Origin of the sequence: Pseudomonas sp. B35(2017), from assembly GCF_002113645.1 — a bacterium.
GTDB classification, from domain to species: Bacteria; Pseudomonadota; Gammaproteobacteria; order Pseudomonadales; family Pseudomonadaceae; genus Aquipseudomonas; species Aquipseudomonas ekonensis.
In genome coordinates, this window is sequence record NZ_NEIZ01000021.1 from 1 (window position 1) to 103,940 (window position 103,940).

The following is a 103,940-nucleotide window of genomic DNA, read 5'->3' on the forward strand; positions in this document are numbered from 1 at the left end:
GCCCGGAATAACCCGCCCGCCGCCGACGCCGCGCATAAAAAAGCCCCGCGACCCAAAGGGCGCGGGGCGAGCGGGTCGAAGCTTCCAACCCAAGGAGCACGCAACGTGCGTTTACCGGTTGGCGAGCTTCTCGCCCGGCCAGCCGCCGCCCAACGAGCGGAACAGGTCCACCAGCGCGATCTGGCGCTGGGTGCCGACTTCGATCAGCGCCGATTCATCGACGAAACTGCTGCGCTGGGCATCGAGGTAGCGTAAATGACTGTCGATCCCGCCTTCGTAGCGGGCCTTGGCCAGGGTGAGGGTCTCGCGGCTGGTGTCGGCCAGCGCACGTTGGGCCTGTTCCTCGCGGCGCAGGGTGTCGGTGGCCGACAAGGCGTCCGCCACCTCACGGAACGCCGTCTGGATCGTGCCTTCGTACGCGGCCACCGCCGAATCCTTGCGCGCCTCCGCCAGGCTCAGCCCGGCGCGGTTGCGGCCGCCGTCGAACAGCGGCAGCGACAGGGTCGGCACGAAGCTCCAACTGCGCGACCCGCCGTCGAACAGGCCGGACATCTGCGCGCTCGACGTGCCGAAGCTGCCGGTCAGGGTGATGCGCGGGAAGAACGCCGCCCGCGCCGCGCCGATATCGGCGTTGCGTGCCTGCAGGCGGTGCTCGGCGGCCAGGATGTCCGGACGGCGCTCGATCAGCGACGACGGCGTGCCCGGCGCGATGTCCTGCACCAGCATCGGTGAGTCCTGCGCGGTCTTCGGGATCGACTTCGCCGCATCCGGCGTGCCGAGCAGCAGCACCAGGGCGTTGAACGCCTGCTGCTTCTGGCGCAGGTTGCGTTCCTGTTCGGCGCGGGACTGCTCCACCAGCCCCAGCGCTTCCTGGTAGTCCAGGGCGCTGGCGGTGCCGACCGAACGGCGTTGGCTGATCAGGGCGAAGGAGTATTCGCGGCTGATCAGGGTCTGCTGGGTCAACGTCAGACGGCGTTGGGCGCCGTCGTGCACCAGGTACGCCTGGCTGACCTCGGCGATCAGGGCGATCCGCGCGGCGCGGGCCGCCTCCTCCGTGGCCAGGAATTCCTGGAGCGCGGAGTCGCTGAGGCTCTTGACCCGGCCGAACAGGTCCAGCTCGTACTCCGGCAGCGCCAGGCCGACCTGATACTGGCTGGCGACTTCGGAGCGGCCGCTGTTGGACAGGTCCGCCGGCTGCCGCTGGCGGTTGCCCGAGGCGCCGGCGTTGAGGCCCGGCACCCGGTCGGCGCGCTGGATGCGGTACTGCGCGCGGGCCTGTTCGATGTCCAGCAGGGTCTGGCGCAGCGAGCGGTTGTTGTCCAGGGCCGTGGTGATCAGCCCCCGCAGCTGCGGGTCGACGATGAACGTCTGCCAGGACAGTTCATTGATGGCCGTGCCGGCCTGGGCCGACTGGCCGCGCCAGTGGTCGGCCACCGGCGCGTCGGGCCGCTCGTAGGTCGGCGCCATGGAGCAGCCGCCCAGGGCCAGGGCGATCAACAGCGAGGAAATGGCTGAAAGACGCATGGGATCACTCCTGGGCCAAGGCCGGTTTTTCGGAAGGCTCCGAGGATTCGATCGGAGCCGGTTTGCGGCGCAGCACTGTCAGCACCCAGACAAAGCAGATCGGCACGAACAGCACGCCCAGCAGCGTGGCGCTGAGCATCCCGCCGATGACGCCAGTGCCGATGGCGCGCTGGCTCATGGCGCCTGCGCCGGTGGCCAGGGCCAGCGGCACCACGCCGAGGATGAACGCCATCGAGGTCATCACGATCGGTCGGAAACGCAGGCGCGCGGCTTCCAGCGCGGCGTCGCGCAGGCTGTAGCCCTTCTCCCACAGTTCCTTGGCGAACTCGACGATCAGGATCGCGTTCTTCGCCGCCAGGCCGATGATGGTGATCAGGCCCACCTTGAAGTACACGTCGTTGGGCATGCCGGTGACCATCACCGCCAGCACCGCACCGATGGCGCCGATGGGCACGATCAGCATCACCGTCAACGGGATCGCCCAGCTTTCGTACAGCGCCACCAGCAGCAGGAACACCACCAGGATCGCCAGGGCGAACAGTTGCGTCGCCTGGCCGCTGGACACCTTCTCCTGGTACGACAGGCCGGTCCACTCGTAGCTGAAGCCCGCCGGCAACTGCGCAGCCAGGCGTTCCATCTCGGCCATGGCCTCGCCGGTGCTGGAACCCGGCGCGGCGTCGCCGACGATGCGGATCGACGGATAACCGTTGTAGCGCACCAGTTGCACCGGGCCTTCTTCCCAGTGAGTGGTGACGAACGCGCTGAGCGGCACCAGATTGCCCGCGCTGTTGTGCACGTACAGCTTGAGCACGCTTTCCGGGGTCATCCGGTCGCCCTGCTCGGCCTGCACCACCACCCGCTGCTGACGGCCGGCGTTGGTGAAGTCGTTGATCACCTCGGAACCGAACGCCGCCGACAAGGCGCCGCTGACCGATTCGAAGCTCACGCCCAGGGTGCGCGCCTTGTCGCGGTCGATCACCACGCGCAGCTGCGGCGACTCGGCCAGGCCTTCCATCATCGCGTAGAGGATTTTCGGGTTGCCGTTGGCCTGGCCCAGCAATTGATCGCGCGCGGCAATCAGGGCCTCACGGCCGAGGCCGGCGCGGTCCTGCAGACGCAAGGCGAAACCGCCGGAGTTGCCCAGACCGTCAATCGGTGGCGGCGGCACCGCCATCACTGCGCCGTCGCGGGGCACGGCGAACTGCCCGTTCAAGGCGTTGATTTCCGCCAGGGCCGATTGCTCTTCGTTGCGCAGCGACCAGTCCTTGAAGGTCGGGAACACCAGCGCCGCGTTGTCGCCCATGCCGGAGAAGCTGAAGCCCGACACCAGGAACGTCGAAGCCACGGCCTCGCGAGTGGCGAGGTAGCGCTCAAGCTCCGCACCAGCCGCGTCGGTACGGGTGCGGGTGGCGCCCGGCGGCAGTTGGATGTCGACGATCATGTAGCCCTGGTCTTCCACCGGCACGAAGGACTCCGGCAGGCGCACATAGAAGTAGCCGAGCATGGCGATGATGCCGACGTACACCAGCATCATGCGGCCGGCACGCATCACCAGAGCGTTGTTGAGCAGCGAATAGCGCTCGGTGAGCCGGGCGAAGCCACGGTTGAACGCGCCGAAGAAACCGCGCTTCTCATGGTGCCCATGGGGGATCGGCTTGAGCAGCGTGGCGCACAGCGCCGGGGTGAAGGTCAGCGCCAGGAAGCCCGAGAACAGGATCGACACCGCCAGCGACACCGAGAACTGCTGGTAGATCACGCCGACCGAGCCGGACATGAACGCCAGCGGCATGAACACCGCCGACAGCACCAGGGTGATGCCGACGATGGCGCCCGACACCTGCCCCATCGCCTTGATCGTGGCGTCCACCGGCGACAGCCCTTCCTCGGCCATGAGCCGCTCGACGTTCTCCACCACCACGATGGCGTCGTCCACCAGGATGCCGATGGCCAGCACCATGCCGAACATGGTCATCATGTTCACCGAGAAGCCGAGCAGGTACATCATCAGCAGCGTACCGGCCAGGCACACCGGCACCACGATCGACGGGATCAGGGTGTAGCGCACGTTCTGCAGGAACAGGTACATCACCAGGAACACCAGCACCATCGCTTCGATCAGGGTGTGGATCACCTTCTCGATGGCGACGTCGACGAACCGCGAGGTGTCGTAAGGGACGGAGTATTCCACGTCAGCCGGGAAGTACTGCGACAGCTCGGCCAGACGTTCTTTCACCGACGCGGCGGTCTGCAGCGCGTTGGCGCCCGGCGACAGCTGGATCGCCGCCGCCACCGCCGGCCGGCCGTTGAGGCGCGAGGAGAAGTTGTAGCTTTCCTGGCCGATCTCCACCCGCGCGACATCCGCGAGCTTGACGGTCGAGCCGTCTTCGTTGGCGCGCAGGACGATCTGGCCGAACTCCTGCGGGTTGTCCAGCGTGCCTTTCACCGCCAGGGTGGCGGTCAGCTCCTGCTGGCTGCTGCCCGGCACGCTGCCGAAACTGCCCGCCGGCACCTGCACGTTCTGCCCGCTGATGGCGGCGCTCACGTCGTCGATGGACAGACCGTAGCCCACCAGTTTCTGTGGGTCGATCCAGACCCGCATGGCCGCTTCGGAGGAGAAGAACTGCAGCTTGCCGACGCCCGGCACACGGCGCAGTTCGTTGTTGATGTTGCGCGCGGCGAAGTCGCCCAACGCGGTCGCGTCGGCGTGCTGCGCGCCTTCTTTGTAGTAGAGCGCGTAGATCAGCAGGAAACCGGCGCTGGTCTGCTCCACCTCAAGGCCTTGGGTCAGCACGGCCGGCGGCATGCGCGCCTCGGCCTTCTTCAGGCGGTTCTGCACGTCCACCTGGGCCAACTGCGGGTCGGTGCCCGGCTGGAACGTCACCACGATCTCGGCGATGCCGTTGGAGTTGTTGGTGGACTCGAAGTACAGCAGGTTGCGGGCGCCGTTGAGCGACTCCTCGATCACGCTGGTGACCGAGTCCACCAGCACTTTGGCGGAGGCGCCGGGATAGGTCGCCGTCACCTTGATCTGCGGCGGCGCGACGTTGGGGTACTGCGCCACCGGCAGCATCGGGATGACCAGCAACCCGGCCAGGGAGATGAACAGCGCCACCACCCAGGCGAAGTTCGGGCGTTTGATGAAGAATCGGGACATCGGAAAATCCTCGCGGCCACCGGGCCTTACTGATGAGCGCCGGACAACTGTGCTTGAGCTTGTGCTTGAGCCTGGCTGGCCGTGACCTTGGCGCCCGGCTGCAGGCCGGCCATGCCGCCGACGATCACCTGGTCACCGGCCTTCAGGCCTTCGCTGATCTGCCAGCGCGAACCTTGCATCGCGCCGGTCTGCACGCTGCGGGCCTCGACCCGCTCGTCCGCGCCGACCACCAGCACCGTCGCGCCGCCGTCGCTGCCGCGCTGCACCGCGCGCTGCGGCACCAGAATGGCCTGGCCGTCGGTGCCTTGAGGCGTGCGCACCCGCACGTACATGCCCGGCAGCAGCACGCCGTCGGTATTGGCGAACTTGCCGCGCAGCGACACCTGGCCGGTGCCGCGGTCCACCGCCACGTCGGTGAACATCAGGGCACCCTGGCGCTCGTAGGCGGTGCCTTCGACACGGATCGACAAAGCGTTGTTGCCGTTGGCTGACAGCTTGCCGTCCTTGAGCGACTCACGCAGGCGCAGCGCGTCGGCCGCCGACTGGGTGAAGTCGACATACACCGGATCCAGCTGCTGGATCCGCGCCATCAGCGTGGCGTCGCCCTGCCCGACCAGCGCGCCTTCGGTCACGAGCGCGCGGCCGACCCGGCCGGAAATCGGTGCGGTGACCGAGGCATAACCGAGGTTGAGACGGGCGGTTTCCACATCGGCCTGGGCCGTGCGTGCAGCCGCTTCGGCGCCGCGCAGTTGGGCGGTGGCGCTGTCGAAGTCCTGCTGGCTGACCGCTTCGATCTTCACCAGCGGCTCGTAGCGCTTGAGCCGCGCCTGCGCCTCCTGCTGCGCCGAGCGGGCCCGGGCCAGTTCGCCTTCGGCACGGGACAGCGCGGCCTTGAGCGGTGCCGGGTCGATCTGGAACAGCAGGTCGCCGGCCTTCACGTCCGCGCCTTCCTCAAACCGCTTGTGCAGGACGATGCCCGACACCCGTGCGCGCACTTCCGCCACGCGCATCGGCTCGACCCGGCCCGGCAGCTCCGAGCTCAACGCCAACGGTTCGGTGACCACCGGCACCACCTCGACCGGCCGCGGAACCTCAGCCACGTTCTGCTGATCGTCCGCCGCCCCGCACCCGGCCAGCGCAATGGCCATCGCCAATGAACTCGCCATCCCTATTGCACGCAAATTACCCATGAGACACCCAAGGCTTGATCAAGAATGGCGCGAATGCTACTTTCAGATTCGTTATGAGTCAAATGTGTCTCATATGAATGTTTTTGTCATTCCCTTGAACCCGACCCTGGTCTGCGCCATGCCCCCAACAGAAATGCCTGCTTCCGCCACCGCTCCACCTGCCCCGGACCGGACGCATCCGCCGACGCCCCACGACGAGCATCTGTTCAAGCGCCTGACGGCGGCGTTCGTCAGCCGGCCCCGGGCAACCATGAAGGAACTGGCGCAGATGGCCGGCCTGAGCAAGGCCACCCTGCACCGTTTCTGCGGGACGCGGGACAACCTGTTGAACCGGCTGGAGCTGCATGCCGAAAACATGCTCAGGATGATCATCGCCAATGCCCGGCTCGACCCGGCCGATGCCCAGGAAGCCCTGCGTCGCCTGATCCGGGAGCACCTGACCCACCGCGAGCTGATGGCGTTCCTGATGGTCCAGTACCGGCCCGACTCGCTGGACTTCGACCAGCCGGACGCACGCTGGAAACTCTATTTCGATGCGCTGGACCGGTTCTTTCTCGGCGGCCAGCAACTGGGCGTCATCCGGATCGACATCACGGCGGCCGTGCTCACCGAACTGTTCATCTCGCTGATGTACGGCATCGTCGACGCCGAACAGCGCGGGCGTGCGGCGCCGGCCGACTCGGCCCGGGCGGTGGAGCAGATGTTCCTGCACGGCGCCGTGGGCCGCGAACAGACCGCGGCGGCCCATTGACCGTGGCGGCCGGACAGGCAGTCGCGCAAAGTCAAAAACCAGTCATGCAAAGCCAATCAATCGGCGCAGGACTGGCCAAGAATCCAGGTGCTCTCTTCGCAATCATTCGAGACCTGCACCAATGGAATTCGACTACATCATCGTGGGCGCCGGCTCCCCCGGCTGTGTGTGGGTCAAGTGGAACTGATGACCTTCCACACCGACCTGCAAGCCGACATCTAGGCGTTCGCCAAGGTCCAGGACGAGTATTTCCCCGACCGCTACCCGGCGTGGAGCGCCCTGGGCATCTCGCAGCTGTCGTTGCCGCAGTTGCGGGTGGAGATCCGCGCCGTGGCCGTGGTCGGCAGCGGCCGGGCCGGGTGCTTTCCCCCGATAATTTTCCTATAGTGCGGGACTGGATCACTTGCGCAACGACTGCGCCCGGAGCTCAGCCATTCCCATGCCCAACGCCCCTCGCCCCGCCCCTGCCGACACGCCCGGCCCGCTCCTCGACGGCCAACCCGAACCGCGCGCCCGCCGTGGCCGCCCGGTGGGCAACCATGAGGAAAAACGCACCGGGCTACTCAAAGCGGTGATGTCGGTGATCGCCCGCGAAGGCTATGCCGACACGTCGATGCGTAAGGTCGCGCAGCAGGCCGGCTGCACCACCGGCGCGGTCACCTACTACTTCGCCAACAAAGAGGAAATGGTCACCGCCGCCGCCCGCCACCTGTTCGACGAATTCGACATCCTGCTCCGCGGCGGCAGCGACCTGGACATCGGCGCTTTGATCAAGGAATGGCTGAACCTGGCCAAGACCGAGGAGGCGGACGCCTGGCTGGCCCTGTTCCAACTGATGGCCCACGCCCGGCACGAGCCGGCCTTCGTCAAAGTCTTCGAGGAGCGCTATGCGCGCTTTCGCGAAGCGTTCAGTTCGGTCCTGACCAGGGGGCAGCGTGACGGCACGATCCGCGAGGACGTGGAGGCCACCGTGCTCGCCGACCTCATCTGCGCCATGGGCGACGGCTGGATGATGGCCAAGCCCATCGAGCCCGAACGGTTCACCGACGCCCGCAAGGAAGCCTTGCTTGCGGCGGTGCTGACCCTGATCGCGCCACCGCCCGCACGCTGAACCGACGGCGGGCTGTGCCGGCGCCCTTGGGCGAAGGCGCGCAATTGAATTGACATGGTTGCCTTGGGCAACTATATAGTTGCTCAAGGCAACTATAGGGTCTTACATCATGTCCCCGATCATCGAACGCGCCGAAACCGTCCGCCGCTTCAACCGCTTTTACACCCATCAGATCGGCGTGCTGCAGGAACACCTGCTGCGCAGCGAGTTCTCGCTGACCGAAAGCCGCATCCTCTACGAACTGGGCGCACGGGCCGACCTCACCGGCGCCGACCTCTGCCAGATGCTGGGGCTGAACGCGGGCTACCTGAGCCGGGTCATCGGCGGCTTCGAGAAAAAGGGCCTGATCGACAAGACCCGCTCCGCCACCGACGCCCGGGCCTCGTGCCTCGGGCTCACCGATCAGGGCCGGCAGGTGCTGGCCACCCTGGAGCACGCCTCCCGCGAAGAAGTCATCGCCCTCCTGCAGCGCCTGCCTGAACCCCAGCAGGAGCAACTGATCCAGGCCATGAAGCGGGTACAAAACCTGCTGGGCGACAGCGACCCCTCCTACCTCTTGCGCGACCCCAAGGCCGGCGACATGGGCGCCGTCGTCCAGCAGCAGGCCGAGCTCTACACCCGCGAATACGGCTGGAACAGCGAGTTCGAGGCCTTGGTGGCCGAGATCGTCGCCAAATACCTGCGCGAATTCGACCCCAGCGGCGAGCGCTGCTGGATAGCGGAAAAGGACGGCCGGGTGGTCGGTTCGGTCTTTGTCGTGCGCCATGACGCCACCACGGCCAAGCTGCGGATGCTCTACGTCGATGCCGGCGCCCGTGGCCTGGGGATCGGCCAGCGCCTGGTCGAAGAGACCCTGCGCTTCGCCCGCCAGGCCGGCTACAAGACGATGATGCTGTGGACGGTCGACATCCTCACCGACGCCCGCCGGCTGTACCAGAAGGCCGGCTTCCGGCTGGTCGAAGAGGAGCCGATGCACAGCTTCGGCAAGGCTCTCGTCAGCCAGACCTGGGCGGTGGACCTGTGACGCTGACCGGACCTAAGCAACGGATTCGACCATCAGCGGGTGGAGTTCAGGGGCGGTTCTGTGGTGTCCTGTCGCCAAAGGCCCGCCGTTGCCGGCGGGGCTCACGTCATTCGGCTACTTCACGATGAGGTTCGATTCATGAGCAAAGCGCCCTACATCCCGCCCAAGGTCTGGAAACACGAGGCTCCGTCCGGCGGCCAGTTCGCCAACATCAACCGCCCGGTGGCCGGGCCGACCCACGACAAGGCCCTGCCGGTGGGCAAGCATCCGCTGCAGCTGTATTCCCTGGCCACACCCAACGGCGTGAAGGTCACCATCCTGCTCGAAGAGCTGCTGGCCCTGGGGCACGCCGGCGCCGAGTACGACGCCTGGCTGATCCGCATCGGCGAGGGCGATCAGTTCTCCAGCGGCTTCGTCGAGGTCAACCCGAACTCGAAGATCCCGGCGCTGCTGGACCGCAGCGTGGAACCGGCCATCCGCGTGTTCGAGTCCGGCTCGATCCTGCTGTACCTGGCGGAGAAGTTCGGCGCCCTGCTCCCCTCCGACCCGGCCGGCCGCACCGAAACCCTGAACTGGCTGTTCTGGCAAATGGGCTCGGCCCCGTACCTGGGCGGCGGCTTCGGCCACTTCTACGCCTATGCGCCGGAGAAGTTCGAGTACCCGATCAACCGCTTCACCATGGAAGCCAAGCGCCAACTGGACGTGCTCGACCGCCGCCTCGGCGAAAGCGCCTACCTGGCCGGCGACACCTACACCATCGCCGATATCGCCGTCTGGCCGTGGTACGGGCAACTGGTGCGCAACAACGTCTACGCCGCCGCCGAGTTCCTCAACGCCCAGCAATACACCCACGTGCTGCGCTGGGCAGAAGAGATCGCCAAGCGGCCGGCGGTGCAGCGCGGGATGCGCGTTAACCGCACGTGGGGCGACGAGGCGAGCCAGGTGCCGGAGCGGCATCGGGCTGAGGATTTGGGGTAAGGGCGTGGGGCTTTACTGATGGAACGGCTGGTCAAGCATTGGCTTGACCGGCCGTTTTTTGCTTTAGCGCATTGGCGATTCTTTGTGGGGCTGCGCCTACATTCGTAAAGGGGCAGCTATCGGCCAAAAGCGGACGGTCAATCAGGAGTTGTAACAAAGAGTTGTCCGCCATTTAATGAGTGATCGAACATCAGGTTGATGAACCGAAAATGAGTAAATTGGGTTGCACGTGTGGCCATGTGATTACCGATCAGACCGACGGCTTGCCCTATAAGGCGAGCCTGCTTCGCGACGAGGTGGAAAATGAATTTTGGAATGAGGTGCACCGTGAACTCAAACCTCTGGTAGAGGCGGCGGAGTCCGGAGACAAGGCTGCGATCGCCGATGCATTTGGCGAGTTTTCACCCGGGTTCAGCGCTGCTGACGAGCTGCAAGACCGAATTTCCAGCCTCTACATTCGCCGAATGTCGACTGCCTACGAGTGCCAGAACTGTGGACGCCTTTGGGTGCAAAAAGCTGACAGTGAAAGATTTGTTTCCTATGTCCCTGAGGAAGGTGCATATGGCGCAATCCTGGCAGTGGCATCAGTAGCATCTGAAAATCTGAATTAAGCGTTCGCGATGGGTCGGAAGCGGAGATTGCAATCGGCAGCAATCGGCCAAAACCGGCCCTCAATTAGCATTACGAGAAAGCAGCCATCACCTGGATCTTGCCCCTTGCCAACCGGGGCACCGTGCAGATGCTGTCAACCTATGAATCAGCTACGTATTGCCTCGACCACCACTACCACGACCGCCCGAGGCGGGTCGTGAGAGGTGTCGTGAGTCAATAATGCACGATCTTCAAAGGCCCGCCAGTGATGGATAGGGCCTTTTCTTTTGCCCTTGCGTCGCTGGCCCAAACGCAAGGAAAAGCACTATGCATGCACTGTTGATTCTCGATATGCAGGTTGGATTGTTTCATGGCCCAGAAAAACCATGGGCTGGTGAGGCGCTGCTAAACACGCTGAATAGTCTGTTGAATGAAGCCCGCACGGCCGGCGCGCCCATTTTTCTTGCTCGCCATGTGGGGCCGCCCGGCTCACCTATCGAACCAGAAAGCCCGTTGACGCAATTGGTGGAGGAACTGCTGCTGAGGGGCGACGAAGTGATTTTCACAAAAAGCCGGCCTAACGCTTTCGCCATGACAGACCTGGCCGATCGACTAAAGGCTTGTGGTGCTCAAGGCGTGGTTATTGCCGGAATGAAGACCCAGTATTGCGTCGATAGCACCTGCCGCGCCGCACGAGATCTAGGATTCGATGCAGTGCTGATCGCCGATGGTCATACCTGCACCGATACTCCCGCTTTGAAGGCTGAAAGTATCGTCGCTCATCACAATGCAACCCTGGCGGGCCCATTCTGTCGTGTCGTTCACGCTGCGGACTGGCGTTTCTGACCGGCATTGATAGATCGGCTCAAGTTCTGGGTCGATCTGTCCGTTTTGGGTGGCTTGTGTTCGCACGAAAATATGGGACGGATTTATTTTCGGATAATAAATTCGTCCCCTTTTTTCCCCTTTTTTCTATGACAGATGTGTCGCAAAAACTGAATGACTAGAAAAGGATACGCAATGGAAAGCGATGTCACGCCACAGACTTCAGCCACACCGAACTCTATCGCTAACGCCTTTCCGCCCGGCCTGAAACTAGATGCAGAGGGTCTGAGCCTGGTCATGGGCGATCCCAAATTTGCTGATCACCAAGGCATAGAAGTCACAGCAGGCAAAAGTCATGTGGTGATTCCATACCGAATCTACCACAAGGGCAGCGAGCAGGATGGTGAGTCACTGAGCCGGACTCAGAGCACGATGTACTCGTGCCTTTTGACCAGACACCACGATGGCTACATACGCCAGCGTCAACTCGAAAACATCCTCCCGATCTCCGAGCACTGGGTCGTTCCATTCGTTGTTCAGCTCACTGGCGAGTATGTGATTGAGCTCCTCGACACATGTGAAGCCCATTTATCTCTACTTGACCCTGTGCTTTACGGCTCCTTCATCAATGACAACCCGAAATATTTCCAGACCACGCGAGACCGAATGATCAGCTACTGGGATTGCTACTACCGGCGGCTGTATCCGCACAGACATGACTATGTCGGGTTCAGGCTGTTCGACCGACTCCAGGAATTTGCATCTCGTCTATGAGCACTGGATCGCTTCCCAGTTTTCTTGAACACCGGTCGAATTCACGACTGCTTCTGGCCGATAGCGCTCCTCCGTAATCGAAGGATTTCATACAACACCGAACGCCAGTAGCTCGACGCCCCCACCTCACCCCAACCTAACAACATCCACCGAAACCTCCCTAGCCACCTCCGCCCCCCGGTTCTCCAGCCAGTGCGTGGTGTTCCTATCCTCCGGCCAGCCGGCGCCGGGGCCATAGTCCGTGGCGATGCCGTTGCGGTGATCGGTGATCGTGCCTTGCAGAATGAACACCATGCCGGGCCTGTCCTTGTGGCTGTGGATCGGGCCGAACACGCCGCCGGGGTCGATGGTCACCAGGCGCATGCGCAGTTGGCGCCCTGCCATGCCTTCGATCTCCGGGCCCAGGTCCAGGGTTGCCAGTAACTCCACGGTGACGCCTTGGGTTTCCGGGGCCGTGCGTTCGCCGCTCATTTCGGTGTCCTCCGCAAAAAGACAGGGCTTCATCAGCAGTAGACACCTTGAAGGCCTTCAGCGGGCGATAAGCGACAACCGGTCAGACGGCCCACGGCGCCGCAGGGTCGAACTTCGACTCGATCCACTGCTTGAACGCGACCACCGTCGCACTGGGAAACCGTGCCGAAGGCCTGACCAGGTAAACGCCGCCCGGCGTATCGAGCTGCCAGTCGGCGAGCACCTGGCGCAGCCTTCCGGCGGCGATGTCGCGGCTCATCAGCCAGTCGCCTGCGCCGAGGATGCCCTCGTCGGCGCAGGCTGCCGCCTGCAGGGATTCGCTGTCGTTGGCGGTCAGGTTGCCTTGGGGCGTCACGGTCTGGATTTCGTCGCCCCGGTGCAGGCGCCAACGCCGATGGCTTCCTGGCGGAGCCAGACCTCGCCAGGGCCGGGCGACAACTCTTCGAGGGTGTCCAGGGTCAACACGTAAGGCGCGCCGGCCTGGGCAAAACGGATCGCTGAAACCATGGGGGTTTTCCTTGCTGTCAGAAGCGGTCATCAAAGGGTGGGCCGAGTATGGGAATTCGCTACTGCGCCAACAATGAGGCCTCGTGCAGATCATTGCTGCACCCTTTACAGCAATCCAACAAACCGGACATTGACCTCAACCGGCCAAGCATCGAACATTCGCCGCGAACCTCTGAATGAAAGAAACGGGCATGAACCTCGAAAAGATCAAAGGACGATTGGCCTTCCTGCGTGAAGCGGAGAAGCTCAAAAGCGTGCTGCGCAGCGCCCATACCGCCGCCGGACGCCCGGAAAGCACCGCCGAACACAGTTGGCGCCTGTGCCTGATGGCCATTGCCTTCGAAGACGAACTGACCGGTCTGGACCTCTCCAGAATCCTCAAGCTGTGCGTCATCCATGACCTGGGCGAAGCCATCAGCGGCGACATTCCTGCCGTCAACAAAGCGTCGTTCCCCGACAAGAGCGAGCAGGAAAAGAACGACCTGCTGCTGTTGACCCAGGCGCTGGACGCGCCCCTGCGGGACGACATCCTCGCGCTGTGGGACGACTACGAACACGGGCGCTCCGCCGAGGCCCAGGCGGTGAAGGCACTGGACAAGCTGGAGACGATCCTGCAGCACACCCAGGGCGCCAACCCGCCCGATTTCAACTACGCGTTCAACCTGACCTACGGCAAGCGCTACACCGACGCCACGCCGCTGTTTCAGACCCTGCGCGCGCTGATCGACCAGGACACCAAAGAACGGATCGGCATGAACCTCTCAATCCGCAAAGAACGGCCACAAGACACCGAAACCATCGCCCGCCTCACCGAAGCCGCGTTCCGCGACACCGAGCACTCCAGCCACACCGAGCACTTCATCGTCGACGCCCTGCGGCGCGCCGGGCAGTTGAGCCTGTCGCTGGTGGCGGTAGAGAACGGCGTGATCGTCGGCCATGTGGCCCTGTCGCCGGTCACGGTGTCGGACGGCACCACGGGCTGGTACGGCCTCGGGCCGATTTCCGTGTGGCCGGAGCGTCACGGCCAAGGCATCGGCGCGGCGCTGATGAAAGCGGCCCTGAGCGAACTGCGGGAACTGGGCGGCGCCGGTTGCGTGCTGCTGGGGGATCCTGACTACTACGGCCGCTTCGGTTTCAAGCCTCATCCGGGCCTGGAATTGCCGGGGGTTCCGGCCGAGTACTTCCAGGCACTGGCGCTGGGCGACGCGGTGCCGACAGGCGTGGTGCGCTACCACGAGGCTTTCGACGCCAAAGAATGAAGCCCCACCGGCAGCCCGGTTCCGCCGGGCTGCTACACTCTCGACGCTTTGCGCGATGTTCCGATGTGCTCCCCTGACTGTCCCCGCAGCGCTCGCCGTTCGGGTCGTCGTCCCCCCGTTTCGCCAACCGGAGGTGTCCCATGAGCAACAGTACCGAACTCTCGTCCTTCACCGGCTGGGCCGCCACCGCCGCCGGCGCGCCGCTTGAACGCTACAGCTACGATCCCGGCCCGTTGGGCGACGAAGACGTCGAAGTGGCCGTGGAATACTGCGGCGTCTGCCACTCCGACCAGTCGCTGATCGACAACGATTGGGGCATCAGCCAATACCCGTTCATTCCCGGCCATGAGGTGGTCGGCAAAATCGTGCGCACCGGTTCCCAGGTGCGGGGCCTTGAGGTCGGCCAGCGGGTCGGCATCGGCTGGTATAAGGGCAGCTGCATGCACTGCCCGTCCTGCATGGGCGGTTCGCATAACCTGTGCAGCACCGCCAGGCCCACCATCATCGGCAGCCACGGCGGGTTCGCCGACCGCATGCGCAGCCACTGGGCCTGGGCCCTGAAGATTCCCGCTGGGCTCGACCCGGCGCTGGCCGGGCCGCTGTTCTGCGCCGGCTCCACGGTGTTCAACCCGCTGGTGGAATTCGGCGTCAAACCCACCGACCGCGTGGGCGTGGTGGGGATCGGCGGGCTCGGTCACTTGGCGTTGCGCTTCCTCAACGCCTGGGGCTGCGAGGTCACGGCGTTCACGTCATCCTTGAGCAAGCAGGACGAAGCCAAGCGACTCGGCGCCCACAACGTGGTGGCCTCCACCGACAGCGCCGCGCTCAAGGCCATCGCCGGCACTCTGGACTTCCTGCTGGTCACCGCCAACGCCAACCTCGACTGGTCGGCGATGCTCGCCACCTTGCGCGGCCGGGGCCGCCTGCACTTTGTCGGCATCGTGCCCAGCGCCATTCCGGTACACGTGTTCGAACTGATTCCCCAGCAGAAGGTCCTGTCCGCCTCGCCGGTCGGCTCCCCCGCCGCCACCGCGACCATGCTGGAGTTCTGCGCCCGGCACCAGATCGTGCCGCAGGTCGAGCAGTTCCCCATGAGCCGAGTCAACGAGGCCGTCGACCATTTGCGCAGCGGCAAGGCGCGGTATCGCATTGTGCTGGATGCGAGCCGGTGAACGGCAGGCCCGCGCCGGACGGCATCCGGTGCGGGCCACGAATCGAGCGAGGAAACGTTAAGCGGAAAATGGCGGAAGGCAGCCGGAGTCGAACCTGCCCGGGAACGGATGCCGTCCCCAACCGGGTTTGAAGCCCGGCCGCGCCACCGGGCGCGATTGCCTTCCTTTGAACTCAGTGTGCGTCGGCGCTGGCCAGCGCGCTGTCGAAGCGGATTTGCCGGTGATCGGCCACCCGCCGGGTCAGGCCCAGGCGGTCGAAGTACTCAAGCACCTGAATGCTGCGCTTGCGCCCCAAGCCTAGCGCATCACGGAACGCCGTGACCTGGATCTGCGGATTTTCTTCGCCCAGTCGCAGCAGCACCGCCGCCATTTGCCGCAGCGTGAGGTCGGTGACGAACAGGTCGCGCACCACCTGATGCATCAGCCCCAGCCGCGCCAGCTTGCGCAGCAGCAGGCGCACGGCAGCATCGTCCCTGCCCGTCACCGCCGCCACGTCGCGCACCCACGGCGGATCGAATCCCGCTGCTTCGAACAGCGGTTGCAGCACTTGCCACAAAGCCTCGTCGTCGGCATTCAGGCGCACCTGATGATCCGGCAGGTGCAGCCACGGGCCACTGGCGGTGACCGAGCCGGCGGCGCGCAATTCGTCGAGCAGGCTGAGGAAGGTCGAACGCTCCACCTCCAAGCCGCTGAAGCGCCGCAGGCGGTCGCGGTCGGGGCCCATCTGGTCGGGCTCCAGCTCATGCAGGCGGGCGAGCTTTTCCAGGAGGGTGAACTTGAGGATGCCCCAGCGCTGGGCGTTGAACAGCACCGGCCCTTGGCGGGTGTCGATCTGCCGGACGTTCTCCGGCAACGCCCAACCGGCCTGCGGACGGTTGAACTGGCGCTCCAGCCGTTGCGCCGCCAACCCGCTGGAACTGTGGTCGAGCAATGCCGGCAAGGCCGCCTCCATCGCTTCGCTGCCGGCCAACGCCCGCAGTTGCGCCAGGCGCTCGGGGCTGCGTCGCTGGCGCGTAGGGGCAAACGGATCGAGCACCTGTCCGCCGCCCAAGGTGCGCTGGGCGCTGGCATCACGCAGGATCAACCGGTCCCCTTTGACGGCCTGCACCGGCGAGGCCGTCAGCAATTGCGCGAACGTGCGCTCGCCGGGATTCAGCCGCGCCCCTTCCAGCAGCGCCACGCGGGCGATCACGTCTTGCGTGCCCAGGTGCAGGTGCACCGGCTGGAAGTGCTCGAAGGTGCGGGTCTCGTCGGGCAGCAGCCGCCATTCGATGTCCAGCCGCTGGGTCGGCGCGTGCAGCCAGTCGGCCGACAGCCATAGGCCTCGGTGGATCTGCCCGAGCTCAAGGCGTTCGCCGCTCAGGTTCAAGGCCACCCGCTGACCGGCGAAGGCGTGTTCGGCGGGTTGGTTCTGCGCATGCAGGCCGCGCACACGCACCGACTTGCCGGATGGCCCGAGCACCAGCCTGTCGCCCACCGCCACCGTCCCCGACAGCGCCGTGCCGGTGACCACGATGCCCGCCCCGGCCACGCTGAACGCCCGGTCGATGGGCAGGCGAAACCCGCCCTCCAGGCTGCGGGCCTGCACCTCGCCCTGGGCCAGCAGCAGTTGCTCACGCAGCGCCTCGACGCCCTGCCCGGTCACGCTCGACACCGCCACCATCGGCGCCTGGCTGAACGGCCCCGGCGCCAGCAGCGCCCTCACCTGCCGCCGCACCGCGTCCACCCTGGCCGGTTCGACCCGATCCGTTTTGGTGATCGCCACCAACGCACGCGGGATCCCGAGCAGCTCGACGATTGCCAGGTGCTCGCGGGTCTGGGGCATCACGCCGTCGTCCGCCGCCACCACCAGCAGCACCAGATCGATGCCTTGGGCCCCGGCCAGCATGTTGTGGGTGAATTTCTCGTGGCCCGGCACGTCGATGAAACCGGTCAGTCCGGCGCCCGGCGCGAGCTCCGCGTACAGGTAGCCCAGATCGATGGTCATGCCCCGCTCGCGCTCCTGCGGACGGCGGTCGCCGGCCTGGCCGGTGAGCGCCTGAAGCAGCGAGGTCTTGCCGTGGTCGATGTGCCCGGCGGTGCCGACGATCATTCAGGCACCTGCAGATGCCCGAGCTGCGCCAGCCACGCCGGTTCGTCGTCCAGTTGCCGCAGATCCAGCCACAAGGCATCGTCGTCGAGACGGCCGAGCACCGGCACCGGCAAGCGGCGCAGCGCCGCTTCCAGGTTCAGCAGGCAGCGCCCGCGCAGGCGCTTGGACACCTGCGGACGTGCGCACAGGGCGGCGCTGGGCAGCCGCGCCACCGGTTGGCTGCCGCTGCCGATCATGCCCAGGGCCGGTTCGGCGCTGACCTGCCAGGCAGGCCCCAGCGTCTGGGCCAACGCCGGTTGCAGGCGTTCGGCCTGGGCCAGGATGTCCGCCTGCGGGCGGGTCAGCAGGCGCAGGCTCGGCAGGCGCTCGGCCAAGCGGTCCGGGTCGCGGTACAGGCCGAGCACCGCTTCCAGCGCCGCCAAGGTCAGCTTGTCGACCCGCAGCGCCCGTTTCAGCGGGTTCTTCTTGATCTTCGCGATCAGCTCTTTGCGCCCGACGATGAGCCCGGCCTGGGGCCCGCCGAGCAGTTTGTCGCCGCTGAAGGTCACGATGTCCGCGCCGTCGAGCAAGGCCTGGCGCACGGTCGGCTCCGCCGGCAGGCCCCAGCGGGTCAGGTCCAGCAGGCTGCCGCTGCCCAGGTCTTCGAGCAGCGGCAGGCCGTGCCGGTGGGCCAGCTCCGCCAGTTCGGCGGTGGGCACCCGGGCGGTGAACCCTTCGATGCTGTAGTTGCTGGCGTGCACCCGCATGATCAGGCCGCTACGCGGGCCGAGCGCCGCTTCGTAGTCGCGGGCGTGGGTGCGGTTGGTGGTGCCGACCTCGTGCAGGCGCACGCCGGCGCGGGCCATGATGTCGGGGATGCGGAACGCGCCGCCGATCTCGATCAGTTCGCCGCGGGAAATGATGCCTTCCTTGCGCGCGCCCAGGCTGTTGAGGGTCAGCAGCACGGCGGCGGCATTGTTGTTGACCACGGTCACGGCCTCGGCGCCGGTCAGTTCGCGGATCAGCCCTTCGATCAGGTCGTCGCGGTCGCCGCGCTTGCCGCTGGCCAGGTCGAATTCCAGGTTGAGCGGATAGCGCGCCGCGACCTGCACCGCCTCGATCGCATCCTCCGGCAGCAAGGCGCGGCCCAGGTTGGTGTGCAGCACCGTGCCGGTCAGGTTGAACACCCGGCGCACGTGGCTGCGCCGCTGCGCCGTCAACCGCTCGGCGGCGCGGCCGGCCAGCGCCTCGGGGCCGATCTCGATGGCCGCCACCTGCCCGCTCAGGACCTCGGGGCGCAGTTCATCCAGCAATTGGCGCAGACAGGCCAGCAGCGCCTCCCGCCCGAAACGCTCGCTCAGCGGCCGGCAGGCGGGATGACGCAACAGGCTGTCGATGGAAGGCAAACGCGGGGCGACACTCACAGACATCCGGCTCTCCCGAAATCAACAGATCGTCGGGCCTGAGTGTAGACGCTGCCGTCATTCGTCTCCGGGGGCCAGCAGCAGATTCGGCGCCAGCCGTTGATGGCCGTCCTGGGCCAGGCGCATGTCCAGCAGCAGGCTGGTCAGGTCCGCCGACAGCGCTTCGGCGTCGGGGTCGTTCTCCAGGTAGACCAACTTGAGGTAGGTGTTGCAGGTGGGGCACACCTCCGCCCGCAGCGGCGCCCGCTCCGCCGTGTGGCGGTCGTCCGCCAGGCTCATGTATTCCAGGCCTTTGCTCTGCTCGCAGTACACGCACTTGACCCGCACCACGTGCCATTCGCAGGCGCACAGCGAACACACCAGGTAACGCAGGCCGTTGTGCTTGCCGCGGTGGCGGATCACCCCGGCCATGGCCGGCGATCCGCAGGCCGGGCATTGGCTGAGGCTGTCGCCGGGGGTGAGCCGCAGGTTCGGCACGCTGAGCAGCCAATGGCTCCACGCCGCTTGCAGGGCCGCGCCGAGAAACGGCACCAGCGCCGCCGGCACCAGCGAATACTGGCCGCTGACCAGCGCCACCGCCCAGGCGCGGCGCTGGCCGGGGCTGGCTGTGCGCAAGGTGGTCACGGACTCGACCACCGCCGCTTGTTCGGGTGCGTCATAGCGTTGCAGCAAAGCGTCCAGGTAAGCCTGCCAGGCGTCCTCGCGGATCAATGTGTCGGCGGCGAACGGCGGCAAACCGTGCTGGTGGCACGTCTCCAGCCGCTGCGCATCGGGCGCCACCGCCAGCGGCGGATCGTCCAGCACCTGCTGCTGCACCCGGCACAGGCCGGCGATCAGGCGCAGGTACGCGGCCAGCGGATGCCCCTCGGCCAGATGCTCCAGCCGCAGGGCCCGCAAGGTGAACAGATCGCGCGGCGGCAAATGCAGGAACGGCGGCGAACCGGCTGCCGCTTCGATTTCCCCAGGTTCCAGAATGGTCGGCAACGGTCAGCCCTTCTTGGTGATCGGCGGTTTCGGCGCAGGCTCGCCTTCCACCTCGCGAGCCCACAGCGCATGGTGCTTGCGGGCCCAGGCGCGGCTGACGCGGCCATGCATCATCGCGTCCACCGAGCCCTTGATCCAGATCCCGGCGTAGATGTGCACGATGATGCTCAGGATCAGCACGAACCCGGCCAGCGCATGCAGCAGCATGGCCCAGCGGATCGTGGTGATGCCGAACCAGTGGCTGAAGTACGCCCGCCAGATCACCAGCCCCGTGAACAGCAACGCCAGCATGCACAGCAGTAAAGTCCAGAACAGCAGTTTCTGCCCGGCGTTGTACTTGCCCACCGGCGGCACGGTCTCCTCGTCGTTGACCAGCACCCGGTCGATGCGCCGCAGCCATTTCCAGTCGTTGTCGATGAAGAAGTTCGAGCGCCAGAAGCGCAACACCAGCCCCATGAAGAACACGAACATCAGCACGCCCATGAACGGGTGCAGGATCCGCGTCCACGGCCCGCCGCCGAACAGGTTCGTCAGCCAGAACAGCGCCGGGTGGAACAGCGCCAGCCCCGACAGCCCGGCCATGAAGAACAGGATCGCCACCAGCCAGTGATTGGTGCGCTGGTTGGCGGTGTAGCGCAGGATCGGTTTGTCGCTCATGGCCTGCCCTCCCCGCGGGGGTCGAAGGTGTGCACCGCCGGATCGACGACATGCACCGAGGTGTCCGGCGGCTGCGGATGCTCATCCTCTTCCGTGCGGTTGGGCCCGACGCGCACGTAATGGAAGAACCCGGCCAGCACCGCCGCGCCCATCGCCAGCAGTCCCAGCGGCTTGCTGATGCCTTTCCACAGGCCCACCAGCGGGCTGATCGCCGGCGCGTCCGGCAGGCCGGCGTACAGCCGTGGCGTGTCGGCGTGGTGCAGCACGTACATCACGTGGGTGCCGCCGACGCCTTCGGGGTCATACAGGCCGGCCTGGCCGAAGCCGCGGCTCTTGAGGTCGACGATGCGTTCGGCGGCGTGGACCTTCATATCCTCCTTGCTGCCGAACACGATGGCGCCGGTCGGGCAGGTCTTCACGCAGGCCGGCTCCAGGCCCACGGCCACCCGGTCCGAGCACAAGGTGCACTTGTAGGCCTTGTGGTCCTTCTGGGAAATGCGCGGGATGTTGAACGGGCAACCGGTGATGCAGTAGCCGCAGCCGATGCAGTGATCCTGATCGAAATCGACGATGCCGTTGGCGTGCTTGATGATCGCGCCGGGGCTCGGGCACGCCGCCAGGCAGCCGGGTTCGGCGCAGTGCATGCAGCCGTCCTTGCGGATCAGCCATTCCAGGTTGCCGGCATCGGTCTCGTGCTCGGTGAAGCGCATCAGCGTCCACGAGTCGGCGGTCAGATCCTGCGGGTTGTCGTAGGTGCCGTGGTTGTGGCCCACCTCGTCGCGCAGCTCGTTCCATTCCGAGCACGCGACCTGGCAGGCCTTGCAGCCGATGCACTTGGTGGTGTCGATCAGCTTGGCGACCTCTTGCTGACCGCGCACCGACGGCGCCGGCGTGGTGGTGGCCGAGCGGGCGATGATGTCTTGGCTGGCCATTTACAGTTTCTCCACGTTGACCAGGAACGACTTGGATTCCGGGGTCTGGGTGTTGCCGTCGCCGAGGAACGGCACCAGCGTGTTGGTCAGGTAGCCGTGCCGCGTCAGGCCCGTGAAGCCCCAGTGCAGCGGAATGCCGATCTGGTGCACCACCTGGTTGTTGACCTGCAGCGGCCGGATCCGTTTGGTGACCACCGCCACCGCCTCGATGAACCCGCGCTTGCTGCTGACCCGCACCCGGTCGCCGGCGACGATGCCCTTCTCTTTGGCCAGCACCTCGCCGATCTCCACGAACTGCTCCGGCTGGACGATGGCGTTCAAGCGGCAATGCTTGCTCCAGAAGTGGAAATGCTCGGTGAGCCGGTAGCTGGTGGCGGCGTACGGGAAGTCCTTGGCCTGGCCGAGGCTGTCCCACACCGAATCGAAGATCCGCGCCGCCGGGTTGCTGGTGGCGTTCTTGTTCTGCGGGTGCAGCGGGTTGATGCCGATCGGCGTCTCGAACGGCTCGTAGTGCTCGGGGAACGGCCCTTCGTTCATCTTGTCGACGGCGAAGAACCGCGCCACGCCCTCGGGGTTCATGATGAACGGGTTCATCCCCGCTTCCGGCGGCACGTCGGCCTTGTAGTCCGGCACGTCGGTGCCGCCCCAAGCCTTGCCGTTCCACCACACCAGGCGTTTCTTCGGATCCCACGGCTTGCCTTGGGGGTCGGCCGAGGCGCGGTTGTAGAGGATCCGTCGGTTGGCCGGCCATGCCCAGGCCCAGCCCTGATGCTGGTGCATGCCGTAAGGGTCGTTGTTGTCGCGCCGGGCCATCTGGTTGCCGGCCTCCGTCCAACTGCCGCAGAAGATCCAGCAGCCGGACGCGGTGCTGCCGTCATCCTTGAGCTGGGCGAAGGCCGCCAATTGCGCGTTGGCCTTGACCGCCAGGCCGCTGGTATCGGTGAAGTCGGTGGTGGCGTAGCCGTTGACCTCCTTGGCGATTTCCTCCGGCGACGGCTCGTCGGCGATCTTGTACGGCCACGACAGCTTCAGGATCGGCTCGGCCCAGGCGCCGCCCTCGGCCTGATAGCGCTGGCGCAGGCGCAGGAACAGCCCGCTCATGATCTGCACGTCGGTGCGCGCCTCGCCCGGTCCGTCGGCGCCTTTCCAGTGCCATTGCAGCCAGCGGCTGCTGTTGACCAGCGACCCGTCCTCCTCGGCGAAGCACGTGGTGGGCAGGCGGATGACCTCGGTCTGGATGTCGGCGGTCTTCACGTCGTTGTAGGGGCCGACGTTCTCCCAGAACTGGGAGGTTTCGGTGGCCAGCGGATCCATCACCACCAGCCACTTGAGCCGCGCGAGCGCTTTCATCACCCGGTTCTTGTCGGGCAGCGCGGCGATCGGGTTGAAGCCTTGGCACATGTAGCCGTTGACCTTGCCCTGGCCCATCAGGTCGAAGACCTTGAGGATGTCGTAGTTGGGGATGTCGAGCTTGGGCAGGTAGCTGTAGCCCCACTGGTTCTCGGCGGTGGCGTTGGCGCCGTACCAGGCCTTCATCAGGCTGACGTGGAACTTGCTGTAGTTCTGCCAGTAGGACAGCTGCCCCGGCCGCAGCGGTTTCTGTGTGCGTTTGGCGATGAAGGCGTCGTAGTCCTGCTCGGCGTCCAGCGGCAGGGTCAGGTAGCCCGGCAGCGAGTTGGACAGCAGGCCCAGATCGGTCAGGCCCTGGATGTTGGAGTGCCCGCGCAAGGCGTTGACCCCGCCGCCCGGCATGCCGACGTTGCCCAGCAGCAGCTGCACCATCGCCGCGCTGCGGATGATCTGTGAGCCGATGGAGTGCTGCGTCCAGCCCAGCGCGTACAGGATCGTCATGGTCTTGCCCGGTTGCGAGCAGGTGGCGATCTCTTCCCAGATCTTCTTCATGGCCTCGCCCGGCATGCCGCAGATCTGGCTGGCCAGGTCGATGGTGTAGCGGCTGTAGTGGCCCTTCATCAATTGATAGACGCAGCGCGGGTCCTGCAGGGTCGGATCGACCTTGGCGAAACCGTCCTCGCCCAGTTCGTAGCCCCAGGTGGACTTGTCGGTGTAGCTGCGCTTGGCCGCGTCGTAGCCGGTGAACAGGCCGTCCTCGAAGCCGAAGCCGGCCTTCACGATGAAGGACAGGTCGGTGTAGTTGCGCACGTATTCGTGCTGGATCTTGTCCTCGGTCAGCAGGTAATTGATCAGCCCGCCCATGAAGGCGATGTCGGTTCCCGTGCGGATCGGCGCGTAGTAGTCGGCCACCGATGCGGTGCGGGTGAACCTGGGGTCGACCACGATCAGCCGCGCAGCGTTGTGCGCCTTGGCTTCGGTCACCCATTTGAAGCCGCACGGATGCGCTTCGGCGGAGTTGCCGCCCATCACCAGGATCAGGTTCGCGTTGGCGATGTCGGTCCAGGTGTTGGTCATGGCTCCACGGCCGTACGTCGGGGCAAGACTTGCCACCGTCGGGCCGTGTCAGACACGCGCTTGGTTATCGAACCCCAGCATGCCGAGGCTGCGCACCACCTTATGGGTGATGTAGCCCGCTTCGTTGGACGCCGCCGACGCCGCGAGGAACCCGGTGGTGAGCCAGCGGTTCACCGTCTGGCCCTGGGCGTTGCGCTCGGTGAAGTTGGCGTCGCGGTCGGCCTTCATCAGGTCGGCGACGCGGTCCAGCGCTTCGTCCCAGGAAATCCGCGTCCACTCGTTGGAGCCCGGCTTGCGCACCTGCGGGTATTGCAGGCGGCCCGGACTGTGGATGAAGTCCAGCAGGCCGGCGCCTTTGGGGCACAGGGTGCCGCGGTTGACCGGGTGGTCGGCGTCGCCCTCGATGTGGATGATGTTCTGCGCCACGTTCTTGCCGGCGTCGCCCTGGCTGTACATGATCAGCCCGCACCCGACCGAGCAGTACGGACAGGTGTTGCGGGTCTCATGGGTGTGGGCGAGCTTGAAGTGGCGCACCTGCTCGGCGAAGGCCGGCGTCGGGGCCATGCCCAACGCGCCCAGGCTAGAGCCTGCAAGGCCGATGCCGGCGACCTTGAAGAACTGACGACGGCTGAGATCCATCGTGCACTCCTGATCAGGTGGAACCCGGTGCGTTGCCGGGCTGTTCTGGACAATCACGGTTGCGGCAGACGCACTGCCGATCCTTTCACTCTAGCCAACGAACCGACGGCCGGCGCGCCAACCGACCGTCGGTGGCACGCGGTCATTCGCCGATTCCCCTTGTGGGAGCGACTGCCCTGCCCTGGGCCGATGATGTCCGGACTGACGCCATCGCCAGCAGGCTGGCTCCCACAGGGGAATGTATGTGCACCCCGGAACACACGGTCGTCTGCCGATGCCTTTGTGGGAGCCAGCCTGCTGGCGATGGCGGCCTGCCTGGCACACCGCGATGACCGCCCGGTCGCGCAAGGGCAGGCAGTGGCTTATCATGGCGCCCATCAACGACCCCGCCTTCACGAGACCCCGCATGACTTTCGATTTTGATCAGGTATTCGACCGCCACGACACCGGCAGCACCAAATGGAGCCGCTATGCGGCCGACGTGCTGCCGATGTGGGTCGCTGACATGGATTTCGCCGCGCCGCCGGTGGTCATCGAAGCGTTGCAGCAACGCCTGCTGCACCCGCTGGTGGGCTACAGCGTGGCCCAGGACAACCTGCGCCAGGCCATCGTCGCCGACCTGTGGGCCAAGTACGCCTGGCGCGTGCAGCCCCAGGAGCTGGTGTTCCTGCCGGGCGTGGAGTCGGGCTTCAACATGGCGCTCAAGGCGCTGGTGCAGCCGCAGCAGAACGTCGTGGTGCAGACCCCGAACTACCCGCCGCTGCGCCACGCGCCGGGCCACTGGGGCCTGAACAAGGTCGAACTGGAATTCCTCGCGCAGGACGACGGCACCTACGCCACCCCGCTGGACGCCCTGCGCCAGTCCCTCGAAGGCGGCGGCGCGCTGCTGCTGAGCAACCCGCACAACCCGATCGGCAAGGTGTTCGGCCGCGAAGAGCTGCAAGCGGTGGCCGACCTCTGCGTGCAGCAGGACGCCTGGATCATCTCCGACGAGATCCACGCCGAGCTGTGCTACGACGGCCGCGTGCACATTCCGACCGCCTCCCTGGGCGCCGACATCGCCAAGCGCACCATCACCCTGATGTCGGCCAGCAAGGCCTACAACATCGCCGGCCTCAAGACCTCGTTCATGATCATCCAGGACGCCGCCCTGCGCGAGCGGGTCAACCACGCCCGCTGCGGCATGGTCGACAGCGTCAACCCGCTGGGCATGGAAGCCACCCGCGTGGCCTACAGCGAGGCCGGGCCTTGGCTCAAGGCGCTGAAACAGTACCTGCAGGCCAACCGCGATTACCTGGTCGAGGCAGTGCGCAGCCGTCTGCCGGGCATCTCGATCAACGTGCCGCAAGGCACTTACCTCGCCTGGCTCGACTGCTCGGCGCTGGACCTGGGCGACCCGCAGCGGTTCTTCCTCGAACACGCCAAGGTCGGTCTGAGCGCCGGTTCGGATTTCGGCGACCACAGCCAACCGTTCGTGCGCCTGAACTTCGGCTGCCCACGCTCGATGCTCGAAGAAGGCATTGCCCGGATGGAACGCAGCCTGGCGCAGCGACGCGGCGCCTAACCCGCAAAACCTGTAGGCGCTTGCCTGCAAGCGATGACGCCGGCACTGCCGACATCTATGGCGACTGCTCCACCGCCATCGCCAGCAGGCTGGCTCCCACAAGGGGTCGGGGGTGTTCGGAATCGGTGGTCACCGCAGAACCTGTGGGAGCGGGCTTGCCCGCGATAGCGTCAGACGGGTCGCCGCAACATCCGGAAATGAGTAACATGACCGCCCGTCCCTGCAGCCCGTCTGCGCCCTGCCGAATAAGCCGATTCCATGCCCTTCGATCTCAGCGTTGACCTCACCACCCTGGCCATCCTGGCCCTCGTCGCGTTCATTGCCGGTTTCATCGACGCCATCGCCGGCGGCGGCGGCCTGTTGACCACCCCGGCCCTGCTCACCGCCGGCCTGCCGCCGCACCTGGTGCTGGGCACCAACAAGCTGAGCTCGACCTTCGGCTCGGCCACCGCCAGCTTCACCTTCTACCGGCGCAAGCTGTTCCACCCAAGGCAATGGATGCACGCGATCGTCGGCACCCTGGTCGGCGCACTGACCGGCGCCATCGTCGCCCACTACCTGCCGGCGGAGTGGCTGAACAAAATGCTGCCGGTGATCGTGTTCGCCTGCGGCCTGTACCTGCTGTTCGGCGGCACGCCGAAGGCGCCGCTGGACAGCGACGCGCCGATCAAGAAGACCTGGCAAGGCCCGCAAGGCTTCAGCCTGGGCTTTTACGACGGCGTGGCCGGCCCCGGCACCGGCGCGTTCTGGACGGTCAGCAGCCTGCTGCTCTACCCCATCGACCTGGTCAAGGCCAGCGGCGTGGCGCGCAGCATGAACTTCGTCAGCAACGTCGCGGCGCTGGCGGTGTTCGTGTTCTCGGGGCAGGTGGACTGGATCATCGGCCTGTGCATGGGCCTGTCGGTGATGGTCGGCGCGTTCTTCGGGGCGCGCACCGCGATCAGCGGCGGCGCCAAGTTCATCCGTCCGGTGTTCATCACCGTGGTGCTGGGGCTGACCGTACGGCTAGCCTGGCAGCACTGGTTCAGCGTGGCCTAAGCGGCGGGCCACGTAGACGTCGATCAGGTAACGTGCAATCGATTTCGACGCCGGCAACGGCGGCAAATCGTGCACGTTGAACCACTGGGCGTCTTCGATTTCGTCTTCCTGGCAGACAATCTCGCCACCGGCATATTCGGCATGAAAGCCCAGCATCATCGAGTGCGGGAACGGCCAGCACTGGCTGCCCATGTACTGAATGTTCTTCACTTCGATGCTGACTTCCTCACGCACTTCGCGGATCAGGCAATCCTCGGCCGACTCCCCCGGCTCGGCGAACCCGGCCAGCGTGCTGTAGACCCCGGTGACGAAACGCGGCGAGCGCGCCAGCAGCACTTCATCGCCCCGGGTCACCAGCACGATCATGCTCGGCGAAATGCGCGGATAGCTGCGCAGGTCGCAGGGCTGGCAGTACATCGCCCGCTCCCGCGGCACCTGGGTCATGGCCTGACCGCAGTTGCCGCAGAACCGGTGTTCGCGGGCCCAGGTGCCGATCTGCGCCGCATAGCCCAGCACCTTGTAGACGGTGTGGTCACCGTCGAGCATGAACGCCCGCAGGCCTTTCCAGTTGCAGCCCGGCACCTCGCTGTGGCTGCGCAGTTCCAGCAGGTACACCGGCTCGCCGTCGAGGTGGCCGATGCCGTGTTCGGCGAGGATCGCCAGGTCCTGGCGCTTGAGCCATTCCCGGGGGAACAGCGCGCCGTTGTCGTCGAACAGAAAGCCCTCGGGGCTGCGCGCCACGGCCCAGCCGCCGGGTTGGTCGGTGTCCAGTACTGCAGTGGTCCAGCGAGATGTCATGGTTTCTCAATCCAGAAATTCGGGTTTCTGTTTGCTCATGTGGGCGGCCATGGCCACGCGCAAGTCGGTGGATTGCAGCATGGCGGCGTTCCAGGTGGCAACGTACTCGAGGCCGTCGTCGATGCCATGGTCGCGCATGTAGCTGATCATGGCCTTGGTGCCGGCGACCGCGATCGGCGACTTGGCGGCGATCTCCCGGGCGATGTCCAACACGCCTTCGATCAGGCTGTCCTTGTCGCCGTAGACGCGGTTGACCAGGCCGATGCTGCGCGCCTCCTCGGCGCCGAAGGTACGGCCGGTGTAGGCCAGCTCACGCAGCATGCCGTCGCCGACGATCCGTGGCAACCGTTGCAGGGTGCCGACGTCGGCGGCCATGCCGATGTCGATTTCCTTGATCGAGAATTGCGCGTCCTCGGCGGCGTAACGCATGTCGCACGCGGCGATCAGGTCGATGGCCCCGCCCAGGCAATAGCCCTGGATCGCCGCCAGCACCGGTTTGCGGCAATTGTCCACGGCATTGAACGAGGCTTGCAGGGTGAGGATCTTGCGCCGCAGCAGGCGCGCGTTGCGGCCGACGTCCTTGCCCAGTTCGTTGGCCACGCCGGCCAGCATCATCAGGTCGATGCCGGAGGAAAAATGCTTGCCGGCACCGCTGAGCACCACCGCCCGCACTGCGTCAGTGTCGTCGATCCACTGGAACACCTCGACGATCTCGCTCCAGAACGCAGCGTTCATCGAGTTGATCTTCTCCGGACGGTTGATCTGCACATGGGCGACGTTGTCGGCCAGTTCGACGCTGAAGGCGGTGTATTGGGTCATGGCAGAAATCCTTTACCGGGCATTGAATGAGGCCCGCACTATAACAAGGCACCTTGACCCGCAGTAAGGCAGCGGTTCGGCCAAAAGCGGGACTGACCCGGCCTCGCCCCGAACCCTGTGGGAGCCAGCCTGCTGGCGATGGCGTCAGTCCAGCCTCCACAGGGCGGAACCTTGCGCCGCGCTCACTGACCTCATCGCCGGCAGACTGGCCCCTACAGGTTCAGCTGCCCTTCACCGCCACAAACGCCGCCGTCTCATAAGGCACCGTCACCACATCCCGGCCCCGCAGCTCGGGCTCGGAGAGGATCAGCGCGCGGATCCGCTCATCGACCTTCGCCCGCTGCGCCGCCGGCAGCGCGGCGATGAAACTGGTGGAGCGCACCCGGTTGAAGATCACGTCCTCCGGCGAGCCGGTATGGCCATGGTGAAACCGCTGCACCTGCAACGGCCCGAACGCCGGATGCGGAAACGCCTGGCGCCAGGCGCCGGTGTAGTAGCGCGGGGTGTCGCCCTCCAGCGCGTTGACGATGGCGTCGAGCTTCGGCACCCAGCTCACTTGCGTGTCGCGCAGGTTCCAGATCAGACCGAGCCGCCCCCCGGGCTTGAGCACCCGGGCGATTTCGTCCAGCGCCTCGGCGGTGGCGAACCAGTGGAACGCCTGGGCGCAGACCACCGCGTCCACCGAGGCGTCCGGCAACGGCAGGTCGGTCGCCGTGCCGCTGACCGCCAAGGCCTTGGGCCAGGTGACGGCGAGCCGGTCGAGCATCTGCGCCACCGGTTCCACGGCAATTACCTGGGCGCCGGTCGCCAGCAGCCGGCCAGTGAACTTGCCGGTGCCGGCGCCGAGGTCGATCACCGTCTTGCGGCCGTCGAGCCCGAGCGTGTCGCTCAGCCAGTCCCCCACTTGGGGCGGGTAGTCCGGACGGCCTTTGACGTATAGGTCGGCGGCGCTCTTGTAGCCGGCGGTGGCTGAATGATGGACCTGATCTTTCATGGCGCACTCCAAAAAGACGACGGACGCCGACGAGCATAGCGTCCGGAATTGGGCTTACCTTGAACGAACCCTGACAAAGCGATGAATAAAAATTCACCCTGGGGTGTTCAAAGTGAAACGTGACCCACAGTGGAGCCTTGCCCATGACTATCCGTTCCGTTATGTTCGCCGCCCCGTTGCTGATGGCCGCCGTTCTGGCCAGCCCCCTGGCCCTCGCCCATGGCGATGAGGACGAGCCGGTCAAGGCACCGAACTGCCCCAAAGGCCAGGTGTACGACAGCAAGTCGCAGAAGTGCGTCATGCAGACCAGCCACCTGCTGCCGGACGCCGACCGCACCGACTACGCCTACCGGCTGGCCAAGGCCGGCCGCTATGAAGAGGCCCTGGCGCTGCTCGACACCCTGCGGCAGCCGAACACCGCCAAGGCCCTGAATTACCGCGGCTACGCCACCCGCAAACTGGGGCGCACCGACGAAGGCATCGGCTATTACCTGCAATCGGTGAAGCTGGATCCGCAGTACGCGCAAGTGCGCGAGTACCTGGGCGAAGCCTACGTGGTGAAGGGCCGCATCGACCTGGCGCAGGAACAGCTGCAACAGATCAAGGCGATCTGCGGCACGGCCTGCGAGGAGTACCGCGACCTGGCCGAAGCCATCAACGATTCATCGAAAACCTGACACGACACGCGGAGGCGATCATTTTCAGCGAACAGGCATTCAGAGCCGAACTGGGGCAACACCTGGCGCGCTTGTGGCGCTACGGCCTGCTGCTGTCGCGCAACCGCCACGTGGCCGAGGATCTGGTGCAGGCCACCTGCGTGCGCGCCCTGGAGCGTTCCGGCCAATACGTGGCCGGCACGCGCATGGACCGCTGGCTGCTGAGCATCCTGCATTCGATCTGGCTCAATGAAGTGCGCGCCCGCCGGGTGCGCCAGGGCCAGGGCACCTGCGACGCAGACGGCCAACTGGCGTTCGACGGCGAATACGCCGCCCAGACCCACGTGATGGCCGCGCAGGTGATCCGCCGGGTCGATGCGCTGCCCGAGACCCAACGCGAAACCGTCTACCTGGCCTATGTCGAAGGGCTGTCCTACCGCGAAGTCGCCGAGATCCTGCAGGTGCCCATCGGCACGGTCATGAGCCGCCTGGCCACCGCACGCCTGAAACTGGCCGAATACCCGCCGCTGCAAGCGGTGCCGAACACCCCCGCAGGAGACCGCCAATGAACACGCCTTCGGACGAGCAACTGGTGGCGTACCTGGACGACGAGATCGACCGCGAACAACGCGACCTGCTGGACACCGCCATCACCGACGACCCGCTGCTGAGCCTGCGCGTGCAATGGCTGGCCCGCAGCAACCTGCCGTTCCGGGACGCCTACGACGAACTGGCCCGGCAGGCGCCGCTGGATCGCCTGCAAGCCCGGCTGGACGCCGCCCCCTCCCCGGCCCGCCCCGGCATCAGCCGGCGCTGGTTCATCGGTGCCGCCGCGGCCGCCCTCGCGCTGGGCGGCGTGGCGGCCGACCGCCTGTTCCTCGGCTGGCAGGCGCGGCAGCCGCACAACTGGCGGGCGATGGTCGGCGACTACATGGCGCTGTACGTGCCGCAGACCCTCGAACATCTGCCCACCGACGAAGCCTCCCAACGCGCCCAGTTGCGCACCGTCGACGCGCGGCTGGGGCTGAACCTGACCGCCGCGCAGCTGAAACTGCCCGGCGCCGAGCTCAAGCGCGCGCAACTGCTGGAATACGACGGCATGCCCATCGCCCAGCTGACCTGGCTGGACGCCGCCCATGGCCCGCTGGCGCTGTGCGTCATCCGTTCCAACAGCGGCAGCCGGCCCTTGGCCCACGAGCGGCGCCACACCCTGAACGTGGTGTACTGGACGGAGCGCGAACACGCGTGGATGCTGATCGGCCACAATCCGCCCGCCGATCTGGAGGCGCTGGCGAAAATGTTTAAGGACCGGCTCGGCGCCTGACCGAAGCGGCCGCTATGCTGGGTAAGTGATTATCCAGGGAGGAACACTGTTTATGCCGATCTCACCACGCTCTGCATTGCTGGTCATCGACGTCCAGAACGACTTCGTTCCCGGCGGCCGGCTGCCGGTACCCGAGGGAGACCTGATCGTCCCGCTGGTCAACCGTCTCGGCGCCCGCTTCAAGCAAGTCATCGCCGCCCAGGACTGGCACCCGGCCGGCCACGCGTCGTTTGCCTCAAGCCATCCCGGCCACGGGCCTTACGATGTGGTCCACTTGCCGTACGGCGAGCAGACCCTCTGGCCGGACCATTGCGTGCAGGGCTCGCCGGGGGCCGAGTTTCACCCGGGGCTGGACCTGCCCCACACGCAGTTGATCATCCGCAAGGGCTGCAATCCCGACATCGACAGCTATTCGGCGTTTCTGGAGGCGGACCGGGCCACGGTCACGGGCCTGGCCGGTTACCTGAAGGAGCGCGGCGTCGACACCGTTTACGTGGTCGGGCTGGCCCTGGACTTCTGCGTGATGTTCACCGCGCTGGATGCGCGGGCGGCCGGCTTCAATGCCTTCGTGGTGATGGACGCCTGCCGGGCCATCGACCACAACGGCTCGCTGGCCGCAGCGGTCGAACGGATGCAGGTGGCGGGCGTCGGCCTGATCCAGTCCAAAGACCTTCTCTGACTGACTTCGCGGGCAAGCCCGCTCCCACAGTGGATCTAAGCCTTGCACATACTCTGTGGGAGCCAGCCTGCTGGCGATGGCGGCCTGCCTGAAACATTGGATCTACGCCGTGCGCCTACCCTGTGGGAACCACTGTCTTGCGCCGGGCCTGTGGTGTCCGGACTGACGCTATCGCCAGCAGGCTGGCTCCCACAGGGGGATCCTCGGCCCAGGCACCGCCATCAGGCCGGGGTCGGCAGGCACAGCCGGAACCGCGCCCCGCCCAGCGGAGAACTCTCCACGGTCAGCGTGCCGCCCTGGGCTTCCAGGGCCCGGCGGCTGATCGCCAGCCCCAGGCCAAAGCCCCCCGTGGCCCGGTCGCGACTGCGGTCGAGCCGGTAGAACGGCTCGAAGATCCGCTCGCGCTCGTCGTCCGGAATGCCGATGCCGTCATCGTCCACCCAGATCTCGCAACCCTTGGGGCACACCTGCACGCCGACCTGGATGCGCTTCTCGCAGTAGCGCATGGCGTTGCGCAGCAGGTTCTGCAAGGCCCTGGCGGTGAGGCGCGGATCCAGCGTGAAGCGCTCAAGCTGACCGTGCAGCAGCACGTCGATGACGACCTCCGAGGACTCCTGCTCGTCATCGACGCTGCCCAGGATGCTGTCGATGAACTCGTCCAGCGACACCTCGACCTGCTCCGGCAGCTTCGCCGGATTCTGCAGGCGGCTGTAGGACAGCAGCTCCAGTACCAGGTCATCCAGCTCGCGGATGTGCGCAACCAGCCCTTGCAGGCGCTCGCGGCTGGCCGCCGGCAAGTCGTCGGACAGCGCCAGCGCCAGGCCGAAGTCCAGGCGGGTCAGCGGCGTGCGCAATTCATGGGAGACCGCGTTGAGCAGGTCGCGCTGCTGGTTGAGCAGGCTTTCGATATCGCTGGCCATGGTGTCGAACACGTAGGCCAGGCTGCCGATGTTCGAGCTTTGGGCGATCTGCGTGCGCTCGCTCAGATGGCCCTTGCCGAACCGTTCGGCGGTACGCTTGAGGCGCTCCAGGTCGCGCCAGTGCGGGCGCAGCCACAGCAGCAGGCACGCCAGCATCGTCGCGCCGATCAGCACGTTGATGCTCCAGTACAGCAGGTTGACGTCCATCGGATCCGGCGGCACCACCATCCGCACCGCCATCTCGTCGTTGAGCGGCGTCACCGCCAGGGTGCGCCAGCCCCAATCGCCGATGCGCACCACGTTTTCGCCCTTGAGCAGACGCTCGCGCTCAGGCGCGGTGAAATCGGCGTCATCGATGCGCGCCAGCACGATGTGCAGCGGCTGGAAGTCCTTGTCCATCGAGGCCGCGACCTCCGGCCAGCGCTCCGGCGGCGCAGCGCGGAACTGCTTGGTGATCAGCGACTGCAAGCCCCGCGAGAATTCCAGGTTGTAGGTGATGAAACGATCACGGAAGACCATCACCACCAGGTCCGGCATCAGATAGGTCGCGGCGCTGAACGAGACGATCGTCACCAGATAGAGGCGGAACAGGATTCTGAACATCGGCTCAGCATTCCCACTCGGAACGGCTGAACAGGTAGCCCTTGCCCCACACCGTCTTGATCTTGCGCGCCTCGCCGGCGTGGTCGTCGAACTTGCGCCGCAGCTTGGAGATGGCCACGTCCACCGAACGGTCGGTGCCGTTGAACTCGATGCCGCGCAGGCGCTGCAGGATCTGGTCGCGGCTCAGCACTTCGCCGGCGTGGCGGGCCAGCACCACCAGCAGGTTGTATTCGCCGCTGGACAGCTCCACCGCCTGCCCGCGCCAGGTCACGGTGCGCTCCGACAGGTCGATGCACAGGTTGCCCATGACGATCCGGTCGTTGACCGTCAACGGCTCGCCCAGGCTGCTGCGACGCAGTAAAGTGCGCACCCGGGCCAACAGCACCCGGGGCTCGCAGGGTTTGGTGACGTAGTCGTCGGCGCCCATCTCCAGGCCCAGCACCTGATCGTGGCTGTCGTCCCGGGCCGTGAGCATCAGGATCGGCAGCGTCGCCGAGTCGGCGCGCAGCAGGCGGCACACCTGCAGGCCGTCGAGGCCCGGCAGCATCAGGTCGAGGATCACCAGGTCCGGCGGGCTGAGCCGCGCCCGCTCGCGCACATGGTCGCCGCGGCCGATCACGCTGACGGAATAACCGTTGCGCTCCAGGTAGCTGGCAATCAGTTCGGCGAGGGCGGTGTCGTCTTCGACCAGGAGGATGTTGGGCATGGGGTGTTCCAGAAAGTGCTGGCGACCGGACAACCGCCATCGCGAGCAGGCTCGCTCCCACAGGTTTTGTTCGTTGTAGGAGCGAGCCGGCTCGCGATGGCGGCCTGACTGTCACAAAAGAATTCAAGGCATAAAGGATATACGCCCTCACCCGTCCCTGACTAAAACCCTTACACAATTTCACACAGCGCCTACAAAGCTTCACCGCTGCCGGCGGTCGCTACCCGTAGGATTCGCCCATCAACATTGGGGGTAGTACATGTCGAAGAAACTGCTGGCCGGGCTCGGCCTGATCGCAACGGCGCTGGCGCTCGGCGCCTGTGGTGCGTCCTCGGACAGCGAAGAGCAGGCGCCGCCGGCCACGGTGCGGATCGAGACCCTCAAGGCCCATCCCCTGTCGCTGAGCAGTGAGCTGAGCGGACGCATCGCCGCGCCGCGCATCGCCGAAGTGCGGGCGCGGGTGGCCGGCGTGGTGCTGCAGCGCACCTTCCGCGAAGGCAGCGACGTGAAAAAGGGCGACGTGCTGTTCCGCATCGACCCGGCCCCGTTCAAGGCTGACCTGGACAGTGCCGAAGCCGCGCTGCGCAAGGCCGAGGCCAATGCGTTCCAGGCTTCGCTGCAAGAGCAGCGCTACGCCCAGTTGATCGGCGACAAGGCCATCAGCGCCCAGGACTACGACAACGCCCGGGCCAACGCACGGCAGACCGCCGCCGAGGTCGCCGCCAACAAGGCGGCCGTCGAACGGGCGAAGCTGAATCTGGGTTACGCCACCGTCACCGCGCCGATCTCCGGACGCATCGGCCGGGCGCTGGTGACCGAAGGCGCGCTGGTCGGCCAGAACGAAACCACGCCGCTGGCACTGATCCAGCAGCTCAACCCGATCCATGCCGACGTCACCCAGTCGACCCGCGAGCTCAACGAACTGCGCCGCGCCTTCCGCTCCGGCCAGTTGCAGCAGGTCGGCCAGGATCAGGTCAAGGCCACGCTGATCCAGGACGACGGCAGCCTCTACCCGTTGCCGGGCAAGCTGCTGTTCGCCGACATCACCGTCGATCCGGGCACCGGCCAGATCATCCTGCGCAGCGAGTTCCCCAACCCGGACCTCGACCTGTTGCCCGGCAGCTTCGTGCGCGTGCGCCTGGAGCAGGCGGTCATCCGTGAAGGCCTCACCGTGCCGCAACGGGCCGTGCAGCGCGACAGCGCCGGCATCGCCCAGGTGCTGACCCTCGACGATCACCTGCGTGTGGCCCAGCAGCCGGTGCAGCTCGGCGCGGTGCAGAACGACCGCTGGATCGTCACCGGCGGCCTCAAGCCGGGCGACCGCATCATCGTCGAAGGCTTGCAGCACGCCCGTCCCGGCGAAACCGTGCAGATCGACGACACCCCTCTTCCACTCGCCCAGACCTCCGGGCAGTAAGCAGGACACCTCTTTATGCCGCAGTTCTTTATCGACCGCCCGGTGTTCGCCTGGGTGGTCGCCCTGTTCATCCTGCTGGCCGGCGCGCTGTCGATTCCGCAGTTGCCGGTGGCCCAGTACCCGGACGTCGCGCCGCCGCAGATCGAAATCTACGCCGTGTACCCCGGCGCCTCGGCGCAGACCGTCGACGAAAGCGTGGTCAGCCTGATCGAGGAAGAGCTCAACGGCGCCGACCATCTGCTGTACTTCGAGTCGCAAAGCAGCCTGGGCAGCGCCACCATCAAGGCCACGTTCCAGCCGGGCACCAACCCGGAGCTGGCCCAGGTGGACGTGCAGAACCGCCTCAAGGCCGTGGAGTCGCGCCTGCCGCAAGCGGTCAACCAACAAGGCTTGCAGGTCGAGAAGGTGTCGGCAGGCTTCCTGCTGCTGATCACCCTCACCTCCAGCGACGGCAAGCTCGACGACGTGGCGCTCAGCGATTACCTGGCGCGCAACGTGATGAACGAGATCAAGCGCCTGGACGGCGTCGGCAAGGCCCAGCTGTACGGCGCCGAGCGGGCGATGCGGATCTGGATCGACCCGCAGAAGCTGATCGGCTTCAACCTGACCCCGGCCGACGTCAACGCCGCCATCGCCGCGCAGAACGCGCAGGTGTCCGCCGGCAGCATCGGCGACCTGCCCGCGCCGAAGGCCCAGGAGATCACCGCCACCGTGTTGGTCAAAGGCCAGTTGTCGACCCCGGAAGAGTTCGCCGACATCGTGCTCAAGGCCAACCCCGACGGTTCCACCGTGCGCATCGGCGATGTGGCGCGGGTGGAGGTCGGCAGCCAGGAATACCAGTTCGGCACCCGCCTCAACGGCAAGCCGTCCACCGCCGTGGGCGTGCAGCTGTCGCCGGGGGCCAATGCCTTGAACACCGCCACCCTGATCCGGGCGAAGATGGACGAACTGTCGCGCTACTTCCCGGCGGGCGTCGCGTACAAGATTCCGTATGACACCTCGCCGTTCGTGAAGGTCTCGATCACCAAAGTGGTCTACACCCTCGGCGAAGCCATGCTGCTGGTGTTCGCGGTGATGTTCCTGTTCCTGCAGAACGTGCGCTACACGCTGATCCCGACCCTGGTGGTGCCGGTCGCCCTGATGGGCACCTTCGCCACGATGCTGGCGCTGGGGTACTCGATCAACGTGCTGACCATGTTCGGCATGGTGCTGGCCATCGGCATCCTGGTGGACGACGCCATCGTGGTGGTCGAGAACGTCGAGCGGATCATGGCCGCCGAGGGTTTGTCGCCCAAGGAAGCCACCCGCAAGGCGATGGGGCAGATCACCGGCGCGATCATCGGCATCACCCTGGTGCTGGTGGCGGTGTTCATTCCGATGGCGTTCATGCACGGCTCGGTGGGCGTGATCTACCGCCAGTTCTCGCTGTCGATGGCCACCTCGATCCTGTTCTCGGCGTTCCTCGCCCTGACCCTGACGCCCGCGCTGTGCGCCACGCTGCTCAAGCCGATCGCCAAGGCCGAACACCATGAGAAGGCCGGGTTCTTCGGCTGGTTCAACCGCCGCTTCGAACGGCTGACGGCGCGCTATCAGGGCTGGGTGGGGTACGCCCTCAAGCGCAGCGGGCGCTACCTGCTGATCTACGTTGTGCTGCTGATCGGCCTGGGCGTCCTTTTCGTGCGGCTGCCCTCTTCGTTCCTGCCGACGGAAGACCAGGGCTACACCATCACCGACATCCAGCTGCCGCCGGGCGCGACCCAGAACCGCACGGTGCAGGTGGCCGAACAGCTTGAGGCGCACAACGCCGGCGAGCCGGGCATCAGCGACAGCGTGGTGATCCTGGGCTTCAGCTTCTCCGGCAGCGGGCAGAACGCCGCGTTGGCCTTCTCCACGCTCAAGGATTGGTCCGAGCGCGGCAGCGACGACTCGGCCGCCTCCATCGCCGACCGCGCCAACGCCGCGCTGAGCCAGGTCAAGGACGCCGTGGCCTTCGCCGTGCTGCCGCCGCCGGTGGACGGCCTCGGCACCTCCAGCGGCTTTGAGTTCCGCCTGCAGGACCGCGGCGGCCTCGGCCACGCCGCGCTGATGGCGGCGCGCACCGAACTGCTCGCCGCCGCCGAGAAGAGCCCGGTGCTGATGAACGTGCGCGAGAGTGCCCTGGCCGAAGCGCCGCAGGTGCAGTTGGAGGTCGACCGCCGGCAGGCCAACGCGCTGGGCGTGTCGTTCGCCGACATCAGCAACGTGCTGGCCAGCGCCGTGGGCTCGACCTATGTCAACGACTTCCCCAACCAGGGCCGCATGCAGCGGGTGGTGGTGCAGGCCGAAGGCGACCGGCGCAGCCAGGTCGACGACCTGCTGAAGATGCACGTGCGCAACGACGCCGGGAAAATGGTGCCGCTGTCGGCGTTCGTCCAGGCCAAGTGGACGCAAGGCCCGACCCAGCTGACCCGCTACAACGGCTACCCGGCCATCGCCATCTCCGGCGAGCCCTCGCCCGGCCACACCACCGGCGAAGCCATGGCCGAGATCGAGCGGCTGGTGGCCCAGGGGCCGAAAGGCCTGGGCCAGGAATGGACGGGGCTGTCGCTGCAGGAACGGTTGTCCGGCAGCCAGGCGCCGATCCTGCTCGGGCTGTCGCTGCTGATCGTGTTCCTGTGCCTGGCGGCGCTGTACGAGAGCTGGTCGATCCCGACCTCGGTGCTGCTGGTGGTGCCGCTGGGCGTGCTCGGCGCGGTGCTGGCGGTGACGTTGCGCGGGATGCCCAACGACGTGTTCTTCAAGGTCGGGCTGATCACCATCATCGGCCTGTCGGCGAAGAACGCGATCCTGATCATCGAGTTCGCCAAGAGCCTGTACGACGACGGCCACGACCTGCTCGACGCGACCCTGCAGGCCGCCCGCATGCGCCTGCGGCCGATCGTGATGACGTCACTGGCGTTCATCCTCGGCGTGGTGCCGCTGGCCATCGCCACGGGCGCCAGCTCCGCGAGCCAGCAAGCCATCGGCACCGGGGTGATCGGCGGGATGATCACGGCGACATTGGCGGTCATCTTCGTGCCGGTGTTCTTTGTGGTGGTGATGAAGCTGGTGCGGCGCTCCAGCCGTCACTGATCCCTGTAGGGCGGACTGGCTCGCGAAAACGGTGTGCCGAGAAAGGTCGGTTGACATGACACCGTCGCGAGCAAAGCCCGCCCTACCAACCCGTGTGTGGCAATGAGCCTGTGGGAGCCTGACTGTCGCTCCCGCAAACAACGCACTGAGGCTTTCGGTCAAAAATGCGGTGGGGCTGCTTGACTCCGTTCAACTGAACAGCAGCATGTATATAGATACACCTGTCAACCCTGACAGTTATCTCAATTTTTTTTCATCCTTAGACTCCGGGCAAGCAGACGACATCCTGTCGGTTGCACTCGCTAGGGCTTAAGCCCTCGGAGAACGCAGATGAAACAAGAAAAACAAAAGATGACGGCGACCATCACTCAAAATGACAAAGAAACACATTTCGTTGCCGACTCTTCCTTCTCCTTAGTGGAGACCCCGCGAGGCTTTGATTTAAGAGCGGTCATGAACCACGGTGGCGACCAGACAGCCCTCTACCTTATGTCAATTCCTCCCAGCATTCCGAAAGATGGCAAGCCTATAAACTTGGGTCTGAGAGAACACCCGCAAGGGAATAACGAAGCCACCGGACGATATTTGGAGTTAACGGCCGAAGGTGTCGTAGATATGATTTCGGCGACGGGATCGGCAATCATTCACTACGACGAAAAGCTTCATAAAATGTGGGGAACATTCCGTTTCAACAACTCCAAAACAAATCCCGGTCTCGTAATCGATCATGGCGATTTCGAAGTGCACAAGTGAAAAGGCACAAACGAGATACACAGCGAAGCAAAAAACAGTCACCTGCGGGTGACTGTTTTTTTACGCAGAGGCGCAGAAGTGTGAAACAGCCGTCCTGCTGAAGCTTCTATCCACCACCGCTTTCTTCGGGAGGTGCTTGCCAGTGCAATCAATCCTTGCATCGACTCGAAGGTTGCCCCAAATACGCTAAGGTGTCAGCAAACCCTGACCCTACGAGCCCCCATGCGCTTTCTCGCCCGCACCCACCCTCGCCTCTCCGCCGCCGCGCTGTTCGGCATCGCCGTCGGCCTGCTCACGCCCAACGCCTCTCTCGTCAGCAAGGTCCTGATCGGCTGGAACGCCGGCGTCTGGACCTACCTGGCGCTGATGCTCTGGCTCACCGCCCGGGCCAAGGCCCCGGACGTCAAACGCATCGCGGAAATGGAAGACGAGAATGCCGGCCTCGTCCTGCTGATGGTGAGCATCGCCGCCCTGGCCAGCCTCGCCACCATCACCTTCGAACTGGTCGGCAGCAAGGACCTGGAAACCACCCGCAAGCTGCTGCACTACGGTTTCACCGCGCTGACGGTGATCGGCTCCTGGCTGCTGATCGGGGTGATCTTCAGCGTGCACTACGCCCGCCTCTATTACACCTGGGACGGTCAGGAACCGGCCCTGCGCTTCGCCGAAGGCCTGACCACGCCCAACTACTGGGACTTCCTGTACTTCTCGTTCACCATCGGCGTCGCGGTGCAGACTTCCGACGTCGGCGTCGCCACCCGCGAGCTGCGCAAGATCGTGCTGGCGCAGTCGTTGATCGGGTTTGTGTTCAATACGGCGATCCTGGGGTTCTCGATCAACATTGCGGCGGGGTTGTTTGGCTGATCTGCACAGGGGCCGCCTGTATATAGACACACCTGTCAACTCTGACAGTTACTCAGGTGTTCTCGCTCCATTATGCTGACCCCGCACTCGTGCAACACACAACCCAACTCGCACGAGTGGTAAGACCGTGTACTGAACACTGAAGGCGGTGCGCCGTGCACATGTCATAAGTGCCAGTACACGAGCACCAACATTGGTTCTCGCATGACTCTATCCATGCCCCGCTGGCCTACCGCAGTGCATGGATCATTCGTTTAACCCTACGGAGATGATTCATGAACAGTTCAGCCCTGAAAGTGATCGACACTGACCCGCTGGAAGTCTTCACTGCGATCCTGGAAGACGGCTCGGAGTTCTCTGCCACGCTCACTGAAATAAAACTCGAGCACTCACCCGGCCGCGGCGAACTTTGGGCCGTCATCGCCACTGAGTTCAATGACGGTGCCGCCAGAAGCTTCACCATCAAGTTTTCCAAAGCAATCGATGAGGCCATCGCAAGAATTACCGATGAAGACGGTGAGGGTGACGTCACTTTGTTTTTCAACGACTACAGCGACCCGGAGCGCCCGACCTTGCAGAAAGCCAGATCGGGAAACATCCAATACAGCCTTGATCCAAGAACCCTCCATTTCTTCGGCACTTTCAATGCCCATATCGATAAGGCTGACGGCAGTAGTCAGAGCTATCTGTCCAAAGGCGAATTTGATACGGTGCTAGGCCACTAAGCCTGAAGAATAGGCCCCGACTCAGATCGGGGCTTTTTTTTGCGTCAGGTTCAAACGCTGATCCGCGTTATGCCCCTACCATTTGAACTGAACGCCCAACGTGCCGCCGATGGGCATTTCGATGTTGCTTCCATTCATGTACTCGACTTCCGCATGGGCCTGCCAACGCTCCGACAAATTGACGGCGATGCCGGCTCCCACTTCGGCACGCGAACCGGAAAGGTCATTGTCGAAGGCATTGTTGTTGACTTTGACTTCGTTGTTTCTGGAGAACTCATGCACCAACGCCGCGCGCACGTAGGGCTGAACCTGCGTGCCGTCACTCAACTGCATCTTGCGCCCTGCCGTGGCGCCAGCCTTGCCGAGCAATGAACGGGTGCGGTCCCCTTCGGCCCGCAGTCCGTTGTTCAGGTCGAAGTCCCTGCCCTGGATCACCACGGCCGACCACTGGGTGAACGGTTCGATGAAGTAGCCGTCGTCCAGCTTGATGTGCCGCCCCACTTCCACCGATCCGCCCACAGCGCTGTTGTCGTAATCGCCCTTGGCGCGCGTCCCGTCGCTCAGGCCGGCCTTGGCATCGTTGCGGAACCGGTTGACCTTCAACACGCTGTCGACGTAGTAACCGCTCGCTTCATCCAACCAGGTCAGGTAGGTTCCGGCGTAATAGCTTTTGATCGTGCCGCTGCTGCCCGTGTGCAGATTGAGGTCGGATGTGCTGTAGCCGGCCATCACGCCCAACAGCCATTGCCCGTCGGAAAAGTGCAACGGTGCGTCCGCCCCCAACGTGAATCCCTGCTGGGTCTGTCGGTAGCCGTCCCCGAACGCGTCATTGACGTTGTATTTGTTGCCGTAGGCCCTCGCCCATGCCCCGGACTTTTCCTGATTGAAGCGCACTTCCCCCATGCGGCTGCGCAACGACGTCAGCTCGCCGTACCATACCGTCGGCGCGGTGTTGAACAAGGCCATGACGGTGCGGGTCGAGGGGCTGACCGTGCGCCCGGACGGATCCAGGAACCAGTTGTTGCGGCTCTCGTCCGCCTTCAACCCATAGGAAAACGCGCCGAGATCGACTTTGCCGTCGGCATTGGCAAGAGAGAACGCCGCATCCCCGCCTGCGGTGTGAACGACCGTGACGGGCTGGCCGCTGGGAGGTTCGGTGCCGGTGCTGGCGATCAACAGTTGATGGTTGCCTGTCGCAACACCGGTGACATTGAGGACGTCCGATTGAAGGGTCGCAAAATCCACGCTCATTTCAAACAGGCCGTTGCCGGACAAGTTGTTCACGTTCAACTGATGGAACCCGTCGTCCGAACCCAGCTTGACGGTCCCTCCATCGAGGTTCAGGTCACCGACCTTGCTGTCGCCTGTCAGTGCCCAACGGGATTGCCCACCGATGTCTACCTTGGCGACATCGGTCATGACACCCTTGAGTTGCGAGCCCTGCTGCAGCCCGACCGATACGGCGCTTGAGGCGTCTCCTGTCACGTTGCCGGTCAGCGATCCTTGAGTGAGGGTCAGTGCAGCCACACTGCCGTCGCTCACCTGAACATTGCCGACGAGGTCGCTGCGTTCCACGTTGATCGCGGCATCGGCGGCGCCCTTGACCTCCACGGCGATCCCGTTGCCGCCCGTCAATGTGGAGCCGTCAAGCACATCGATGCGTGTGACCGGTGCGGCACGACCGTTGTTGTCGACCAACACCGCAGAACCGCTCTTGCCCTCGACGCTCGCCCCGTCCAACGTCAATTGGCTGGCAGGCAGGCCTGCGCCTTCGAGACCGAGGGTCACGCCGTTCTGGCCACCGACGATTTGCGTTCCGTTGCGGGCCGAGGCACTGCCGCTCAACAGGGACACGCCGGCACTGCCGGCACCGGTGCCTTCCACTCGGGAGCTGGAAAAATCGAGGCTGCTGAACGCTGTGGCGCGCGCACCGCCCGAAGCGCCGGTGATCCGGCTGTCCGTCACGCTGATCGAAGAGCCGCTGGCGGTACTGACATTGCGGGCCGCCTGCAGGCCCAGGCGGTTGCCTGTGACGGTGCTGGCATTGATGGTGCCGGTGCTGTTGATGATTTCCACACCGGCCCGGGCATTCCCGCCGTTGACGGTCGAGTCGCTGAGGTTGACCACTGAACCCTGGCTGACGGAAATCTGCTGGGTTGTCGCACCGGTCGCATTCAGGGTGGAATGCGATGCGTTGATGCCCAGCGTCTGCGCCTGCTCAACGTTCAATGTTGCGCCTTGGGAAAGTGTCCATGCTTCCACAGGTGCGCCGTTGGTGAGGGTCTGACTCCCACCGACCAATGTACCGGCAGAGGAAAGATCGGGGAGCCACAAGAGGGACAGTGATGAAAGACTGATCAGCCTCCTGAGGCCGGACTTCGCATCAATACAAGATGACAACATAAGAAATTCCCTTGAATGGCTCCCGCAGGAGCACGGAGCTGAATTCGCGGGCATAGCTCCCACGCCCAAGACGGCGCGTAAATTACAGTTCCGTAGTAGGAAGATATGTAGGACTTATCCGGCAGCTATGCGGGAAAGGTCTGTACACGCAGTTGAATCAACAATGCCGAAGAGAATTCTCTTCGGCATTCATCAACGCCTTCAGTCGGTCGGTGTCCCCTCGCAATAGTTGTTACTGGCATTGAGCAGCGACACTTCGTTCAGGAACTCCATCGACGGCAGCGGTGCGCCTGCAACCGTGATTTCGTACCAGATCTTGATGTAACCGTTGGGTAGACTGGAACTGGCCGGAGGCTGAATGGGTTTGAGTTTTGTCAGATATGGCTGAATGTTCTGGATGAACACGCCCTCGGCTTCCGCCCCGGTGATCGTGTAAGTGTCGGCAAAGTCTGTGCCCGGAATCGGCATCAATCCCTGGCTGTCGGTCGTGCCGATGGATCGCAATGTGACTACGGTTCCGACCGGCATCGCGGTGGGGTGAATCGGCACTGTCACCGGCAACTGGAAGTCAGGCCGGGTGAGATAACGGCAAGACACAAAGCCGTTGAAGAGCCGCACCGTCGGTTTCGGCAAGATAAGCCGGACGGCGTCGAGCTGGACTTCGGTGTCGAATGACTTCATCACATTGCGGCCGCCCGTTTCCTCGATCGTCCAGTAGGCGATTTTCTTGCCGGGTACGGCCGCCTCGATCACCGCCGCCGGAATGGGCGCGGTCAGTACGGTCACGGTGCCGGCCGTCAGCAGTTCGCTGTGCACCTCTTTGCCGTCGAACCAGAGTTTCGCTGTCTCGTCTCCCAGCGGTACCCAAGGGTTGGGGGCCGCCACCATCGGCGTGCTGATGGTCACCACGTCCAGACGATCGTCTTCCGTGATGTGATTGGGCGTACCGGATTTGCCGACGACCGTGACCCTCACCATGTTCGGGTTTTCCCGTCCCGGGAAAATGGGGTTGATGGGCCCCCTGTACGTGAAGTCAAGCGCGGACGAAGTCGACCTTGAATCCTGCGGGGGTTGAACGCCGCGGGTGAAGACATAGGTGCCGGTGATGGGCACTTCAGCCGTCGCATTGTTCCAGAGCGCCAGCAACCGGCTGTTGCTGAGAGTGAATTGCAGATTGGCCGGTCCGATCCCCAAGGCTTTGCTGCCCAACGGCACATCCAGTGTTCCATTGCTGACGGTCGGGGTGATCCGGTCCGTCTGCTGCCCGTTTGTGGAGTAGGGAACTTCCAGGAACACAGGGGTTTCCAGGTCCGCCAGGTCGATCACATCCGGCAGGATCCCTTTCGGAAACACACAATCCAACAGTACCGGTGCCGGACGGCGAGACACTCGCAAGCCTCTGGCAAGTGAGGGGTCGCTGACATTGCCTACGATGTCGCGCAATTCGTACCAGAGAAAGTACTGTCCATCCAATTGCGGGATGTCGTCCGTCGGAATGGCAACGGAACTGTTTGACAGCGTCTGCTCAAATACCGGCATCCCCACACCATAGTTGGTCGAGAGATAGACAATGATGGTGTCATCCGGACGATAGAACTGATAAGAGATATTGACGTCGATATCAAGCGAGTCGTGGGTGCTCAGCCACTCATCATCAATGATGCCGGGCGCCGGCAGGTTGATGAGCGTGGCGGTCTCCGGCTTGAACTTCTGACCTGACGCCTTATCTTGCTCCGGAGCGTTACGGTCGATCTGGACAGGGAACCAGTCCGAGCTGTCCGGGTTGCCGTTATCCCCCCTATACACAACCAGTTCAAACTCCCACAACGTTGAAGCCTGCGCCAGATCGTCGTCCACAAGAGCGACTGTGGGCACTTCAATGTCCACCGTCGCCGGGCGACCTGCGGCTTGGCCCAGGTTACCGTCGGCCACCATTTCTGGTGCATCTGAAGGCCCTTTGCGCTGCCAAAGCTCATACTCGTCATTATCCTGTGGATCCAGGATCGTGTTGGTGTGAAATCGAATGATCAGGTCTCCGGAGTCCAAAATGGTCTTGGGGATCAGGTCATCGACAATCTTTCCCACCACTTCGGGCTTTTCCAGCAGTACGCCGGAAACCTGTCCAGATGTGCGCAAGGACAAGCGAGCACGTTCGCCGATTTCCTGCAATGTCAACCTTGCGCCTTTACCGATAATGTTTTGTACGGTCATTTCATGTTCTCCACGTTGAGCGATATTGAACAACCACCTCACAAACAGATGCAGCCATGGGTAAAACATCGGAATCATTCAGGGCTCACCCCCACAGGGCGGAGATCCCGGCAATGTGCGGTCGATCTTGACCAGCCCCTTGCGGGATTTGCGGAAGGAGACACCTGCACGAAAAAGGGTGTATTGAGCGAGGGCCGAATCGTTGTCCACCATGGGCCGGACATAGGGATCGAACGGAATGTCGATGACGAAGCCGTTGCTGACATCAGCAGGGCTCAGGGTTCTTCTGAATTCGTGCACCGGCGTCAATGCCGGCGGAGATCCGTTGAGAGAATCGAACCCCTGCCATTGCAGGACGCATTCGTCTCCGTTGAGGAACACCGGCTCGCTCAGGATCTTGACCCGGATCCTTTCCCAGACCGGCGGCGCAGAACTGCAATTGATGTAGCCATAGAAGTTGACGTCAGGAAACTCAGGCGCCCTGAGGGTGGGTGCCAACTCATGGTCGATCGTCAACTTACGCTCGGGTGAGGGATCCAGATTGCCATTGAACCCCTCCAGTTCGTAATAGATGACCGCCGTTCCGTCGACACTCATTTGTTCAGGAGTGATCGGAAAGGTGAACTCCGGCCGGTCATCCGCCTGGGTATAAGTAGCGGTAAATATTTCGTCCGTCGCACCGTCTTGCCGCCAATAGACACGGAGGATCGTGAAGTCGTCGGGGTCGGCCGGAAAGTTGGGCCACCGAGGTATTCTGCCGATCGTGCCGGCGATCAAAACATCTCTCGGAATATGGCCGTCCGGATCCAGTTCGCTGACCCCGTCTATCGTCAATGGGGCCGCTGTTATCTGGTTCTTGAGTGTGGGCATGTCAAGATCCTCTCCTGAAGCAGCGCTCTTGCTTCAGGTGTTCCGGGAAAAGTTGATGAGTCGATTAAGCGCCCCGGCCGAGAGGTTGCCTACTGTCATATCTGACAGGTCTTGCTACCGTTCGTCGTTCGATGCAGCCCCTCTCTCCAACGGTGCCCTTGACGGCTTTCGCTGGATGGTGTTTTCTGAAACCGGTTTCAACACCTACAACAATAAGGCTCAACCCCGTGAACGACTTCTCCGCCGCCCAGCGCAGCCGCGTGACCATGCTCGACGTCGCCGAGCACGCCGGCGTGTCCAAGGCCAGCGTCTCGCGCTTCATCGGCGATGACCGTGCCTTGCTCTCCGAGGCCACCGCCGAGCGCATCGAGCGGGCGATCGCCGAGCTGGGCTATCGCCCCAACCAGATGGCCCGAGGCCTGAAACGCGGGCGCACCCGCCTGATCGGCATGCTGGTGGCCGACATCCGCAACCCTTACTCGATCGCCGTGATGCACGGGGTGGAAACCGCCTGCCGCCGGTACGGCTACAGCCTGGTGGTGTGCAACACCGACCGCGACGACGAACAGGAACGCCAGCACCTGGCGCTGCTGCGCTCGTACAACATCGAAGGCCTGATCGTGAACACCCTCGGCCATCACCGGGACGAACTGCATGAGCTGAAACGGGAAATGCCGCTGGTGCTGGTGGACCGCAAGGTCGAAGGGCTGGACAGCGACATGGTCGGGCTGGACAACCCCCGCGCGGTGCAAATGGCGCTGGAACACCTTGAGCAGCGTGGCTACCGCGATCTGCTGCTGGTGACCGAACCCTTCGACGGCACCAGTTCGCGGATCGAGCGGGTCGCAAGCTTCCAGCAGCAGATCGCCCAGCGAAGCGGCCTGAGCGGCGCGGTGCTGGAGACCGGCGAAACCCTCGCCGCCGACCTGCAAACCTTTTTGAACCAACCCGGTGCCGGGCCCAAGGCGCTGTTCTGCGCCAACGGTGTGGCGGCGCTGGCCTGCACCCGTGCCCTGCGCGAGATCGGCAGCCGGCTGTTCGAGGACGCCGGGCTGATCGCGCTGGATGACCTGGACTGGTACCCGCTGGTGGGCAGCGGCATCACCGCCCTCGCCCAGCCGACGGCGGACATCGGCGCCCGAGCGTTCGAATGCCTGCTCAAGCGCTTGCGGGGAGATGACGAGGCGGCGCGGGTGGTGGATTTTGCGCCGGTGCTGATTGAGCGCGGGTCGACCAGAGCCCCGTAAACCCACCGCAACCTTTTTTTGAACAAGAATGAAACCGGTTTCAGAGGACAACAACAATGAATGAACCTGCCGTTTCCATCAGCCTGTCCAGCTATGGCGCCGACTTGGTGCGCCAGCGTGGTCAAGGTTTTTTCATCGATGTGCTGGCCGCCGCCGGCGCCAGCCGCATCGAATGGCGCGAGGAATTGCTCACCGGTGAGGTGCCCGCACAACTCGCACAGGCCACCGCAGCGGCACGGCTGCAAAGCATCTATTCGTCGCCCACCGAACTGTGGCTCGCCGGCCAGGCCTTACCGAACCCGCAACTGGACACCGCCCTGCAAAACGCCGAGGCCTTCGGCGCCCGTTGGTTGAAAGTCTCGCTGGGCCACTTCGCCGACGGCCACGATTTCAACGCGCTGGCCCACTGCTTGAGCCAAAGCCCCGTGCGGCTGCTGGTGGAGAACGACCAGACCCCGCACGGCGGCCGCATCGAGCCGTTCCAGCGCTTCTTCGCCGCCGTCGAGCATCACGCACTGCCGGTGCGCATGACCTTCGACATCGGCAACTGGCAGTGGCAAGGCGAGTCCGCCGTCCAGGCCGCACGCGTACTGGGCAGGCAGGTCGGCTACGTGCACTGCAAGGCCGTGGCCCGCCGCGCCGACGGCAAGCTCGTCGCCGTGCCGCCCGTCGCCAACGACCTGCATCACTGGGAACAACTGCTGCGGCACATGGATCAAGGCGTCATGCGCGCCGCCGAATACCCGCTGCAAGGCGACGACCTGGTGCAGCTCACCCGCGACCACGTCGCCGCCCTCGCCCGCCTCGGCCAATCCTGCCTGGAGCCTGCCCATGTCTGAGATCGACATTCTTTCGTTCGGCGAAACCATGGCGATGTTCGTCGCCGAGCACAGCGGCGACCTGGCGTCGGTGGGCCAGTTCCACAAGCGCATCGCCGGGGCCGACAGCAACGTCGCCATCGGCCTGTCCCGGCTGGGGTTCAATGTGGCGTGGCTGAGCCGGGTCGGCGCCGATTCCCTGGGCCGCTTCGTCGTCGAATCCCTGGCGCGGGAGGGCCTGGACTGCAGCCATGTGGCGGTGGATCCGGCACACCCCACCGGTTTCCAGCTCAAGTCCCGCAGCGACGACGGCAGCGACCCGCAGGTCGAGTACTTTCGCCGGGGCTCGGCGGCCAGCCATCTGTCGCCCGAAGCGATCACGGCAGAGCTGCTCAATGCCCGGCACCTGCACGCCACCGGCATTCCGCCGGCGCTGTCGGCCTCGGCCCGGGCCATGTCCCATGACCTGATGACGCGCATGCGCCAGGCCGGGCGCAGCGTGTCGTTCGACCCCAACCTGCGCCCGAGCCTGTGGGGCAGCGAACGGGAGATGGTCACCGAGATCAACCGTCTCGCCGCCCTCGCCCACTGGGTGCTGCCGGGCCTGGCCGAAGGCCGTCTGCTCACCGGGTTCGACGACCCGGCGGACATCGCCGCGTTCTACCTCGACCGGGGCGCCGAAGCGGTGGCGATCAAGCTCGGGCCCCAAGGCGCCTATTACCGCACGCAACTGGATCAAGGCTTTGTGGCCGGCGTGCCGGTGGCGACGGTGGTCGATACGGTCGGCGCCGGCGACGGGTTCGCCGTCGGGATGATCAGTGCCTTGCTTGAGCACCAGAGCTTCGCCGAGGCGGTCAGGCGCGCCAACTGGATCGGCAGCCGTGCGGTGCAGAGCCGTGGCGACATGGAGGGGCTGCCGACCCGGGCTGAACTGTGCGCCGAATTTGAGGCCGCCATCGCTGGCAAGCCAGCTCCCACAGATTTTGTGTACACCGCAGATCCTGTGGGAGCTGGCTTGCCAGCGATGAGGCCCTGACAGACAAACCACCCATTGAACCTGCTGCGACAAAAACAACAAGCTCAGGAGCAAGACCCATGAAAACCGCAACCCTCGCCGCCCGCCGCTGGTGGTACATCATGCCCATCGTGTTCATCACCTACAGCCTGGCCTACCTGGATCGCGCCAACTACGGCTTCGCCGCCGCCTCCGGCATGGCCGCGGACCTGATGATCACACCGGGCCTGTCGTCCCTGCTCGGCGCGCTGTTCTTCCTCGGCTATTTCTTCTTCCAGGTGCCGGGCGCGATCTATGCGCAGAAGCACAGCGTGAAGAAACTCATCTTCGTCAGCCTGATCCTCTGGGGCGGCCTCGCCACTCTCACCGGGGTGGTCTCCAACGCCTACTGGCTGATCGTGATCCGCTTCATGCTCGGCGTGGTCGAGGCCGCGGTGATGCCGGCGATGCTGGTCTACCTCTGCCACTGGTTCACCCGCGCCGAGCGCTCCCGGGCCAACACCTTCCTGATCCTCGGCAACCCGGTGACGATGCTGTGGATGTCGGTGGTGTCGGGCTATCTGGTGCAGCATTTCAGCTGGCGCTGGATGTTCATCATCGAAGGCCTGCCGGCGGTGCTCTGGGCGTTCATCTGGTGGCGGCTGGCGGATGACCGTCCGGCCCAGGCCAGCTGGCTGAGCGACGGCGAGAAGCGCGACCTGGAAAGCGCCCTGGCCGCCGAGCAGGTCGGCATCAAAGCGGTGAAGAACTACGCCGAAGCGTTCCGCTCGCCGAAGGTGATCATCCTGGCGCTGCAGTTCTTCTGCTGGAGCATCGGCGTCTACGGGTTCGTGCTGTGGCTGCCGTCGATCCTCAAGGCCGGCGCGCAGATGGACATGGTCGAGGCCGGCTGGCTGTCGGCGCTGCCGTACCTGGCGGCGGTGGTCGGCATGCTGCTGGTGTCGTGGGGCTCGGACAAGCTGCAAAAGCGCAAGCGTTTCGTCTGGCCGCCGCTGCTGATCGCCTCAGTGGCGTTCTACGGCTCCTACGCCCTGGGCGCCGAGCATTTCTGGTGGTCCTACACCTTGCTGGTGATCGCCGGGGCCTGCATGTACGCGCCTTACGGGCCGTTCTTCGCCATCGTGCCGGAGATCCTGCCGGCCAACGTCGCCGGCGGCGCCATGGCATTGATCAACAGCATGGGCGCCCTCGGCTCGTTCGGCGGCTCCTACCTGGTCGGCTACCTCAACGGCTCCACCGGCTCGCCCGGCGCTTCGTACTTGCTGATGAGCGGCGCGCTGCTGCTGTCGGTACTGCTGACGGCATTCCTCAACCCCGGCGCCAGCGACCGGGTGACGCCCAGGCCTGCGGCGCGACGTCCGTTGCCGGCCCATTCCTGATTCGAAAGAGAGATGAACGCGATGAAAAAGCAGGTTGTGCTGTACAAGAAACTGTCGCCGCCGCTGATGGCCCGGCTGCATGAGCACGTGGACGTGACGCTGATCGACGCCCTCGACGCCGATGGCCTGATGAAGCTGCGCGACGCCCTGCCCGGCGCCCATGGCCTGCTCGGCGCCAGCCTGAGGCTGGACGCGGCGCTGCTCGACCTGGCGCCGCGCCTGGAGGCGGTATCGAGCGTGTCGGTGGGCGTCGACAACTACGACATCGACTACCTGACCCGCCGCCGGATCCTGTTGAGCAACACCCCGGACGTGCTCACCGAAACCACCGCCGACACCGGTTTCGCCCTGATCCTGGCCACGGCCCGGCGCGTGGTGGAACTGGCGAACATGGTGCGCGGCGGCCATTGGCACCGCAGCCTCGGCCCTGCGCATTTCGGCACCGATGTGCACGGCAAGACCCTGGGCATCATCGGCATGGGCCGGATCGGCGAGGCGTTGGCCCAGCGCGGGCATTTCGGCTTCGGCATGCCGGTGCTCTACCACAGCCAGTCGCGCAAGCCGGCGGTGGAGCAGCGCTTCGACGCGCAATACCGCAGCCTTGAGGCGCTGTTGCGGGAAGCCGACTTCATCTGCCTGACCCTGCCGCTCACCGCGCAGACCGAAGGCCTGATCGGCGCCGAGCAGTTCGCGCTGATGCGCCCCGAGAGCATCTTCATCAACATCGCCCGGGGCAAGGTGGTGGACGAAGCGGCGCTGATCGAAGCCCTGCGCCACAAGCGCATCCGCGCCGCGGGGCTGGACGTGTTCGAACGTGAGCCGCTGAGCCACGATTCGCCGCTGCTGCAGTTGAGCAACGTGGTGGCGACGCCGCACATGGGCTCGGCCACCCACGAAACCCGCGAGGCCATGGCCCGGTGCGCAGTGGACAACCTACTGGCGGCGCTGAGGGGAGAGAAGCCTGCAAACCTGGTGAATCCCTCGGCCTGGCAGGCTTGAGGGCTGCTGTGCCTGTCACCCGAAGGGTGAGGGATCCCGCCCTGCGGCGTCTTCACTGCCGCCATCGCCAGCAGGCTGGCTCCCACAGGCATCGCGGCTGTAAGCAGCATCTGAGGCCACACCAAAAACCTGTGGGAGCTGGCTTGCCAGCGATAGGGCCGACACAGACAGCACATGACTGTCAGGCCGTACGCGCCTGCAACAGCTGCGCCGCGCACAGCGCAATCCGCGCGCAGGCATCGGCCAGTTTCACCCGGTCCACCACCAGCCCGATGCGGATGTGCCCCGCCGCACTGGGCCCGAAGGCCTCTCCGGCGAGCACCGACACCCCGTAACCCTCCAGCAGCCGCTCGGCGAACGCCTGGGCGCCGAGCCCGGTCTGGCGCACATCGACCATCACGAACATCCCGCCGTCCGGGCGCACCGGGTGCAGGCCCGGGCAACCGCGCAGACGGTCGCACACCAGGTCCCGCCGCAGGCGGTATTCCTCGCGCATCCGGGTCACCTCCGGCAGGTCTTTCTCCAGCGCCACCTGCGCCGCTTTCTGCACGAAGTCCGGCAGGCCGAACAGCATGCTCAAGGACAGGTTCACCAAATGCTCGGCCAAGGTCTTGGGCCCGATCATCCAGCCGATGCGCCAGCCGGTCATGGCGTGGGACTTGGACAGGCTGTTGACCGTCGCCGTGCGTTCGGCCATGCCCGGCAGGCTCGCCGGGCTGACATGCTCGCCCTCGTACAAAAGATCGCTGTACACCTCGTCGCTGATCAGCCACAGGTCATGACGGATGCACAGCGCCGCCAACTCTTGCCAGATCAGCAGCGGCAGGCTGGCGCCCGAAGGATTGTTGGGACTGTTGAGCAACATGGCGCGGGTCTTGGCGGTGATCCGCGCCGCGACGTCCGCCGGGTCGACACGAAAGCCGTTCTCAGGCCGCACCGGCACCGGCACCACCGTCGCCCCGCAAGCGCCGAACACGCCTTCGTAGGTGACGTACATCGGTTCGGCGACGATCACCTCGTCGCCCGGATCCAGCAGGCACTGCGCCACCGAATACACGGCGCATTGCGCGCCGGGCATGACGATCACATGGTCGGCGTCCACCGCCTGACCGCTGCGCCGCTGGTGGCGCCGGGCGATCAGGCTGCGCAGGGCATGCTGGCCGCGCACCTCCGAGTAGTGCGTATCGCCGGCCAGCAGGCTGTCGATGGCGCCGTGGATGATCGGCAGCGGCGTGTCGAAATCCGGATCGCCCACGGTCAGCAGCAGGACATCGACGCCTTCGGCGCGCAACTCCAGCGCTCGGTCGTGAATCCGCCAGGCCGCTGCTCCCTCCCCGGCGATCCGTTGGGTCAAGGCTGAATAGCGCATGTACGTCTCCTGGTTGCGCGGTCTCCAGCCTTCACCGTATCTCAAATCACGAAACGCGCCACCATGGCGTTCAAATCCACCGCCAGACGCGACAGTTCGTGGGTCGCGGCGCTGGTCTGGTTGGCCCCGGCGGCCGACTGGGTGGCCAGGTCGCGGATGTTGACCAGGTTGCGGTCCACTTCCCGCGAGACTTGCGCCTGCTCTTCCGACGCGCTGGCGATGACCAGGTTGCGTTCGTTGATCTGATGGATCGACTGGGTGATCTGCTCCAGGGCGATGCCGGCGGCGCGGGCCATTTCCAGGGTGGACTGGGTGCGCTGGTTGCTCTGCTGCATCGACTCGACCGCCTCGCCGGTGCCGTTCTGGATGCCGGCGACCATTTTCTCGATTTCCTGGGTCGATTGCGCGGTGCGGTGGGCCAGGGCCCGCACTTCGTCCGCCACCACCGCAAAGCCGCGTCCGGCCTCGCCGGCACGGGCCGCTTCGATGGCGGCGTTGAGCGCCAGCAGGTTGGTCTGTTCGGCGATGGCGCGGATCACGTCCAGCACCTTGCCGATGTCACGGCCCTGGGCGGCCAGGCCTTCGATCATCTGCGCGGTGTTCTGCACGTCGTGGGTCATGGTCTGGATCGCGTCGACGGTTTTCACCACTTGGTCGCGGCCTTCACGGGCGGCGTGGGTGGACTGGTTCGAGGCTTCGGAGGTGGACACCGCGTTGCGCGCCACTTCTTCCACCGCTGCGGTCATTTCGTTGACGGCGGTGGCGGCCTGTTCGATTTCATCGTTCTGCTGCTGCAGGCCGCGGGAGGCCTCTTCGGTCACCGCGCTGAGCTCTTCGGCGGCGGCGCCCAACTGCGTGGCGGAGCCGGCGATCTGTTCGATGGTCTTGCGCAGGTTGGCCTGCATCTGCGCCAGCGCTTCGAGCAGGCGCGCCGGTTCATCCTTGCCGTCGACCTCGATGGCTTTGGTCAGGTTGCCGCCGGCGATGGTCTGCGCCGCCGTCACCGCCCGGTTCAGCGGGGTGACGATGCTGCGGGTCAGCAGCAAGGCCAACAGTACGGTGGCCACGGCCGCGATCAGCGCGACGACGACGATCCCGGTGATGGCGCTGTCGTAATGCTCGCCGGCCTGGGTCGAGGCGGTCTTCGCATCGGCGGCGTTGATCGCGATCAGTTTGTTGAGCTGCTCGCCCATCAGGTCGGTGCCGTCCTTGATCTTGGTGTTGATCAGGGTGCGCATCTCGTCGACTTTGTCCTGGCGCGACAGATCCAGCATCTGGTTCTGCGCTTGCAGGTAGCTGTCCAGGGTGTTCGCGAACGACTGATACAACGCGCGCTCTTCGGCGCCGGCCGGCAATGCCGCGTAGGCGGCCTGGGCGGTGCGCACTTTCTCGACCAGCACGCCGATGCGGGTCTGGGCCTCTTGCAGGCCGGCCGGCTCGCGGTTGACCAGGATGCGGAACGACAGGATGCGCAGGCGCAGGACGTTTTCCGTCACCACGGCCAGTTGGGTCACGCTGGGCAGTTGCGTGGTTTCCATGTCGATGGAGGCCTGGCGGATGATCGACATGCGGTTGACGGCGAATACGCCGAGCACGACCACCAGCAGGGCAATGAAGGCAAAACCTAAGAAGGCACGGGGCGCGATATTCAGATTACGCAAAGACATAGGAGCACTCTCGAATGAGGGTAACGGCGAGCGTCCTTGCGCTTATCACTGGCCCGTGGTCGGATCCGGTGCGGCGCCACTGTTCGAAGGAGTCTTTGTGCGCCTGACCGTTGTATCGGCCAGGCTTGAGGTTTTTTTCGGGCGGGGATGAAATATTTTTCAAGGTGTTGCAGCGATGAAACACCGCCTGCCGTGAGGGAGTTATCCGACCGCGCAGCACTCACCTCGATTAGAGGGGCGCCGGGCAACTCAGCGGGAGCAGCTCCCTCACCCCTGGGGTGCTCTGGTCAGGCGTTGCGCTTGGCCAGTCGCCACACCCTGGCGATGTCGCAGGCCCGCTCGCGCAGCAGGCGCGGCGCTTCGGCGCAGGCTTGCTCCAGCGGCATCGGCCCGCCGGTCACGGCGAAGGCGGCGTCGATGCCGTGGTCGTAGAGGGCCTGATAGCCCTCGCCCAAGGTGCCGGCGATGACGATCACCGGCACGCCGCGCTGGCTGGCGATGCGCGCCACGCCGAACGGCGTCTTGCCGCGCAGGGTCTGGGCATCGAAGCGCCCTTCCCCGGTGATGACCAGATCCGCGCCCTGCACGGCGTCCGCCAGGCCCACCAGTTCCGCCACGACCTCGACGCCCGCCTGGAAGCGCGCACCGAGAAACGCCTTGGCCGCAAACCCCAGGCCGCCCGCCGCGCCGCTGCCGGGCTCGTCGCGCACATCCTTGCCCAGCGCCTGGGCACAGAGGTCGGCAAAATGCCCGAGGGCCTGATCCAGCTGTTGCACCTGTGCCGGCGAGGCGCCCTTCTGCGGGCCGAAGATCGCCGAGGCGCCGTGGGGGCCGCACAGCGGGTTGTTGACATCGGCGGCGATGTCGAAACGCACCTGCGCCAGGCGCGGGTCCAGCCCGTCGAGCTCCAGTTGCGCCAACTGCGCCAGGGCGAGGCCGCCCGGCGCCAGCGCTTGCCCTTGGGCATTTCGCAGGTTCACGCCCAACGCCTGCATCGCCCCGGCGCCGCCATCGTTAGTGGCGCTGCCGCCGATGGCCAGGATCACCCGCTGCGCCCCGGCGTCCAACGCCGCGCGGATCAGCTCACCGGTGCCGAACGTGCTGCTGACGCAGGCGTCGCGCTGCCCCGGCGGCACCAATTGCAGGCCGCTGGCCTCGGCCATTTCGATGATCGCGGTGCGGCTGTGCGAAAGCCAACCCCAGGCGGCGTCGACCGGCACCCCCAACGGGCCGCGCACCTGGGTGCGGCGCAGCTCGCCTTCGCAGGCGGCCAGGATCGACTCCACCGTCCCCTCGCCGCCGTCGGCCATGGGGCACTTGACCAGCGTCGCCTCAGGCCAGACCTGCGTCAGGCCCGCCGCGATGGCCTCGGCCACGCCTTGGGCGCTCAGGCTGTCCTTGAAAGAATCGGGTGCGATGACGATCTTCATGCGAATTCTCCAGTTGCAATGGCGTCCATGCTGCCAGCCCCCAGTGCCCTTGACGCCTGTCCGCTGCACAAGCGGCGGGGGCGTTTATTGTTCAATTCAACAAAACCGGGGCTCTGCGAATGACATTGTGGGAGCTGCGGTGCGACGACTCGACTTGCCAGCGATGGCGGTAGTCAGGCAGCAGAGATGCTGGCAGTGCCGGCCCCATCGCTGGCAAGCCAGCTCCCACAGGTCTGCGGTGACCTCCGATGTGGTGGGTACCCCGCAATCCATGTGGGAGCCAGCCTGCTGGCGATGGCGGCGGGTCAGGCAGCAGAGATGTCGGCAGTGCCGGCCTCTTCGCTTGCAGGCAAGCGCCTACAGGGTTTGGCGGTGTGTCCTCAAAGCCCTCAGGTCTGCGGCAAGAGCTGCACCCCCAGGTACAGCGCGAGCATTCCGTCCAGCCGCAGCGGGTCCACCCCGCTCAGTTCGGCGATCCGCTCCATGCGGTAACGCAGGCTGTTGCGGTGGATGCCCAGCGCGTCGGCGCAGGCCTGGCTCTGGCCGTCGTGCTCGCACCAGCTGCGCAGCGTCGCCAGCAACTGGCCGTTGCTGTCCTTGGCGATCACCTTGCGCAGCGGCTTGAGCAGTTCATCGAGGGCGTCGTCGTTGCGGTGCCGCCAGAGCATCACCGGCAGGCGATAGCGGTCGAGCTTGAGCAGCCGCGAATTCGGCAGCACCTCACGGCCATACGCCAGCAAATCGCCGACCCGCCGGTAGCAGCGGCGCAGCCCAGCCAAACCGTCGGCCTGCCCGCCCACGGCGATGCGCAGGATGTTCCAGCCCTGCCCGTCGAGCTTTTCCAGCAGGCGGTCATGCTCCAGAGCCTGCCCCGCCGGACGGCACCACAGCAGCGACGATTTGGCCGAGCTCACGCACCAGCTGTCCGGGTAGCGCGACATCAGCCAGGCACCGAGGGCCTCGACCGTTTGCCCCGCGCCCTGCTCCAGGCCCAGCTCGAACAGGTACGGCACCCGCGTCAACTGCGGCTTGAGCCCCAGCTGCTGCGCCTCGTCCACCAGCCTCGGCGAATCCCCCGCCTCGCTCAGCAGCAGCGCCAGCAGGTCATCGCAGCGCTGGCGCCGCCACTGCTGCTCAGCCTGCTGGTTGCGCTGGCCCACCAGCATTTCGGCTGTCATGCGCACCAGTTCGGCGTACGTGCGCAGTGGCTCCGGCTCGCCGGTGATGCCGAGCACGCCGATCAGCCGACCATCGAGCATCAGCGGCAGGTTGATCCCCGGCTGCACGCCTTTGAGGTGCACGGCGGTCTGGGCGTCGATCTCCACCACCCGGCCGTTGGCCAGCACCAGTTGCGCGCCTTCGTGGCGGGTGTTGATGCGCTCCGGCTCGCCGCTGCCCAGGATCAGCCCCTGGCTGTCCATGACATTGACGTTGTAGGGCAGAATGGCCATGGCCCGGTCGACGATGTCCTGCGCGAGGTCGTGATCGAGTTCGAACATAGTGGGCAAAATCCTTGAAAACGGGCGCGGACGGTTGTTCACCCGCACAGGGTCCGGCGACAAACCCTGTGCTCAGGCACAAAGACAATCCGGCCAAAGGTGGCCGAGACTCTCAGGGCGATCAACGTTACCCTTGCATCGCAAAAAATCATAATAAAGAGAGAGTCGCCATGTCACAGAGCGCCGCAGCTGTCCAGGCCATCGCTGACGACAAGAATGCCGTCTACAAACGCATCACCCTGCGTTTGATCCCCTTCATCTTCATCTGCTACCTGTTCAACTACCTCGACCGGGTGAACGTGGGCTTCGCCAAGCTGCAGATGCTCGACGCGCTGAAGTTCAGCGAAACCGTCTACGGCCTCGGCGCCGGGATCTTCTTCATCGGCTACGTGCTGTGCGGCGTGCCGAGCAACCTGGCGCTGACCAGGTTCGGTCCGCGGCGCTGGATCGCCCTGATGATGATCACCTGGGGCACGCTGTCGACTTGCCTGCTGTTCGTCACTACCCCGACCCAGTTCTACACCTTGCGCCTGTTCACCGGCGCCGCCGAAGCCGGGTTCTTCCCCGGTGTGGTGCTGTACCTCTCGCAGTGGTTCCCGACGTTCCGCCGCGGGCGGATCATGGCGCTGTTCATGTCGGCGATCCCGGTCTCGGGCCTGCTCGGCAGCCCGTTCTCCGGCTGGATCCTCAACCACTTCGCCGCAGGCCAGGGCGGCCTCGCCGGCTGGCAGTGGATGTTCCTGCTGCAAGGCATTCCGACCGTGGTGCTGGGGGTGCTCGCGTACTTCCAGCTCAGCGACAGCTTCGCCAACGCCAAGTGGCTGAGCCCCCAGGAGCGCAAGGTGCTGGAGGCCGACCAGGCCGAAGACCTGGCGAACAAGCCCAAGACCGCCTCCGATTCGTTGACCGAAGTGTTCAAGAACCCGGCGATCTGGGCGTTCGGCCTGATCTACTTCTGCATCCAGAGCGGCGTGTACGCGATCAACTTCTGGCTGCCGTCGATCATCAAGAACCTGGGCTTCAGCGACAACCTGGTGATCGGCTGGCTGAGCGCGATCCCGTACCTGCTGGCGGCACTGTTCATGCTGGTGGTCGGCCGCTCGGCGGACCTGCGCAAGGAACGCCGCTGGCACCTGGTGGTGCCGATGCTGATGGGCGCCGCCGGCCTGCTGATCGCGGTGAACTTCGCCGCCAACCCGACCCTCGCCATCCTCGGCCTGACCCTCGCCACCATGGGCGCCCTCACCGGCCTGCCGATGTTCTGGCCGGTGCCGACGGCGATGCTCAGCGCAGGCGCGGCGGCGGGCGGCCTGGCGTTGATCAACTCCATGGGCCAGATGGCCGGTTTCCTGAGCCCGTACCTGGTGGGCTGGGTCAAGGACAGCACCGGGTCGACCGATGCGGCGCTGTACCTGCTGGCGGCCGTCATCGTCGCCGGCAGCCTGTTGGCGCTGCGCATGACGCGCACGTTGCGGGCGTAATTCGCGAGCGATGCACAAACGGCCCTTTCGGGCCGTTTTTCGTGGGTGACCCCCTGCCTGCATCGAGCGCACTCAAGCAACGCGCGCTTTCGCATCCAACTCGATCACCAGCCCGCCGGGCATCTGCACGAAGATCTGCCAGATCCCGTCCTCCGGCACCTGCGCCACCTGATACGGCAAACCGCTGGCCTGCACCCGCTTGAGCACGAGCGCCGCGTCGTCATCGGTGCGAAAGGCAATGTGGCTCAGCACCGTATCCTCTAGCGCACGCTGCTCGATCACATGCACCAACGCCTGGGCATCCTGGTACAGCCATCGGCCGGGAAACGGAAACGGCGGCCGCCGGCCGGGCTTGAGCCCCAGCAATCCATCGAAGGCGTCCTGCACCGCTGGCCCGTCCGGCGTGCTGAACGCCAGGTGGTCGAAATGCCAGGTCATAACAGTCCGCCTCCGTCGACGTCGATGATGCTGCCGCTGATGAAGCCGTTTTCCATCACCAGCGTGAAGGCGTCTGCCAACTCCTGCGGCGTGCCGATCCGGCCCACCGGCAACGCCGCCGAGGTGCGGGCGAACATCGCCGCACGCTGGCTTTCATCCATGCCGGCGTAGGCTTCGGTGTCGGTCACGCCGGGGCTGACCACATTGACCCGACGCGGCGCCAGCTCCTTGGCCAACTGTTTGGCCAGCGCCTCAAGCGCGGCGTTCAGGGTGGTCTTGATGAACTGCCCGGCCACGAACTTGCGCGACAGCAGGCCGGACGTCAGGGTGATGCTGCCCCGCTCGCTCAGGTACGGCAGCGCTTGCTGGATCGAACGCACCGCGCCCCAGAACTTCACGTCGAACGCCTGTTGCGCGAGCAGCAGGTCACTGTCGGCCAGGGGCTTGGCGCTGACGTTCGGGCCCGCAGTGATCACCAAGTGATCGAAGGCGCCGATGCGTTCGAACAATTGGCGCAGCGACGCATCATCGGTGATGTCGGCGGACGCCTGACGGACGTCGCCGGCGCCGGCATCGATCCGCCGGCCGACTGCGTAGACGCGGGCGCCCCGCGCGGCGGCGCCGGATGCGACGGCGGCACCGATGCCGCTGCTGCCGCCGATGACGACGACGGTCTGATCGCGCAAGGAAGATTCGAGTGGTTTCATGACAGTGGCTCCGCTGGGCTTAAGGAGATTCCATATTCACGGGTTGCCAATCGAAGAAAAATCCCGGTAAATCGGAAGGATCTTTAAAGGATTTTTACCAATGAGCTCGATACTCGATCTGGAGATCTTCGTCCGCACCGCCGATTCGGGCAGCATTTCCGCCGCCGCCCGGACGCTGGAGCTCACCCCGGCGGCCGCCAGCATCGCGCTGAAGCGTCTGGAGACACGCCTGGGCATCCGCCTGTTCGCCCGCTCCACCCGCAGCATGCGCCTGACCGAAGAGGGCCGGCGCTACCTGGAAAGCGTGCGCCTGGCCCTGGCCACGCTGGCCGAGGGCGAACTGGCGCTCAAGCAGCAGACCGAAGGCTTGAGCGGCGTCCTGCAGCTGGCGGCACCGTCGGACTTCGGGCGCAACGTGCTGCTGCCGTGGCTGGACGATTTCAAGCGCGAGCATCCGCACATCCAGCTGCAGCTGCTGCTCAACGACCGTCACGCGGACCTGTTTCGCGAAACGGTGGATGTGGCGCTGCGCTTCGGCGTGCCGAGCGATTCAACGCTGGTGGCGCTGCCGATCCTGCCCGAGCACCGTCGCGTGGCCTGCGCCAGCCCCGCGTATGTGGCGCGCCACGGTTCGCCGCAGCACCCCGGCGAACTGAGCGGACACAGCGCCCTGCTTTACCTGCGCAACGGCCGGCCGTACAACACCTGGCGTTTCGGCCGCGGCGACGAGACCCTGGAGGTCGAAGTCCACGGCGACTATCTGAGCGACGACGGCGAAGTCGCCCGGCGCTGGGCCTTGGCCGGGCACGGGATCGCCTACAAGGCCTGGCTCGACGTGGCCGAGGACGTGCGCGCCGGCCGGCTGGTGACGCTGTTCGACGACTGGCACGGCGAAAGCGTGCCGTTCAATCTGCTGTGCCCGCACCGGGTGCAGGTGTCGGAGCGGGTCAAGGTGTTGCAGGCGTTCCTGCGCGAGCGCTGCAAAACGTTGAGCCGATAATTCACTTTGCCGCGCCAGGCGCTTCTGGTATTTGATGGAGGCTTTCCCTCCGGCAAAAGGAATTCGGCATGAGCTATCGCACTTTGGGGCACTCGGGTCTGCAGGTGTCCACCCTCACCCTGGGCACGATGATGTTCGGCGAACAGACCAGCGCGCAAGATTCGCTGCGCATCATCGACAAGGCCTGGGACCAGGGCATCAATTTCATCGACACCGCCGACGTCTACACCAACGGCCGCTCGGAAGAGATCGTCGGCGAGGCCATCGCCCGCCGTCGCCACGAATGGGTGCTGGCGACCAAGGTCGGCTTCGGCCCGACCGAAGGCGTGCCGAACCGCAGCGGCTTGAGCCGCAAGCACCTGTTCAACGGCCTGGAGGCCAGCCTGACCCGGCTCGGCACCGACTACCTCGACATCTATTACCTGCACCGCGAGGACCACAGCACGCCGCTGGAGGTAACGGTTTCGGCCATCGGCGACCTGATCCGCCAGGGCAAGATCCGCTACTGGGGCCTGTCGAACTACCGGGGCTGGCGGATCGCCGAGGTGGTGCGCATCGCCGACAAGCTCGGCGTCGACCGTCCGGTGATCAGCCAGCCGCTGTACAACATCGTCAACCGCCAGGCCGAGACTGAGCAGATCACCGCCGCCCAGGCCTATGGGCTGGGCGTGGTGCCCTACAGCCCGCTGGCCCGTGGCGTGCTCAGCGGCAAATACGCGCCGGACGTCAAACCCGACGCCGACAGCCGCGCCGGCCGCCAGGACAAACGCATCCTGGAGACCGAATGGCGGGTGGAGTCGCTGCGCATCGCCCAGCAGATCCAGCAGTACACCCAGGACCGCGGGGTGGGGATCGTCGAGTTCGCCATCGCCTGGGTGTTGAACAACGGCGCCGTGACCTCCGCCATCGTCGGGCCGCGCACCGAAGCGCAATGGGACGCCTACACCAAGGCCCAGGCGGTGAAGATCACCGCCGAGGACGAGGCGTTCATCGATTCGCTGGTCACGCCGGGGCATGCCTCGACGCCGGGGTTCAACGATGTGAGCCATTTCGTGTCGGGGCGCCGGCTGCGTTCGGCTTGAGGGCTGTTTTGCCTCGACTGAAGCCATCGCCAGCGGGCTGGCTCCTACAGGGATTCAGGTGAATGCAGGTTCTGCGGTCACCTGAAAACAAGGTGGGAGCCAGCCTGCTGGCGATGGCGTCACTGAGGCCGCCCCGGGGCAGGATCACGCCCATCACTCCGCCGGTATTTGTGCTTATCTTCACGATGTGGGAAATATTGAGCACTCGGCCAATATTCAGCACAAAAACCACGTATCCTGCGCGCCCCGTTTGACCTGCAACCCGCGAGGACAGTTTGGCTAAAGGTATCGCTCTCTCGGTGACGGCTTCGACGCTGTTTGCCGTCATGTATTTCTACACCTCGTTGCTCAGCCCCCTGAGCGGCGTGGAAATCTACGGTTGGCGGATGCTGCTGACCGTGCCCTGCATGACCGTGTTCATGCTGCTGTCCGGCGAATGGCGCCGGGTGGCGGAACTGCTGCGCCGGTTGGCTGGGCAGCCGAAGCTGATCGGCGGCCTGGTGCTGTCGTCCGCCCTGCTCGGCGTGCAGCTGTGGCTATTCATGTGGGCGCCGCTCAACGGCTACAGCCTCGATGTGTCGCTGGGCTACTTCCTGCTGCCGCTGGCCTTGGTGCTGACCGGCCGGATCGCCTACGGCGAGAGCCTGTCGTACCTGCAGAAGGTCGCCGTGTTCTTCGCCAGCCTGGGCGTGCTCAACGAGCTGTACCAGGTGGGCGGCTTCTCCTGGGCGACGCTGGTGGTGGTGGTCGGCTATCCGCTGTACTTCGTGCTGCGCAAACGCCTGAAGACGGACAACCTCGGCGGCTTGTGGGTCGACATGACCCTGATGCTGCCCGTGGCCTACTGGTTCGTGCGGGGCGGCGAGCAAGGCTTCGGCGTGTTCGACCAATACCCGACCCTGGCCTGGCTGATCCCCCTGCTCGGCCTGATCAGCGCCTCGGCGCTGGTGGTCTACATCATCGCCAGCCGTCTGCTGCCGTTCAGCCTGTTCGGCCTGCTCAGCTACGTGGAACCGGTGCTGCTGCTGGGCGTGGCGCTGCTGCTGGGCGAAAGCATCAAGTCCGGCGAATGGCTGACCTACATCCCGATCTGGATGGCGGTGATGGTGCTGGTGTTCGAAGGTTTCAAGCACCTGATGCGCCAACGCCGCCCGTAGTCCCCGCACCAAAAACCTGTAGGAACGAGCCTGCTCGCGATGACGTCTTCAGACTCGAAATGGATATCGACCGAACGATCGCAATCGCGAGCAGGCTCGCTCCCGCAAGGGAATGTGAAGGCATGAAAAAGCCCGGCCTGCAGGATTGCAGGCCGGGCTTTTTTGCATCGTTGAAGCTTACTCGGCGGTCAGCACGCCACGACGCACCTGGTCACGCTCGATCGACTCGAACAGCGCCTTGAAGTTGCCCTCGCCGAAGCCATCGTCGCCCTTGCGCTGGATGAATTCGAAGAACACCGGGCCCATCAGGGTTTCCGAGAAGATCTGCAGCAGCAGGCGCTTGTCGTTCGGCTCCGAGGAACCGTCGAGCAGGATGCCCCGTGCCTGCAGCTGGTCGACCGGCTCGCCGTGGTTCGGCAGGCGGCCTTCGAGCATTTCGTAGTAGGTGTCCGGCGGCGCGGTCATGAAGCGCATGCCGATCTTCTTCAGCGCGTCCCAGGTCTTGACCAGGTCGTCGGTGAGGAACGCCACGTGCTGGATGCCCTCGCCGTTGAACTGCATCAGGAACTCTTCGATCTGGCCGGCGCCCTTGGACGACTCTTCGTTGAGCGGGATGCGGATCATGCCGTCCGGAGCGGTCATCGCCTTGGAGGTCAGGCCGGTGTATTCGCCCTTGATGTCGAAGTAGCGGATCTCGCGGAAGTTGAACAGCTTCTCGTAGAAGTTCGCCCAGTAGGCCATGCGGCCGCGGTACACGTTGTGGGTCAGGTGGTCGATGATCTTCAGGCCCGCGCCTTTCGGATGACGGTCGACGCCTTCGAGGAACACGAAGTCGATGTCGTAGATCGAGCTGCCTTCGCCGAAACGGTCGATCAGGTACAGCGGCGCGCCGCCGATGCCTTTGATCGCCGGCAGGTTCAGCTCCATCGGGCCGGTCTCGATGTGGATCGGCTGGGCGCCGAGTTCCAGCGCACGGCTGTAGGCCTTCTGCGAATCCTTGACCCGGAACGCCATGCCGCACACCGACGGACCGTGCTCGGCGGCAAAGTACGAGGCGACGCTGTGGGGTTCGTTGTTGAGGATCAGGTTGATCGCGCCCTGACGGTACAGGTGCACGTTCTTGGAGCGGTGGGTCGCGACCTTGGTGAAGCCCATGATCTCAAAGATCGGCTCCAGGGTGCCGGGCGTCGGCGACGCGAATTCGATGAACTCAAAGCCCATCAGGCCCATTGGGTTTTCGTACAGATCTGCCATGGTAGGCGCCTCATCATTCTTATCAATTAACCAAAGTTAGTTGCCAGTCATGCTGAGGGCGCGGGGCGGTGCGCAGGAGACGCCACGCACGCTGCGGGCGAGGAAGTCACCGTAGATCAGTTGTAACCCGAATATCTTCATTGTCGACCCAAGGCTCTTGCGGGCGAGGCTTCTGCTGCCAGAAGACGATTATTATTGTATGCGTAACCGGATTCTACACAGCGTAAAACGGATTGTCTGCCCTCTCTATAAAATCCGCCTTTTGCGCGTCGCTGCAAAGGGTTTGTTGCACAGGTAGATCCCCGCCAGGATCACCGCCCCGCCCAGGCACATGGCCGGCGTCAGCCGCTCGCCGAGCAACAGGGCACCGAGGATCACCGCCGTCAGCGGGTTGAGGGCGATGAACACGCCGGCGCGCGTCGCGCCGATCTTGCGGATGCCGTCGTAGTAGCCGATGTAGGCCAGCGCCGAACCGAGCACGCCGAGGTAGATCAGGCTCCACCACTGCTCTGCGCCAAGGTCGGCCAGTCTCGCCCAATCCAGTTCTCCGCGCAGGGCCGCCAACGCCCACAACATCCCCGTGCCGAGCAGGATGGAGTAGGTCACCGTCTGCACCGGGCCGAGGCTCTGGCTGAGGCTGCGGGAAAACAGCGAGTACACGCCCCAGCCCAGCACGCAGCCGAAGATCAGCAGATCTCCGATCCAGGCCTGCGGCGATGCCGCCAGCGATTGCGGGTCGCGGCTGACGATCACCGTTACCGCGCCGGCGATGCAGACCGCGATGCCGAGGACTTTCATTCGCCCCAGCCGTTCCTTGAACAGCAGCCAGGACGCCAGGCCGATCACCGCCGGATTCAACGCCACGATCAGCGAGGCCCGCGACGCGTTGATGTATTGCAGGCCGTAAAAGAAACACAGGTTGTAAAGGAAGATCCCGAAGAACCCCAGCACCGTCAGTTGCAGCCATTGCCGGCGGCTCGGCCGGGCCAGCGGGATCCGCGCCAGCCGCAGAAAGACCAGCAGCGCCGCGCTGGCCAGCAGGAACCTGAGGCTGGCGGCAAACATCGGGCTCAGCTGGCCGGCCAGCAGCCGACCGGCCACCCAGGTGCCGCCCCAGACCATGGTGACCAGCGCCAGGTTCACGTACACCGGCACGTCCGAAGGCGCCGGGCGGATTTGCTCATAACCGGACATAACACTCCCGAGACAAAGAGAACGGATGCCGTATCATTTGTTCGATTGTTCATCATCGTAAAATGAGTAAAAGCTCATGACCCTGACTCAACTGGAAATCTTTTCGCGGGTGGCCGAATTGCGCGGATTCACCCTCGCCGCCAATCGCCTGGGCATTTCCCAGTCGGCGGTGTCCCATGCCCTGAAGTCGTTGGAGCAGGAACTGGGCGTCGAACTCTTGCGTCGGCATGCCGCCCAAGTGGAGCTCAGCGACATCGGCGAACAATTGCTGCTGCGCGCCCGGGCCATGCTCGGGCTGGCCGACACCTTGCGTCAGGAGGCGGCCGATGCCCGGGGAATGAAGCGTGGCACGCTGCGCATCGGTTCGTTCGGCCCGACCTCTTCGGTCACGCTGCTGCCCGGCATCCTGGAGGCATACCGCCAGACCCATCCGGGCATCGAGGTGCACATCGAGGAAGGGCCGGACCGACAAGTGATCCAGTGGCTGGAAGAGCGGCGGATCGACATCGGTTTCGTGGTCTTGCCGCAAGAGCGCTTCGACACGTTCCCCCTGATCGAGGACCGGATGGTCGCCCTGCTCCCGGCCGGCCATCCGTTGGCGGCACGGGCGCACGTGAGCCTCAAGGATCTGTGCGACGATCCTTTCGTGCTCACCGAGGCCGGCTCTTCGGAACTGGTCTCGCGCCTTTTCAGCGCGGCCCGCCTGAGCCCCAACATCCGCTACCGCTGTTCGCAACTGCTGAGCACACTCGATGTCGTCGGCCGTGGCGACGCGGTCAGCCTCGTGGCCGAAGGCTCATTGCCGGCGGACACCGCCGGCCGCTACGTGAAACGGCCGTTGTCCCCCGCCGTGCGCCGACAGGTGGGGCTGGCCGTGCTGGACAGCCGCCAGGCGTCGCCCGCCACCCTCGCCTTCATAGCGTCGGCGACCCGGCGACATCGCCCTTGAACGGCACAGGCACCGACAGCCATCTATCATGGGCGTTGACGACTCACTTACCGGAGGGCGCCCTGCATTCAAGGGCGGCTCTCCCCCGCGACAGGATGCCCCCATGCCGCTGACCGCCCGATCCCGCCGCAAGCCCGGCACCCGGATCATCGTGACCCTGCTGTGCGGCTTGCTGCCGATCCTGTCGGGCACCGCCATTCTCTACCTGCAGGCCGAGCGCACCTTGCAGCAGAGCGCGGAGCAGACCGCCGAAGAAGCGCTGCGTCAGTTCGAACTGATGCTCGACAACACGGCCCAGGCCGCCCTCGAACTGCTGCCTCTGGCCGGCCAACCCTGCGACACGGCGCAACTGGCCCTGCGCGAACAGGTCACCCGCCGCCCCTTCGTCCGCTCGACCAACCTTGTGTGGGACGACAACCTTTATTGCAGCTCGCTGTTCGGCCACTTCAAGGAGGCCGTCAACCCCGGCGACTACACCCAGGGCAAACTGTGGCTCATGAACGGCAACCCGGTGACGCCCGACACCGCACTGCTGGTCTATCGGCTGAGCGGAGGCCGGGGCGGCGCACTGACTACGCTGGACGGCTACCACCTGAGCAACATCCTGCGCCTGATCGGGCGGCAGACCCTGCTGCTGTTGCAGGTGGGCAACAACTGGCTGTCCGCCGACGGCAAAGTGCATCAAGGCGCCCTCCCACCGTTGCCGGTGGCGCAAAGCACGCTGAACTCATCGCGCTATGCCTTTTCGGTGTCGGCGGGGTTTCCTGAGGGCAAGGTGTGGCGTTACATGGCGGACGAATACCCGCCCTTGTTCAGCCTGCTGATCTTTTTCGGCGCGGTGTCCGGCGCCATCGGCTACATCGTGCAGAAGCGCTCCACGTCACCGAGCCATGAAATGCTCCGCGCACTGGAAGCCGGAGAGTTCATTCCCTACTTCCAGCCGGTGGTCCACGGCGACAGCAAGCAATGGTCGGGAACCGAAGTGCTGATGCGCTGGAACCACCCGAAAGAAGGCCTGGTCCGCCCCGACCTGTTCATCCCCTTTGCCGAGCATTCAGGCCTGATCGTACCGATGACCCGCTCGCTGATGCAGCAGACCGCCGCCCTGCTGGGGCCGGTTTCGTCTACCTTCGTCACGCCCTTCCACATCGGCATCAACATCAGCGCCAGTCACTGCCAGAACCTGGAACTGGTACAGGACTGCCGCGAATTCCTCGCCGCGTTCGAGCCGGGCAGCATCCACCTGGTGCTGGAGCTCACCGAACGCGAACTGGTCGAGCCCACCGACATCACCCACCGCCTCTTCAGCGAACTGCGCGAAGCGGGCGTGAGGATCGCCATCGACGACTTCGGCACCGGCCATTCGAGCCTGACTTACTTGCGCACGTTCAACGTCGACTTCCTGAAGATCGACCAGAGCTTCGTCGCCATGATCGGTCTCGATGCGTTGTCGCGGCACATCCTGGACAGCATCATCGAACTGTGCGCCAAGCTGGACCTGGGCATCGTCGCCGAAGGCGTGGAGACCGAAGAACAAAGCCAATACCTGACGTTACATCACGTCAACTTCCTGCAAGGCTACCTGTACGGCAAACCCATGCCGGCGACCGAATTCATTAACGCATTAACTCACCGTTAATTAGGCGTTCTCATCCTTCCCCCTGTGGCCTGGCGCACCAATTTGAAACAAAACAACGCGATTGTTACATGAAGAAAAAGTCAGGATTTACTCTTGCGGCATTAACTACTACAATTTTTCTTACCTGTTGCAAGATAGGCAGGTGAGCCAATTATCACCGAGTCGCTTCAAGGCTGACGTCCGAAGGCTTTGTTTGCGGTTGGTATCAGCCAAACACACTATTGGAGTAACGATATTGTCCAGACTCGCTGAATTTCGTGCAGCTGAAAAAGCCCTTCAGGAACAGCTCAAGCAGCTGGAATCGCTGAAGAACGATGCCGGGCTCAAGAAAGAAATCGAATTCGAAGAGAAGCTCCAGGGACTGATGAAAACCTACGGCAAAGGCCTGAAGGACATCATCGCCATCCTCGATCCGAACCCGGCGAAATCCGGCCAGCAAGTGGCCGCAGCACCCAAGACCCGCCGCGCCCGCGTGGTCAAGGTGTACCAAAACCCGCACACCGGCGAACTGATCGAGACCAAAGGCGGCAACCACCGCGGCCTGAAAGCCTGGAAAGAACAGTACGGGGCAGCCACCGTCGATTCCTGGTTGCGCGGCTGATCTTGCGCCAACAGAAAAAGCCCTGCCGATGCAGGGCTTTTTTGTGGACAATATTTAACAAATGCAACGAGCCCCGTCTGAAAAGTTGATCGGCCTTGCGCGAGACGCAGTACGAATTTGCAGCAGAATATTGCCGGCCGGCTCGCAGTTATCTTTGTGCTTAATGCTTTCGGGCATCTATAACGGTGCAGACCGCCCGGTCAGGATTAAAGTTTCAAGCTGTTTCGTATCGACGCTATTTCGTCGGTGCTCTGTTTGAACATCTCGGCCTCTCCCGCATACGAAAGTACATAGGCGTTCTGAGCGTCGAGGGCAGCGACCAATGTTTGCGACAACACGTGCCTGCCGTTTTCAGTGACCGTGCAGGTGGTCTCAAGTGCCGACAGCGAACCCAGGACGGATGAGTGGATCCTGTTGCACACACTCTGGTAGCCGCCCTGGAAGAAGTCCTTCTGCACCGCTTTGCGCATTTCCAGCAGCACCCCTTGCAGGTTGACTTGATGGCCGGTTTCCACTCGGGTCATGGTCAACTCCATCACCATCACCTGATTCCCTTCGGCATCGGTCTTCACCCCGCGCTGACGCGACACCTGCGGCGATGTGTCAGGCAGGGCCTCAACCTGCCAGCCGGCGGGCCAGGCGATCTCCGGCGCCTGGGCCGACGCGCCCGCGGCGCACAACGACAAGCAAAGGAAAACGAACAGCGATTTGAACGGTCGGATCATTCGAAGGACACCGGCAGACTGAGCCGAGCAGTCTGAGCCCAGCCTCCTGGCAGGGCAAGCCTGCACGTGAGGTTTGGCGATGTCCCAAGGCATGCGTATCATTGCGCCATTCACTCGCCCCATTCGTCACGGAGGGCCCATGAGCCTGCACGAACTGAACACTTTCCCTGGCGTGACCGCCACCCCGGACAGCGCAACCCGCAACTTCGTCTTCAACCACACCATGCTGCGCGTAAAGGACATCACCCGGTCGCTGGACTTCTACACCCGCGTGCTCGGTTTCTCGCTGGTGGAAAAGCGCGACTTCCCGGAAGCCGAATTCAGCCTGTACTTCCTCGCGCTGGTCGACAAGGCGCAGATCCCGGCGGACGCCGCAGCCCGCACCGAGTGGATGAAGTCGATCCCCGGCATCCTGGAACTGACCCACAACCACGGCACCGAAAACGACGCGGATTTCGCGTACCACAACGGCAACACCGACCCGCGCGGTTTCGGCCACATCTGCATCTCGGTGCCGGACATCGTCGCCGCCTGCGAGCGCTTCGAGGAACTGGGCTGCGATTTCCAGAAGCGCCTGACCGACGGCCGCATGAAGAGCCTGGCGTTCATCAAGGATCCGGACGGCTACTGGGTCGAAATCATCCAGCCGGCACCGCTGTAAGCAACACCCGAAAACGACAAACCCCATGAGCGATCATGGGGTTTGTCGTTTCAGGCTCAAGGCTTATGCCGGGGCCGACGTGCGAATCAAGTGATCGAACGCGCTCAACGATGCCTTGGCGCCCTCGCCCACCGCGATCACGATCTGCTTGTACGGCACCGTGGTCACGTCGCCGGCGGCGAAGACGCCGTGGATCGAGGTTTCGCCGCGGTTGTCGACAATGATCTCGCCACGCGGCGACAACTCGATGGTGCCCTTGAGCCAGTCGGTGTTGGGCAGCAGACCGATCTGCACGAAGATCCCCTCCAGCTCGACGCTGCGCAACTCATCCGACTGACGATCCTTGTAGCGCAGGCCGTTGACCTTCTGCCCGTCACCGGTGACTTCGGTGGTTTGCGCGCTGGTGATCACGGTCACGTTCGGCAGGCTGTGCAGCTTGCGCTGCAGCACGGCGTCGGCACGCAGCTGCACGTCGAACTCCAGCAAGGTCACGTGGGCCACAATCCCGGCCAGGTCAATGGCCGCTTCCACGCCGGAGTTGCCGCCGCCGATCACCGCCACGCGCTTGCCCTTGAACAGCGGGCCGTCGCAGTGCGGGCAGTACGCCACACCTTTGTTGCGGTATTCCTGCTCGCCCGGCACGTTCATTTCGCGCCAGCGCGCACCGGTCGCCAGGATCACGCTCTTGGCTTTCAGAATCGCGCCGCTGGCGAAACGGACTTCATGCAGCTCGCCGTTCTGGCCCGGGATCAGCTTGTCGGCGCGTTGCAGGTTCATGATGTCCACGTCGTATTGCTTGACGTGCTCTTCCAGCGCCACCGCCAGTTTCGGGCCTTCGGTTTCCTGTACGGAAATGAAGTTCTCGATGGCCATGGTGTCCAGCACCTGACCGCCGAAGCGTTCAGCGGCGACGCCGGTGCGGATGCCTTTGCGGGCTGCGTAGATGGCGGCCGAAGCGCCGGCCGGGCCGCCGCCGACCACCAGCACGTCGAAGGCCTCTTTGGCGCTGATCTTCTCGGCCTGACGCTCGATGGCGCCGGTGTCGAGCTTGGCGAGGATTTCCTCAAGGCCCATGCGGCCCTGACCGAAGTTCTCGCCGTTCAAGTAGATGCTCGGCACGGCCATGATCTTGCGGTCGTTGACTTCGTCCTGGAACAGCGCGCCGTCGATGGCGACATGGCGGATGTTCGGGTTCAGCACGGCCATCAGGTTCAGCGCCTGGACGACGTCCGGGCAGTTCTGGCACGACAGCGAGAAGTAGGTTTCGAAGCTGAATTCGCCCTTGAGCGAACGGATCTGTTCGATCACCTCGGCGCTGGCCTTCGAAGGGTGACCGCCGACCTGCAGCAGGGCCAGCACCAACGAGGTGAATTCGTGGCCCATCGGGATGCCGGCGAAACGCAGACTGATGTCGGCGCCGGGGCGGTTGATCGAGAACGACGGCTTGCGGACATCGTCGCCGCTGTCGATCAGGGTGATTTGGCTCGAAAGACTGGCAACGTCTTTCAGCAGTTCAAGCATTTCACGGGATTTCGCACCGTCGTCGAGAGAAGCGACGATCTCGATCGGCTGGGTGACCCGTTCCAGGTACGATTTCAACTGGGCTTTAAGATTGGCGTCCAACATACGGGCGATCTCCTGAACTTTCTTTGAGGCGAAAAAAAACGCCCGAGCGAATCTCGCCCGGGCGTTTTCATTGGGCGGTGCAGCTTACTTAGGTAGGTGCGGAGTTCCGCCCTGAGTGTTGCGGTGTCACAGGATCAGATCTTGCCGACCAGGTCCAGGGACGGAGCCAGAGTGGCCTCGCCTTCTTTCCACTTGGCCGGGCAGACTTCGCCTGGGTGGGCAGCGACGTATTGAGCGGCCTTGATCTTGCGCAGCAGCTCGGAAGCGTCACGGCCAACGCCGCCGTCGTTCAGTTCAACGATCTTGATCTGGCCTTCAGGGTTGATCACGAAGGTGCCACGATCCGCCAGGCCAGCTTCTTCGATCAGCACGTCGAAGTTGCGGGAGATGACGTGGGTCGGATCGCCGATCATGGTGTACTGGATCTTGCCGATGGCTGGCGAAGTGTTGTGCCAGGCAGCATGGGCGAAATGGGTGTCGGTGGAAACGCTGTAGATCTCTACGCCCAGTTTCTGGAAGGCTGCGTAGTTGTCGGCCAGGTCTTCCAGCTCGGTCGGGCAAACGAAGGTGAAGTCGGCTGGGTAGAAGAACACGACCGACCACTTGCCTTTCAGGTCAGCGTCCGAGACTTGCACGAAGTCGCCGTTTTTGAACGCGGTGGCTTTGAACGGTTTTACTTGGCTGTTGATGATAGGCATTGATGACTCTCCGTCAGGGGTTGTGAACTCGATGGGGTGAATCCTACCCACTCGCTCGACGGATGGCTCATTGGCAAACCTGATGCTGCTGATTTGTTTTCGCTATTAGCTGACTGTATTAATAGAAGAAAACGATATCTAAAGCGACGGCGGCTTATCCGTGATCCGAACCATCCCTTCAAAGGGGCTGGCTTCAACATAGCGCATGGCGGACTTCATATCCTTCCAGCCCACATAGCTCATCAGTGACTTGAGGTCCCAGCCGCTCTGATTCGCCCAGGTCGCGAAACCGCGGCGCAGCGAATGGGTGGTGTAATGCTCGGCCTCGATGCCGGCGCGCTTGAGCGCCTGGCGCAGCAGCGGAATCACGCTGTTGGCGTGCAGCCCCTCCTCGCTCAGATGCCCCCAACGATCCACCCCGCGAAAGACCGGGCCGCGCACCAGGGCTGCCTCGGTGACCCACTCGATGTACGCCTGCACCGGGCACAGCTTGAGCAGTGCCGGCGCCTGATAGGTCTTGCCCAGGTTTTCCCGGTCACCCTTGCTGCGCGGCAGGTACACGGTGATGCCTTTGCCGGCATGGGCCTGGACGTGTTCGACCTCGAGGCGGCACAGCTCGTCGCTGCGAAAGCCGCGCCAGAAGCCCAGCAGAATCAGCGCCCGGTCACGGCAAGCCTTGAGCAACTGCGGCCGGTTCTGTTGCGCCCGGGCTTCGCTGATCTCCTGATCCAGCCAAGCCACCGCCTGCTCCAGGTGTTGCAGCTGCAAAGGCTCGGCCTGTCTCTCCTGGGCCGGGTGCAACGCACGGATGCCTTTGAGCGTCTTGCGCACGAGCGGCGCTTTGGTCGGGTCGGCAAACCCCTGGCTGCTGTGCCATTGCGCCAACGCCGACAGGCGCAGTTTCAGCGTATTGATCGACAACACACCGGCATGGGCCACCAGGTAACGGGCGACGCTTTCCGCCGTCGCGGGCAGGAAACCTCCCCAGGTCACTTCGAAATGAGCGATGGCCGCACGGTAGCTGCGGCGTGTGTTGTCACGAGTGGCGGCTTGCAGATAGCGATCCAGATCGCTCATGGGCGGGTTTCTCATGGGGTGTGTACTGACGGGCTGCGCATAAAACGCGATTCAGCGCTTCACGCGGGATAATACGAGTATATCCCGCCTCTTGAAAATCAAACATTTAAGATTTTTCTTGCCGTGGTACACTGCTATTTTTGTGGCATGTACCACAGTACGTAAAGGTAGGATCACTCATGGCCCGTGGCGGCATCAACAAGGCATTGGTTAAAGCGGCGCGGCAGGCGATTCTGGCTCGCGGAGAACACCCGAGCATCGATGCGGTACGCATTGAAATGGGCAATACCGGCTCAAAAACCACCATCCATCGTTATCTGAAGGAGCTGGATGACGGCCGAGAACCGGTCGAAGTGCCGTCGGAACCCATCGACGACGAACTGACCGCGCTCGTTGCGCGTCTGGCGCAACGCCTGAAAGAACAGGCACAGGAGCCGATCGAACAGGCCCGCGAGGCATTCGAAGAACAGCGCCAGGCGCTGGAGACCGAGCTGAATCAGACGCGCCAGGCGCTCACCCAGCTGGAACAGCAACACGAAATCCAGAGTGCAGCACTCTCCCGCGAATCCGAAGCGCTGACCGACATCCGGTCGATGCTTCAGACGGAACAGACCCGCAACGCCGGCCTGAACCAGGCACTGGCGGATTTTGAATTGCGCCTAAAGGACAAGGACGAGCAGATCCGCTCGCTGGAAGAGAAGCACCTGCACGCCCGCGACGCCCTTGAGCACTACCGCAACGCCATCAAGGAACAACGCGAACAGGAGCAGAGCCGCCACGAAGGGCAAGTGCAGCAGTTGCAGATGGAATTGCGCCAGGCCCAGCAAAGCGCACTGGTGCGTCAGGACGAAATCACCCAACTGCACCGCGACAACGAACGCCTGCTGACCGAAAACCGCGGCTCGTTGCGCGAGCTCAGCCTGTTGCAGGATCAGCTCAAGCACAGCAACCAGCGCCAGGACCAGCTGTTCGAGCAAGCGTCCCGCGCCGACAGCGAACGCACCCTCCTCCAGGAACGCTTGCGCGTCGCCACCCTGGAAAGCCAGACGCTCAAACAGAGCCTCGACGAACAGGCGCAACTCAATCAGGGACTGGAAAAGGAACTGACCCAGGCACAGGCGAGCCTGGAGGACAGCCTGCGCCTGGCCGCCACCGTGGCGGCAGCGGCAGACGCAGCCAAACCGAAAGGCGCTTAAGCGCCGACCGGCGAACGCATGGTGACAAACTCTTCGGCCGCCGTCGGGTGAACCCCGATGGTGTCGTCGAAGTCGCGCTTGGTGGCGCCGGCCTTCAGGGCGATGGCCAACCCCTGCACGATCTCGCCGGCGTCCGGGCCGACCATGTGGCAGCCGAGCACCTTGTCGGTCTTGCCGTCGACCACCAGTTTCATCAGCGTGCGCTCCTGGCAATCGGTCAGGGTCAGCTTCATCGGACGGAAGCGGCTTTCGAAGATCACCACGTCATGCCCGGCGCTCCTCGCCTCCTCCTCCGTCAGACCGACGGTGCCGATGTTCGGCAGGCTGAATACCGCCGTCGGGATCATCTTGTAATCCACCGGACGGTATTGCTCTGGCTTGAACAGGCGCCGCGCCACCGCCATGCCCTCGGCCAGCGCCACAGGCGTCAGCTGCACACGACCGATCACATCGCCCAGGGCGAGAATCGACGGCTCGCTGGTCTGGAACAGCTCATCGACCTTGACGAAACCCTTGTCGTCCAGTGTGACGCCGGTGTTTTCCAGCCCCAGGTTGTCCAGCATCGGACGCCGGCCCGTCGCATAGAACACACAATCGGCTTCCAGGACGCGACCATCCTTGAGGGTGGCCTTCAGACTGCCATCAGATTGCTTTTCGATCCGTTCGATGTCGGCATTGAACTGCAGATCCATCCCGCGCTTGGTCAACTCCTCCTGCAAATGCTTGCGCACCGAACCGTCGAAGCCGCGCAGGAACAGATCGCCGCGGTACAGCAGCGTCGTGTCCGCCCCCAGACCGTGGAAAATGCCGGCGAACTCGACCGCGATGTAGCCACCGCCCACTACCAGCACGCGCTTCGGCAGGTCCTTGAGGAAGAAGGCTTCATTGGAGCTGATTGCATGCTCGCGCCCCGGAATTTCCGGAATCTGCGGCCAGCCACCAGTGGCGATCAGGATGTGCTTCGCCGTGAAACGCTCACCGTTGACCTCGACCTGATGCGGGTCGACGATCTTCGCGTGGCCTTCGTGCAGGGTCACGCCGCTGTTGACCAGCAGGTTGCGGTAGATGCCGTTCAGGCGATTGATCTCGCGGTCCTTGTTGGCGATCAGCGTCGCCCAATCGAAATCGGCCTCGCCCAGATTCCAGCCGAAGCCCGACGATTGCTCGAAGTCTTCGGCGAAATGCGCGCCATAGACCAACAACTTCTTCGGCACGCAGCCGACGTTGACGCAGGTGCCGCCCAGGTAGCGGCTCTCGGCCACGGCGACTTTCGCGCCAAACCCCGCCGCAAAGCGCGCAGCCCTCACACCGCCGGAACCGGCGCCGATCACATAAAGGTCAAAATCGTAGGCCATATCTCTCTCCTTGACAGCTCACCAGCATACCCGCAGTCGTTCATTGGGCAAGCGCTGCCATCCAAATGGGGCCGGAAAATGAAAAAACCACCCGAAGGTGGTTTTTTTCGTGCAGACGCGAACAGACGCTTATCAGTAAGCCTTGCCGGTCTTGTAGAAATTCTCGAAGCAGAAGTTGGTCGCCTCGATGTAGCCTTCGGCGCCGCCGCAGTCGAAACGCTTGCCCTTGAACTTGTAGGCCATGACGCAGCCGTTCTGGGCCTGCTTCATCAGGGCGTCGGTGATCTGGATCTCGCCGCCCTTGCCTGGCTCGGTCTGCTCGATCAGGTCGAAGATGTCCGGGGTCAGGATGTAGCGGCCGATGATCGCCAGGTTGGACGGCGCATCTTCCGGCTTCGGCTTCTCGACCATGCTGTGCACGCGGTAGATGTCGTCACGGATCATCTCGCCGGCAATCACACCGTACTTGTTGGTTTCCTGAGGATCGACTTCCTGGATCGCAACGATGGAGCAGCGGAACTGCTTGTACAGCTTGACCATCTGGGTCAGTACGCCGTCGTCTTCGAGGTTGACGCACAGGTCGTCCGCCAGCACCACGGCGAACGGCTCGTCGCCGATCAGCGGACGGCCGGTCAGGATCGCGTGACCCAGGCCTTTCATTTCGGTCTGACGGGTGTACGAGAAAGAGCACTCGTCCAGCAGGCGGCGGATGCCGACCAGGTATTTTTCCTTGTCGGTGCCCTTGATCTGGTTTTCCAGCTCGTAGCTGATGTCGAAGTGGTCTTCCAAGGCGCGCTTGCCGCGGCCGGTGACGATGGAGATTTCGGTCAGGCCGGCTTCCAGGGCCTCTTCGACGCCGTACTGGATCAGTGGCTTGTTTACCACCGGCAGCATTTCCTTGGGCATGGCTTTAGTCGCTGGCAGGAAGCGAGTACCGTAACCGGCTGCTGGGAACAAGCATTTCTTGATCATATAAGTCCTTGAAAGGGCTGTGTGTACGAGTTTCGGCGCAGTCTAATCAGGCGGCGTGCACCTTACAATGCCCCGCACTGGCTAACCGATGCCAACATAGAGAAATATTCCGGCCGATAGTTCCATAGCCGCTTCAAGACTGCGCGTTGAGCGTAGCTCAAATCAGCCGAGGCGCCGTTTTGCCGGTATCATGGCACCTTTGAACCAGCCGACGAGACAAAGAGATGGCCGCAGCAAAAAGCATCAACGGGTATTTGGTCAGCCAAGCGAAGGACGGCCAGTGGTGGATCAGCAACGCCAAGGGCGAGCAGGTCGTCGGCCCGCTGCCCACCGAGGCGATGGCGTCTGATGTGGCAGCCGTGTTCGAGGACACTCCGCCAGGCCCTAAACGCCGCGGCGACGATCAGGATTGACTTGCATCGAAGTCCCCAGGCCCTGCCGTTGCGCAGGGCTTTTTTGTGCCGCCCCTCGGGGGAAATGGCCAATCGCTATAACCTTTTCGCGCCAACGCTGTCAGATCGTTTGGCCGCCCCTTTTAGCAAGGATGAATGTGTCATGACCGCCCTCTTCAGAACCCTGCCGCTGATCGCCCTGCTGGCCCTGGCCGGTTGCGCCTCCTCGCAGCCCACCTACCTGGACGACGGTGAACAAGGCCTGAGCATCGACTGCTCCGGCGAAGCCAACTCATGGGCCAGTTGCTACGAGAAGGCCGATGACTCCTGCGCCGGCACCGGCTACCGCATCGTCGGCACCGACGGCACGCCCTCCGCCCAGGACAGCGACAAGACCCTGGGGCTCGACGTCGGCAACTACAAGACGCGCAGCGTCGTGGTGGTCTGCAAATAAGCCTACAGGTGGATTTCCGCGAACTTGACTCCCAATCCGCGCACGACGTCGATCAGGTCGTCGAGCCGGCTGAAGGACTCGACCTCATCGTTGTCGTCCACCAGAAAGTAGCTGCGTCCGCCGCTCTTCTTGAAGAACACGATCCACTCCCCCAGGTTCGCCGGGTTCTGGATCACATGGGTGGCAGAGATCAGGCCCTCTGCATGCCGTTCGCGCACTTGTTCCCGCTTCATGCCTCTCTCCAGAAATGACAAAGCCGCCAAGGGTTCCTTGACGGCTTCGATGCCGACCGCCGGCAGTCTATCAGCCCGAGATGCAGGCGTTGGCGGCGTTGCGCACGTCCCGGGGGCGCACAGGGACGTTGGACATGCGCTCGTGCAGCTTGATGCTGCTGCCGCCGGAGCGATCCTCGATGTCGAACACCGCCGCAGGACCTGAAGACAGCTTGCCGGGGACGATCACCCGCACGCCGTCCTTCTGGGGCTCGACCTGCAAGGCGCCACGGGTGTCCGCCAGCTTTTGCGCCAGGCACCCGGCAAATTCATGGGGTTTCTTGCCGGAAATCACGTTCATGGTCGGCAACGTGGCGTCGATCTCCGAAACGCTCGCGCAACCGCTCATTGCCAACACCGCCGGCAGCCAAACCGCACCCCACTTCATACATATCCTCCAATAAAGCCCCTCCGACAGCACGAATGCCGTTTTTCTCCGGGGGCCTGTTGCGTTTATCGCGCATTGCACCGCGAAAATCCGTTTTAAATTGTCAAAGCAGCGCCCGACGGCGGGATAATAACCCGTCCGGGCTGATAAACTGCGCCCCTAGCCCATGCTATCGTTTTGATTTAGCAGAAAAAGCCCTTCTGGAGGCGCCCATGAAATTCATTCACCAGCGCGAGCACCTCAACGAAGACGACATCGTCGTCATCCAGTGCTCGCAGACCTGCAACATCCGCCTGATGAACGACGCCAACTTCCGCAGCTTCAAGAACGGCGGCCGTCACACCTATCACGGCGGCGCCTTCGACAAATTCCCGGCACGCATCACCGCTCCCAGCACCGGCTACTGGAACATCACCATCGACACCGTCAGCCGCCGGGCGATCAGCGTAACCCGCAAGCCGAACCTGACGCATTCGATCAAGATCATCCGCCGCTCCAGCTCCAAACTCAGCTGAGCCGCCCCTTCATTCCTGGACAGGCAGAGACTTCCGTGGCCCAAACGACCAAATACGTCATCAAGTACAAACTCAACGGCGAGCGTCGCTTCGAATTCGCGCAACTGGAAAATGGCACGCCGGACGAGGCCAAGGCCGCCCTGGAGGCCCTGCACGGGCAAAGCGGCGACGTGATCAGCGAGATCAAAGTCAGCAAGGCGCTTTAAGGCGCCGGCGCACATTCGACCGCAAGCAACGGAGTGCTGCGGGACGGGCCTGCGTACAGACTGACCGCCCCGAACTGCGCCAAGGAGCCGGAATGTCGAACCCGCCCACCCCTTCCCCGCTGGATTCGCTCGACTGGCCCGAGCTTGAGCGGCAGCTGGATCAAGACGGCTGCGCCATCATCCGCACGCTGCTGCGCCCCGAGACCTGCGCTCGCCTGAGCGCGCTCTATCCGCAAAGCGAACCGTTCCGCTCGCAGGTCATCATGGCCCGCCACGGTTTCGGGCGCGGCGAATACAAGTACTTCGCCTATCCGCTGCCGCAGCCGGTCGAACGCCTGCGGCGCGCCCTGTATCCGCACCTCGTGCCGCTGGCCAACCGCTGGTGCGAACGCATGGGGCTCACGGAGCGATTTCCGGCCGAGCACGCGCAGTTTCTGGAGCGCTGCCATGCCGCCGGTCAATGTCGTCCTACGCCGCTGTTGCTGCAATACGGCCCGCAGGACTACAACTGCCTGCACCAGGATCTCTACGGCGAGCATGTCTTTCCGCTGCAAGTGGCGATTCTGCTGTCGGAGCCCGGGCAGGATTTCACCGGCGGCGAATTTGTCCTCACCGAGCAACGCCCGCGCATGCAGTCCCGTCCGCAGGTCATGGACCTTAGGCAAGGCGACGCCTTGATCTTCGCCGTCAACCAGCGACCGGTCAAAGGTGTGCGCGGCGACTACCGGGTGACCATGCGTCACGGCGTCAGTCGCCTGCACAGCGGCAGACGGCATACTCTCGGGATCATCTTTCACGACGCGACATGACGGCCATGCAACCGACCACTCTCGACCTGTTCGCCGACACCGAACCGCAACCGCCGCGCACCGAGCAGATCGGCGAGCAGTCGTGGTTGCTGCGGGGGTTCGCCCTGCCCTGTGTCGAACCCTTGCTCGTCGCGCTGGACAGAATCCTCAAGGACGCGCCGCTGCGCCACATGATGACGCCCGGCGGCTTCAGCATGTCCGTGGCGACCAGCAGCTGCGGCGCACTGGGCTGGATCACCGACCGCAGCGGCTATCGCTACTCCCCTGTGGATCCGCTCAGCGGGCAGCCTTGGCCGGCAATGCCGGCGGCGTTCACCGACCTGGCGCACGCAGCGGCCGCAGAGGCGGGATTTGCCGGATTCACGCCTGATTCCTGCCTGATCAACCGCTATATACCCGGTGCGAAGATGTCGTTGCACCAGGACAAAGACGAAAAGGACTACGCCGAACCGATCGTTTCCCTCTCGCTCGGATTGCCAGCGACGTTTCTGTTCGGCGGTTTCGCCCGCGCCGACGGCACCCGGCGCATCCCGCTGCTGCACGGCGACATGGTGATCTGGGGCGGCGTCGACCGGCTGCGCTACCACGGTGTGCTGCCGGTCAAGCCCGGACATCACCCGCGCCTGGGCGAGCAACGGCTGAACCTGACCTTCCGCTGCGCCGGGCCGTCACGCAGAATTTGACCGCAAGCCCCGGAGTGTTGCCGAAAGCCAGGCTGGTTAACCTGAATCAAACAGGTCAACGGACGAATCATCATGAAAACGCTTTCCGCTACACCGAACACTGAAGACGATCCACGCTGGGCCGCGGTCCTCGCCCGCGATCCCCGGGCGGACGGGCAGTTCGTGTATGCCGTGAAAACCACCGGCGTCTACTGCCGCCCCAGCAGCCTGGCGCGCCTGCCCAAGCCGCAGAACGTGGAGTTCTTCGACACCGCGCAAGAGGCCGAGGCGGCGGGCTATCGCCCCAGCAAACGGGCGGGCAAGGATCAGAGCAGCATGGCCGCCCAGCATGCGGCGACGGTGGCGGCGGCGTGTCGGCGGATCGAGTCGGCCGAACACCTGCCGCCGCTCAATGAATTGGCCGAAGCCGCCGGCCTGAGCCCGTTCCACTTTCACCGGGTGTTCAAAGCCGTCACCGGCCTGACGCCCAAGGGATACGGCGCGGCCCATCGCTCCCGCAAGGTCCGGGAGCGGTTGGCGGACAGCGGCACGGTCACCGATGCGCTCTACGATGCCGGATTCAATTCCAACAGCCGCTTCTACGAAAGCGCCGACCAAATGCTGGGCATGAAACCCGGCGATTACCGCGCGGCGGGCAAGAACAACGACATCCGCTTCGCGGTCGGCCAATGCTCCCTCGGGGCGATTCTGGTGGCCCAGAGCGAGCGCGGGGTCTGCGCGATCCTGCTGGGAGACGACCCGCACCAACTGGTGTGCGACCTGCAGGACAAATTCCGCCAAGCCAACCTGATCGGCGCGGACAGCGGATTCGAGCAACTAATCGCCAGCGTCGTGGGTTTCATCGAGGCGCCGGCGCTGGGCCTCGACCTGCCGCTGGACGTACGCGGCACGGCGTTCCAGGAGCGAGTCTGGCAGGCGCTGCGGGACATTCCGCCCGGCAGCACCGCCAGCTACGCCGACATCGCCCAGCGCATCGGCGCACCCAAGGCCGTGCGCGCCGTGGCCCAGGCGTGCGGCGCCAACAGCCTCGCGGTAGCCATTCCCTGCCATCGCGTGGTGCGCAGCGACGGCAACCTGTCGGGCTACCGTTGGGGTGTGGAACGCAAGCGCGCGTTGCTTGAGCGCGAGACCCGGACTTAACGGACGCCGATGTAAACCGCGACCGATTCGAGGCCGGTATAGGCCTCGAAGTCGGTGGCGTAGCGCCGCTTGATCTGAGGGTTCGCTTCGAAGTAACGCCAGATCCGTCCCCACGTGGCGATGACGGCATCGGGCAACACGCCCTGCCCTTCGAACACCAGGTATTCGCCGCTCTCGACCCGCACGGATTCGAAGTCGCCCTGTGGATCGGCGACCGCGACGCCCGCCGTCACATCGAACGCCCCGGACGCATCCGACTCATAAGCCGAGTACACGCCGTAGACCGGCGACTCGGTCAGTTTGCCGGGAATGGCCTCTGCCAGACCTTCCTGGAAGAACCGGCCCCACATCGGGCCGATCTTCGCCGTGTGCCCGGCATGCTCGGCTTGATTGGTGGTGCGCACCCGCAACCCGGCCACCGTGAAACCATCGACATGCTGTTGTTTGAGATCCATCGAAAGCGCCGTTCCGTGTGCTTGAAGAACGGCCCCGCAGGGCCGTGAAGGCGCTTACTGTGTCAGCGATTGACGTCCACCACAACCCGTCCGCGCAACTGGCCGGCCAGCAGTTTGGGGGCTGCGGCGATGGCCTCGCTCAGGGCGATCTCGTGGCTGATCAGCGGCAACAGGGCGAAGTCCAGGTCTTTGGCCAAGCGGTTCCAGGCTTCGATCCGTCGGGCCTTGGGCTGGGTCACGCTGTTGATCCCGGCCAGCGTCACGCCGCGCAGGATGAATGGCGCCACCGACGCCGGGAAATCCATGCCCTGGGCCAGTCCGCAGGCGGCGACCGTGCCTTCGGCGCGGGTGCTGGCGCAGGCGTTGGCCAAGGTGTGGCTGCCCACCGAATCGATCACGGCGGCCCAGCGCTCCTTGGCTAGCGGCCGCCCGGGCTCGGACAAGGTCGCCCGGTCGATGATCTCGCCGGCCCCCAGCCGTTTCAGGTATTCGTGCTCGGAGACACGGCCGGTGGACGCCACCACGCGATACCCGAGCCGGTTCAGCAAGGCGATGGCGAAACTGCCGACTCCGCCGTTGGCGCCCGTCACCAGCACCTCGCCCTGCGCCGGCGTCACGCCGTTGCGCTCCAGCGCCATGATGCACAGCATGGCCGTGTAGCCAGCGGTGCCGATAGCCATGGCCTGCGCGGCGGAAAACGCCTTCGGCAGCGGAATCAGCCAATCGCCGTTGAGCCGCGCCTTCTGCGCCAGGCCGCCCCAATGGCTTTCGCCCACGCCCCAGCCGTTGAGCAGCACCGGGTCGCCGGCCTTGTAGTCCGGGTGCGAGCTGACCTCCACGGTGCCCGCCAGATCGATCCCCGGCACCATCGGGAACTGGCGCACCACGGGGCTGCTGCCGGTGATCGCCAGCCCGTCCTTGAAGTTCAGCGTGCTGTAGGCCACGCGCACCGTCACATTGCCGTCCGGCAGTTGTCCGTCGTCGAGGGATTGCAGGCTGGCGCGGTAACCGCTGTCGTCTTTGTCGATCAGAATGCCGTTGAACATGACTGCCTCGCTGGGAAGGGTTTCGGGGGCGTGGCATTCAAATACCACACTGCAACACATTGCCACACACGACTTTCCGCCAATCGGCGAATCCGCCGGGTGATTCCATCGCGGGCGGCTATGCTTTTTCGACGATCGCCTTCGCCCGTGAAGGCCCCGTCGATGGAACTGACCATGACCCCTTTGCGCCGGTTGTTTGCCTGCCTGATGCTCTGCCTGTTCACCTGGGGTAGCGTCTGGGCCGCGCCCGCGGCCAAAGGCCCGGACACCTCCACGGTCGAGCCGACATGGCCGCAGGTCATCACCAGCGGCAACGCCAAGCTGACGGTCTACCAGCCGCAGCTCGACAGCTGGGACGGGTACACCCTCAAGGCCCGCGCCGCCGTCGAGGCTACCGGCGCCGACGGCAAATCGACCTACGGCATCGTCCAGTTCAGCGCCCACACGCTGGTGGACAAGGCCACGCGCTGGGTCGCCCTCGATCAGTACAACCTCATCAAGGCCGATTTTCCGGCCGACGCGAGCCAGGCCGACACCTGGGTCGCGGCGCTGCAGAAGGATGCCGCCAACCGCAAGAAAACCATTTCCCTCGATCAACTGGAGGCCGCCGTCGGGGTGCTGGCCGCCGAGCAGAAGGCCGACGCCGCGCCGTTGGAGAACACCCCGCCCGCCATCCTCAGCTCGGACGTCCCGGCGCTGCTGGTGTACATCGACGGCGAACCGGCCTACCGACCGGTGGAAGGCACCGGCCTGCAACGGGTGATCAACACCCGGCCGCTGCTGCTCAAGGACGATCAAGGCAAGCATTACCTGCATGTGTTCGACGGCTGGATGGCCGCCGACCGGTTCAACGGCGACTATTCGCGCCTCCCCTCGCCGCCCGCCGACCTGGAGAAGGCCAAGAAAGCCGCGATCGACAGCCGCCAGGTGGACCTGCTCACCGGCCAGGGCGATCCCAAGGGCAAGGCGCCGAGCCTGGCCAAACCGCCGCAGCCGAAAATCTTCGTCGCCACCATGCCGACCGAACTGATCGTCACCGACGGCGCCGCGCAGTGGCAGCCGATCCAGGGCACGCGCCTGCTGTATGTCAGCAACACCACCGGGCACATCTTCAAGGAGATCGGTGACCAGAACAGCTACGTGCTGATTTCCGGACGCTGGTTCCGCGCCGCCGACATGAACGGCCCCTGGACCTTCACCCCGGCCGACAAGCTGCCGGCGGACTTCGCCAACATTCCCGACGACAGCCCGAAAGAAAACGTCAAGGCCTCGGTGGCCGGCACGCCGCAGGCCAAGGAAGCGGCCATCGCCGCGACCATCCCGCAGACCTCGGCGATCAAGAAAAGCGCAGTCAAGATGACCGCCCCCGCCTTCGACGGCGAACCTCAGCTCAAGGCCATCACCGGCACCCCGCTGCAATATGTGATCAACAGCGCCACGCCGATCATCCGGGTCGACGCCAACAGCTGGTACGCCGTGGAGAACGGCATCTGGTTCACGGCCACCGGCGTCAACGGGCCGTGGACGGTCGCAGGGTCAGTGCCGGCGGTGATCTATTCGATCCCGCCCAGTTCGCCCATGCACTACCTCACCTACGTCAAAGTCTACGAATCGAGCGGCGACACCGTGGTCGTCGGCTACACCCCCGGCTACCAGGGCTCCACGCTGGATCCGGCCACCGGCGTGGTGGTCTACGGCACGGGGTATCCGTACACGCCCTGGGTCGGCAGCGTGTGGTACGGGCCGCCGGTGACGTACGGATTCGGCGTCGCCATCCGCTACACACCGTGGACCGGCTGGACCTTCGGTTTCGGCTTCGGCTGGAGCTGGGGCGGCAGCACCGTGGCGATGGGCTGGGGCTGGGGTGCCTATCCGTGGTGGGGCAACTACGGCTGGGGCTATGCCTGGGGCCCGCACCTGTATCCGGCGCCACTGGCCTGGGGTGGTGCCGCCTACGGCTACCGTGGCGGCGCCGTAGCCTGGGGCCCGGGCGGCTGGGCGGGCACCACCGGCAATATCTATAGGCAATGGGGCGACCGGGCGACGGTCAGCCGCTACGGCGGCGGCTACAACGCCTGGACCGGCAACCGCTGGGCGGGACAGGTCGGGGCCTCCTACAACTCGCGCACCGGCGTCTCGGCGGCGGGCCAGCGTGGCGCGGTGCACAACGTCTACACCGGCAACTACGCCGCCGGGCGCAGCGGCGCGGCGGTGGGCCCCGAGGGCGGCGCCATCGCCGGCCAGCGGGTCACGGCCGGCAATGCGCGCACCGGCACCCAGGTCACCGCCAGCCGGGGCGCCGTGTACAACCCCAACACCGGCAACACCACCCAGTACGGCGGGATCCGCGGGCGCGACGGCGGCGCTGCGCGCATCGGCGACAACGTGTATGCCGGGCACGACGGCAATGTCTACAAGAAAACCGACGACGGCTGGCAATCGATGGTCAAGGGCGGCGCCACCCGCGCGCCGGTCAACAACACGGCGCAACTGCAGAACCTCAACCGCGAGTCCGCCGCCCGCAACTTCGGCAATCAGCGCCTGAACGAATTCCACGACTCCTCGCGGGTCATGAACCGTTCCTTCGGCGGCGGTGGCGGCGGGTTCCACCGACGCTGAGGGCCGCAAATCCCGGCTGGCCTTGCAGCCGGTTTTGCTGGTACAAAACCGGCTCTGCCGTCCCTGCCCGTTTTGTCGTTCGGAGAACCCTTTCCATGAGCCAATGGCCAGACACCCGCATTCTTGACCTCTTCGGCATCGAACTGCCGATCATCCAGGGCCCGATGGCCGGCGCCACCAACTCTTCCATGGTGATCGCCGCCTGCAACGCCGGCGGCCTCGGCTCGATGCCTGCCGCGATGCTGAGCATCGACCAGTTGCGTGAAGAGCTGAGAAACATCCGCCAAGGCACGTCGAAGCCTTTCAACGTCAACTTCTTCTGCCACCAGCCTCCGGCCCCCGATGAGCAGCGCGCCCGGGACTGGAAAAACCTGCTTGAGCCCTACTACCGCGAACTGGGCGTCGATTTCGACGCACCGACCCCGGTCTCCAACCGCGCGCCTTTCGATGCGGCGGCGTGCGAGGTGCTGGAAGAATTCAAGCCTGAAGTGGTGAGCTTCCACTTCGGCCTGCCGGAGAAAACCCTGCTGGACCGGGTCAAGGCCACCGGCGCGAAGATCCTGTCGTCGGCCACCACCGTCGATGAGGCCGTCTGGCTCGAACAGAACGGCTGCGATGCGATCATCGCCATGGGCTACGAGGCCGGCGGCCATCGCGGGATGTTCCTCAGCGATGACCTGAGCAGCCAGGTCGGCACCTTCGCCCTCGTGCCGCAGGTGGTGGACGCGGTGAACGTGCCGGTGATCGCCGCCGGCGCGATTGCCGACGCGCGGGGCGTTGCCGCCGCCTTCCTGTTGGGCGCCTCGGCGGCGCAGGTGGGCACCGCCTATCTGTTCACGCCGGAGGCCAGGATCAGCGCCTCGCACCACAAGGCCTTGCGCACCGCCAAGGAAAGCGAGACCGCCATCACCAACTTGTTCACCGGCCGCCCGGCCCGGGGCATCCTCAACCGGGTGATGCGCGAAGTGGGCCCGATGTCGGCCATGGCGCCGGCGTTTCCGCTGGCCGGCGGTGCGCTGATGCCGCTGCGGGCCAAGGCCGAAGCGGAGTTCAGCAACCTGTGGGCCGGCCAGGCGTTCACGCTCGGGCGGGAGATCGGCACCGCCGAGCTGACCCGGCAACTGGCCGAAGGCGCATTGGCGAAACTGGCAGGCCGGTGATCCGGGGGCGGGCGGAGGCTCCAACCCTTCGCCCGGCACCGAATCACGCATTCCGTTTGGAGGCATTTCGCTATATAGTCGCCTATATAGCGAATCCCCCTCGCATCGGCGCAGTTCCCCTCCAACAACCACTGCCCACTGCACACGCCAACCACGGAGCTGTTACATGACCATTCGTGCCTCACGTCTTGCCCCCGCTTGCCTGGCTTCCCTGATCGCCGTCTTCACCGTGGGCGCCGCCCAGGCCGATGAAGTGCAAGTGGCCGTCGCGGCGAACTTCACCGCGCCGATCCAAGCCATCGCCGCCGACTTCGAGAAAGACACCGGGCACAAACTGGTGGCCGCCTACGGTGCCACCGGCCAGTTCTACACCCAGATCAAGAACGGCGCGCCGTTCGAAGTGTTCCTGTCCGCCGACGACACCACGCCGGAAAAACTCGAAAAAGAAGGCGACACGGTCAAGGGCTCGCGCTTCACCTACGCCGTCGGCACCCTGGCGCTGTGGTCGGCCAAGGAAGGTTACGTCGACGCCAAGGGTGACGTGCTGAAGAAGAACGAGTACCAGCACCTGTCCATCGCCAACCCGAAAGCCGCGCCTTACGGCCTGGCCGCGACCCAGGTGCTGGAGAAGCTGAAACTGACCGAGGCCACCAAGGCCAAGATCGTCGAAGGCCAGAACATCACCCAGGCCTATCAGTTCGTGTCCACCGGCAACGCCGAACTGGGCTTCGTCGCCCTGTCGCAGATCTACAAGGACGGCAAGGTCAGCAGCGGTTCGGTGTGGATCGTTCCGGCCAGCCTGCATGATCCGATCAAGCAGGACGCGGTGATCCTGAACAAAGGCAAGGACAGCGCCGCCGCCAAGGCCCTGGTGGATTACCTCAAAGGCCCGAAAGCCGCTGCGGTGATCAAGTCCTACGGTTATCAGCTGTAAATGTCGCTGACGAGCGCCGATTTCGCGGCGATCTGGCTGACGCTGAAACTGGCGTCCCTGACCACCGCGATCCTGCTGGTGGTCGGCACGCCGATCGCCCTGTGGCTGTCGCGCAGCCGCTCCTGGCTGCGCGGTCCCGTCGGTGCGGTGGTGGCCCTGCCCCTGGTGCTGCCGCCGACCGTCATCGGCTTCTATCTGTTGCTGGCGCTGGGGCCCAACGGCTTCATCGGCCAGTTCACCCAATGGTTGGGGTTCGGCACCCTGACGTTCAGTTTCACCGGCCTTGTGGTCGGCTCAGTGCTGTATTCCATGCCGTTCGTGGTGCAGCCGCTGCAGAACGCCTTTTCCGCCATCGGCACCCGCCCGCTGGAAGTGGCCGCGACCTTGCGCGCCAATCCCTGGGACACGTTCTTCAGCGTGATCCTGCCGCTGGCCCGCCCTGGCTTCATCACCGCCGCGATCCTCGGGTTTGCCCACACCGTCGGCGAATTCGGCGTGGTGCTGATGATCGGCGGCAACATTCCCGACAAGACCCGCGTGGTTTCGGTGCAGATCTACGACCACGTCGAGGCCATGGAATATGCGCAGGCCCATTGGTTGGCCGGGGCCATGCTGGTGTTTTCGTTCCTGGTGCTGCTGGCGCTCTATTCCAGCCGCAAGACCCGCGCCGGCTGGAGCTGACGGATGATCGATGCGCGCTTGAACCTCTCCTATGCAGGCTTCAGCCTGGACGTCGACCTGCATTTGCCCGGCCGCGGTGTGACGGCGCTGTTCGGCCAGTCCGGGTCGGGCAAGACCACCTGCCTGCGCTGCATCGCAGGCCTGGAACGCGCCGAGAACGCCTTCATCCGGATCAACGACGAAGTCTGGCAGGACAGCGACAACGGCCTGTTCGTGCCCCCGCACAAGCGCGCGCTGGGCTACGTGTTCCAGGAGGCCAGCCTGTTCCCTCACCTGTCGGTGCTGGCCAATCTGCAGTTCGGCCTCAAGCGCATCGCCCGGCCGCTGCGCCGGGTCGATCTGCGCCAGGCCACCGAACTGCTGGGGATCGGCCACTTGCTGGATCGGCATCCGCAGAACCTGTCCGGCGGTGAACGCCAGCGCGTCGGCATCGCCCGGGCGCTGCTGACCAGCCCGAAGCTGCTGTTGATGGACGAGCCCTTGGCCGCCCTCGACAGCCAGCGCAAAAACGAAATCCTGCCTTACCTGCAACGCCTGCACGACGAACTGGACATTCCGGTGCTGTACGTCAGCCATGCCCAGGACGAAGTGGCGCGGTTGGCCGATCACCTGGTGCTGCTCAGCGACGGCCGGGCCCTGGCCAGCGGGCCGATCGGCGAGACCCTGGCCCGCCTCGACCTGCCGCTGGCCCAGGGCGACGATGCGGGCGTCGTGATCGAAGGCCAAGTGAGTGCCTACGACGCCAACTACCAATTGCTCAGCCTGCAGTTGCCCAACACCCGGATGAACATCCGCGTGGCCCATGCGCCGATGGACATCGGCCAGCCGCTGCGTTGCAAGGTGCAGGCCCGGGACATCAGCCTCGCGCTAGAGGATCCGGAGCACAGCAGCATCCTCAACCGGTTGCCGGTCACGGTGGTGAGCGAACTGGCCGGGGACAACGCCGCGCACGTCCTGATCCGCCTGGACGCCGGCGGCACGCCGCTGCTGGCGCGGATCACGCGGTTTTCCCGGGATCAGCTGGGCGTGCACCCCGGCCAACGGCTGTGGGCACAGATCAAGGCCGTCGCTGTGCTGGCGTAAACGGCCGGGCACGACGGACGGGGCCCGCTGTCAATCGCCATGACAGCCCTTGACCCGTCACCAGGAAGCCCGCCATGGCCGAGACCGTGCCAACCGACACATTGCCCCCTGACCTGCATTACGTTGATGACAACCGCCCCGGCATCACCCGCAAAAAGCTGCGCGGCACGTTCTGCTACTTCGACCCGGCAGGCCGGCGCATCACCGATGCCGACGAGATCCGCCGGATCAACGCCCTGGCGATACCGCCGGCTTACCTTGACGTGTGGATCTGCCCCGACGCCAAGGGCCACCTGCAAGCCACCGGACGCGATGCCCGGGGCCGCAAGCAGTACCGCTACCACCCGCGCTGGCGGGAAGTGCGCGACGCCGACAAGTACGGGCGCCTGCGCGCGTTCGGCCTGGCGCTGCCGAAACTGCGCAAACGGCTGGAAGCCATGCTGCTGCCGCCCGGCTTCAGCCGCGACAAGGTCATGGCCACCGTGATCACGCTGCTGGACGCCACGTTGATCCGCGTCGGCAATGCGCAGTATGCCCGGGACAACCGCTCGTTCGGCCTGACCACCCTGCGCAACCGGCACGTCGAGGTCAACGGCAGCGCGATCCTGTTCCAGTTCCGCGGCAAGAGCGGCATCGAGCACCGGATCACCGTCAGGGACCGGCGCCTGGCGCGAATCGTCCGACGCTGCCTTGAGCTGCCCGGCCAGAACCTGTTCCAGTACCTGGACGAAAACGGCGAGCGGCACACCGTCACGTCCTCCGACGTCAATGCCTGCCTGCAAGCCCTGACCGGCGCGGAGTTCACCGCCAAGGACTACCGCACCTGGGCCGGCAGCGCCCTGGCGCTGGCGATCCTGCGTGAACTGCGGTGGGAGTCCGAAGCCGAGGCCAAACGTCAAGTCGTGGAAATGATCAAGCAAGTCGCCCGCGCGCTGGGCAACACGCCGGCGGTGTGCCGCAAGTGCTACATCCACCCGGCGCTGATCGAGCGGTTCATGCTCGGCGAACTGAACGGGCTGCCGCGCCCGCGGGTGCGCAAGGGCCTGCGCGCCGATGAGGTCGCGCTGGCGATGTTCCTGGAACGCGAAGGCATGACGGAGGCGGTTTGAGCCGCTGGCCGACGAACTGGCCTGTCCGTCTTTTGCACGTTCGGCACAGGGTTCTATAGTTGATCTGACACGAATTCGCTGTGGTGACGCCATGGAAGACATTTTCATCGTCAAGCGCTGCAACCGGATCATCATCCACGGTCGGCGCGCCGGGGAAAGCCTGCACGAACCCGCCGAGGCCATCGGCTGGTTCCGCATCTGCGACACGCGCACCGGCGGATTCATCGGCGACGGCTACGACCTTGAGGAAGACGCCCGGCGCGAATGCCGCCGGCTCAACGCAGCCAGTTCACCGTTACCGGCCCGCCAGAACCGCGGCTGATGCCGCCCGTTTGCGGGTCTATACTGAAACCAGCTGAAGGAGCGGCGCCCCATGGCGGAGAGCTCGCGCGTCGCGGGCTTTTTTGCTGACTCTCCATTGCTGCGCAGCGGTTTCATGAACGGAGGTGCTCCATGTCCGAAAAAGAGTCCATCACCACCCTCCTCACCTTGCTCGACGCGCGGCAGGCGCGCCTGGCGGCGGCCTGCAAAGAGATCGCCGACTGGGTCGACCACCAAGGCGGCCACCCCACCGCCCTGCGCATCCGCGACCGTCTGAACGACATCGAGAAGGACACGCCGCTGATCCGCAGCACCCTGTCGGCGCTCAAGCCGGTGGATCGGCCGTTGCCACGGTTCAGGTGATCCGGGCGTGTAGATGTCGCCCGTGGATGCCTGACCGGGCGGCGCAATTTGTCAGCCCGGGGGCAACACCCGCACCCTTATGGCTTGGCGGCGGTCATGACCGCCCAGGCAGCGCGGCTGTTGCTGCACGGTCGGCCGAAATGGGCCGGCCCGATGGAATCATTGCGCCACTCTTTACATCGCCCCCTCAGCGTCTAGCCTTACCTTGCCGTGGGCAGCGCAGATGAACGGAACATGGACACCCTGAACAAGAATGAACTCGAAAGCGTGCTGCTGGATCGCCTCCCGCAGTGCGCCGTCGCCTGCTCGATCAACGAGGACGGCAGCCTGTCCGTCGAGGTGACAGGGCCGGACGGCCACCAGTTCACCATCGCCAGCATCGACCGAGCGAAGTACCGGGACGACGCCGGTATCACCAGATTGGCCCGGGAAATCCTCCAGGAAATGGTCCTGTCGCGGCAAACCTCCCATCTCCATTGACGGTCGCGTCCTGCCGCCGGTCAGCCGACCCGCACCTTTGCCTTCGCCCGGCGTTCCAACGCGGTATGCCCGAGGCTGAAAAAAAGGGGTGCCCCATGAACAGAAAAATCACGGTGCTGACGCTGGCCGGTCTGTTGTCGTCCTGCCCGCTGTTCGCGATGGCGGCCGAGAAGGCCGCGCAAGAATCCGCCGTCCCCCCCAGCGCCGTGCCGGGCCTGAACCAGGGCGGATCGTCCGCCGGGGACGACAAGGCCGACAAGAAAGGCGAGGAAGCCTCGGGATCGAACTCGGGAGCCGACCCGGACGCCCAGAAAAAGGACGCCGAATCGTCGGACGAAGGGAGTCAGCAGGACGGAAGCTGAGTCAGACCGTCCTGCCGCTGCCGCCCTAGGCCCATCCGCCGAGATCCGTTCGGGTCTGGGCGAAGACCACCCCGGCATCGCGCGTCAGCTGCCGCCACTCCTGGCCGGTGATCAATCCCTCTGCCTGCATGGCGTCGGCCATTTTCAGCAGCTCGTCATACTGCTCCTGTGCGGACATCCTGATCTCTGCCTCACGCAGCATGTGCAGCCATTCGGCCATGGCTTTCTTTCTGTTGGTTTCATCGAACATTGCCTTGCCCTCTTGTGCCCGTTTCACCGGTTGAGGCACGAGCAGAGGCAGGTGTTCCCGATGCACGACGTGCGGTGTTCGCTTTCCGGCATCCGCTAAAGCCCAGGACTGCATCTCGACCGTCCGTCGCTGTTTTGCCAATAATTCTCAACTTAATTCACGCCGCCCGGCTCCCAATTGAACGGAACGTCACGCCCCGTCGTTCATCTGGAGATGCCGCCATGCCTGCTTATCCCCGCCCACCCTTCCCGCCTCAGCCGCAACCGGTTCCAGGGTGCCAAACACTGATGGATCCCCGACCGGACTGCGGCGAGCAAAGTTACCGCGGGGCGGGCCGGCTGACCGGCAAGGCCGCCTTGATCACCGGCGCCGACAGCGGCATCGGCCGCGCGGTCGCCATTGCCTTCGCCCGCGAAGGGGCGGACGTGGCGATCGCCTACCTCGACGAGCACGAAGACGCACAGGAAACCGCCCGTTGGGTCGAGCAGGCCGGCCGACAATGCCTGCTGCTGCCGGGCGACCTGGCCCGCAAGCAGCAATGCCTCGACATCGTCGCCCGCACGGTGGAACGCTTCGGCCGCATCGACGTTCTGGTCAACAACGCCGCCTACCAGATGACACACCCCACGCTGGCCGACATCAGCGACGAAGAATGGCTGATGACGTTCGATGTGAACATCACGGCGATCTTCCGCCTCTGCCAGGCCGCGGTGCCACACATGCCGGCGGGCGGCTCGATCATCAACACCAGTTCGATCAACTCCGATGCGCCCAACCCGACCCTGCTCGCCTACGCCACCACCAAAGGCGCAATCGCCAACTTCACCGCAGGCCTCGCCCAATTGCTGGGCGAGCAAGGCATCCGGGTCAACAGCGTTGCGCCCGGCCCCATCTGGACACCGCTGATCGTGTCCACCATGCCGCCGGACAAGGTGACGCATTTCGGCGACAACACCCCGCTGGGGCGTCCGGGGCAGCCGGTGGAGGTGGCGCCGCTCTACGTGCTGCTGGCCAGCGACGAGTCCAGCTACGTGTCCGGCTCGCGGTTAGGCGTGACCGGAGGCAAGCCGATCCTGTAGATCCCCATGCCGGCCTGCCGGCCCGCCCTCCCACTTTCGCCCATCAGGAAACGCATCATGCCCAGTCCCCGCCAGCACACCCAGACCCGCGCTTGCCGCGAGTTCGCCCTGGAACAGAACCAGCGCCTGATCCGCCAGGCCCATGCCCTGAATGCAGAGGCCTTCGCGCTGATCGCCGACGTCCGCCCGAACGTCGACACCTTTGAGCAGTACCACCAGCTGCGCAACAAGGCCGAAGAAAAGTTTCAGGAGGCCAAGGAGCATCTTCGCTTGGTGAACGAAACGTTTGCCGAGCCTGTCGCACCGTCCGAGCGTCCCCGACCGTTGACCGCAGGAAAACCCCGTCAGGCGATCACCCACGAGCCTGTCCTGCTCCTCACCGGGCGCTGAGCCACAGCCGGCCCGCCGCGCCGAGTGAGAGAGAAACGGACATGAGTGAACCCCACCGCTTTTCGTTATCCGACCTGGTGGCCGCCTTGCAGGCGCAAACGCTGCCGCCGACCTTGACGCCCCAGGCGCTGGCGCACGTCTTGCAGACGCTGTGCCGCAGCGGCCTGGATGACCTGCCCCTGCCGGGACAGGGCAACACGCTGCTGCGCTGGCAAGCCCTGGCGCGGGTGGCGGCCTTCGACCTCAGCCTGTGCAAGCTCTACGAGGGCCACACCGATGCGCTGGCGATCATGCGTCACTGGGCGGCGCCGGCCATCCCCTCAGGCAGTACGTGGGGCATGTGGGCGGCGGAGCCGCCGCAGGCGCGGGTCACCGTCCGGACAGCCCACCCCGGCGGGTTCGTCCACTTGCAGGGCGTCAAGGCCTGGTGCTCCGGCGCCGCGACCGTCAGCCACGCCTTGGTCACGGCCTGGAACCCGGCGGGCCAGCAGCAACTGGTGGCGGTCGCGCTCGATCAGCCGGGCGTGCACGTCACCGGCAACGGCTGGCAAGCCGTCGGCATGGCGGCCACGCAAAGCGTGGAGGTGCAGTTCGACGGTGCGCAGGCGCATCCGGTCGGCCCGCCGGGCGGCTATCTGGCGCGGGCCGGCTTCTGGCACGGCGGCGCCGGCATCGCCGCCTGCTGGTTCGGGTCGGCGCAAGTCATCGCGGAGGCCTTGCGCAAGCACTGCACCCGCAGCGAAGACCCCCACGGCCTGGCCCACCTGGGCGCGGTGGACTATTCGCTCCACTGCGCCGCCAACCTGCTGCGCGACACGGCGCACTGGATAGACCGCCACCCCACCGCAGACGCCCTGCTCCCCGCGCAACGCCTGCGGGCCCAGTGCGAACACAGCGCCGAACAGGTGATCAGCCACGTGGGACGGGCACTGGGTGCAACCCCCTACTGCCGCGATGCCCATCTGGCCCGCCACTTGTGCGACCTGCCGGTGTACTTGCGGCAAAGCCACGCCGAGCGCGACCGCGCGGCGCTGGGCGCGGTCGTGGCCCGCGAGCGGCCGGGGAGCTGGATGCCATGAGCGCCAACCCCATCACGGGACAAGGCACCTCGCCCGAGGCCTGGCAGGCGTCGCGCCGGCTCGCCGAGGTCGCGTCGGTCCAGGCGCAGGCGCTGGTGCCGAACGGATCGCGCGCGGTCATCGTTTCGCCCCATCCGGACGACGAAGTGCTGGGCTGCGGCGGACTGCTGCAGGCGCTCGCCCGTGAAGGCCGGCACATCCTGCTGGTGTCGGTGACCGACGGAGAAGCCAGCCATCCCGATTCCCGCTGGTGGACGCCCCAACGTCTGCGGGCGACCCGTCGGCAGGAATGCGCGCAGGCCCTCACCCGTCTCGGCGTCCCGCACGAGCGGATGACATGGCTGCATGGCGGCTTTCCCGACACCGCCGTCGCGCGCCATGAACAGGCGCTGACGAACGTCCTGCTGGACTGCCTGCGTCCCGGCGACACCGTCTTCACCACCTGGCGCCACGACGGCCACTGCGACCATGAAGCCGTCGGCCGCGCCAGTGCCGCCGCGACGAGACAGATCGGCGCACGCTTGCTGGAGGTACCCATCTGGGCCTGGCACTGGGCCTCTGCACAAGATCCGCGCATCCCCTGGCGACGCGCCCGCAAGGTGCTCATGGACGAAGCGGCCCTGGCGCGCAAGCGGCATGCGGTGCAGGCCTTCGTCAGCCAGACCGAACCCGATCCGGCATCGGGCAACCCTCCCGTGCTGACGCCCCGAACCCTGGAGCGTCTGTTGCACGACTTTGAAGTGGTGTTTCTATGAGCGTCGCCAATGCCTATTTCGACCATCTGTTCAGCCGCAACCCCGATCCTTGGTCCATGCGTGAACGCTGGTACGAACGACGCAAGCGCGACATCGCCCTCGCCGCGCTGCCGCAACACCGCTACCGCCGCGGTTTCGAGGCCGGGTGCGCAAACGGTGAGCTGAGCGTCAGGCTGGCGCAGCGCTGCGACAGGCTGCTGTGCTGCGATGTCTCGGCCCTCGCGGTCAAGCTTGCGGCCGAGCGCCTGCAGGACGCCGGCCATGCCCGCGCCTATCAGGCCCGTGTGCCGGACCAATGGCCCGGCGGCGCGTTCGACCTGATCGTCATCAGCGAACTGGGCTACTACCTCGACGCTGCGGATCTACGCCGGATGGTCGAGCGGGTGAGGGCCGCGCTCACCGCCGATGGTGCCCTGCTCGCCTGCCATTGGCGGCATCCGGTGGCGGTGTGCCCGCAGACCGGCGACCAGGTGCATGCGTGCCTGCACGAACACCTGCACCTGAACCGTTCGGTGCGCCACGAGGAAGCGGACTTTCTGCTGGAGGTCTGGGAAGGCAACGAGCTGTCCGTCGCTGACCGCGAGGGCTTGACGGAGCGCGCGCCATGATCGGGGTCGTGGTGCCGGCCCACAATGAGCAAGCGCTGCTGGCCGACTGCCTGCGCGCCCTGTGCCTGGCGGCATGCCATCCTGGCCTGGCCGGGGAAACCGTGCAGGTTCTGCTGGTGCTCGATGACTGCGTCGACGGCAGCGGCGCCATCGCCGCAGATGCCGGCGTCGAATGCCTGAGCGTCAGCGCCCGCAATGTCGGTTATGCCCGGGGTGTCGGCGTCAGCCATTTGATCGCCCTGGGCGCACGCTGGATCGCCTGCACCGACGCGGACAGCGAAGTGGCACCGGACTGGCTGGTGGCCCAGTTGTCGCTCGAAGCGGACATGGTCTGCGGCACGGTGCATGTGCGCGACTGGGGCGGGATCGGCCTGGCGATCCGGCAGCGCTACGCCGACGCCTATACCCACGCGGAGAACCATCGCCACATTCATGGCGCCAACCTGGGCTTTTGCGCCGTGGCGTACCTGCGGGCCGGCGGGTTCAAGCATCTGCCGGTGGACGAGGACGTGTGCCTGGTCAAAGACTTCGAGCGGTCGGGCGCCAGCATCTCCTGGAGCCAGAGGCCGCGGGTGGTCACCAGCGCTCGCCTTGAGGGGCGGGCCCGGGACGGTTTTGCCGGCTACCTGCGAAGCCTGGTGCGCGGCGAAGAAGCCGGCTCAGGCTAGCCGCTTCATGCCTGTTTCTTGAGACCCAGTTGTCTGCGCATCGCCGCAGTGATCGACTGGCGCACGTCGCCGTACCCGGCCCAAGGGTCTTCCACCTCACCCAACCGCTGCGCCAGATTGAACAGGGTCCATTGTCCGGCGCCTTTGATGTCCGCCAGCTCATCGCGGTGGATCGGCACGGACACCGGCAGCCCCTCGCGGGCCCGCAGCGAATAAGCACAGGCGGTGGTGGCGCCCCGGCCGTTGCGCAGGTAGTCGATGAAGATCCTGCCCACACGGTTTTTCGGCCCGGAGACCGCCGAGATCCGTTCGGGAAACAGCGCGGCCAGGTGCTGAACCATGGCCTGGCTGAAGGCCTTGACCTCATCCCAACCCGCCCGGCGCACCAGCGGCACCACGACGTGCATGCCCTTGCCGCCGCTGGTCTTGAGGAACGCCTGCAAGCCGAGTTCATCAAGCAGGGTCAACGTCAGGCCGGTGGCCTCGACCATCATCTTCCAGGGCAGCGCGGGATCCGGGTCGAGGTCGAGGATCAGCCGGTCCGGCTTGTCGAAGTCCTTGGTCGTGGCGTTCCAGGTGTGCAGCTCCAGCGTATTCATCTGCACCGCACCCATCAGCGCCGGCAGTTGATTGATGACGATCGCCACCTGCCCCGCCTCAGCCTTCGAGTACTGACGCAGCCCGGGAATGGCCAGGTGCGCGGCGTGCTTCTGGAAGAACAGTTCGCCGGCCAGGCCGTCCGGCGCGCGCACCAGGGCCACCGGGCGCTGGGCCAGGTGCGGCAGGATCCAGTCCGCCACCTGGGCGTAATACTCGGCGACCTGGCCCTTGGTGGCGCCGCTGCTGGCGTCGACGATGCGGTCGGGATGGGTCAGGTGCCAGCGGCCGTCGGCCGGGCGGCCCTTGGCTTTCGCCTTCGCCGGCGCCGGCGCCGGGCGTTCCGCTGCCACGGTGTCGGCGGGCTTGTCGTCGCGCAAGCCATGGAACACCGAATGGCGCACCACGCCGTCACGGGTCATTTGGCCGTAAGCGACTTCGGCCAGCAGTTGCGGCTTGACCCAATGCACCTCACGGGCCGAAATGCCGGCCGGGGTTTTCTTCAATGGACTGCCGCTCACCGTCAACGGCTTCAGGCGTGAGTGAATGTGCTGCAGCGTCGTGGCGCTGAACCCGGTGCCGACCTTGCCGGCGTAGCGCAAGGTGCCGCTGTCCTTGTCGTGCAAGGCCAGCAACAGAGCGCCGAAGGCACTGCGGGAGCCTTTGGGCTCGGTGTAGCCGACGATCACGAATTCCTGCCGCTGGCTGCACTTGAGCTTGATCCAGTCGGGGCTTCGGCGGCTGACATAGGGGCTGTCGGCCCGCTTGCCGATCAACCCTTCGAGCTTCATGTCGCAGGCGCTCGCCAGCAAGGACGCGACAGGCTGGTCGAAGGACTCGGAGTAACGCAGCTCCGGGGCCTTTTCATCCGTGAGCACGGCTTGCAACGCAGCGCGGCGCTCCTTCAGGGGACGGTCACGCAGATCCTCGCCATTCAGGAACGGCGCATCGAAGACGTAATAGACGATACGTGCATCGGCCTGCTCATCGAACGCGTTCTGCAACGCCTGGAAATCCGCGATGCCGTCATCGCCGATCACCACCATCTCGCCGTCCAGCCAAGCGGACTTCAGCCCGAGCCTGGCCAGCGCCCGGGCCTGGCGGGGCATTTTCGCCGTCCAGTCCAGGCCGCTGCGGGTGAACAGTTTCACCTGTTTGCCGTCGATCCGGGCCAGCATGCGGTAACCGTCGAACTTGATCTCGTAGCACCAGTCGCCGGCGGGCGGCGAATCCACCAGCGTGGCCAGCTCGGGCTTGAGCGACGCCGGCAGCGCCGAAGCAGGGGCGGCCTTGCCCTTAGGCTTGGCGGCGGCCGCTTTCGGCGGTTCCGCGATCAGCGTGCGGTCGCTCAAGACACTGTCCGGGCGCGCCTCCAGCACGTCGTAGTCGGATTCGGCCCGGGCCTGATCGTCATCGGACTTGACCAGCAGCCACTGCTCCTTCTTGCCCGCCAGCCGGGTGCGGAACAGGTTCCAGGCTCCCGAGAGCTTTTCCCCCTGCAAGTGAAACCGTAGCTTGCCCTTCGCGTAGCCGTCATGGGGATCGCCTTCCGGCATCCAGACGCCGCGATCCCAGACGATCACGTCCCCGGCGCCGTAATGGCCTTCGGGAATGTGCCCCTCGAACGTCGCGTAGTCCAGCGGATGATCTTCGACATGCACCGCCAGCCGCCGCACGGACGGATCGAGCGAAGGCCCTTTGGGAATCGCCCAACTCTTGAGCGTGCCGTCGAGCTCCAGGCGGAAGTCGTAATGCAAATGGCTGGCGTCATGCTTCTGGATGCAGAACTGCAGCGCCTTGGCCTTGCTGCCGCGCGCCTGCTTGCCCGCCGGTTCCGGGGTGGCGTCGAAGTTGCGCTTGCGTTGGTATTCCGTCAGGGACTTGGCCATGGCGCGGCTCCACGATCCTGGGTGACTGTCCCGCTACGACGCCTTGCGGCGCGTGCGTTTGGGCGCAGATTTGGCCTTGCCGCCGCCCAGGCTGCGCTTGAGCAGTTCGGTCAGGTCGACGATGTTGGTCTCTTTGCGCTCGGCGGCGGATTCCGGCGCGGCCACGGTGGCGATCTTGCCCTTGCTCGCCTTTTCTTCGACCAGGGCCATGATGGTGTCCTTGAAATCGTCCAGGTACTGCTCCGGCTCCCAATGGCTGCTCATGTCGTCCACCAGGCGCTTGGCCATCTGCAGTTCCTTCTTGTCCAGTTTGGGCTGGGTGACGCTGGCATCCAGTTCCAGGCCCTCCAGGCTGCGCACCTCGTCGGGCCAGCGCAGGGTGATCATCACCAGCGCATCCTCCAGCGGGCGCAGCAGGGCCAGGTGTTGCTGGGTATGCAGCACCACCCGCGCCAGGGCGACCTTGCCGGACGCCGTCAGCGTTTCGCGCAGCAGCGCATAGACCTTGCCGCCGCGCCGGTCCGGGCTCAGGTAGTAAGGCGTGTCGAAATGCTGGAGAGGAATCTCGTCGGCCGCGACGAAGGAGAAGATGTCGATGGTCTGGGTCGCCTCGGGCCGGGCCTTGCGGATCTCGTCTTCGCTGATGACCACGTAGCGGCCTTTCTCGAACTCGATGCCCTTGACGATGTTGTCCTTGTCGATTTCCTTGCCGCTGACCTTGTTGATCCGCCGGTAACCGACCGGCTCCATGCTGCGCTTGTCCAGCCAGTCGAAATCCAGCCGCTGGCTGACGACGGCGGAACTCAAGGACACCGGGATGTGCACCAGTCCGAAACTGATCGCACCTTTCCAGATCGCGCGGGCCATGTCGGTCTCCTGTCGGCTGAACCGGTCTGTAGCCGCTCGCGGGAAATGGGTTTGGGGAGCAGCTTGTTGGGTTGAGCGCTGCGGTGAACCGGGAGTTCAAAAAGAATGCGGGCGGAGGACATCCTCTATCCGGCCTGCAAGCCAGACGGCGGCAAATGACAGCAAGTGATGTACTTCGGCACCGACTCAAAGCGAATCGATATCAATCTCCTCGCCGTCGTTTGCTTCCACGTGAGCAAGCAGATTCTTGTATGACTCGAACTCTTCTCGGGCCAGCCTGAATCTTTCCCTCGTCTCCTCCGGGCATGGAGGCTGAGGCTTCAGGCTTTGGGCGTATTGCCGGAACAGATGTCTTTTTCGTGTGCTCTGATCGTCGCCTTTGAGATAAAGATCAATGTTCTCTTGAGAAACAACGTTGTAGGAACCGAAAACAAAGGTCACATGCGCTTTGCAAACCGGGTTTTCGTTGTACCAGATAAATTCCTGCGAGGTACGTTTGTGAGGTTGTGACCTAGGCTTCGGGGGAACCAGGAAGACCACTTGCATTGCTTTGTCGTGCATCCCGCCCAAAAAACTGTCCAAATCCACCGGACTGACGCCAAGGCGTGTGGATGTGCGCGAATAGTCGACCACGTCGAACGCCGTACGCAGTTCATTGAAGATACTGAACGGCATGATGTGGTGAACCCCCAGAAGCGTAATCTCGCTGTTTTCGCTTGGCGTATTCTGGTTTAGCCGTTCCAGCAGAGTAGGAAAATCGATGCATTGATCGCTGCAATACATCTTTGTTGCATCATCCGGAATGTCGGCCTCCATCTGAGACATCAGCTCCCGGTTCTCCAAGATCGGGATGTCGATAAAATCCTGAATTGAACCTTGTATCTCCGGCATGAAAGCCAGGTCGATGACACTGTGACAACCGGGGACAATTTCGAACTTATTGGTGCTGCGGGTCGGGCTGAACTCCATCCCGGCCTTCTTCACCAAAAACACTTCGTAGTTCCCCTCAGGTAACCCGCCTTTCTGAAAATACCGAGTCGGCTGGGATACAAACGAGCCCTCCTCGCTGCTGTTCAGTTCGAACTCGGTGTGCTCGGTGCTTTGTTCCTCGCGGATTCTCAGGAAGACACCATCGACCAGTTGATCCTTGTCGTCATATACGCGAATACACAGAACACCCGTTTTTTCACAAGGCTCAATTATCGAGCCGATCGGTTTGTCTTCCGGTGAGTTGGCTTTGACGCGACACATCAGAGCATCCCCCCACAGCGCAAATCGGCGTACTGCCTGACCATTTCGTAGCGCCTGCCTGGGTCAATGTCCGCCACGACCAGAAAGTCCTTAGCCCACCAGTTCTGCTCCGCCTCGATGAACCCTGCCCCGTAATACAGTGCGCACTCGATGAAGGTGAAAAACTGCATTTCGGTCATGGCACGGTAACGCTTCGCCCGTTCGAACTCCTGGTCGATAAAGGCATCCAGGGACTGGGTTCCCAAGGCTTGGATACGGTCGGCGTAAAAGGGCTCCAGCCGCGTACGCGCCCTCTGCTTGAAGTTGTCGATCGAAGAAAGCCGGAAAGCGTCCATTTGTTCTTTGCGCATGATCATAGGATTCCGTTCCACGCTCCGTTTAAGCACTACAGAATAGTGGCATCCGGCCATTTTGCAGACTATCTTGATTCCGTCGTATTGATTGCCCCGGCAGCCCGGCCTCCGCTCACCGCCATGCCCCCTCGGCCTCTCGTCAGCCGGGCCGGAAGCCGCGCCGTTTCATGAATGGATTCAGACCCGCACGGCCTTGCGCCATGCGGCACCAGGAAGGAGCCCAAGGCATGCTGGATGCCAACGCGACGCACATCACCCTGAACCTTGAAGGCGTTTCTAACGATCTCCAGGTCGTGAGTTTCGTTGGCCGCGAAGCCCTCAACCAACCTTTTTGCTTCGACATCGAACTGGTCAGCGCCCGCCCCGACCTCGCCCTCGAAGAGCTGCTGCACAAGCCCGGCGTCCTCACCTTCGGCGCCACCGGCGAAGGCAAGATCCACGGCCTCGTCTACCGCATCGAGCAGGGCGACTCCGGCCGCACCCTTACCCGCTACAGCCTGAGCCTGGTGCCGCAGCTCGCCTACCTG

At 64.7% G+C, this 103,940-nt stretch carries 99 protein-coding genes, 1 tRNA gene and 2 pseudogenes; 59 read left to right on the top strand and 43 right to left on the bottom strand.

Features of this window, described 5'->3' with window-relative positions:
- Positions 1-111: 111 nt before the first annotated feature.
- From CAG41_RS24880 to CAG41_RS24890, 3 genes are read right to left on the bottom strand one after another with little or no spacing between them, the layout of a single operon-like run.
- Positions 112-1,524 (bottom strand): efflux transporter outer membrane subunit, encoded by a 1,413-nt coding sequence (locus CAG41_RS24880; protein WP_085583783.1) that lies wholly within the window; start codon positions 1,522-1,524, stop codon positions 112-114.
- 4 nt (positions 1,525-1,528) lie between these two features.
- The gene (locus CAG41_RS24885) at positions 1,529-4,678 is read right to left on the bottom strand and encodes an efflux RND transporter permease subunit (protein ID WP_085656982.1); all 3,150 of its coding nucleotides are present in this window, start codon (positions 4,676-4,678) and stop codon (positions 1,529-1,531) included.
- Positions 4,679-4,704: 26 nt separating this feature from the next.
- Positions 4,705-5,868 carry a MexC family multidrug efflux RND transporter periplasmic adaptor subunit gene (locus CAG41_RS24890; protein WP_085707588.1) on the bottom strand — a complete coding sequence of 388 codons (1,164 nt, stop codon included), beginning with the start codon at positions 5,866-5,868 and terminating at the stop codon, positions 4,705-4,707.
- 133 nt (positions 5,869-6,001) lie between these two features.
- Between CAG41_RS24890 and CAG41_RS24895 the strand changes: the two genes are divergently transcribed.
- The 7 genes from CAG41_RS24895 (at position 6,002) to CAG41_RS24930 (ending at position 11,922) form a co-directional block, all read left to right on the top strand.
- Entirely contained in the window at positions 6,002-6,619 is a 618-nt protein-coding gene (locus CAG41_RS24895) for a TetR/AcrR family transcriptional regulator (RefSeq protein ID WP_085707589.1), read from the top strand.
- A gap of 439 nt (positions 6,620-7,058) precedes the next feature.
- Positions 7,059-7,730: a TetR/AcrR family transcriptional regulator gene (locus tag CAG41_RS24905; protein ID WP_085583791.1), complete on the top strand. Its 672-nt coding sequence runs from the start codon at positions 7,059-7,061 to the stop codon at positions 7,728-7,730.
- Between the two features lie 109 nt (positions 7,731-7,839).
- On the top strand, positions 7,840-8,754 hold the full coding sequence (locus tag CAG41_RS24910; RefSeq protein ID WP_170930088.1) for a GNAT family N-acetyltransferase: 915 nt from the start codon (positions 7,840-7,842) through the stop codon (positions 8,752-8,754).
- A gap of 138 nt (positions 8,755-8,892) precedes the next feature.
- Complete coding sequence (yghU, locus tag CAG41_RS24915; protein ID WP_085707590.1) at positions 8,893-9,732, top strand: glutathione-dependent disulfide-bond oxidoreductase; 840 nt, start codon at positions 8,893-8,895, stop codon at positions 9,730-9,732.
- Positions 9,733-9,941: 209 nt separating this feature from the next.
- Positions 9,942-10,343 (top strand): hypothetical protein, encoded by a 402-nt coding sequence (locus tag CAG41_RS24920; RefSeq protein WP_256582653.1) that lies wholly within the window; start codon positions 9,942-9,944, stop codon positions 10,341-10,343.
- 307 nt (positions 10,344-10,650) lie between these two features.
- Positions 10,651-11,169, top strand: coding sequence for an isochorismatase family protein (locus tag CAG41_RS24925; RefSeq protein WP_085707592.1), 519 nt, complete (start codon positions 10,651-10,653; stop codon positions 11,167-11,169).
- A 174-nt stretch (positions 11,170-11,343) separates the two neighbouring features.
- Complete coding sequence (locus CAG41_RS24930) at positions 11,344-11,922, top strand: hypothetical protein (RefSeq protein WP_085707593.1); 579 nt, start codon at positions 11,344-11,346, stop codon at positions 11,920-11,922.
- Positions 11,923-12,048: 126 nt separating this feature from the next.
- Here CAG41_RS24930 and CAG41_RS24935 read toward each other — a convergent pair whose 3' ends face one another.
- Both CAG41_RS24935 and CAG41_RS24940 read right to left on the bottom strand, forming a co-directional pair.
- Positions 12,049-12,393: a cupin domain-containing protein gene (locus CAG41_RS24935; protein ID WP_085707617.1), complete on the bottom strand. Its 345-nt coding sequence runs from the start codon at positions 12,391-12,393 to the stop codon at positions 12,049-12,051.
- A gap of 82 nt (positions 12,394-12,475) precedes the next feature.
- Positions 12,476-12,880: pseudogene (locus CAG41_RS24940) on the bottom strand (LysR substrate-binding domain-containing protein); the annotation flags it as partial.
- A gap of 211 nt (positions 12,881-13,091) precedes the next feature.
- On the opposite strand from CAG41_RS24940, the pseudogene CAG41_RS28955 reads away from it, so the two are divergent.
- The 3 genes and pseudogenes from CAG41_RS28955 to CAG41_RS24950 form a co-directional block, all read left to right on the top strand.
- Positions 13,092-13,649, top strand: a pseudogene (locus CAG41_RS28955) (HD domain-containing protein); the annotation flags it as partial.
- A gap of 3 nt (positions 13,650-13,652) precedes the next feature.
- Positions 13,653-14,159 (top strand): GNAT family N-acetyltransferase, encoded by a 507-nt coding sequence (locus tag CAG41_RS28960; protein ID WP_256575582.1) that lies wholly within the window; start codon positions 13,653-13,655, stop codon positions 14,157-14,159.
- Positions 14,160-14,299: 140 nt separating this feature from the next.
- Positions 14,300-15,331 carry an NAD(P)-dependent alcohol dehydrogenase gene (locus CAG41_RS24950; protein WP_085707594.1) on the top strand — a complete coding sequence of 344 codons (1,032 nt, stop codon included), beginning with the start codon at positions 14,300-14,302 and terminating at the stop codon, positions 15,329-15,331.
- A 69-nt stretch (positions 15,332-15,400) separates the two neighbouring features.
- On the opposite strand, the gene CAG41_RS24955 is transcribed toward CAG41_RS24950, so the two are convergent.
- From CAG41_RS24955 to fdnG, 7 genes are all read right to left on the bottom strand, one after another.
- Positions 15,401-15,496, bottom strand: a tRNA-Sec gene (locus tag CAG41_RS24955).
- Between the two features lie 7 nt (positions 15,497-15,503).
- On the bottom strand, positions 15,504-17,423 hold the full coding sequence (gene selB, locus CAG41_RS24960) for a selenocysteine-specific translation elongation factor (protein ID WP_085707595.1): 1,920 nt from the start codon (positions 17,421-17,423) through the stop codon (positions 15,504-15,506).
- Complete coding sequence (gene selA, locus CAG41_RS24965; protein WP_085707596.1) at positions 17,420-18,832, bottom strand: L-seryl-tRNA(Sec) selenium transferase; 1,413 nt, start codon at positions 18,830-18,832, stop codon at positions 17,420-17,422. The genes selB and selA overlap by 4 nt, the downstream gene beginning before the upstream one ends.
- A gap of 51 nt (positions 18,833-18,883) precedes the next feature.
- On the bottom strand, positions 18,884-19,810 hold the full coding sequence (gene fdhE, locus CAG41_RS24970) for a formate dehydrogenase accessory protein FdhE (RefSeq protein ID WP_085634053.1): 927 nt from the start codon (positions 19,808-19,810) through the stop codon (positions 18,884-18,886).
- A 3-nt stretch (positions 19,811-19,813) separates the two neighbouring features.
- Positions 19,814-20,467: a formate dehydrogenase subunit gamma gene (locus tag CAG41_RS24975; RefSeq protein ID WP_085634054.1), complete on the bottom strand. Its 654-nt coding sequence runs from the start codon at positions 20,465-20,467 to the stop codon at positions 19,814-19,816.
- The gene (gene fdxH, locus CAG41_RS24980; protein WP_085707597.1) at positions 20,464-21,399 is read right to left on the bottom strand and encodes a formate dehydrogenase subunit beta; all 936 of its coding nucleotides are present in this window, start codon (positions 21,397-21,399) and stop codon (positions 20,464-20,466) included. Before fdxH ends, CAG41_RS24975 begins: the two co-directional genes overlap by 4 nt.
- Positions 21,400-24,465: a formate dehydrogenase-N subunit alpha gene (gene fdnG / locus CAG41_RS24985; protein ID WP_139834994.1), complete on the bottom strand. Its 3,066-nt coding sequence runs from the start codon at positions 24,463-24,465 to the stop codon at positions 21,400-21,402.
- A gap of 406 nt (positions 24,466-24,871) precedes the next feature.
- Between fdnG and CAG41_RS24995 the strand changes: the two genes are divergently transcribed.
- Positions 24,872-26,029: a MalY/PatB family protein gene (locus CAG41_RS24995; protein WP_085583821.1), complete on the top strand. Its 1,158-nt coding sequence runs from the start codon at positions 24,872-24,874 to the stop codon at positions 26,027-26,029.
- 258 nt (positions 26,030-26,287) lie between these two features.
- On the top strand, positions 26,288-27,067 hold the full coding sequence (locus tag CAG41_RS25000) for a TSUP family transporter (RefSeq protein ID WP_085583823.1): 780 nt from the start codon (positions 26,288-26,290) through the stop codon (positions 27,065-27,067).
- Here the strand turns inward: CAG41_RS25000 and nudC are convergent.
- The 3 genes from nudC to CAG41_RS25015 all read right to left on the bottom strand — a co-directional run bounded on the left by nudC (position 27,035) and on the right by CAG41_RS25015 (position 29,678).
- Complete coding sequence (gene nudC, locus CAG41_RS25005; RefSeq protein WP_085656993.1) at positions 27,035-27,865, bottom strand: NAD(+) diphosphatase; 831 nt, start codon at positions 27,863-27,865, stop codon at positions 27,035-27,037. The genes CAG41_RS25000 and nudC overlap by 33 nt on opposite strands.
- A 6-nt stretch (positions 27,866-27,871) precedes the next feature.
- On the bottom strand, positions 27,872-28,684 hold the full coding sequence (locus tag CAG41_RS25010; RefSeq protein ID WP_085583827.1) for a crotonase/enoyl-CoA hydratase family protein: 813 nt from the start codon (positions 28,682-28,684) through the stop codon (positions 27,872-27,874).
- Positions 28,685-28,904: 220 nt separating this feature from the next.
- A complete protein-coding gene (locus tag CAG41_RS25015; RefSeq protein ID WP_085583829.1) occupies positions 28,905-29,678 on the bottom strand; it encodes a class I SAM-dependent methyltransferase in 774 nt (257 codons plus the stop codon).
- A gap of 143 nt (positions 29,679-29,821) precedes the next feature.
- On the opposite strand from CAG41_RS25015, the gene CAG41_RS25020 reads away from it, so the two are divergent.
- From CAG41_RS25020 to pncA, 4 genes are all read left to right on the top strand, one after another.
- Positions 29,822-30,355, top strand: coding sequence for a tetratricopeptide repeat protein (locus CAG41_RS25020; RefSeq protein WP_085583831.1), 534 nt, complete (start codon positions 29,822-29,824; stop codon positions 30,353-30,355).
- A 62-nt stretch (positions 30,356-30,417) separates the two neighbouring features.
- Positions 30,418-30,903, top strand: coding sequence for a sigma-70 family RNA polymerase sigma factor (locus tag CAG41_RS25025; RefSeq protein ID WP_085583833.1), 486 nt, complete (start codon positions 30,418-30,420; stop codon positions 30,901-30,903).
- Positions 30,900-31,658, top strand: coding sequence for an anti-sigma factor (locus CAG41_RS25030; protein ID WP_085583835.1), 759 nt, complete (start codon positions 30,900-30,902; stop codon positions 31,656-31,658). Before CAG41_RS25025 ends, CAG41_RS25030 begins: the two co-directional genes overlap by 4 nt.
- A gap of 52 nt (positions 31,659-31,710) precedes the next feature.
- Positions 31,711-32,337: a bifunctional nicotinamidase/pyrazinamidase gene (pncA, locus tag CAG41_RS25035; RefSeq protein ID WP_085633713.1), complete on the top strand. Its 627-nt coding sequence runs from the start codon at positions 31,711-31,713 to the stop codon at positions 32,335-32,337.
- A 221-nt stretch (positions 32,338-32,558) separates the two neighbouring features.
- Here pncA and CAG41_RS25040 read toward each other — a convergent pair whose 3' ends face one another.
- Positions 32,559-33,860, bottom strand: a complete 1,302-nt coding sequence (locus CAG41_RS25040; RefSeq protein WP_085583839.1) for an ATP-binding protein — start codon at positions 33,858-33,860, stop codon at positions 32,559-32,561.
- A 4-nt stretch (positions 33,861-33,864) separates the two neighbouring features.
- On the bottom strand, positions 33,865-34,566 hold the full coding sequence (locus CAG41_RS25045; protein WP_085583841.1) for a response regulator transcription factor: 702 nt from the start codon (positions 34,564-34,566) through the stop codon (positions 33,865-33,867).
- A 259-nt stretch (positions 34,567-34,825) separates the two neighbouring features.
- On the opposite strand from CAG41_RS25045, the gene CAG41_RS25050 reads away from it, so the two are divergent.
- From CAG41_RS25050 to CAG41_RS25070, 5 genes are all read left to right on the top strand, one after another.
- Positions 34,826-35,983 carry an efflux RND transporter periplasmic adaptor subunit gene (locus CAG41_RS25050; RefSeq protein WP_085583843.1) on the top strand — a complete coding sequence of 386 codons (1,158 nt, stop codon included), beginning with the start codon at positions 34,826-34,828 and terminating at the stop codon, positions 35,981-35,983.
- A 15-nt stretch (positions 35,984-35,998) separates the two neighbouring features.
- Positions 35,999-39,094, top strand: a complete 3,096-nt coding sequence (locus CAG41_RS25055; RefSeq protein ID WP_085583845.1) for an efflux RND transporter permease subunit — start codon at positions 35,999-36,001, stop codon at positions 39,092-39,094.
- Positions 39,095-39,424: 330 nt separating this feature from the next.
- The gene (locus CAG41_RS25060; protein ID WP_085583847.1) at positions 39,425-39,847 is read left to right on the top strand and encodes a hypothetical protein; all 423 of its coding nucleotides are present in this window, start codon (positions 39,425-39,427) and stop codon (positions 39,845-39,847) included.
- A 222-nt stretch (positions 39,848-40,069) separates the two neighbouring features.
- Positions 40,070-40,711, top strand: coding sequence for a DUF1345 domain-containing protein (locus CAG41_RS25065; RefSeq protein ID WP_085583849.1), 642 nt, complete (start codon positions 40,070-40,072; stop codon positions 40,709-40,711).
- 275 nt (positions 40,712-40,986) lie between these two features.
- The gene (locus CAG41_RS25070; RefSeq protein ID WP_085583851.1) at positions 40,987-41,436 is read left to right on the top strand and encodes a hypothetical protein; all 450 of its coding nucleotides are present in this window, start codon (positions 40,987-40,989) and stop codon (positions 41,434-41,436) included.
- 75 nt (positions 41,437-41,511) lie between these two features.
- Here the strand turns inward: CAG41_RS25070 and CAG41_RS25075 are convergent, their stop codons facing one another.
- The 3 genes from CAG41_RS25075 to CAG41_RS25085 form a co-directional block, all read right to left on the bottom strand.
- Entirely contained in the window at positions 41,512-43,839 is a 2,328-nt protein-coding gene (locus CAG41_RS25075) for an autotransporter outer membrane beta-barrel domain-containing protein (RefSeq protein WP_085583853.1), read from the bottom strand.
- Between the two features lie 201 nt (positions 43,840-44,040).
- Positions 44,041-46,050, bottom strand: a complete 2,010-nt coding sequence (locus CAG41_RS25080; protein ID WP_139834995.1) for a hypothetical protein — start codon at positions 46,048-46,050, stop codon at positions 44,041-44,043.
- A 78-nt stretch (positions 46,051-46,128) separates the two neighbouring features.
- Positions 46,129-46,920, bottom strand: coding sequence for a hypothetical protein (locus CAG41_RS25085; protein ID WP_085583857.1), 792 nt, complete (start codon positions 46,918-46,920; stop codon positions 46,129-46,131).
- A 227-nt stretch (positions 46,921-47,147) separates the two neighbouring features.
- Between CAG41_RS25085 and CAG41_RS25090 the strand changes: the two genes are divergently transcribed.
- From CAG41_RS25090 to CAG41_RS25110, 5 genes are read left to right on the top strand one after another with little or no spacing between them, the layout of a single operon-like run.
- The gene (locus tag CAG41_RS25090; protein ID WP_085657003.1) at positions 47,148-48,167 is read left to right on the top strand and encodes a LacI family DNA-binding transcriptional regulator; all 1,020 of its coding nucleotides are present in this window, start codon (positions 47,148-47,150) and stop codon (positions 48,165-48,167) included.
- Between the two features lie 56 nt (positions 48,168-48,223).
- Positions 48,224-49,006 (top strand): TIM barrel protein, encoded by a 783-nt coding sequence (locus CAG41_RS25095; RefSeq protein WP_085657004.1) that lies wholly within the window; start codon positions 48,224-48,226, stop codon positions 49,004-49,006.
- Positions 48,999-50,021, top strand: coding sequence for a sugar kinase (locus tag CAG41_RS25100; RefSeq protein ID WP_085583863.1), 1,023 nt, complete (start codon positions 48,999-49,001; stop codon positions 50,019-50,021). The genes CAG41_RS25095 and CAG41_RS25100 overlap by 8 nt, the downstream gene beginning before the upstream one ends.
- A 59-nt stretch (positions 50,022-50,080) precedes the next feature.
- Entirely contained in the window at positions 50,081-51,379 is a 1,299-nt protein-coding gene (locus CAG41_RS25105; protein WP_085583865.1) for an MFS transporter, read from the top strand.
- A 21-nt stretch (positions 51,380-51,400) separates the two neighbouring features.
- A complete protein-coding gene (locus tag CAG41_RS25110) occupies positions 51,401-52,378 on the top strand; it encodes an NAD(P)-dependent oxidoreductase (RefSeq protein ID WP_085695275.1) in 978 nt (325 codons plus the stop codon).
- Between the two features lie 181 nt (positions 52,379-52,559).
- On the opposite strand, the gene CAG41_RS25115 is transcribed toward CAG41_RS25110, so the two are convergent.
- From CAG41_RS25115 to CAG41_RS25130, 4 genes are all read right to left on the bottom strand, one after another.
- Positions 52,560-53,747 carry a pyridoxal phosphate-dependent aminotransferase gene (locus CAG41_RS25115; protein WP_085583867.1) on the bottom strand — a complete coding sequence of 396 codons (1,188 nt, stop codon included), beginning with the start codon at positions 53,745-53,747 and terminating at the stop codon, positions 52,560-52,562.
- A 41-nt stretch (positions 53,748-53,788) separates the two neighbouring features.
- A complete protein-coding gene (locus tag CAG41_RS25120; RefSeq protein WP_085583869.1) occupies positions 53,789-55,414 on the bottom strand; it encodes a methyl-accepting chemotaxis protein in 1,626 nt (541 codons plus the stop codon).
- 287 nt (positions 55,415-55,701) lie between these two features.
- Positions 55,702-56,844, bottom strand: coding sequence for a glycerate kinase (locus tag CAG41_RS25125; protein WP_085707600.1), 1,143 nt, complete (start codon positions 56,842-56,844; stop codon positions 55,702-55,704).
- A 389-nt stretch (positions 56,845-57,233) separates the two neighbouring features.
- Positions 57,234-58,343, bottom strand: coding sequence for a sugar diacid recognition domain-containing protein (locus CAG41_RS25130; protein WP_085583874.1), 1,110 nt, complete (start codon positions 58,341-58,343; stop codon positions 57,234-57,236).
- 170 nt (positions 58,344-58,513) lie between these two features.
- On the opposite strand from CAG41_RS25130, the gene CAG41_RS25135 reads away from it, so the two are divergent.
- Positions 58,514-59,824 (top strand): MFS transporter, encoded by a 1,311-nt coding sequence (locus CAG41_RS25135; RefSeq protein WP_085707601.1) that lies wholly within the window; start codon positions 58,514-58,516, stop codon positions 59,822-59,824.
- A 72-nt stretch (positions 59,825-59,896) separates the two neighbouring features.
- On the opposite strand, the gene CAG41_RS25140 is transcribed toward CAG41_RS25135, so the two are convergent.
- Positions 59,897-60,262 (bottom strand): hypothetical protein, encoded by a 366-nt coding sequence (locus tag CAG41_RS25140; protein WP_085707602.1) that lies wholly within the window; start codon positions 60,260-60,262, stop codon positions 59,897-59,899.
- On the bottom strand, positions 60,259-60,969 hold the full coding sequence (locus CAG41_RS25145) for an SDR family oxidoreductase (RefSeq protein ID WP_085707603.1): 711 nt from the start codon (positions 60,967-60,969) through the stop codon (positions 60,259-60,261). Before CAG41_RS25145 ends, CAG41_RS25140 begins: the two co-directional genes overlap by 4 nt.
- Positions 60,970-61,069: 100 nt before the next feature.
- Between CAG41_RS25145 and CAG41_RS25150 the strand changes: the two genes are divergently transcribed.
- The 3 genes from CAG41_RS25150 (at position 61,070) to rarD (ending at position 64,208) form a co-directional block, all read left to right on the top strand.
- Positions 61,070-61,969 carry a LysR family transcriptional regulator gene (locus tag CAG41_RS25150; protein ID WP_085583882.1) on the top strand — a complete coding sequence of 300 codons (900 nt, stop codon included), beginning with the start codon at positions 61,070-61,072 and terminating at the stop codon, positions 61,967-61,969.
- Between the two features lie 68 nt (positions 61,970-62,037).
- Positions 62,038-63,051 (top strand): aldo/keto reductase, encoded by a 1,014-nt coding sequence (locus CAG41_RS25155; RefSeq protein WP_085633695.1) that lies wholly within the window; start codon positions 62,038-62,040, stop codon positions 63,049-63,051.
- A gap of 275 nt (positions 63,052-63,326) precedes the next feature.
- A complete protein-coding gene (gene rarD / locus CAG41_RS25160) occupies positions 63,327-64,208 on the top strand; it encodes an EamA family transporter RarD (RefSeq protein WP_085707604.1) in 882 nt (293 codons plus the stop codon).
- 177 nt (positions 64,209-64,385) lie between these two features.
- Here the strand turns inward: rarD and hppD are convergent, their stop codons facing one another.
- Positions 64,386-65,462, bottom strand: coding sequence for a 4-hydroxyphenylpyruvate dioxygenase (hppD, locus tag CAG41_RS25165; protein WP_085583888.1), 1,077 nt, complete (start codon positions 65,460-65,462; stop codon positions 64,386-64,388).
- 246 nt (positions 65,463-65,708) lie between these two features.
- Positions 65,709-66,656, bottom strand: a complete 948-nt coding sequence (locus CAG41_RS25170) for a DMT family transporter (RefSeq protein ID WP_085640880.1) — start codon at positions 66,654-66,656, stop codon at positions 65,709-65,711.
- A 76-nt stretch (positions 66,657-66,732) separates the two neighbouring features.
- Between CAG41_RS25170 and CAG41_RS25175 the strand changes: the two genes are divergently transcribed.
- The 3 genes from CAG41_RS25175 to CAG41_RS25185 all read left to right on the top strand — a co-directional run bounded on the left by CAG41_RS25175 (position 66,733) and on the right by CAG41_RS25185 (position 69,845).
- Positions 66,733-67,605: a LysR family transcriptional regulator gene (locus CAG41_RS25175; protein WP_085583892.1), complete on the top strand. Its 873-nt coding sequence runs from the start codon at positions 66,733-66,735 to the stop codon at positions 67,603-67,605.
- 103 nt (positions 67,606-67,708) lie between these two features.
- Entirely contained in the window at positions 67,709-69,244 is a 1,536-nt protein-coding gene (locus CAG41_RS25180) for an EAL domain-containing protein (RefSeq protein WP_085640882.1), read from the top strand.
- A 235-nt stretch (positions 69,245-69,479) separates the two neighbouring features.
- Positions 69,480-69,845, top strand: coding sequence for a histone-like nucleoid-structuring protein, MvaT/MvaU family (locus CAG41_RS25185; protein ID WP_085583896.1), 366 nt, complete (start codon positions 69,480-69,482; stop codon positions 69,843-69,845).
- Between the two features lie 206 nt (positions 69,846-70,051).
- Here CAG41_RS25185 and CAG41_RS25190 read toward each other — a convergent pair whose 3' ends face one another.
- Complete coding sequence (locus CAG41_RS25190) at positions 70,052-70,570, bottom strand: DUF4946 domain-containing protein (protein WP_085583987.1); 519 nt, start codon at positions 70,568-70,570, stop codon at positions 70,052-70,054.
- A 139-nt stretch (positions 70,571-70,709) separates the two neighbouring features.
- Between CAG41_RS25190 and gloA the strand changes: the two genes are divergently transcribed.
- Positions 70,710-71,231 (top strand): lactoylglutathione lyase, encoded by a 522-nt coding sequence (gene gloA / locus CAG41_RS25195; RefSeq protein WP_085583898.1) that lies wholly within the window; start codon positions 70,710-70,712, stop codon positions 71,229-71,231.
- A 63-nt stretch (positions 71,232-71,294) separates the two neighbouring features.
- Here the strand turns inward: gloA and ahpF are convergent, their stop codons facing one another.
- The 3 genes from ahpF to CAG41_RS25210 all read right to left on the bottom strand — a co-directional run bounded on the left by ahpF (position 71,295) and on the right by CAG41_RS25210 (position 74,632).
- Positions 71,295-72,857 (bottom strand): alkyl hydroperoxide reductase subunit F, encoded by a 1,563-nt coding sequence (gene ahpF / locus CAG41_RS25200; protein WP_085707605.1) that lies wholly within the window; start codon positions 72,855-72,857, stop codon positions 71,295-71,297.
- Between the two features lie 134 nt (positions 72,858-72,991).
- Complete coding sequence (gene ahpC, locus CAG41_RS25205; protein WP_085583902.1) at positions 72,992-73,555, bottom strand: alkyl hydroperoxide reductase subunit C; 564 nt, start codon at positions 73,553-73,555, stop codon at positions 72,992-72,994.
- Between the two features lie 138 nt (positions 73,556-73,693).
- Positions 73,694-74,632 carry a site-specific integrase gene (locus tag CAG41_RS25210; protein WP_139833036.1) on the bottom strand — a complete coding sequence of 313 codons (939 nt, stop codon included), beginning with the start codon at positions 74,630-74,632 and terminating at the stop codon, positions 73,694-73,696.
- Positions 74,633-74,811: 179 nt separating this feature from the next.
- On the opposite strand from CAG41_RS25210, the gene CAG41_RS25215 reads away from it, so the two are divergent.
- Positions 74,812-75,828 carry a DNA-binding protein gene (locus tag CAG41_RS25215; protein ID WP_085707607.1) on the top strand — a complete coding sequence of 339 codons (1,017 nt, stop codon included), beginning with the start codon at positions 74,812-74,814 and terminating at the stop codon, positions 75,826-75,828.
- Here CAG41_RS25215 and gorA read toward each other — a convergent pair.
- Both gorA and galU read right to left on the bottom strand, forming a co-directional pair.
- Entirely contained in the window at positions 75,825-77,183 is a 1,359-nt protein-coding gene (gene gorA, locus CAG41_RS25220; RefSeq protein WP_085640888.1) for a glutathione-disulfide reductase, read from the bottom strand. The genes CAG41_RS25215 and gorA overlap by 4 nt on opposite strands.
- A 132-nt stretch (positions 77,184-77,315) precedes the next feature.
- Positions 77,316-78,155: a UTP--glucose-1-phosphate uridylyltransferase GalU gene (galU, locus tag CAG41_RS25225; RefSeq protein WP_085583911.1), complete on the bottom strand. Its 840-nt coding sequence runs from the start codon at positions 78,153-78,155 to the stop codon at positions 77,316-77,318.
- A 224-nt stretch (positions 78,156-78,379) separates the two neighbouring features.
- Between galU and CAG41_RS25230 the strand changes: the two genes are divergently transcribed.
- Complete coding sequence (locus CAG41_RS25230; protein ID WP_085695252.1) at positions 78,380-78,568, top strand: hypothetical protein; 189 nt, start codon at positions 78,380-78,382, stop codon at positions 78,566-78,568.
- Positions 78,569-78,710: 142 nt separating this feature from the next.
- Complete coding sequence (locus tag CAG41_RS25235) at positions 78,711-79,001, top strand: hypothetical protein (protein ID WP_085583915.1); 291 nt, start codon at positions 78,711-78,713, stop codon at positions 78,999-79,001.
- Positions 79,002-79,003: 2 nt separating this feature from the next.
- Here the strand turns inward: CAG41_RS25235 and CAG41_RS25240 are convergent, their stop codons facing one another.
- Together CAG41_RS25240 and CAG41_RS25245 are read right to left on the bottom strand one after the other, a co-directional pair.
- Positions 79,004-79,234: a hypothetical protein gene (locus CAG41_RS25240; RefSeq protein WP_085583917.1), complete on the bottom strand. Its 231-nt coding sequence runs from the start codon at positions 79,232-79,234 to the stop codon at positions 79,004-79,006.
- 70 nt (positions 79,235-79,304) lie between these two features.
- Positions 79,305-79,661 (bottom strand): hypothetical protein, encoded by a 357-nt coding sequence (locus tag CAG41_RS25245; protein ID WP_085583919.1) that lies wholly within the window; start codon positions 79,659-79,661, stop codon positions 79,305-79,307.
- Positions 79,662-79,873: 212 nt separating this feature from the next.
- On the opposite strand from CAG41_RS25245, the gene CAG41_RS25250 reads away from it, so the two are divergent.
- The 5 genes from CAG41_RS25250 (at position 79,874) to ada (ending at position 83,014) form a co-directional block, all read left to right on the top strand.
- The gene (locus CAG41_RS25250; protein ID WP_085583922.1) at positions 79,874-80,176 is read left to right on the top strand and encodes a DUF1883 domain-containing protein; all 303 of its coding nucleotides are present in this window, start codon (positions 79,874-79,876) and stop codon (positions 80,174-80,176) included.
- 35 nt (positions 80,177-80,211) lie between these two features.
- Complete coding sequence (locus tag CAG41_RS28695; protein ID WP_170930059.1) at positions 80,212-80,382, top strand: hypothetical protein; 171 nt, start codon at positions 80,212-80,214, stop codon at positions 80,380-80,382.
- 92 nt (positions 80,383-80,474) lie between these two features.
- A complete protein-coding gene (locus tag CAG41_RS25255) occupies positions 80,475-81,191 on the top strand; it encodes a 2OG-Fe(II) oxygenase (RefSeq protein ID WP_085707608.1) in 717 nt (238 codons plus the stop codon).
- Positions 81,192-81,196: 5 nt separating this feature from the next.
- Positions 81,197-81,874 carry a DNA oxidative demethylase AlkB gene (gene alkB / locus CAG41_RS25260; protein WP_085640905.1) on the top strand — a complete coding sequence of 226 codons (678 nt, stop codon included), beginning with the start codon at positions 81,197-81,199 and terminating at the stop codon, positions 81,872-81,874.
- 72 nt (positions 81,875-81,946) lie between these two features.
- Positions 81,947-83,014, top strand: coding sequence for a bifunctional DNA-binding transcriptional regulator/O6-methylguanine-DNA methyltransferase Ada (gene ada / locus CAG41_RS25265; RefSeq protein ID WP_085707609.1), 1,068 nt, complete (start codon positions 81,947-81,949; stop codon positions 83,012-83,014).
- On the opposite strand, the gene CAG41_RS25270 is transcribed toward ada, so the two are convergent.
- Together CAG41_RS25270 and CAG41_RS25275 are read right to left on the bottom strand one after the other, a co-directional pair.
- On the bottom strand, positions 83,011-83,469 hold the full coding sequence (locus tag CAG41_RS25270) for a GyrI-like domain-containing protein (protein WP_085707610.1): 459 nt from the start codon (positions 83,467-83,469) through the stop codon (positions 83,011-83,013). The genes ada and CAG41_RS25270 overlap by 4 nt on opposite strands.
- Before the next feature lie 62 nt (positions 83,470-83,531).
- Positions 83,532-84,515, bottom strand: a complete 984-nt coding sequence (locus tag CAG41_RS25275; RefSeq protein WP_085707611.1) for an MDR family oxidoreductase — start codon at positions 84,513-84,515, stop codon at positions 83,532-83,534.
- A 174-nt stretch (positions 84,516-84,689) separates the two neighbouring features.
- Here CAG41_RS25275 and CAG41_RS25280 point away from each other — a divergent pair, with 174 nt between their 5' ends.
- From CAG41_RS25280 to CAG41_RS25325, 10 genes are all read left to right on the top strand, one after another.
- Positions 84,690-87,134, top strand: coding sequence for an autotransporter (locus tag CAG41_RS25280; RefSeq protein ID WP_085707618.1), 2,445 nt, complete (start codon positions 84,690-84,692; stop codon positions 87,132-87,134).
- A 95-nt stretch (positions 87,135-87,229) separates the two neighbouring features.
- Positions 87,230-88,294 carry a nitronate monooxygenase family protein gene (locus tag CAG41_RS25285; RefSeq protein WP_085583933.1) on the top strand — a complete coding sequence of 355 codons (1,065 nt, stop codon included), beginning with the start codon at positions 87,230-87,232 and terminating at the stop codon, positions 88,292-88,294.
- Positions 88,295-88,460: 166 nt separating this feature from the next.
- Positions 88,461-89,228 carry a molybdate ABC transporter substrate-binding protein gene (gene modA / locus CAG41_RS25290; protein ID WP_085583935.1) on the top strand — a complete coding sequence of 256 codons (768 nt, stop codon included), beginning with the start codon at positions 88,461-88,463 and terminating at the stop codon, positions 89,226-89,228.
- The gene (modB, locus tag CAG41_RS25295; RefSeq protein ID WP_085583937.1) at positions 89,229-89,909 is read left to right on the top strand and encodes a molybdate ABC transporter permease subunit; all 681 of its coding nucleotides are present in this window, start codon (positions 89,229-89,231) and stop codon (positions 89,907-89,909) included.
- A 3-nt stretch (positions 89,910-89,912) separates the two neighbouring features.
- Positions 89,913-90,992 carry a molybdenum ABC transporter ATP-binding protein gene (modC, locus tag CAG41_RS25300; protein WP_085583939.1) on the top strand — a complete coding sequence of 360 codons (1,080 nt, stop codon included), beginning with the start codon at positions 89,913-89,915 and terminating at the stop codon, positions 90,990-90,992.
- 74 nt (positions 90,993-91,066) lie between these two features.
- Positions 91,067-92,101 (top strand): DNA topoisomerase IB, encoded by a 1,035-nt coding sequence (locus CAG41_RS25305; protein ID WP_085583941.1) that lies wholly within the window; start codon positions 91,067-91,069, stop codon positions 92,099-92,101.
- Positions 92,102-92,192: 91 nt separating this feature from the next.
- Complete coding sequence (locus CAG41_RS25310; protein WP_085583943.1) at positions 92,193-92,423, top strand: hypothetical protein; 231 nt, start codon at positions 92,193-92,195, stop codon at positions 92,421-92,423.
- Between the two features lie 131 nt (positions 92,424-92,554).
- Positions 92,555-92,785, top strand: a complete 231-nt coding sequence (locus CAG41_RS25315; RefSeq protein WP_085583945.1) for a hypothetical protein — start codon at positions 92,555-92,557, stop codon at positions 92,783-92,785.
- Between the two features lie 234 nt (positions 92,786-93,019).
- Complete coding sequence (locus CAG41_RS25320) at positions 93,020-93,265, top strand: hypothetical protein (RefSeq protein WP_085583947.1); 246 nt, start codon at positions 93,020-93,022, stop codon at positions 93,263-93,265.
- Positions 93,266-93,360: 95 nt separating this feature from the next.
- Positions 93,361-93,627, top strand: a complete 267-nt coding sequence (locus CAG41_RS25325) for a hypothetical protein (RefSeq protein ID WP_085707612.1) — start codon at positions 93,361-93,363, stop codon at positions 93,625-93,627.
- Positions 93,628-93,652: 25 nt separating this feature from the next.
- Here CAG41_RS25325 and CAG41_RS25330 read toward each other — a convergent pair whose 3' ends face one another.
- The gene (locus CAG41_RS25330) at positions 93,653-93,877 is read right to left on the bottom strand and encodes a hypothetical protein (protein WP_085583951.1); all 225 of its coding nucleotides are present in this window, start codon (positions 93,875-93,877) and stop codon (positions 93,653-93,655) included.
- A gap of 221 nt (positions 93,878-94,098) precedes the next feature.
- Here CAG41_RS25330 and CAG41_RS25335 point away from each other — a divergent pair, with 221 nt between their 5' ends.
- Genes CAG41_RS25335 through CAG41_RS25360 form a run of 6 tightly spaced genes read left to right on the top strand, consistent with a single transcriptional unit; the run spans position 94,099 to position 98,456 of the window.
- A complete protein-coding gene (locus CAG41_RS25335; RefSeq protein WP_085707613.1) occupies positions 94,099-94,956 on the top strand; it encodes an SDR family oxidoreductase in 858 nt (285 codons plus the stop codon).
- Positions 94,957-95,013: 57 nt separating this feature from the next.
- Positions 95,014-95,346 (top strand): hypothetical protein, encoded by a 333-nt coding sequence (locus CAG41_RS25340; protein ID WP_085707614.1) that lies wholly within the window; start codon positions 95,014-95,016, stop codon positions 95,344-95,346.
- 41 nt (positions 95,347-95,387) lie between these two features.
- Positions 95,388-96,425 (top strand): acyl-CoA dehydrogenase family protein, encoded by a 1,038-nt coding sequence (locus CAG41_RS25345; RefSeq protein ID WP_139834996.1) that lies wholly within the window; start codon positions 95,388-95,390, stop codon positions 96,423-96,425.
- The gene (locus CAG41_RS25350; RefSeq protein ID WP_085707615.1) at positions 96,422-97,180 is read left to right on the top strand and encodes a PIG-L deacetylase family protein; all 759 of its coding nucleotides are present in this window, start codon (positions 96,422-96,424) and stop codon (positions 97,178-97,180) included. The genes CAG41_RS25345 and CAG41_RS25350 overlap by 4 nt, the downstream gene beginning before the upstream one ends.
- Positions 97,177-97,788, top strand: coding sequence for a class I SAM-dependent methyltransferase (locus CAG41_RS25355; protein ID WP_085707616.1), 612 nt, complete (start codon positions 97,177-97,179; stop codon positions 97,786-97,788). Before CAG41_RS25350 ends, CAG41_RS25355 begins: the two co-directional genes overlap by 4 nt.
- Positions 97,785-98,456 carry a glycosyltransferase family 2 protein gene (locus CAG41_RS25360; protein ID WP_085641259.1) on the top strand — a complete coding sequence of 224 codons (672 nt, stop codon included), beginning with the start codon at positions 97,785-97,787 and terminating at the stop codon, positions 98,454-98,456. Before CAG41_RS25355 ends, CAG41_RS25360 begins: the two co-directional genes overlap by 4 nt.
- 5 nt (positions 98,457-98,461) lie before the next feature.
- Here the strand turns inward: CAG41_RS25360 and ligD are convergent, their stop codons facing one another.
- The 4 genes from ligD to CAG41_RS25380 all read right to left on the bottom strand — a co-directional run bounded on the left by ligD (position 98,462) and on the right by CAG41_RS25380 (position 103,410).
- On the bottom strand, positions 98,462-100,942 hold the full coding sequence (gene ligD, locus CAG41_RS25365; RefSeq protein WP_085695244.1) for a DNA ligase D: 2,481 nt from the start codon (positions 100,940-100,942) through the stop codon (positions 98,462-98,464).
- A gap of 33 nt (positions 100,943-100,975) precedes the next feature.
- On the bottom strand, positions 100,976-101,809 hold the full coding sequence (locus CAG41_RS25370) for a Ku protein (RefSeq protein ID WP_085633656.1): 834 nt from the start codon (positions 101,807-101,809) through the stop codon (positions 100,976-100,978).
- Between the two features lie 186 nt (positions 101,810-101,995).
- Positions 101,996-103,060: a hypothetical protein gene (locus CAG41_RS25375; protein ID WP_085641263.1), complete on the bottom strand. Its 1,065-nt coding sequence runs from the start codon at positions 103,058-103,060 to the stop codon at positions 101,996-101,998.
- Complete coding sequence (locus CAG41_RS25380) at positions 103,060-103,410, bottom strand: hypothetical protein (protein WP_139833037.1); 351 nt, start codon at positions 103,408-103,410, stop codon at positions 103,060-103,062. The genes CAG41_RS25375 and CAG41_RS25380 overlap by 1 nt, the downstream gene beginning before the upstream one ends.
- 230 nt (positions 103,411-103,640) lie before the next feature.
- Between CAG41_RS25380 and CAG41_RS25385 the strand changes: the two genes are divergently transcribed.
- A partial coding sequence (locus CAG41_RS25385; protein WP_256582656.1) for a contractile injection system protein, VgrG/Pvc8 family occupies positions 103,641-103,940 on the top strand: 300 nt, incomplete at its 3' end.

Excerpts from the sequence above, each read along its gene's own strand:
- CAG41_RS24880 (WP_085583783.1), bottom strand. The coding sequence starts at position 1,524 with ATGCGTCTTTCAGCCATTTCCTCGCTGTTGATCGCCCTGGCCCTGGGC.
- CAG41_RS24885 (WP_085656982.1), bottom strand. The coding sequence starts at position 4,678 with ATGTCCCGATTCTTCATCAAACGCCCGAACTTCGCCTGGGTGGTGGCG.
- CAG41_RS24890 (WP_085707588.1), bottom strand. The coding sequence starts at position 5,868 with ATGGGTAATTTGCGTGCAATAGGGATGGCGAGTTCATTGGCGATGGCC.
- CAG41_RS24895 (WP_085707589.1), top strand. The coding sequence starts at position 6,002 with ATGCCTGCTTCCGCCACCGCTCCACCTGCCCCGGACCGGACGCATCCG.
- CAG41_RS24905 (WP_085583791.1), top strand. The coding sequence starts at position 7,059 with ATGCCCAACGCCCCTCGCCCCGCCCCTGCCGACACGCCCGGCCCGCTC.
- CAG41_RS24910 (WP_170930088.1), top strand. The coding sequence starts at position 7,840 with ATGTCCCCGATCATCGAACGCGCCGAAACCGTCCGCCGCTTCAACCGC.
- yghU (WP_085707590.1), top strand. The coding sequence starts at position 8,893 with ATGAGCAAAGCGCCCTACATCCCGCCCAAGGTCTGGAAACACGAGGCT.
- CAG41_RS24920 (WP_256582653.1), top strand. The coding sequence starts at position 9,942 with ATGAGTAAATTGGGTTGCACGTGTGGCCATGTGATTACCGATCAGACC.
- CAG41_RS24925 (WP_085707592.1), top strand. The coding sequence starts at position 10,651 with ATGCATGCACTGTTGATTCTCGATATGCAGGTTGGATTGTTTCATGGC.
- CAG41_RS24930 (WP_085707593.1), top strand. The coding sequence starts at position 11,344 with ATGGAAAGCGATGTCACGCCACAGACTTCAGCCACACCGAACTCTATC.
- CAG41_RS24935 (WP_085707617.1), bottom strand. The coding sequence starts at position 12,393 with ATGAGCGGCGAACGCACGGCCCCGGAAACCCAAGGCGTCACCGTGGAG.
- CAG41_RS28960 (WP_256575582.1), top strand. The coding sequence starts at position 13,653 with ATGAACCTCTCAATCCGCAAAGAACGGCCACAAGACACCGAAACCATC.
- CAG41_RS24950 (WP_085707594.1), top strand. The coding sequence starts at position 14,300 with ATGAGCAACAGTACCGAACTCTCGTCCTTCACCGGCTGGGCCGCCACC.
- selB (WP_085707595.1), bottom strand. The coding sequence starts at position 17,423 with ATGATCGTCGGCACCGCCGGGCACATCGACCACGGCAAGACCTCGCTG.
- selA (WP_085707596.1), bottom strand. The coding sequence starts at position 18,832 with ATGTCTGTGAGTGTCGCCCCGCGTTTGCCTTCCATCGACAGCCTGTTG.
- CAG41_RS24975 (WP_085634054.1), bottom strand. The coding sequence starts at position 20,467 with ATGAGCGACAAACCGATCCTGCGCTACACCGCCAACCAGCGCACCAAT.
- fdxH (WP_085707597.1), bottom strand. The coding sequence starts at position 21,399 with ATGGCCAGCCAAGACATCATCGCCCGCTCGGCCACCACCACGCCGGCG.
- CAG41_RS24995 (WP_085583821.1), top strand. The coding sequence starts at position 24,872 with ATGACTTTCGATTTTGATCAGGTATTCGACCGCCACGACACCGGCAGC.
- CAG41_RS25000 (WP_085583823.1), top strand. The coding sequence starts at position 26,288 with ATGCCCTTCGATCTCAGCGTTGACCTCACCACCCTGGCCATCCTGGCC.
- nudC (WP_085656993.1), bottom strand. The coding sequence starts at position 27,865 with ATGACATCTCGCTGGACCACTGCAGTACTGGACACCGACCAACCCGGC.
- CAG41_RS25010 (WP_085583827.1), bottom strand. The coding sequence starts at position 28,684 with ATGACCCAATACACCGCCTTCAGCGTCGAACTGGCCGACAACGTCGCC.
- CAG41_RS25015 (WP_085583829.1), bottom strand. The coding sequence starts at position 29,678 with ATGAAAGATCAGGTCCATCATTCAGCCACCGCCGGCTACAAGAGCGCC.
- CAG41_RS25020 (WP_085583831.1), top strand. The coding sequence starts at position 29,822 with ATGACTATCCGTTCCGTTATGTTCGCCGCCCCGTTGCTGATGGCCGCC.
- CAG41_RS25030 (WP_085583835.1), top strand. The coding sequence starts at position 30,900 with ATGAACACGCCTTCGGACGAGCAACTGGTGGCGTACCTGGACGACGAG.
- pncA (WP_085633713.1), top strand. The coding sequence starts at position 31,711 with ATGCCGATCTCACCACGCTCTGCATTGCTGGTCATCGACGTCCAGAAC.
- CAG41_RS25040 (WP_085583839.1), bottom strand. The coding sequence starts at position 33,860 with ATGTTCAGAATCCTGTTCCGCCTCTATCTGGTGACGATCGTCTCGTTC.
- CAG41_RS25045 (WP_085583841.1), bottom strand. The coding sequence starts at position 34,566 with ATGCCCAACATCCTCCTGGTCGAAGACGACACCGCCCTCGCCGAACTG.
- CAG41_RS25050 (WP_085583843.1), top strand. The coding sequence starts at position 34,826 with ATGTCGAAGAAACTGCTGGCCGGGCTCGGCCTGATCGCAACGGCGCTG.
- CAG41_RS25055 (WP_085583845.1), top strand. The coding sequence starts at position 35,999 with ATGCCGCAGTTCTTTATCGACCGCCCGGTGTTCGCCTGGGTGGTCGCC.
- CAG41_RS25060 (WP_085583847.1), top strand. The coding sequence starts at position 39,425 with ATGAAACAAGAAAAACAAAAGATGACGGCGACCATCACTCAAAATGAC.
- CAG41_RS25065 (WP_085583849.1), top strand. The coding sequence starts at position 40,070 with ATGCGCTTTCTCGCCCGCACCCACCCTCGCCTCTCCGCCGCCGCGCTG.
- CAG41_RS25070 (WP_085583851.1), top strand. The coding sequence starts at position 40,987 with ATGAACAGTTCAGCCCTGAAAGTGATCGACACTGACCCGCTGGAAGTC.
- CAG41_RS25075 (WP_085583853.1), bottom strand. The coding sequence starts at position 43,839 with ATGTTGTCATCTTGTATTGATGCGAAGTCCGGCCTCAGGAGGCTGATC.
- CAG41_RS25080 (WP_139834995.1), bottom strand. The coding sequence starts at position 46,050 with ATGACCGTACAAAACATTATCGGTAAAGGCGCAAGGTTGACATTGCAG.
- CAG41_RS25085 (WP_085583857.1), bottom strand. The coding sequence starts at position 46,920 with ATGCCCACACTCAAGAACCAGATAACAGCGGCCCCATTGACGATAGAC.
- CAG41_RS25095 (WP_085657004.1), top strand. The coding sequence starts at position 48,224 with ATGAATGAACCTGCCGTTTCCATCAGCCTGTCCAGCTATGGCGCCGAC.
- CAG41_RS25100 (WP_085583863.1), top strand. The coding sequence starts at position 48,999 with ATGTCTGAGATCGACATTCTTTCGTTCGGCGAAACCATGGCGATGTTC.
- CAG41_RS25105 (WP_085583865.1), top strand. The coding sequence starts at position 50,081 with ATGAAAACCGCAACCCTCGCCGCCCGCCGCTGGTGGTACATCATGCCC.
- CAG41_RS25110 (WP_085695275.1), top strand. The coding sequence starts at position 51,401 with ATGAAAAAGCAGGTTGTGCTGTACAAGAAACTGTCGCCGCCGCTGATG.
- CAG41_RS25115 (WP_085583867.1), bottom strand. The coding sequence starts at position 53,747 with ATGCGCTATTCAGCCTTGACCCAACGGATCGCCGGGGAGGGAGCAGCG.
- CAG41_RS25120 (WP_085583869.1), bottom strand. The coding sequence starts at position 55,414 with ATGTCTTTGCGTAATCTGAATATCGCGCCCCGTGCCTTCTTAGGTTTT.
- CAG41_RS25125 (WP_085707600.1), bottom strand. The coding sequence starts at position 56,844 with ATGAAGATCGTCATCGCACCCGATTCTTTCAAGGACAGCCTGAGCGCC.
- CAG41_RS25130 (WP_085583874.1), bottom strand. The coding sequence starts at position 58,343 with ATGTTCGAACTCGATCACGACCTCGCGCAGGACATCGTCGACCGGGCC.
- CAG41_RS25135 (WP_085707601.1), top strand. The coding sequence starts at position 58,514 with ATGTCACAGAGCGCCGCAGCTGTCCAGGCCATCGCTGACGACAAGAAT.
- CAG41_RS25140 (WP_085707602.1), bottom strand. The coding sequence starts at position 60,262 with ATGACCTGGCATTTCGACCACCTGGCGTTCAGCACGCCGGACGGGCCA.
- CAG41_RS25145 (WP_085707603.1), bottom strand. The coding sequence starts at position 60,969 with ATGAAACCACTCGAATCTTCCTTGCGCGATCAGACCGTCGTCGTCATC.
- CAG41_RS25150 (WP_085583882.1), top strand. The coding sequence starts at position 61,070 with ATGAGCTCGATACTCGATCTGGAGATCTTCGTCCGCACCGCCGATTCG.
- CAG41_RS25155 (WP_085633695.1), top strand. The coding sequence starts at position 62,038 with ATGAGCTATCGCACTTTGGGGCACTCGGGTCTGCAGGTGTCCACCCTC.
- hppD (WP_085583888.1), bottom strand. The coding sequence starts at position 65,462 with ATGGCAGATCTGTACGAAAACCCAATGGGCCTGATGGGCTTTGAGTTC.
- CAG41_RS25170 (WP_085640880.1), bottom strand. The coding sequence starts at position 66,656 with ATGTCCGGTTATGAGCAAATCCGCCCGGCGCCTTCGGACGTGCCGGTG.
- CAG41_RS25175 (WP_085583892.1), top strand. The coding sequence starts at position 66,733 with ATGACCCTGACTCAACTGGAAATCTTTTCGCGGGTGGCCGAATTGCGC.
- CAG41_RS25180 (WP_085640882.1), top strand. The coding sequence starts at position 67,709 with ATGCCGCTGACCGCCCGATCCCGCCGCAAGCCCGGCACCCGGATCATC.
- CAG41_RS25190 (WP_085583987.1), bottom strand. The coding sequence starts at position 70,570 with ATGATCCGACCGTTCAAATCGCTGTTCGTTTTCCTTTGCTTGTCGTTG.
- gloA (WP_085583898.1), top strand. The coding sequence starts at position 70,710 with ATGAGCCTGCACGAACTGAACACTTTCCCTGGCGTGACCGCCACCCCG.
- ahpF (WP_085707605.1), bottom strand. The coding sequence starts at position 72,857 with ATGTTGGACGCCAATCTTAAAGCCCAGTTGAAATCGTACCTGGAACGG.
- ahpC (WP_085583902.1), bottom strand. The coding sequence starts at position 73,555 with ATGCCTATCATCAACAGCCAAGTAAAACCGTTCAAAGCCACCGCGTTC.
- CAG41_RS25210 (WP_139833036.1), bottom strand. The coding sequence starts at position 74,632 with ATGAGCGATCTGGATCGCTATCTGCAAGCCGCCACTCGTGACAACACA.
- CAG41_RS25215 (WP_085707607.1), top strand. The coding sequence starts at position 74,812 with ATGGCCCGTGGCGGCATCAACAAGGCATTGGTTAAAGCGGCGCGGCAG.
- gorA (WP_085640888.1), bottom strand. The coding sequence starts at position 77,183 with ATGGCCTACGATTTTGACCTTTATGTGATCGGCGCCGGTTCCGGCGGT.
- galU (WP_085583911.1), bottom strand. The coding sequence starts at position 78,155 with ATGATCAAGAAATGCTTGTTCCCAGCAGCCGGTTACGGTACTCGCTTC.
- CAG41_RS25230 (WP_085695252.1), top strand. The coding sequence starts at position 78,380 with ATGGCCGCAGCAAAAAGCATCAACGGGTATTTGGTCAGCCAAGCGAAG.
- CAG41_RS25235 (WP_085583915.1), top strand. The coding sequence starts at position 78,711 with ATGACCGCCCTCTTCAGAACCCTGCCGCTGATCGCCCTGCTGGCCCTG.
- CAG41_RS25240 (WP_085583917.1), bottom strand. The coding sequence starts at position 79,234 with ATGAAGCGGGAACAAGTGCGCGAACGGCATGCAGAGGGCCTGATCTCT.
- CAG41_RS25245 (WP_085583919.1), bottom strand. The coding sequence starts at position 79,661 with ATGAAGTGGGGTGCGGTTTGGCTGCCGGCGGTGTTGGCAATGAGCGGT.
- CAG41_RS25250 (WP_085583922.1), top strand. The coding sequence starts at position 79,874 with ATGAAATTCATTCACCAGCGCGAGCACCTCAACGAAGACGACATCGTC.
- CAG41_RS25255 (WP_085707608.1), top strand. The coding sequence starts at position 80,475 with ATGTCGAACCCGCCCACCCCTTCCCCGCTGGATTCGCTCGACTGGCCC.
- alkB (WP_085640905.1), top strand. The coding sequence starts at position 81,197 with ATGCAACCGACCACTCTCGACCTGTTCGCCGACACCGAACCGCAACCG.
- ada (WP_085707609.1), top strand. The coding sequence starts at position 81,947 with ATGAAAACGCTTTCCGCTACACCGAACACTGAAGACGATCCACGCTGG.
- CAG41_RS25270 (WP_085707610.1), bottom strand. The coding sequence starts at position 83,469 with ATGGATCTCAAACAACAGCATGTCGATGGTTTCACGGTGGCCGGGTTG.
- CAG41_RS25275 (WP_085707611.1), bottom strand. The coding sequence starts at position 84,515 with ATGTTCAACGGCATTCTGATCGACAAAGACGACAGCGGTTACCGCGCC.
- CAG41_RS25280 (WP_085707618.1), top strand. The coding sequence starts at position 84,690 with ATGACCCCTTTGCGCCGGTTGTTTGCCTGCCTGATGCTCTGCCTGTTC.
- CAG41_RS25285 (WP_085583933.1), top strand. The coding sequence starts at position 87,230 with ATGAGCCAATGGCCAGACACCCGCATTCTTGACCTCTTCGGCATCGAA.
- modA (WP_085583935.1), top strand. The coding sequence starts at position 88,461 with ATGACCATTCGTGCCTCACGTCTTGCCCCCGCTTGCCTGGCTTCCCTG.
- modB (WP_085583937.1), top strand. The coding sequence starts at position 89,229 with ATGTCGCTGACGAGCGCCGATTTCGCGGCGATCTGGCTGACGCTGAAA.
- modC (WP_085583939.1), top strand. The coding sequence starts at position 89,913 with ATGATCGATGCGCGCTTGAACCTCTCCTATGCAGGCTTCAGCCTGGAC.
- CAG41_RS25305 (WP_085583941.1), top strand. The coding sequence starts at position 91,067 with ATGGCCGAGACCGTGCCAACCGACACATTGCCCCCTGACCTGCATTAC.
- CAG41_RS25310 (WP_085583943.1), top strand. The coding sequence starts at position 92,193 with ATGGAAGACATTTTCATCGTCAAGCGCTGCAACCGGATCATCATCCAC.
- CAG41_RS25315 (WP_085583945.1), top strand. The coding sequence starts at position 92,555 with ATGTCCGAAAAAGAGTCCATCACCACCCTCCTCACCTTGCTCGACGCG.
- CAG41_RS25320 (WP_085583947.1), top strand. The coding sequence starts at position 93,020 with ATGGACACCCTGAACAAGAATGAACTCGAAAGCGTGCTGCTGGATCGC.
- CAG41_RS25325 (WP_085707612.1), top strand. The coding sequence starts at position 93,361 with ATGAACAGAAAAATCACGGTGCTGACGCTGGCCGGTCTGTTGTCGTCC.
- CAG41_RS25330 (WP_085583951.1), bottom strand. The coding sequence starts at position 93,877 with ATGTTCGATGAAACCAACAGAAAGAAAGCCATGGCCGAATGGCTGCAC.
- CAG41_RS25335 (WP_085707613.1), top strand. The coding sequence starts at position 94,099 with ATGCCTGCTTATCCCCGCCCACCCTTCCCGCCTCAGCCGCAACCGGTT.
- CAG41_RS25340 (WP_085707614.1), top strand. The coding sequence starts at position 95,014 with ATGCCCAGTCCCCGCCAGCACACCCAGACCCGCGCTTGCCGCGAGTTC.
- CAG41_RS25345 (WP_139834996.1), top strand. The coding sequence starts at position 95,388 with ATGAGTGAACCCCACCGCTTTTCGTTATCCGACCTGGTGGCCGCCTTG.
- CAG41_RS25350 (WP_085707615.1), top strand. The coding sequence starts at position 96,422 with ATGAGCGCCAACCCCATCACGGGACAAGGCACCTCGCCCGAGGCCTGG.
- CAG41_RS25355 (WP_085707616.1), top strand. The coding sequence starts at position 97,177 with ATGAGCGTCGCCAATGCCTATTTCGACCATCTGTTCAGCCGCAACCCC.
- CAG41_RS25360 (WP_085641259.1), top strand. The coding sequence starts at position 97,785 with ATGATCGGGGTCGTGGTGCCGGCCCACAATGAGCAAGCGCTGCTGGCC.
- ligD (WP_085695244.1), bottom strand. The coding sequence starts at position 100,942 with ATGGCCAAGTCCCTGACGGAATACCAACGCAAGCGCAACTTCGACGCC.
- CAG41_RS25370 (WP_085633656.1), bottom strand. The coding sequence starts at position 101,809 with ATGGCCCGCGCGATCTGGAAAGGTGCGATCAGTTTCGGACTGGTGCAC.
- CAG41_RS25375 (WP_085641263.1), bottom strand. The coding sequence starts at position 103,060 with ATGTGTCGCGTCAAAGCCAACTCACCGGAAGACAAACCGATCGGCTCG.
- CAG41_RS25380 (WP_139833037.1), bottom strand. The coding sequence starts at position 103,410 with ATGCGCAAAGAACAAATGGACGCTTTCCGGCTTTCTTCGATCGACAAC.